93 protein-coding genes and 1 tRNA gene (1 of these 94 only partly in view) are annotated in these 115343 nt (G+C 48.4%); 34 read left to right on the forward strand and 60 right to left on the reverse strand.

Annotated features, from left to right (window positions below; genetic code table 11):
• Window positions 1–1448, forward strand: the 3' end of a protein-coding gene (locus tag BM202_RS09355) for an alpha-2-macroglobulin family protein (RefSeq protein ID WP_093825312.1). Its footprint begins 4978 nt before the window's first position; the window shows 1448 of its 6426 coding nt (coding positions 4979–6426); the start codon falls outside the window, past its left edge; it ends in the stop codon at window positions 1446–1448.
• A 63-nt stretch (window positions 1449–1511) separates the two neighbouring features.
• On the opposite strand, the gene BM202_RS09360 is transcribed toward BM202_RS09355, so the two are convergent.
• The 14 genes from BM202_RS09360 to BM202_RS09425 form a co-directional block, all read right to left on the reverse strand.
• The gene (locus BM202_RS09360; RefSeq protein WP_093825314.1) at window positions 1512–1889 is read right to left on the reverse strand and encodes a RidA family protein; all 378 of its coding nucleotides are present in this window, start codon (window positions 1887–1889) and stop codon (window positions 1512–1514) included.
• Between the two features lie 149 nt (window positions 1890–2038).
• A complete protein-coding gene (locus BM202_RS09365) occupies window positions 2039–2374 on the reverse strand; it encodes a phage holin family protein (protein ID WP_093825316.1) in 336 nt (111 codons plus the stop codon).
• Window positions 2375–2458: 84 nt separating this feature from the next.
• Entirely contained in the window at window positions 2459–3067 is a 609-nt protein-coding gene (gene hisIE / locus BM202_RS09370; protein ID WP_093825318.1) for a bifunctional phosphoribosyl-AMP cyclohydrolase/phosphoribosyl-ATP diphosphatase HisIE, read from the reverse strand.
• A gap of 16 nt (window positions 3068–3083) precedes the next feature.
• Window positions 3084–3884 (reverse strand): tryptophan synthase subunit alpha, encoded by an 801-nt coding sequence (gene trpA / locus BM202_RS09375; protein WP_093825320.1) that lies wholly within the window; start codon window positions 3882–3884, stop codon window positions 3084–3086.
• 66 nt (window positions 3885–3950) lie between these two features.
• Window positions 3951–5150 (reverse strand): tryptophan synthase subunit beta, encoded by a 1200-nt coding sequence (gene trpB, locus BM202_RS09380; protein WP_093826221.1) that lies wholly within the window; start codon window positions 5148–5150, stop codon window positions 3951–3953.
• Between the two features lie 410 nt (window positions 5151–5560).
• On the reverse strand, window positions 5561–5776 hold the full coding sequence (locus BM202_RS09385) for a hypothetical protein (RefSeq protein WP_093825322.1): 216 nt from the start codon (window positions 5774–5776) through the stop codon (window positions 5561–5563).
• A 55-nt stretch (window positions 5777–5831) separates the two neighbouring features.
• Window positions 5832–6476, reverse strand: coding sequence for a phosphoribosylanthranilate isomerase (locus tag BM202_RS09390; RefSeq protein ID WP_093825324.1), 645 nt, complete (start codon window positions 6474–6476; stop codon window positions 5832–5834).
• An 11-nt stretch (window positions 6477–6487) separates the two neighbouring features.
• Window positions 6488–7297, reverse strand: a complete 810-nt coding sequence (trpC, locus tag BM202_RS09395) for an indole-3-glycerol phosphate synthase TrpC (protein WP_093825326.1) — start codon at window positions 7295–7297, stop codon at window positions 6488–6490.
• A complete protein-coding gene (trpD, locus tag BM202_RS09400; protein WP_093826223.1) occupies window positions 7294–8280 on the reverse strand; it encodes an anthranilate phosphoribosyltransferase in 987 nt (328 codons plus the stop codon). Before trpD ends, trpC begins: the two co-directional genes overlap by 4 nt.
• 87 nt (window positions 8281–8367) lie before the next feature.
• A complete protein-coding gene (locus tag BM202_RS09405) occupies window positions 8368–8934 on the reverse strand; it encodes an anthranilate synthase component II (RefSeq protein ID WP_093825328.1) in 567 nt (188 codons plus the stop codon).
• Window positions 8935–8994: 60 nt separating this feature from the next.
• Window positions 8995–10467, reverse strand: coding sequence for an anthranilate synthase component I family protein (locus BM202_RS09410; RefSeq protein WP_093825330.1), 1473 nt, complete (start codon window positions 10465–10467; stop codon window positions 8995–8997).
• Window positions 10468–10743: 276 nt separating this feature from the next.
• Window positions 10744–10817 (reverse strand) — tRNA-Pro (locus tag BM202_RS09415).
• A gap of 86 nt (window positions 10818–10903) precedes the next feature.
• Window positions 10904–11371 carry a DUF2141 domain-containing protein gene (locus BM202_RS09420; protein WP_093825332.1) on the reverse strand — a complete coding sequence of 156 codons (468 nt, stop codon included), beginning with the start codon at window positions 11369–11371 and terminating at the stop codon, window positions 10904–10906.
• A gap of 190 nt (window positions 11372–11561) precedes the next feature.
• A complete protein-coding gene (locus tag BM202_RS09425; RefSeq protein WP_093825334.1) occupies window positions 11562–13487 on the reverse strand; it encodes a RecQ family ATP-dependent DNA helicase in 1926 nt (641 codons plus the stop codon).
• A gap of 203 nt (window positions 13488–13690) precedes the next feature.
• Here BM202_RS09425 and msrB point away from each other — a divergent pair, with 203 nt between their 5' ends.
• The 3 genes from msrB to BM202_RS37200 all read left to right on the forward strand — a co-directional run bounded on the left by msrB (window position 13691) and on the right by BM202_RS37200 (window position 16430).
• Complete coding sequence (gene msrB, locus BM202_RS09430; protein ID WP_093825336.1) at window positions 13691–14098, forward strand: peptide-methionine (R)-S-oxide reductase MsrB; 408 nt, start codon at window positions 13691–13693, stop codon at window positions 14096–14098.
• A 114-nt stretch (window positions 14099–14212) separates the two neighbouring features.
• On the forward strand, window positions 14213–15496 hold the full coding sequence (locus tag BM202_RS09435) for a D-alanyl-D-alanine carboxypeptidase/D-alanyl-D-alanine-endopeptidase (RefSeq protein ID WP_093825338.1): 1284 nt from the start codon (window positions 14213–14215) through the stop codon (window positions 15494–15496).
• Window positions 15497–16280: 784 nt separating this feature from the next.
• Window positions 16281–16430, forward strand: a complete 150-nt coding sequence (locus BM202_RS37200) for a hypothetical protein (protein ID WP_177236550.1) — start codon at window positions 16281–16283, stop codon at window positions 16428–16430.
• Window positions 16431–16478: 48 nt separating this feature from the next.
• On the opposite strand, the gene BM202_RS09445 is transcribed toward BM202_RS37200, so the two are convergent.
• Window positions 16479–16877, reverse strand: coding sequence for a hypothetical protein (locus BM202_RS09445; RefSeq protein ID WP_093825342.1), 399 nt, complete (start codon window positions 16875–16877; stop codon window positions 16479–16481).
• A gap of 75 nt (window positions 16878–16952) precedes the next feature.
• The gene (locus BM202_RS09450) at window positions 16953–18251 is read right to left on the reverse strand and encodes an APC family permease (RefSeq protein ID WP_093825345.1); all 1299 of its coding nucleotides are present in this window, start codon (window positions 18249–18251) and stop codon (window positions 16953–16955) included.
• 123 nt (window positions 18252–18374) lie between these two features.
• Between BM202_RS09450 and crcB the strand changes: the two genes are divergently transcribed.
• A complete protein-coding gene (gene crcB, locus BM202_RS09455) occupies window positions 18375–18773 on the forward strand; it encodes a fluoride efflux transporter CrcB (protein ID WP_093825346.1) in 399 nt (132 codons plus the stop codon).
• A 104-nt stretch (window positions 18774–18877) separates the two neighbouring features.
• Entirely contained in the window at window positions 18878–20293 is a 1416-nt protein-coding gene (locus tag BM202_RS09460) for a M14 family zinc carboxypeptidase (RefSeq protein WP_093826225.1), read from the forward strand.
• Between the two features lie 322 nt (window positions 20294–20615).
• On the opposite strand, the gene BM202_RS09465 is transcribed toward BM202_RS09460, so the two are convergent.
• Window positions 20616–23870 (reverse strand): TonB-dependent receptor, encoded by a 3255-nt coding sequence (locus tag BM202_RS09465; RefSeq protein ID WP_093826227.1) that lies wholly within the window; start codon window positions 23868–23870, stop codon window positions 20616–20618.
• A 390-nt stretch (window positions 23871–24260) separates the two neighbouring features.
• On the opposite strand from BM202_RS09465, the gene BM202_RS09470 reads away from it, so the two are divergent.
• On the forward strand, window positions 24261–24692 hold the full coding sequence (locus BM202_RS09470) for an RrF2 family transcriptional regulator (RefSeq protein ID WP_093825348.1): 432 nt from the start codon (window positions 24261–24263) through the stop codon (window positions 24690–24692).
• Between the two features lie 80 nt (window positions 24693–24772).
• Here the strand turns inward: BM202_RS09470 and BM202_RS09475 are convergent, their stop codons facing one another.
• Window positions 24773–26305: a DUF4301 family protein gene (locus tag BM202_RS09475; RefSeq protein ID WP_093825350.1), complete on the reverse strand. Its 1533-nt coding sequence runs from the start codon at window positions 26303–26305 to the stop codon at window positions 24773–24775.
• Between the two features lie 200 nt (window positions 26306–26505).
• On the opposite strand from BM202_RS09475, the gene BM202_RS09480 reads away from it, so the two are divergent.
• Entirely contained in the window at window positions 26506–27207 is a 702-nt protein-coding gene (locus tag BM202_RS09480) for an HAD family hydrolase (protein WP_093826228.1), read from the forward strand.
• Here the strand turns inward: BM202_RS09480 and BM202_RS09485 are convergent.
• The 5 genes from BM202_RS09485 to BM202_RS09505 all read right to left on the reverse strand — a co-directional run bounded on the left by BM202_RS09485 (window position 27191) and on the right by BM202_RS09505 (window position 31045).
• Window positions 27191–28033, reverse strand: coding sequence for a nitrilase family protein (locus BM202_RS09485; protein ID WP_093825352.1), 843 nt, complete (start codon window positions 28031–28033; stop codon window positions 27191–27193). The two genes, BM202_RS09480 and BM202_RS09485, sit on opposite strands and share 17 nt — an antisense overlap.
• Window positions 28034–28112: 79 nt before the next feature.
• Window positions 28113–28685, reverse strand: coding sequence for a peptide deformylase (gene def, locus BM202_RS09490; protein ID WP_093826230.1), 573 nt, complete (start codon window positions 28683–28685; stop codon window positions 28113–28115).
• A 59-nt stretch (window positions 28686–28744) separates the two neighbouring features.
• The gene (ruvX, locus tag BM202_RS09495; RefSeq protein WP_093825354.1) at window positions 28745–29173 is read right to left on the reverse strand and encodes a Holliday junction resolvase RuvX; all 429 of its coding nucleotides are present in this window, start codon (window positions 29171–29173) and stop codon (window positions 28745–28747) included.
• 88 nt (window positions 29174–29261) lie between these two features.
• Complete coding sequence (locus tag BM202_RS09500; RefSeq protein WP_093825356.1) at window positions 29262–29882, reverse strand: nucleotidyltransferase family protein; 621 nt, start codon at window positions 29880–29882, stop codon at window positions 29262–29264.
• Complete coding sequence (locus BM202_RS09505; RefSeq protein WP_093825358.1) at window positions 29879–31045, reverse strand: XdhC family protein; 1167 nt, start codon at window positions 31043–31045, stop codon at window positions 29879–29881. The genes BM202_RS09500 and BM202_RS09505 overlap by 4 nt, the downstream gene beginning before the upstream one ends.
• 436 nt (window positions 31046–31481) lie before the next feature.
• Here BM202_RS09505 and BM202_RS09510 point away from each other — a divergent pair, with 436 nt between their 5' ends.
• The 6 genes from BM202_RS09510 (at window position 31482) to BM202_RS09535 (ending at window position 38027) form a co-directional block, all read left to right on the forward strand.
• Complete coding sequence (locus BM202_RS09510; RefSeq protein WP_093825360.1) at window positions 31482–31889, forward strand: ketosteroid isomerase-related protein; 408 nt, start codon at window positions 31482–31484, stop codon at window positions 31887–31889.
• A 4-nt stretch (window positions 31890–31893) separates the two neighbouring features.
• Complete coding sequence (locus BM202_RS09515) at window positions 31894–32499, forward strand: GNAT family N-acetyltransferase (protein WP_177236551.1); 606 nt, start codon at window positions 31894–31896, stop codon at window positions 32497–32499.
• Window positions 32500–32567: 68 nt separating this feature from the next.
• Entirely contained in the window at window positions 32568–33737 is a 1170-nt protein-coding gene (locus BM202_RS09520) for a Gfo/Idh/MocA family protein (RefSeq protein ID WP_245776602.1), read from the forward strand.
• Between the two features lie 141 nt (window positions 33738–33878).
• Window positions 33879–35867 carry a glucosamine-6-phosphate deaminase gene (gene nagB / locus BM202_RS09525; protein WP_093825364.1) on the forward strand — a complete coding sequence of 663 codons (1989 nt, stop codon included), beginning with the start codon at window positions 33879–33881 and terminating at the stop codon, window positions 35865–35867.
• Between the two features lie 167 nt (window positions 35868–36034).
• Window positions 36035–36808, forward strand: coding sequence for a hypothetical protein (locus tag BM202_RS09530; RefSeq protein WP_093825366.1), 774 nt, complete (start codon window positions 36035–36037; stop codon window positions 36806–36808).
• Window positions 36809–36854: 46 nt separating this feature from the next.
• Complete coding sequence (locus tag BM202_RS09535) at window positions 36855–38027, forward strand: acyltransferase family protein (protein ID WP_093825368.1); 1173 nt, start codon at window positions 36855–36857, stop codon at window positions 38025–38027.
• An 11-nt stretch (window positions 38028–38038) separates the two neighbouring features.
• Here the strand turns inward: BM202_RS09535 and BM202_RS09540 are convergent, their stop codons facing one another.
• From BM202_RS09540 to nirB, 4 genes are all read right to left on the reverse strand, one after another.
• Window positions 38039–38716, reverse strand: coding sequence for a response regulator transcription factor (locus BM202_RS09540; protein WP_093825370.1), 678 nt, complete (start codon window positions 38714–38716; stop codon window positions 38039–38041).
• 16 nt (window positions 38717–38732) lie between these two features.
• Entirely contained in the window at window positions 38733–40205 is a 1473-nt protein-coding gene (locus BM202_RS09545; RefSeq protein WP_093825372.1) for an ATP-binding protein, read from the reverse strand.
• A gap of 83 nt (window positions 40206–40288) precedes the next feature.
• Complete coding sequence (gene nirD, locus BM202_RS09550) at window positions 40289–40642, reverse strand: nitrite reductase small subunit NirD (protein WP_093825374.1); 354 nt, start codon at window positions 40640–40642, stop codon at window positions 40289–40291.
• A gap of 64 nt (window positions 40643–40706) precedes the next feature.
• Window positions 40707–43226, reverse strand: coding sequence for a nitrite reductase large subunit NirB (gene nirB / locus BM202_RS09555; RefSeq protein ID WP_093825376.1), 2520 nt, complete (start codon window positions 43224–43226; stop codon window positions 40707–40709).
• 276 nt (window positions 43227–43502) lie between these two features.
• Between nirB and cobA the strand changes: the two genes are divergently transcribed.
• The 7 genes from cobA (at window position 43503) to BM202_RS09590 (ending at window position 56022) form a co-directional block, all read left to right on the forward strand.
• The gene (cobA, locus tag BM202_RS09560; RefSeq protein WP_093825378.1) at window positions 43503–44261 is read left to right on the forward strand and encodes a uroporphyrinogen-III C-methyltransferase; all 759 of its coding nucleotides are present in this window, start codon (window positions 43503–43505) and stop codon (window positions 44259–44261) included.
• Between the two features lie 371 nt (window positions 44262–44632).
• Window positions 44633–46156, forward strand: coding sequence for an alginate export family protein (locus tag BM202_RS09565; RefSeq protein WP_177236567.1), 1524 nt, complete (start codon window positions 44633–44635; stop codon window positions 46154–46156).
• Between the two features lie 26 nt (window positions 46157–46182).
• The gene (locus tag BM202_RS09570) at window positions 46183–47511 is read left to right on the forward strand and encodes a NarK family nitrate/nitrite MFS transporter (protein ID WP_093825381.1); all 1329 of its coding nucleotides are present in this window, start codon (window positions 46183–46185) and stop codon (window positions 47509–47511) included.
• Between the two features lie 49 nt (window positions 47512–47560).
• Window positions 47561–51121 carry a nitrate reductase gene (locus BM202_RS09575; protein WP_093825382.1) on the forward strand — a complete coding sequence of 1187 codons (3561 nt, stop codon included), beginning with the start codon at window positions 47561–47563 and terminating at the stop codon, window positions 51119–51121.
• Window positions 51122–51194: 73 nt separating this feature from the next.
• Complete coding sequence (locus BM202_RS09580; RefSeq protein WP_093826235.1) at window positions 51195–52652, forward strand: rubredoxin domain-containing protein; 1458 nt, start codon at window positions 51195–51197, stop codon at window positions 52650–52652.
• 73 nt (window positions 52653–52725) lie between these two features.
• On the forward strand, window positions 52726–53121 hold the full coding sequence (locus BM202_RS09585) for a hypothetical protein (RefSeq protein WP_093825384.1): 396 nt from the start codon (window positions 52726–52728) through the stop codon (window positions 53119–53121).
• A gap of 72 nt (window positions 53122–53193) precedes the next feature.
• Window positions 53194–56022, forward strand: coding sequence for a M16 family metallopeptidase (locus BM202_RS09590; protein WP_093825385.1), 2829 nt, complete (start codon window positions 53194–53196; stop codon window positions 56020–56022).
• An 89-nt stretch (window positions 56023–56111) separates the two neighbouring features.
• Here the strand turns inward: BM202_RS09590 and BM202_RS09595 are convergent, their stop codons facing one another.
• The 5 genes from BM202_RS09595 to BM202_RS09615 all read right to left on the reverse strand — a co-directional run bounded on the left by BM202_RS09595 (window position 56112) and on the right by BM202_RS09615 (window position 63656).
• Window positions 56112–57512 carry an MBL fold metallo-hydrolase gene (locus tag BM202_RS09595; RefSeq protein WP_093825387.1) on the reverse strand — a complete coding sequence of 467 codons (1401 nt, stop codon included), beginning with the start codon at window positions 57510–57512 and terminating at the stop codon, window positions 56112–56114.
• A gap of 61 nt (window positions 57513–57573) precedes the next feature.
• Window positions 57574–58371: a sulfite exporter TauE/SafE family protein gene (locus BM202_RS09600; RefSeq protein ID WP_093825389.1), complete on the reverse strand. Its 798-nt coding sequence runs from the start codon at window positions 58369–58371 to the stop codon at window positions 57574–57576.
• Window positions 58372–58479: 108 nt separating this feature from the next.
• Window positions 58480–59982: an APC family permease gene (locus BM202_RS09605; RefSeq protein ID WP_093825391.1), complete on the reverse strand. Its 1503-nt coding sequence runs from the start codon at window positions 59980–59982 to the stop codon at window positions 58480–58482.
• Between the two features lie 142 nt (window positions 59983–60124).
• Complete coding sequence (gene secDF / locus BM202_RS09610; protein ID WP_093825393.1) at window positions 60125–63205, reverse strand: protein translocase subunit SecDF; 3081 nt, start codon at window positions 63203–63205, stop codon at window positions 60125–60127.
• A gap of 103 nt (window positions 63206–63308) precedes the next feature.
• Window positions 63309–63656, reverse strand: coding sequence for a hypothetical protein (locus BM202_RS09615; protein ID WP_093825395.1), 348 nt, complete (start codon window positions 63654–63656; stop codon window positions 63309–63311).
• Window positions 63657–63937: 281 nt separating this feature from the next.
• Between BM202_RS09615 and BM202_RS09620 the strand changes: the two genes are divergently transcribed.
• Window positions 63938–64912 carry a DnaJ-like cysteine-rich domain-containing protein gene (locus BM202_RS09620; protein WP_093825397.1) on the forward strand — a complete coding sequence of 325 codons (975 nt, stop codon included), beginning with the start codon at window positions 63938–63940 and terminating at the stop codon, window positions 64910–64912.
• A 53-nt stretch (window positions 64913–64965) separates the two neighbouring features.
• A complete protein-coding gene (nadC, locus tag BM202_RS09625) occupies window positions 64966–65799 on the forward strand; it encodes a carboxylating nicotinate-nucleotide diphosphorylase (protein ID WP_093825399.1) in 834 nt (277 codons plus the stop codon).
• 49 nt (window positions 65800–65848) lie between these two features.
• Here nadC and BM202_RS09630 read toward each other — a convergent pair whose 3' ends face one another.
• The 5 genes from BM202_RS09630 to BM202_RS09650 form a co-directional block, all read right to left on the reverse strand.
• Window positions 65849–67603, reverse strand: coding sequence for an amidohydrolase family protein (locus BM202_RS09630; protein ID WP_093825402.1), 1755 nt, complete (start codon window positions 67601–67603; stop codon window positions 65849–65851).
• Between the two features lie 46 nt (window positions 67604–67649).
• Complete coding sequence (locus tag BM202_RS09635) at window positions 67650–68009, reverse strand: hypothetical protein (RefSeq protein ID WP_093825404.1); 360 nt, start codon at window positions 68007–68009, stop codon at window positions 67650–67652.
• Between the two features lie 211 nt (window positions 68010–68220).
• Window positions 68221–69201, reverse strand: a complete 981-nt coding sequence (locus tag BM202_RS09640) for a pyruvate dehydrogenase complex E1 component subunit beta (RefSeq protein ID WP_093825406.1) — start codon at window positions 69199–69201, stop codon at window positions 68221–68223.
• 169 nt (window positions 69202–69370) lie between these two features.
• Window positions 69371–71623, reverse strand: a complete 2253-nt coding sequence (gene porZ / locus BM202_RS09645; protein WP_245776603.1) for a type IX secretion system anionic LPS delivery protein PorZ — start codon at window positions 71621–71623, stop codon at window positions 69371–69373.
• Window positions 71624–71680: 57 nt separating this feature from the next.
• Window positions 71681–72310 (reverse strand): thymidine kinase, encoded by a 630-nt coding sequence (locus BM202_RS09650; protein WP_093825408.1) that lies wholly within the window; start codon window positions 72308–72310, stop codon window positions 71681–71683.
• Window positions 72311–72467: 157 nt separating this feature from the next.
• Here BM202_RS09650 and BM202_RS09655 point away from each other — a divergent pair, with 157 nt between their 5' ends.
• The 3 genes from BM202_RS09655 to BM202_RS09665 all read left to right on the forward strand — a co-directional run bounded on the left by BM202_RS09655 (window position 72468) and on the right by BM202_RS09665 (window position 77767).
• On the forward strand, window positions 72468–73799 hold the full coding sequence (locus BM202_RS09655; protein ID WP_093825410.1) for a hypothetical protein: 1332 nt from the start codon (window positions 72468–72470) through the stop codon (window positions 73797–73799).
• A gap of 242 nt (window positions 73800–74041) precedes the next feature.
• Complete coding sequence (locus tag BM202_RS09660) at window positions 74042–76117, forward strand: ComEA family DNA-binding protein (RefSeq protein WP_093825412.1); 2076 nt, start codon at window positions 74042–74044, stop codon at window positions 76115–76117.
• A 108-nt stretch (window positions 76118–76225) separates the two neighbouring features.
• The gene (locus BM202_RS09665; protein WP_093825414.1) at window positions 76226–77767 is read left to right on the forward strand and encodes a hypothetical protein; all 1542 of its coding nucleotides are present in this window, start codon (window positions 76226–76228) and stop codon (window positions 77765–77767) included.
• A 7-nt stretch (window positions 77768–77774) separates the two neighbouring features.
• Here the strand turns inward: BM202_RS09665 and BM202_RS09670 are convergent, their stop codons facing one another.
• Both BM202_RS09670 and BM202_RS09675 read right to left on the reverse strand, forming a co-directional pair.
• Entirely contained in the window at window positions 77775–78521 is a 747-nt protein-coding gene (locus BM202_RS09670; RefSeq protein WP_093825416.1) for an ABC transporter ATP-binding protein, read from the reverse strand.
• A gap of 79 nt (window positions 78522–78600) precedes the next feature.
• A complete protein-coding gene (locus BM202_RS09675; RefSeq protein ID WP_093825417.1) occupies window positions 78601–79332 on the reverse strand; it encodes an MlaE family ABC transporter permease in 732 nt (243 codons plus the stop codon).
• 163 nt (window positions 79333–79495) lie between these two features.
• Between BM202_RS09675 and BM202_RS09680 the strand changes: the two genes are divergently transcribed.
• Together BM202_RS09680 and BM202_RS09685 are read left to right on the forward strand one after the other, a co-directional pair.
• Window positions 79496–80170, forward strand: coding sequence for an SDR family oxidoreductase (locus tag BM202_RS09680; RefSeq protein ID WP_093825418.1), 675 nt, complete (start codon window positions 79496–79498; stop codon window positions 80168–80170).
• A 135-nt stretch (window positions 80171–80305) separates the two neighbouring features.
• Window positions 80306–81220 carry an ROK family protein gene (locus tag BM202_RS09685; protein ID WP_093826239.1) on the forward strand — a complete coding sequence of 305 codons (915 nt, stop codon included), beginning with the start codon at window positions 80306–80308 and terminating at the stop codon, window positions 81218–81220.
• A gap of 37 nt (window positions 81221–81257) precedes the next feature.
• Here the strand turns inward: BM202_RS09685 and murB are convergent, their stop codons facing one another.
• On the reverse strand, window positions 81258–82283 hold the full coding sequence (murB, locus tag BM202_RS09690; RefSeq protein WP_093825420.1) for a UDP-N-acetylmuramate dehydrogenase: 1026 nt from the start codon (window positions 82281–82283) through the stop codon (window positions 81258–81260).
• A gap of 122 nt (window positions 82284–82405) precedes the next feature.
• On the opposite strand from murB, the gene BM202_RS09695 reads away from it, so the two are divergent.
• Both BM202_RS09695 and gmd read left to right on the forward strand, forming a co-directional pair.
• The gene (locus tag BM202_RS09695) at window positions 82406–82981 is read left to right on the forward strand and encodes an SPOR domain-containing protein (RefSeq protein WP_245776604.1); all 576 of its coding nucleotides are present in this window, start codon (window positions 82406–82408) and stop codon (window positions 82979–82981) included.
• An 81-nt stretch (window positions 82982–83062) separates the two neighbouring features.
• Entirely contained in the window at window positions 83063–84175 is a 1113-nt protein-coding gene (gene gmd, locus BM202_RS09700; protein WP_093825421.1) for a GDP-mannose 4,6-dehydratase, read from the forward strand.
• 117 nt (window positions 84176–84292) lie between these two features.
• Here the strand turns inward: gmd and BM202_RS09705 are convergent, their stop codons facing one another.
• The 9 genes from BM202_RS09705 to nadA all read right to left on the reverse strand — a co-directional run bounded on the left by BM202_RS09705 (window position 84293) and on the right by nadA (window position 95591).
• The gene (locus BM202_RS09705; protein WP_093825423.1) at window positions 84293–85813 is read right to left on the reverse strand and encodes a Do family serine endopeptidase; all 1521 of its coding nucleotides are present in this window, start codon (window positions 85811–85813) and stop codon (window positions 84293–84295) included.
• Window positions 85814–86245: 432 nt separating this feature from the next.
• Window positions 86246–87010 carry a ribonuclease III gene (rnc, locus tag BM202_RS09710; RefSeq protein WP_093825425.1) on the reverse strand — a complete coding sequence of 255 codons (765 nt, stop codon included), beginning with the start codon at window positions 87008–87010 and terminating at the stop codon, window positions 86246–86248.
• A 3-nt stretch (window positions 87011–87013) separates the two neighbouring features.
• Window positions 87014–88264, reverse strand: a complete 1251-nt coding sequence (gene fabF, locus BM202_RS09715; RefSeq protein WP_093825427.1) for a beta-ketoacyl-ACP synthase II — start codon at window positions 88262–88264, stop codon at window positions 87014–87016.
• A 154-nt stretch (window positions 88265–88418) separates the two neighbouring features.
• The gene (locus BM202_RS09720; RefSeq protein ID WP_018617787.1) at window positions 88419–88658 is read right to left on the reverse strand and encodes an acyl carrier protein; all 240 of its coding nucleotides are present in this window, start codon (window positions 88656–88658) and stop codon (window positions 88419–88421) included.
• A 272-nt stretch (window positions 88659–88930) separates the two neighbouring features.
• Window positions 88931–89779 carry a TIGR01459 family HAD-type hydrolase gene (locus tag BM202_RS09725; RefSeq protein ID WP_093825429.1) on the reverse strand — a complete coding sequence of 283 codons (849 nt, stop codon included), beginning with the start codon at window positions 89777–89779 and terminating at the stop codon, window positions 88931–88933.
• Between the two features lie 357 nt (window positions 89780–90136).
• A complete protein-coding gene (locus BM202_RS09730) occupies window positions 90137–91186 on the reverse strand; it encodes an aminoglycoside phosphotransferase/kinase family protein (protein ID WP_093825431.1) in 1050 nt (349 codons plus the stop codon).
• A gap of 109 nt (window positions 91187–91295) precedes the next feature.
• On the reverse strand, window positions 91296–92669 hold the full coding sequence (locus BM202_RS09735; RefSeq protein ID WP_093825433.1) for a glutamine synthetase family protein: 1374 nt from the start codon (window positions 92667–92669) through the stop codon (window positions 91296–91298).
• A gap of 160 nt (window positions 92670–92829) precedes the next feature.
• Window positions 92830–94416: an L-aspartate oxidase gene (gene nadB / locus BM202_RS09740; RefSeq protein WP_093825435.1), complete on the reverse strand. Its 1587-nt coding sequence runs from the start codon at window positions 94414–94416 to the stop codon at window positions 92830–92832.
• Window positions 94417–94601: 185 nt separating this feature from the next.
• A complete protein-coding gene (gene nadA, locus BM202_RS09745; RefSeq protein ID WP_093825437.1) occupies window positions 94602–95591 on the reverse strand; it encodes a quinolinate synthase NadA in 990 nt (329 codons plus the stop codon).
• Between the two features lie 243 nt (window positions 95592–95834).
• On the opposite strand from nadA, the gene BM202_RS09750 reads away from it, so the two are divergent.
• The gene (locus BM202_RS09750) at window positions 95835–96890 is read left to right on the forward strand and encodes a ferredoxin--NADP reductase (RefSeq protein ID WP_093825439.1); all 1056 of its coding nucleotides are present in this window, start codon (window positions 95835–95837) and stop codon (window positions 96888–96890) included.
• Window positions 96891–96918: 28 nt separating this feature from the next.
• Here the strand turns inward: BM202_RS09750 and udk are convergent, their stop codons facing one another.
• The 4 genes from udk to atpD all read right to left on the reverse strand — a co-directional run bounded on the left by udk (window position 96919) and on the right by atpD (window position 100298).
• Window positions 96919–97536, reverse strand: coding sequence for a uridine kinase (gene udk, locus BM202_RS09755; protein ID WP_093826243.1), 618 nt, complete (start codon window positions 97534–97536; stop codon window positions 96919–96921).
• A 107-nt stretch (window positions 97537–97643) separates the two neighbouring features.
• Window positions 97644–97889, reverse strand: coding sequence for an ATP synthase F1 subunit epsilon (atpC, locus tag BM202_RS09760; RefSeq protein WP_093825441.1), 246 nt, complete (start codon window positions 97887–97889; stop codon window positions 97644–97646).
• Window positions 97890–97962: 73 nt separating this feature from the next.
• Window positions 97963–98649 carry a hypothetical protein gene (locus BM202_RS09765; protein ID WP_093825443.1) on the reverse strand — a complete coding sequence of 229 codons (687 nt, stop codon included), beginning with the start codon at window positions 98647–98649 and terminating at the stop codon, window positions 97963–97965.
• A gap of 122 nt (window positions 98650–98771) precedes the next feature.
• Window positions 98772–100298, reverse strand: a complete 1527-nt coding sequence (gene atpD / locus BM202_RS09770) for a F0F1 ATP synthase subunit beta (RefSeq protein ID WP_093825445.1) — start codon at window positions 100296–100298, stop codon at window positions 98772–98774.
• 307 nt (window positions 100299–100605) lie between these two features.
• Here atpD and malQ point away from each other — a divergent pair, with 307 nt between their 5' ends.
• Entirely contained in the window at window positions 100606–102189 is a 1584-nt protein-coding gene (gene malQ, locus BM202_RS09775) for a 4-alpha-glucanotransferase (RefSeq protein WP_093825447.1), read from the forward strand.
• Between the two features lie 65 nt (window positions 102190–102254).
• On the opposite strand, the gene BM202_RS09780 is transcribed toward malQ, so the two are convergent.
• A complete protein-coding gene (locus BM202_RS09780; RefSeq protein ID WP_093825449.1) occupies window positions 102255–103247 on the reverse strand; it encodes an aldo/keto reductase in 993 nt (330 codons plus the stop codon).
• 150 nt (window positions 103248–103397) lie between these two features.
• Between BM202_RS09780 and BM202_RS09785 the strand changes: the two genes are divergently transcribed.
• The gene (locus tag BM202_RS09785; RefSeq protein ID WP_093825451.1) at window positions 103398–106418 is read left to right on the forward strand and encodes a tetratricopeptide repeat protein; all 3021 of its coding nucleotides are present in this window, start codon (window positions 103398–103400) and stop codon (window positions 106416–106418) included.
• A 55-nt stretch (window positions 106419–106473) separates the two neighbouring features.
• Window positions 106474–107199, forward strand: a complete 726-nt coding sequence (locus BM202_RS09790; protein ID WP_093825452.1) for an ABC transporter ATP-binding protein — start codon at window positions 106474–106476, stop codon at window positions 107197–107199.
• Between the two features lie 163 nt (window positions 107200–107362).
• On the opposite strand, the gene BM202_RS09795 is transcribed toward BM202_RS09790, so the two are convergent.
• The 6 genes from BM202_RS09795 to BM202_RS09820 all read right to left on the reverse strand — a co-directional run bounded on the left by BM202_RS09795 (window position 107363) and on the right by BM202_RS09820 (window position 115057).
• Window positions 107363–108388: a hemin-degrading factor gene (locus BM202_RS09795; protein WP_093825454.1), complete on the reverse strand. Its 1026-nt coding sequence runs from the start codon at window positions 108386–108388 to the stop codon at window positions 107363–107365.
• A 12-nt stretch (window positions 108389–108400) separates the two neighbouring features.
• Entirely contained in the window at window positions 108401–109204 is an 804-nt protein-coding gene (locus BM202_RS09800) for a heme ABC transporter ATP-binding protein (protein ID WP_093825457.1), read from the reverse strand.
• A gap of 12 nt (window positions 109205–109216) precedes the next feature.
• Window positions 109217–110323, reverse strand: a complete 1107-nt coding sequence (locus BM202_RS09805) for a FecCD family ABC transporter permease (RefSeq protein WP_093825459.1) — start codon at window positions 110321–110323, stop codon at window positions 109217–109219.
• Between the two features lie 5 nt (window positions 110324–110328).
• Complete coding sequence (locus tag BM202_RS09810; RefSeq protein ID WP_093825460.1) at window positions 110329–111204, reverse strand: heme/hemin ABC transporter substrate-binding protein; 876 nt, start codon at window positions 111202–111204, stop codon at window positions 110329–110331.
• A 114-nt stretch (window positions 111205–111318) separates the two neighbouring features.
• Window positions 111319–112710, reverse strand: coding sequence for an HmuY family protein (locus BM202_RS09815; protein ID WP_093825462.1), 1392 nt, complete (start codon window positions 112708–112710; stop codon window positions 111319–111321).
• A 49-nt stretch (window positions 112711–112759) separates the two neighbouring features.
• Entirely contained in the window at window positions 112760–115057 is a 2298-nt protein-coding gene (locus tag BM202_RS09820) for a TonB-dependent receptor (protein WP_245776605.1), read from the reverse strand.
• Between the last annotated feature and the right edge of the window lie 286 nt (window positions 115058–115343).

Consider the following 115343-nt stretch of genomic DNA (forward strand, 5'->3'; position numbering starts at 1 on the left):
CAGACGCCCGATCTGAAGCCGATCGTCAGGCAAAATTAGGACAGCTTCTGGACCAGAATCGAATGGAGAGTGAGCAGGTTCGCGCCTTCGAGAAGCTTCAGCAACTTCAGACGGGTGGGGGAGGATTCATTTGGTTTGGTGGCATGCAGCCGAACTTGTCAATGACCTTGCACATTCTGAGCGGATTTGGCCATTTACAAAAATTAGGCGTCAAATTTCCTGATGAGTTAGAGCCGAAATTAAGTGAAATGCAAGCCAATGCGATCCGATATGCCGATGCCGAAATGAAGCTTTGGGTTGATGAGCAGAAAAAGAATGATGAACAAAAGAAAAAAGTAGTTGGCCCGTGGTATTTTTCGGCGACACAGTATCTCTACGCGCGCAGTTTCTACCTGGACAAACCCGTCGACAAAACTGTACTTGCCTACTTAAAGCAGCGGGTGGCCGATGAGTGGATCAAGCAAAGTTTACAGGGGCAGGCTCTCTCTGCGTTGGCTTTACATCGGCTAGGAGATTCAAAGACGGCCGGGGACATTGTTCGCTCATTAGGGGAGCGGACGCGTGAGTCGGAGGAGTTGGGAACGTACTGGCCCGATAACACGAGCGGCCTATATTGGTATCAAACACCCATCGAAACGCAGGCGTATCTGATCGAAGCGTTTGATGAAATAAAGCAGGATCGGGTTGCGGTCGATAATATGAAACGCTGGCTCCTGCGGCAGAAACAAACGCAGTCGTGGTCATCGACTAAGGCCACAACCGAAGCCATTTATGCCTTGTTGCTACGTGGTAGCGACTGGCTCGGAACGGGCGTCAGCACACAGGTGAGTCTGGGTGGTCAGCCCATCGAAAGTCGCGTTACGAAGTCGGACGCCATCACCGGCTATGAAAAAGTGACGTACGCAGCTTCCGAAATCAAGCCGGAAATGGGTGTGATTCAGATCACGAAAAAAGCTGACGGCCCGGCCTGGGGCGCTCTATACTGGCAACATTTCGAACCACTGGATCGGGTGATGCCGGGAAGTGCGGGTCTGTCGGTTCAAAAAACGCTGTACGTGCAGCACGATTCGCCAAGCGGGCCGATCATCTCGCCCGTAGCGTCACAAACGGCCATCAAGCCCGGCGATTTGATCAAAGTTCGGCTGGTACTGAAAACGGATCGGGTAATGGAGTACGTTCACCTGAAAGATGGTCGAGCGTCTGGCTTTGAACCCGTGGTAGCCTTGTCAGGCTATAAATACCAAAATGGCCTTGGTTATTACGAATCGCCCCGCGACGCCAGCACTGATTTCTTCATGAGCTACCTACCCGTGGGTACACATGTGTTTGAGTATGACCTGCGCGTTGCGCAAACCGGTGATTTTTCGGCGGGTGTGGCGACAGTGCAATGTTTTTATGCCCCCGAATTTTCGGCTCACTCCGCCGGAGAACGGGTGAAAGTGAAGTAAGCTAAGAGTAACGCGGGTGGAAATCAGCGATCTCCAGTTTGGTTCGACAGGTTTCCACTCGCCTTACGTCGTTGTTGCAATCGCTTCTAATTCAATGCCAAACCCATAATGCAGAGGGGAGCAAGGAACAACCGAACGGGCCGGACGATGGTCGCCGAAGAACTCCGCGTATAGTTGATTGACCGTGCCCCAGGCGCTGATGTCTGAGATAAAAACACTGACTTTTAATACACTCGCTCGCTTGCTGCCAGCCGCTTTTAGAATAGCATCAAGATTTAGTAAGATTTGCTGCGTTTGCTCCGCAACGGTAGCATCGGTTAATTTTTCGCCAGTGGGTGTAATGGGCAGAATCCCGGACACAAAAACCATATCACCGTGGACCACGGCCTGTGAATAATGTCCACCCGGAACAGGCGCATCGGGAGTTTGAATAAACGTCATGTTAGTTTCGGAATAAGATTGAGCAGGAAATTCATCATTCACTGCGCTCGTTCTCCCGAAACCTACGTAAAAAGTGCTATTCTACGAAACCAAACGTGCCATAACTGCTGAAGTTATGGCACGTTTGGTTATTGGTGTTATGAAATTGCTTAAACAATAGCGTCAATCAGGGCTGTAATAATGGACACGACAAAACTGAAGAGTAGTGCCGCAATAAATCCTGAAACGTGAAAACTGGGGATCAGATAAGCCGTCAGGTAAACCATCAATACGTTGAGGACCAGTAAAAACAGACCGAGCGTGATAACTGTAATGGGGATAGTAAGAATCGTAAGAATTGGTTTAATGAACGCGTTCAGAAAACCCAGTACAATGGCTACCATTATGTACGTACCAGCACCGCCTGAAACAGAAACGCCGGGAATAAAATAAGCTGCAACCCAAACGGCTACCGCGCTAATAAGAATACGGATAATAAGTCCCATGAAAAAAGTGTGTTTGGTGAGCAACCTTGCGCAAACACCCTTTTGGTGCCTGCCGAGGTTGAAAACCAAACTGCAAACCTGAAACTATTGTTTTTGATGGCGGGCCTTTAACACGGCTATAATGTCATCCAGATTCATATTTTTCTGCTCTAGAAGCACCAGAAAGTGGAAGAGAAGATCAGCCGCTTCGCCTTTGAACAGATCGTCGTTATCGTCTTTGGCTTCGATGACCAGTTCAACGGCTTCTTCCCCAACCTTCTGCGCAATCTTATTGACGCCCCGGTTGAAAAGGTTTGTCGTGTATGATTTCTCTGATGGATTAACTTTCCGGTCGTGGATAATGCCCTGGAGGTAGTTCAGAAACTGGCCCCGGCCCTGATTGACTTCATCAAAACAGGTATCGGCTCCTGTGTGGCAAGTCGGTCCGGCAGGATTGGTTTTAATCAGCAACGTATCGCCGTCGCAGTCGATTAGGATAGTCTGGACGTGCAGAAAGTTATTGGAGGTTTCGCCTTTGGTCCAGAGTCGCTGCTTGCTTCGGCTGAAAAACGTTACAACATTTTCGGCAACGGTTTTATCATATGCCTCACGGTTCATATAGCCCAGCATCAGAACTTTGCCCGTTTCAGCGTCCTGAATCACCGCAGGAATAAGACCGTCGGACGATTTATCAAAATTAATCTCGGAATTCATGCTACAAAGGTAGTCGTTACGCCCGAATCGTTTCTACAAACGCCCGAATGCTCTCGGCCGACGTTCCTTTTTCGGCCAGATGCCGGATGAAAGCACTACCCACAATAGCGCCGTTAGCGTACTGGCTGGCCATATCGAAGGTTTCGTGGTTGTTGATGCCAAAGCCGATCAGCCGTGGATTTCGCAAATTCATGGCATTGATTCGCTCAAAGTACGTTCGCATGGAATCACTAACCCCTTTCACCGAGCCTGTAATGCTCGCCGACGAAACCATGTAGATGAATCCGTCAGATTCTTCATCAATGAGCCGAATACGACTTTCTGCCGTTTGGGGCGTAATGAGGTGCACATTCAGAATACCATATTCGCGGAAGATCGGTGCATACTCATCCAGAAATAAATCCAGCGGCAAATCGGGTAGAATTACTCCATCGACACCTACTTCCTGGCACTTTTTGCAGAAATTTTCGATGCCAAATTGAATCACGGGGTTGATATAACCCATCAACAGAATCGGTACAGTAACTGGCTCACCGGACGTAGCGCTTCGGCAATCGGCCAGTTGCGAAAACAACGTTTTCAACGACATGCCATTGTCCAGCGCCCGTTCGTTGCTGTGCTGAATGGTTTCGCCGTCGGCAACCGGATCAGAGTAGGGCATACCAATTTCGACTAAATCGACGCCTGCCGCCTGTAAGCCCCGCAGGACAGTCATCGTGTCGTCGAGATAAGGGAATCCGGCGGTAAAATATACGTTTAGTAACCGCTCGCTTTTAGTCGCGAACAGGTCGGTAATGCGGTTTTGGGTAAGGGTCATAAATGTATCCACGGGATTTAACCCGTAACTTACTGTATAACAAGGTCTAAAGCCCGTGGGTATATGCTACAAAAACTTCGAATACGTACTTAAATCTTTATCTCCACGGCCCGATAGACAAACGACTACTACGTCGTCGGGTTGAAGGTTCATTTTGGCTAATGCGGCCAGCGCGTGCGCTGATTCCAGTGCTGGAATAATGCCTTCAAGCTTGCTTAGTTCGAAACCAGCCTCCAGGGCTTCATCGTCCGTAATGGCGTAGAAATCACCCCGGCCTGATTCAAACAAGTGCGCATGGAGTGGGCCAATACCTGGATAGTCCAATCCCGCTGAAATCGAATACGGCTCAATGACCTGCCCGTCTTCAGTTTGCATCAGAATGGTGCGGCTACCGTGCAATACACCGGGTTTTCCCAGGGCCGTTGTGGCTGCCGAATGCCCTGACGTAACACCCTGCCCTGCGGCTTCGGCTGCAACCAGACGTACCGACGGTTCGTTCAGGTAATGATAGAAAGCCCCAGCTGCATTACTGCCACCACCAACGCAGGCCACTACGTAGTCTGGATTTGAGCTGCCCGTTTTAGCAAATAGTTGTTTCCTAACCTCTCCCGAAATAACCGATTGAAAGCGGGCGACCATATCAGGGTAGGGGTGCGGCCCCACGACCGAGCCGATGATGTAGTGCGTATCAACCGGGTTATTAATCCAGTGGCGCATGGCCTCATTGGTGGCGTCCTTGAGCGTCTGACTTCCCGACGTTGCCGGAACGACCGTAGCACCAAGCATCCGCATCCGGTCAACGTTGGGTTTCTGGCGTTCCATGTCGATACTCCCCATATAGACAATGCACTCCAGACCCATCAGGGCGCACACCGTTGCCGTAGCGACGCCGTGTTGACCCGCGCCCGTTTCGGCCACGATCCGTTTTTTGCCCAATCGCTGTGCGACCAGAATCTGTCCGATCGTATTATTGATTTTGTGCGCACCTGTGTGGCAAAGATCTTCCCGCTTGAGGTAAATCGTAGCCCCGAGTTTCGCAGAGAGTCGTTTGGCTAAGAACAGCGGAGTTGGCCGCCCGACGTAATCTTCGAGCAACTGCCAGAACTCGGCCTGAAACGCTGGGTCGGCAATGATGCTGAGATAATTCTGACGAAGCTCTTCTACGTTCGGATAGAGCATTTCAGGAATGAACGCTCCACCGAAGTGACCGTAAAAGCCTTTATTTGTAACCTCAAAAGAGGTTTGGGGTTCAAGAGTGGTTTGCATGATTATCAATGCTTTACTAAGCGCAATCCTAACGTTGGGAGATGCGGGGCCGCCCGTGCGGTCAAAGTCGTTATCGGTAGTATGTAATTCCATGTCTAGATACAGCGCAGTAGCCGCAATCCAAAGATCATTTTTGCCCATATTCCGGGCGGAATAGTTAAGCGGTGCAGTTTTGAGTTTCCCCTGACTGAAAGCATCAAGCTGGGCATATACTGGGATGATGTCAAATTCAATATCACCAATTGGATATCTGTCAATCAGATATCGCATAAAATCTATTTTCTGTGCACCCCAGTCAGCTTTCAAGGAAAATGCTTCTAGTTCACCAACAACCACGATTGATATAATGGTTTGAAGGGGAGGTAGGCTACGTTCACGAATATGACCAATCAGAAGGTTCGTATCATAAATCATACAGCACCTTTGTCGCCTTCGGCCAGTAATTCATCCATCCGTCGGTTTTCTTCTTCAGTAAATTCAGGGAACTCTAGTAAGAATGGATCGTGTACAGCTGTTGCTTCTAGAAATCGTTCAACACCCCAACGCTTAATATCGCTGGGCTTGTAGATATTTAGCTGTCCCTTTTTCATGGGTGGAATATGCTCTAGCTCTTTCGTCGTTTCCATCAGCGTTGTCGTTTAGTCAGATAACACGATTAATTGCGTAGCAGTTGCCGAATTATTATACCGTTTCTTCTTCTTCAATCGGCCGCAGGCGGGCGATGAGTTCCTTTACTTTTGCTACGTCTTTGACGCCCGGTGATGTTTCGACCTGGCTATTGACGTCCACGCCGTACAGTTTCATGCCTTTTAGAACCGCCAATAGATCGAGGTTGTCCAGGCCAATGCCGCCACTGATAAAGAACGGTTTCTCATTGTCGTATCGGCTCAGGATGCTCCAGTCAAACGTAACGCCGTTGCCGCCGGGCTGATCGCCTTTGGCGTCGAAGAGGAAAAAGTCGCACTGAGCTTTGAAGTTGTTCAGCATCGAAAAATTGAACGACTCATCGACCCGAAACGCTTTGATAATGTTGATGCCCCGATTGCGCAGGCTCCGGCAATACTCCGGCGTTTCGTTGCCGTGCAGTTGAACATACTGAAAATCATATTTTTTCACACTCCGCAAAATATAATCCGGGCTGGCGTTCACAAAAACACCGACCTTCCGAATCGAGCGGGGCAGCGTCTTCACAACATCCGCATCTAACTCATCGCCAACAAAGCGAGGGGACTGGTCATGGAAAATGAATCCAACGAAGTCAGGACCAAGGGCGGCAATCTCTTTCAGGTTGTCGGCATCACGCAGACCGCACACTTTGATTTTCATGGCTGTACAAGTTAAATTGATAGCGTATTGTTCAGGTTATATTGAGAAACTAACGTAGCTAAAGCTGCGGCTGGGTCATTGGTTTTCATGAAAGCTTCGCCAATTAGAAAACCGTCAAAGCCCGCCCGAAATAAGGTTAACATGGTGTCGGCATCGTGTAGACCGCTTTCGGTAATTTTGGCGAACGTATCAGGAATTCGCTCAACCAGCCGAAGTGACGTATCAATGGACGTAGTAAACGTTTTGAGATTGCGGTTGTTGACCCCCACCAAATCGACGTTGACATTCAGACTGCGATCCAGTTCCTCTTCGTCGTGGACTTCCAGCAAAACCTGCATGCTCAGATCGTGTGCCTGTTGGCTTAGCAATGATACTTCATCGGGTGTCAGGCAGGCGGCAATCAGCAACACCACGTCAGCACCCCAGGCTTTGGCTTCAATAAGTTGATACTGATCAACGATGAAATCCTTGCGCAGAATGGGTGTTCCTGGATTTGCCAGTCGGGCGGCCTGTAAATCGGCGGGTATTCCTCCAAAAAATGGCTCGTCGGTCAGCACTGAAAGCACGGCTGCACCGGCTTTTACGTAACCTTGTGTCGTGGTTGCTACGTCGGCCCAATCGTTAATGATGCCTTTTGAGGGCGATTTTCGTTTGAACTCGGCAATTATACCTGTCGAGTATAAATCCTGAACTGCGTCGCGTGCTGATAAGGCAAGTCGTCTGAATTCAGGCATTTGCTCCAGACCGGACACCGGGGTAGCTGCTTTGCGATGCTCTACTTCAATTCGTTTTTGGGCAATTATTTCGTCAAGAATCGTCATGCTATCAATTTCTTAAAACAGGCCAATGCTCGTTTGCTTTCCAGTGATTCGCGGGCCATGGCAACCGCTTCCTCACGGGTATTCGCTTTGCCTGCGGCCAACAGTGCCATGGCCGAATTGGCCAGAACAGCCTGCTTTTGCGCGGTTGTTGATTCGTCGTTGAGTACGTTCAAAAAAATCTGAGCCGACTCATCCAACGTCTGTCCACCGGCCAGCGATTCGGGCGTTAACGTATCCATGCCCAACTGCTGTGGCTCCAGCACCTGCTCGGTTTGATTACTGATGACTTTGAACGGCCCCGTCAACGAAATTTCGTCATACCCATCAAGCGCGTGCAGAATCATAAACCGCTTGTCGGTTTGCTGATAAAGGTACGCATATAATCGCGCCAATTCAAGGTTAAAGACGCCAACAAGCTGTTTAGCAGGCTTTGCCGGGTTGATCATCGGCCCCAATACATTGAAAAATGTTTTCACCCCGAGGTCACGGCGGATAGGCGCTACGTTCTTCATGGCCGGGTGGAACAGCGGGGCATGCAGGAAACAAATTCCCGCCGTTTCCACCTTGCGCTGTAACTCGCCAACATCATTCGTAAACTGATAGCCAAGTCGCTCCATCACCGTCGACGATCCGACCAGCGACGATACGCCGTGATTGCCATGCTTTGCTACGTTCTGACCCGCTCCAGCTACCACGAACGACGAGAGCGTTGAGATATTAAACGTGTCTTTCCCATCACCACCCGTACCGCAGAGATCCATAGGGTCATAAGCATCCAGATCAACGGGTAGGCAAAGTTCGAGCATGGCATCCCGGAATCCTTCCAGTTCTTCCAGCCGGAGGCTCCGCATCATATACACCGTCAGGAACGAGGCAATTTGCGCCGGGTTATATTCCCCTCGACCAATACCCAGCAGCACCTGCCGAGCCTGGTCCTTGGTAAGGGATTTGTATTCAAAAAGGTGATTTAGAATCGCTTTCATTAGAGTTTTTATGTGCAGCTTGTTTGCCCCTCCGGATTCGTCAGCAATTTGCAGAACCATCCGGTCAGGAGACGCAAATAGGCGTCTCTACATAGCTAACCAGTTTTTGATCATTTTCACGCCGTTCTCTGTCAAGACAGATTCGGGGTGAAATTGCAGGCCCTTTACGTCGAAGCGCGTATGCGACAGCCCCATAACGCGACCTTGCTCGTCGACAGCCGTTATCCGTAAATCGATAGGCATCGAATCAGGTACAACGGTCCAGGAATGGTACCGGCCGACCATCAATTCATCGGGAATGTCAGTAAATAGTTTTTCGGATCGGTCAACAACCGTGGTTCGATGGGCAACGCCATGTAACACATCACCGAGGTTTTCGAGGGATGCGCCATATACTTCGCCAATGCCCTGATGACCGAGACAGATGCCCAGAATACTTTTTGTTGGTCCGTATTCACGTACCAGATCCTGCATAATACCCGCTTCGGATGGAATACCCGGTCCCGGCGAAAGCATAATTTTGTCGTACTGCCCAGCAGCGTCAAGGGAAATCTTGTCGTTTCGAATGACGTCTGGCCGCAGCCCTAACTCCCGCAAAATGTAAACGAGGTTGTAGGTGAACGAATCGTAGTTATCTAAGACTAAAAGTTTCATGTGTAAGGCGGGAGGAAACCCGCTTTAATAGACAGATGGCGGCTTCCCAGCCGCGTTACATTAGATTGATTTTGCCTGCTCCAGTGCCATCCGTAAGGCGGCCAGTTTGTTATGAACTTCCTGCGATTCGCTCTCAACCACCGACTTGGCGACAACACCAGCCCCGGCCTGATAATACAACGTATTGTCTTTACTCATGAACGTCCGGATCATGATACAGTGATTGAACTCACCGTCGAATCCCATGTAGCCAATACTACCTGCGTAAAAACTACGACTCAGGTTTTCGTATCGGTCAATCAGTTGCATAGCGTTGTGTTTAGGCGCACCCGAAAGTGTTCCAGCGGGGAACGTTTCGGCCACGATTTGTAGCGGATCGGCGGTTTCAGTCAGGTTGCCAACCACTTTCGAAACGAGGTGAATGACGTGCGAATAATATTGGACTTCTTTAAACGTCTCGACGTTCACTACGTCGCAGTTGCGGCTGAGGTCATTGCGGGCGAGATCGACCAGCATGACATGCTCGGCTGACTCTTTGGGATCGTCATAAAGTTTCTGCGCCAGCTCGGCATCATGAAGGTCATCACCCGTACGTCGGAACGTACCGGCAATGGGATAAATTGTGGCTTTGCGGTCCTTCACCACAATCTGCGATTCGGGCGAGGAGCCGAAAAGTTTGTAGTTGCCATAGTCGAAATAAAACAGATAAGGGGAGGGGTTCAGCGAACGTAGCGCCCGATATACATTGAACTCATCCCCCACAAATGGCGTCGAAAACCGGCGTGATAATACAATCTGGAAAACGTCGCCCCGCTGGCAATGATCTTTGCCTTTCTGGATAATGGCTTTGAATTCATCATCGGTAAAATTCGATTCTTCGGGACCGGCTGTGCTGAACGAATACGTAGGATAATTGCGTCCCGTGATCAAATCACTAATGTAGTCGAGACTGTCCTGTTCTAAGGTACCAGTTGTTGACGAACTCTCGGTTTCACCATCGCGGAGGTAGCTATGCTCAAACAGATACAGCTCATCTTTAAAGTGGTTGATCGCCAGAACGTAGCGATATACCGTAAAAACAGCCGTCGGGATCTGGTTTTCGGGGGGAACCGGTGCATGCAATGTAATGTCCTCAAAACTCTGCACCGCCGGATAGCTGAAATAACCGAACAGGCCGTTGGTAATGAATCGGAACGGCGCTTTTTCGTGCAGAAAACTAGCTTTGAACTCTTTAAAGGCGTCCAGCATCCCATCGGCCGGTAATTCGCTCGTTTGTTCATCGCCACCCGGCATTTTTACGGTTAGTTGACCAGCTACTCCAGCATTTCGGTCATACGAAAAACGGGCAACCGGGTCGAACGCGATGTAGGAAAAGCTATTGTCACTTCCGTGATAGTCTGAGCTTTCGAGCAAAATGCTATTGAGGAAACGATCGCGGATGCGCAGGTAAATACTGACTGGAGTAATGATGTCAGCCAGCATTCGCTTGTGGCGGCTGACAACGCGGTAGGTGATTTTTGAGTCGATAGTCATGAGTTGATTGTCAATAATTTTAGGGCTTGGGGTAAAAAAATAAGGCTCACCGGGATGACGGTGAGCCTTTTATACATTTGTTGGTGAACAACAATAGCGGCAACCTTCATCCCAACTGAGAAGAATGCCACCACCAAATGTTGTTGTTAACCGAAGTATTCATGTCTTTCTAGTTCTTATTTCGGGGTGGCGGGAATCGAATCGCACCGCAACGGCGACCTGGCCACAACCTGTACGTACCAAACGTAGTACGCTACCCCATTGTTATTCTTTCTGTCGGGGTGGCGGGATTCGAACCCACGACCTCTACGTCCCGAACGTAGCGCGCTACCAGGCTGCGCTACACCCCGTTAGGAGACCACAAATATAAAAGCGTTTGTTTTATATTGGTCAATACGCCTTTACTTTTTTCTGATAGATGAAAAATGACACCATATCACATCTCCATCACACGTATCCGAATGCTTTTGTTCTCAGTCAACTCAAGCGACGATTGGTCGAAGTCGGGTGGTCCCATCAGCATCGCGACGTTGGAGAAGCCAAAGGGTTCGTTAGGCATCTGTCCCGAGAAATCCATCTTCTGGTTGCCGTTTAGGTCCTGAAACAATCGAATGGCATAGCGGCCGGCTGTCAAGCCCTCGAATACTGTCGTGATTTCGCCTGATGCCGGTACGTCAATCGTTTTGCGCTGAATTGATTCGCCATCAAAACTAGCTTTGCTGTTGGCCAGCCCTACGTATAATTTGCCTGACCGATTGTTCACATTTGATATAACAACCGTCAGTGAGTAAGTCGCGCCGGTTGTGGTTGACGCAGCGGCTGTCGTTTGCTGGGCGAGACAAGGTTTGTTTAAACTGATGATAAACAGTGTAACGGTAAAGAGAGTGGTGATAAGCGTTTTCATGATTCGTCTTGGTTATGTTTGTTTTTGTTCGACAGGACAAACATAACAAGCTCGAAAACCCACTTGCAAATGGAAGGGGCGAAGCACACAATTTAGGGGTAAACAGCACGCTGTGGGGTAAATAGGAACGTCACAGGGACGATTGACAAGGTGAAATGACCGTTGTTGCCATCACAATCGCAGTAAGAAATTATTGATTCAGCGTCAGATTCCCTCCTTTATTGTATTTAATTTCTTCTTCGGCCAGCATCTGCTTCACGGTTTGGGCCAGCGTCTCGGCGTCGGTCTGGGCGAAGTGATAGGAAAGCTGTTTGGGCGAAACACCTGGTCCGTTCGCCAGTGCTACGTAATCGCGCACCTTTTCCCGGACCGCTAGTGCTTCTGTCTCGGTGCTTCTCTTCTTTTTAAGGCAATTGTCGCATATTCCACAAGCTTCGCCCGGTTTTTCACCGAAATAGGCTTGAAGTAGTCGGGTTCGACACTGGGTTGCGTGTTCGGTATAGAGGGTGGCCGCCTGCACTTTACGCATCGCCAGTTCCTTCCGCCGATTTAATTCCTGCAAATTGATAGGTAGCGTGGGAGCATCGTAGCGGGGCGTCAAATATGTCAATTGAGGTTTGTCCTTCTGTTTTTCGTAAATGACCACGTTACGTTGGTTCAGTTGTTCCAGTAGTTCCACTATTTCGGGCTGATTCATCAAAAACGCTCGTGCCAGCGTCGATTCAGAAATCGTAATGAAGTCGGTGAAAAGTTCGCCCCCGTAAATACGTAGCAATAATTTCAGGAACGAATCGAAACGCGGATTCAGTACCTGAAACTCATATAACTGCCTGTTGTCCAGAACTAAGGCAAGTCGGGAGGGGTGGTAATAATTCTCGCTCAGTTGAATAAACCCCTCTAGTTGCAGTTGCTTAAGTGCGTAATGCGTTTCCTGGGGTGGTAGATTGAACGTGTTGGTAAAGGCGCTCAGATCAAAATCATAACTGTTGAACTCACCCCCGCCAACGGGCACAGCCGTATAATTAGCTACCGCCTGATATACCCGACGCAGCATCTCAACGGGCTGATACAGTTGTTCGGTACGATAACGCAGGTTTTCCAGATCACCGTTGGTATACAGCATCACGGCATACGCTTTCTGTCCATCGCGGCCCGCCCGGCCCGCTTCCTGATAGTAAGCTTCGAGTGAATCCGGTACGTCCAGGTGAACGACCACGTGCACGTCGGGTTTGTCGATGCCCATGCCAAACGCGTTGGTGGCCACCATGACCCGAGTACGGTCCTGAATCCAGGCATCCTGTTTCTCAGATCGCTGCTGGGTGGTCAGTCCTGCGTGGTAAAAATCCGCCGAAATTCCCTGGCGCGTGAGCCACTGCGCTACGTGCTGGGTTTGCTTGCGGCTACGTACATACACAATAGCGCAACCCGGAACATTCTGCAGGATACGTAGCAACCGATTTTCTTTACTCTCTTCCAGAATGGTCGAATACGACAGATTAGGACGAGCAAAGGTCTGCCGGAAAATTTGGGGCGGTCCTCCGTCGGGGCTTTTTAACGCCAGTTTGTCCAGAATGTCGGCCTGAACGTCGGGTGTTGCTGAGGCTGTGAGCGCGATAACTGGCGTATCGGGAATGAGTTGCCGGAACTCCGCAATTTGCAGGTACGGTGGCCTGAAGTCGTAGCCCCAGGCCGAAATGCAGTGCGCTTCATCAACAGCCAGCAAACAAACGGTCATTTGCTTTACGCGCTCAATGACAATTTCAGTCCGCAACCGTTCGGGCGAAACGTAGAGAAATTTAGTGTTCCCGTAAATGCAATTATCAAGGGTCGTGTCGATCTCCCGGTAGTGCATGCCCGAATAAATGGCCGCGGCCGGAATGCCCCGTTTGCGCAATTGCTCGACCTGGTCCTTCATCAATGCAATCAGGGGTGTCACGACAATGCAAACCCCCTTCATGGCCAGCGTTGGCACCTGAAAGCAGATGGATTTTCCTCCCCCCGTGGGCATCAATACAAGCGTGTCCTGCCGGTCCAGCACTGTATTGACCACATCTTCCTGCATCGGCCGGAAGGTGGGGTATCCCCAAAATTGCTGCAGTATTTGACGGACGGTCAATGTTTTTTTGGTTTATTATTTACGGTTTTCGGTGGGCTGACGCATGAACTGCTGACGCGTCAGCCCATCGAAAACCGTATATCGAAAACTGTAAATCCTATTGCGAATTTACGGTGTGAAACCATAAATCTTACAGGGATAGTTTTACGTTTGTATCTAAATACTCAACCATTAACACGAAAATCCGCATTTGCGGTCTCACTATGATCCAGAAAGTTATCAAATCCGATGAAGAGTGGCGACAGATTTTGACACCGGAACAGTATCGGGTCGCGCGAGGCAAAGGTACCGAACGGGCCTTTTCGGGCGAATATTGTGAAGCACATGATCCCGGTCTCTACGCTTGTGTTTGCTGTGGTACGGAGTTATTCGAATCAACGAACAAGTTTGAGTCAGGTACGGGCTGGCCGAGTTTTACGGAACCCATTGAGGAAGATCGGATTCGATTGGAAAAAGACTATAGTTACGGTATGTTTCGGGTCGAAGTACTGTGCAATGTGTGTGACGCTCACCTCGGTCATGTTTTCAACGATGGTCCACCGCCCAACGGCCTGCGCTATTGCCTGAACTCCGTCTCGCTGGTGTTGAAGCGCGCGGCCGATTCGGAATAGTGTATTATACTAATTCACCACAAAGGCACAAAGGCCACAGAGTTTAACTTGCTCTGTGGCCTTTGTGCCTTTGTAAAGATAAATTTTTACCTTGGTCGCGTTGCTATTCCAACTATGAGAGCCTTTCCTCTACTTGTCATTTTACTTGTTGTAGTCGGGTGCTCACCGGCACGACGTATCAGCCGTGATCTGCGAACAAAATCCATTTATACTGATCATTTTACAGGCGTAGCGCTTTATGATCCCGTACGGAAAAAGGCTTTGATTCAACACAATGCCGATAAGCCGTTCACGCCCGCATCGAACACCAAACTTTTCAGTTTTTACGCGGGTTTGTTGACACTACGTGATTCATTGCCCGTGCTACGGTATGCGGTTCATGGTGATTCCCTAATTTTCTGGGGGACTGGTAATCCACTTCTACTTCATCCAGATTTGCCGGACACAAGCACACTGGCTTTTCTGCGTAACCGGCCGGAACGGCTATTCTTTTCCCCGGCGAATTACGATGGCCCACGCCTGGGACCGGGTTGGGCCTGGGACGATTATAACGACGACTATTCGGCTGAACTGGCGCCGTTGCCTATCTACGGAAATGTTGCTCGTTTTAGTAAAGGAAGCCTTTTGGCGCATTCGGTTAGCCCGTCGCGATTTTTCGATAGCACACGCGTTGCGACAACTGGCAACGCAGTGACTAGCGTTCGAAGGGCTGAGTTTAGTAATCAGTTTGTTTGGCCAGCGGCTGGTAAACCCAGTCGGCAGGACGTACCGTTTCGGTGGTCGCCAGCGTTAGCGGCACAGTTACTGGCCGATACGCTCCATCGTCCGATTGGGGTTGTGAACATACCAATGTCCAAAAATGCCCGTTTGCTACGTGGTTCTCCTACCGATTCGCTTTACAAACGAATGCTGTATGTTAGTGATAATCAGTTTGCCGAGCAGATTCTGTTCATGGTTTCTGCCGAGCGGGGCCTCGACAAACTCGATCCAACAGCCGAGTTGCACCGAATGACCTCCGATTCTATGTTGCATTATCCGGCAGCATCGGCTAAATGGGTGGATGGCTCCGGGTTGTCGCGGTATAATCTGTTTACACCCAATGTGTTGATTGATTTGCTCGATCGGATTTACGCAAAAGTGCCCCAACAACGGCTATTTTCCCTGCTGCCAGCGGCTGGCCAGGGGGGTACGCTACGTAGCATGGCAACGGGAAACAAACCGTATGTGTTCGCGAAATCGGGCTCGATGAGTGGCGTGTATAACCTGAGTGGCTACGTGCTGACTCGCTCAGATAAGGTGCTTTATTTCAGCATCATGCACAATAACTTTTCGCAGGCCGTCAGCGAAATGCGTCGCCGAACGGCAGAGCTATTGACCGAAATTCACGAGCGATTTTAACGTGGCTAGTTGGTAACTGGAAAAGATTAGGTATTATTGATGACGTAATCGAATGCTATGAAGCAGACTCAGCTAAGACCAAAGGCTAAACTGACAAAAGGGTTATTAATCGTGGCCTTGTTGTTTAGTCTTTTTGCGTTTTTAGGTGATGTAGGCAATTGCCAAACTCGATTAGCGCCAACAGCAGGAATAGAGTTGTTTGTTGCGGATAGACACGAATTTTGCCAACACAAATCAGTAGTTGAGCGGCCTAAGAGCTTAACTCCAACACGATTCTTCGCTTGCCAGTCCTACTCAATAGTAGCGTTGTTAGCCTATAACAAGCTAATCGGTCATCAGATAAGTCTGGTCTGTAGTACACCGCCACTAACTGCGGGGATTAGTAAGTTCTTTCAACGCAGATCTATTCCTGCCAGCCCCGAGGCTCCTTCCGCCGACTTCAGCAGCTCCGAGTTTCCAGCTGATCTCAGCTAATTCTATATCAACATCGTCTCCACTTATGGCGCTACACATACGTAGCGGCCTCAAAATCATTGTTTATAGTTTATGAAACGAGTTAAGAAGCTTTTGAAGCTACTCGTCCTACTATGCCTTATCATGTTAGCCTTATGCGGGATAGGCATCAATGGGGCAGGGCCAGTGTTCTCTCAAACCAGAGAACGATACGTAGATACTGGAGTTAAAACAGAACAAGTTGACGTCAAAAATGAGGACGGAGATGAAACGGAGTGATAAATTTCATCCAGTTATCTGATAAACCGAACTCAATGAGGCATGAGGTAAAATGATCGTAATACGTCAACCCGCGGGCAAAGGGGACGCGTTCTTCGTTACGATGGTGGCTTTAAAAATGCCCCCAACACCCGAAGAAATAGACAAAATTTTCGCGGACCATGAAATGAAGGTGGTAGGCCCACCCGTAAAGATCGACTAGCATCCTCGTTAGGGAAAACGTATATGTAGGCCAAGCCAGCTCTACCATTTAATTTGACACTTTGTCCATATTATATACGTCCGGGCCTTTTGTCGGGTTAACATGCACAGACAACAAGAATTCCCGTTCCGACTTCTCGGTAAAGACAATACGTGAGTTGTAAGTAGCCTGTGCTACGAAATAATATTGCTTACCTGCCTCAAAATGAGCGAAATATGACTTGTCGTTAACCACAAAACCTAAGCTATCGCCAGTCGTCTGGATAGTAGCCCAAGTGAGTGTTTTAATTTTAATCGGGTTCGTATCATTGGCCGTAGTTTTAATTAAAATATAACCAAGGGGCGTCGTTGCATTGAAGATGTGAATCCTGGTAAGTGCTGGGCCCTGCGCATGAACAGTCAGATTTATTAGGGAAATAATGGCCATAATGCCCAATTGCCTTCTCATGATCGTATGTTGTTAGGATATACATACTAAAACATGAGGATCACTACGTTGTTGCGTGGGTTACTCCCTAGACATCTACCGCTTTATCAACAAATACACCGGGTAACTAACCGCTATGAACCCGAGTGCATAGCGGCTGCTTTCAAAATCACTGAGGACTACGCCCACCAGAAAGGCCAGCGATGCGATGAGCAATGTCCAGGTTGAAAACGGGTAACCCCACGCCAGCACGGGACGGGCAAGCTCCGGTTCGGTTTGGCGCAACCGGATTAGCGCGGCAAAGCAGGACGCGTAACATAGCACGAAAAAGAACGTAGCAATGTCGGAGAGTTTGCTGTACGTGTTGGTCAAAATCATCAAAATTGATGCCGACGCCGTCAGGATGGTGGCATTCAGTGGCGTTCCTCCTTCGTTGACGTGCGTAACGAACGGGAAAAATAATCCGTCGCGGCCCATGGCGAAAATAACGCGCGGATTGAACATGATTTGCGCGTTGATAATGCCCATAATTGAGATCATCAATAAGAACGTAACAACCTTCGCGCTGCCCGGCCCAAACAGCACCTGAACTGCATCGGCAGCGGGTAATTTCGATCCGGCGAGGGTAGACATCGGTAATACATAAAGCAGCGCCAGATTGACCAGAATGTAAATGCCAATGATAAGTAACACCCCCCGAATCATGGAACGAGGTAAATTTCGGCTGGGGTCGACGTCTTCTTCGGTGAAGTAAGCAGCTGTGTGCCAGCCGTCATAGGTGTAAAAAACGGCCTGCAACGCGGCCAGAATACCCAGCCATATGCCTCCCCTGGCCAGGGGACGTACCGTATCGACCGCTAGGGGGTTTTCGGGTGTAATAACAAAGCAAACCACTACGAAGGCTAGTAAGCCAACGGCCTTCAAAACGCTCATCACTTCCTGTGCCCGACTGGCTAACCGCACGCCGATGGAGTGAAAAGCTACGAAAGCCACCAGAATGCCAATGGCCATGCTTTTTTGGTAATCCACCAGCGATGGTGACAGCAAACCAATGTATTCGCTCATGACAGCCGCGCCAAACGCCATTGCCGAGACGCTCCCAAGCCAGCTACTTATGCCGATGACAAAACCGGCATAATTGCCAAACGCTCGTCGGGCATATACATACCAACCACCGGCTTTCGGCAACATGGTGCCCAGTTCCATAACTGACAGCGATCCCATGAGTGCGTATAGCCCCACAATCAGCCAGACCGCAATAATGATTGTGGGATTACCAATTTCCTGGGCAATGGGACCGGGTTTTCGTAGAATACCCGTGCCAACGGTGCCGCCAATCGTAACGGCTACGCCAAATCCGACGCCCAGAAGTTTTTTAAGTTGATTTTTGGCCATAGTTAAATTAGGGTGGGGGTATAGCATGAAAGGGCAGTTAACAATGATAGCGAAAAGTTGCCTGTTTTGCGCGTATAGGAGCGGTAAGGACCATAATTCCTGCTTTTTCGTAAGTTTGCCTGTATGAGAGCTGTGCTGATGCATCCTTACGTACTGGTTTTTATGGGTGGGGGCGTGGGAAGTGTACTTCGCTACGTTGTCGGACGATTCATTCCAGCTACACTCACAAGTTCACCGTTTCCAACCGCTATCCTGATCATTAACATCGTTGCCAGTTTTGTGCTGGGTGGCGTGACTGGTTGGGTAGTCAGTCGGTCGATGGGAGCGGTAGGCGAGGAGGCCCGCCTGCTGATTGGCGTTGGTTTCTGTGGAGGACTTAGTACGTTCTCAAGTTTTAGCTATGATACGGTGGTCTTGTTGCAAAGCGGCCGCTTAGCCGCTGCATTACTAAATATTGGTCTAAACGTTACGTTGTGTTTGCTGGCTTCGGCTGGCGGATTGTGGCTTGGTCAAAAACTATAAACTGTGTAGGGATGCGAAGGATACTGGATAACCCAAAAGAGCATCTGTTAAAACCTGACCGGCTCATACGCCAGACTCGTCTGTTCCTATTTTCATTGTTCATGATGTCAACTTCTTCACAAGCCCAGGACGTGGCACGTCGGCTGTACGATGCACACGAAACGTTTAAAGAGAAAGCACTAACGCACCGGCGATTTAAGCATGCCGACATGGTTCCCTTGCTAAAATCCCTGACCGGCCCGCTATCGGTTAGCCAGGTGAGTGAGTCGCTGGAAAAACGGGCTATTTATCAGGTAAAAGCTGGCACGGGTGCCACTAAAGTATTGCTGTGGAGCCAGATGCACGGCGATGAAGCCACGGCGACGATGGCGATGTTCGATATTTTCAACTTTTTACGGGCAGAAAACGACGGGTTTGATGCGTTGAGACAAGCGATTCTGTCTAAAACGACCCTTTATTTCGTGCCGATGCTCAACCCCGACGGGGCCGAACGATTTCAACGGCGAACCGCCACCGACATTGATATGAATCGCGATGCGCTACGGTTGCAAACGCCGGAAGGATCGCTTCTCAAAAACCTACAGCAAATACTTCAGCCGCTTGTCGGATTTAATCTCCACGACCAAAATCCGCGGTACAGCGTCGGTAAGACGGGCAAACAGGCGGTGGTGTCGTTTCTGGCAACCGCTTATGACGAAGACCGTAATGTGAATGATGTTCGCCAGCGGTCGATGCAACTCATTGTGGGGATGAATCGGGTATTGCAGCAGTTTGTGCCAGGACAAATCGCTCGTTACGACGATGAGTTCGAACCACGCGCCTTCGGTGATAATATTCAAAAGTGGGGTACTACGTTGATTTTGATCGAGTCGGGCGGTTTTAAAGGCGATTCGGAGAAAATGGCCATTCGACGGCTGAATTTCGTGGCGATTTTGACTGCACTGCAGGCCATCGCGGATGTGTCGTATAAACAGGAAGATATTGCCGGTTATCAGGCCATTCCCGAAAATGGTCGCGCGCTGTTCGACGTACTGATTCGCAATGCTACCATAATGCGTGAAGGTCGTCCGGTATTGGTAGACGTAGGTATCAACTACAACGAAGTCAATGACAAAGCCGCCAAAACGTTTCAGTACAAGAGCATTATCGACGACATCGGCGACTTGTCAACGTTTTACGGATTGGAAGAAATTGACGCAACGGGTCTCACCCTGACGCCTGCGTACGTTTATCCCGATACACTCGACTCAATTACTGAACTGGCTAAACTGGACTTGCCAGCCCTCCGGCGTGACGGTATTGTAGCGTTCAAAGTACAAAAAGCGCCGAAAGAGACATTCCCCGGACAAGCTGTACACGTAGTGAATGAAGGCGAATTACCCGCCCTACCACTTCAATTAGAGCAGATTCCTACTTTTCTGTTGAAAAAAGGAAATCAGATTCAATATCGATTTGTCAATGGTTTCTGGAAAGATGACAAGTCGACTATTGGGGGGCACCAGAACGGCGTGATTGATTGAAGTCGATCAACATAATTCAAGCATAACATTGGCGTAACGTTCGTGTAATACTAGACTGGTAGCTTTGTCCTGTTATAATTCTCACAAACGAGTTATTATCTAATTCTTCATATTGGTGTCGCCGGAAAGGCCAGCGTTTTGCGCTGGCTTTTTTCTTTGTTGGACTTCTTGAACTGTCTACGCTAAAAAAACAATGTGGTCCGTTCACGCTTGGCTTTGCGCCAGCCCGGTCGCAAAGCCAAGCGTGAACGATAAAACAGTTAAAACGCAAACCGCCCGACTTTTCAGCCGGGCGATTTATTGTTGAATAGAAGAGGAAAGATTAGAACGTATACCGGGCACCGAACTGCATCTGCCAGCGTGATGCTAACGGATCAATTGAGTACGGTACGCCCGGCTTAGACCACGTAAACGTTGGATCACCAGTTGTTGGGTTGGTTGCCCGCGACAGACCAACCGACGCCGTTGAGTTAAACGTATTGGGTGAGAAGTAGTAGTAACCCAGCTTCTTGTCCAGCAGGTTCAGGAAATTGATCACATCATAGCTGATCTGGATCGACTGACGACCTTTCAGTTTAAACTCATGCAGCAGGCGCAGGTCCAGCGTATTGTTCCAGGGAGTCCGACCACCGTTACGTTCGGTGAAGTTTCCTTTGCGCGTTTTCAGGTACGAATCGGATTCAACATACGCCATGAAATCAGCGGCTTGTGTTCCTGTTGGAACCAGCTTTTGGGCTTCGGCCAAATCCTTTGGAATGTAGGCTAAGCTGTTAGACTGCCCTGTTCCATCGACGGTTGAGTTCACATATCCCCAGGAGAAGGGCGTTCCGGATTGTAGCGAATAGAACAACGTAACGGTTGTGGCATTACGCGGATTCCAGATCTGACGGTAGTTGACCGTACCCACAATGCGGCTGCGGATGTCGAAGTTTGAGTAAGCCAGTTGTGGATCGTTTGGTGTTAATGACTGGTTCAACTGCCAGTTCGATTCCATTGAGTTCCGAATACCGTTGGTAATGTCGAACGACTTTCCGTAGGTGTAAGCCGTCGAGAAACCGAATCCAAACGGAAAGTTCCGCTGTACCTGCGCGGTCAAACTATAACGGTAGCCTTTATTGGTATTCGAGAGTAGATAGGCATTCGCGAAATTATTGTCGATCCGCTGTGCCCCGGCCGATCCGTTAGCCGCGGTGTAAATCGGCTGCTGGTGTTGCGTATCGTAGCTATAGTACCGTACTACGTCCTTGGTGTTCACCTGCTGGAACTTCAGGTCCTGAATAACCTTCGTGTACAGTCCTTCGAGGGTGAATTTATAGCCGCCCACCGTGTAATCGACGGCGAGGTTATTCCGGAACATCTGCGGCATTTTGAAATTGTTGTCGATCAAATCGACCTGTGTCCGCTTCACACTGCCACCAATTGACGCGTTGGCCGGGTTTTGATCGATCAATACGCCACCGTTCGGAATGAGCGGATCGCCTACGATTTTAGTTGTTGCCGTGGCGTTGTTGTTGTAATCATACGCGCCATAGCCAACACCATTGTTGTAGAAGGCATAACCCAACCAGGCAAATGGAATCCGACCCGTAAACAAGCCCGTTCCACCCCGAATCACTACACTTTTGTCGCCCAGTACGTCAATGTTGATACCCAGTCGGGGCGAAATCTGAACGTTGTTCAAGTAGTTGTTTGTAATCTGCTTCAGGGGGGTGTAGCTATACGTAGAACCCGCGGCAGGATCGCCCGCCGAACTCGTTACCTGCGAGCTAAGTTGCGGTTTGCTGGGCAGACCTGCATAGTCGAAGCGAATACCTGGCGACAGTTTAACCCGGTCAGAAATCTGAATTTCATCCTGAATATAAGCACTTAACAGGTTGACGTTGAAATGAGCATACGGATTATTGAACTGGTTGTCCAGATTGTTCGTCAGGTCGCCAAAGGGATAACTACCCCGCACCCGGTTCGGAAGCGGCAGGTTATTGGGCGTGCCTTTGCCAAGAAACTGATCGAGGGTGCTATATGAAATTCGACCGTTGGGCGAGTTTACAAAGCCATAATCGATGGTATAAAACTCGTTGTGCGTACCAATCGTGAACGTATTGATTCCTTTGTAGAACGTGAAGTTATCGGTTAACTCAAACGTCTTCTGTTTCATGTTGAACACCGATGCTTCGCGGTCATTACCCAGGAAGATTGTACCACCGTTATAGCCAATCTCAACTTGTGGGAAAGAGCGAACATTGGACAACGTAGTACGATAATCGTGAACGCTCGAATAGCCGAGGATCAAACTGTTTGAGGCTTTGCCACCAAACTGGGTCTTCAATTCGGCTACGGTGCTGCTCTGGTTGTTGTTCTGCTTGAAGTCGATGCTGCCGAAGCGGAAGTTAGCGGCATCGCGCTCCAGATTCGTTGCTTCAGAGAAGACGGTATTGTTGCGGATACTCAACTGGTTTTTGTCGTTGATGTTCCAGTCCAGCCGGTTGAAAAACTTGGTGCTTTTCGAGTAAATCGAATAATTGCCCGAAGCGCCGGCATCAAGACCGTAATTCTCTCTGACAAAATCGGTGATCTGTTGCGCCACGGCTGGGTCCTTGATCAGCGAGCTAGGCGTACCGGCCTGAAACTGAACAGGGTCCTGCCGATTGGTGATTTCTTCATTGGTGAAGAAGAACAGTTTGTCTTTAATCAACGGCAAACCAACCCGAACACCCATTTGATATTCATGAAAGGTGTTTGGTAGTTTTTCTTTCGTGGCCGATGCGCCGTTCCAGGCACCCGTCAGCGTCGAATTCCGACCGAAGGCATAGACCGAACCCGTCACTTCGTTGGTGCCGGTACGGGTCACGGCGTTGATTGAACCACCCAGGAAGTTACCCAGACGTACGTCGAAGGGTGCCACGGACACCTGAATATCCTGAATAGCGTCCAGGCTAACGGGGTTAGTACGAGTGCTGGAACCCGGCTGGCCCGATGAACCCGTGGCACCACCCAGCGATGGACTGAAACCAATGGCGTCGTTGTTGATGGCTCCGTCGATGGTTACGTTGTTATACCGGAAGTTTGTGCCCGCAAACGAGTTGTTGTTATTGGCCTGGGGCGATAGGCGCGTCATGTCCGTAAGGCTTCGCGAAATGGTCGGTAATCGACGGATCGTTTCACTGCCGACGCTAAGACCTGCGCCTTGCTTTTCGCCCTCGCGGCTCCCTTTCACTACCACTTCGGTTAGTTGAGAGCTGGCATCTTTAAGCGCAATGGTGAGGTTGGTTGTTTCGCCTAATTGAAGCACTACGTCCGAACGTGTTTCGGTGTTGTAACCTACGTAGGTCACGACAATCTGGTAGGGACCACCGGCATTCATGCTGTTGATTCGGAAACGGCCTTCAACATCGGTGACGGCCGCATATTTGGTGCCGGTTGGCGTATAAACAGCCTGCACGGTTGCACCAGGCAGACCTTCTTTTTTGGCGTCCGTAATATGGCCACTTAACCCACTGGTCGTCACCTGTGCCCAGGAGGCAGAAAAGGCGGCTAGTACTAAAAGTATGAGTAGAGCTGTTGAGACAAATAATTTCATTTGCAGTAACGGGGTGATTTTCGGTGCAAAATTCACCCAAATCCAGGCGCTCCCTGTTAAGCAAATGTTACGAAATCAATGGGCAGAGTTAAATTTTAGTAATACCCGACAATGGCCAAATTATCGATACTAATTGCGAGTAACATATCTTAGAAAGAATATAAATGTTACTTATGTGCCAAGTTTGCGTCTAATACCCAACTTAGTCCATGAACTTTTAGGTAAATTGTGGGCGTTTGAGAGTATATACGTAAAAACAGTCAGTACCACCAAATTAGCGAATGCTATTGCTGAAGATAGGCAGGTGCCAATTGCTTATATATAAGGCAGTTCCAGCGTTCTTCATGAGTTCACTATATTTCCGTCAATCCCTTATTTACCACCGTAACGATGATTTCCAAGAAAGCAAAATATGCCATTAAGGCGCTTAAAGTTTTAACAGAAGAGTATGGCAAAGGTCCTGTGCTCATCTCCTATATTTCGGCTAAAGAAAATATCCCGAAAAAATTCTTAGAGGCTATTCTGCTTGAGCTACGCAACCACGGTATTCTGCAAAGCCAGAAGGGAAAAGGAGGGGGCTATTTGCTACGTGTTGATCCGGCACGCGTCAATCTGGCACAGGTGCTACGTGTCATTGATGGCCCTATTGCGCCTACGCCCTGTGTATCGTTCAACTTCTATGTTAAGTGCGACGATTGCAATGACGAAATAACCTGTGCACTACGTCCAATTATGGAACGTGTTCGGGACGCGAACTTAGCCGTTTATGAAAATACAACCTTAGTGACATTTCAGAACCTGGCTCCGGTCGAAGCCCAATAAATTGAGTCATAAGTCGTAAGTGGCGGACCAGCGAAAGCAATATGCATACGTCCGCCACTTTCGACTTTATACCTTAAGACCTACGACTCCGAAGGCTGGTGTTCTTTCCGCAGTAAATCGTTTACCGTTTTGACCGGGTTGAACGTAATGAGCGGCACTTCTACGAAAATTGTGTTCCAGTCGGCCATCGCGCCGTTCCAGAGACCGGGCAACTCCTGCGCCTTGAGTTCTTTGCCATCTTTCGACTTGCCCGTGATGAACCCCGTTAGCGGATCGCGGTAAGCGGGCAGGTCATATTTGCGTCCGTGATGGTCTTTTAGCCCACAAACCAGATCAACCGGATTGAAATGAGTCGCTTCGTCGAAAATGGATTTCTGCGCAGGATTCGTTAAGTCAATCTGGGCTGACTCAACCACCTGCAATGATACCGATCCATCCTGATTTTTTGCCCAGAACGGTCCACCGCCGGGCTCTCCCACATTTTTAACCATCCCGCAGGCCCGTACCGGACGATCCAGCTTCCGGCGGAAATAATCCAGCTTCTCCCCTTTTGACAGGTTCTCAAACCCCTCAGGCGGCAACGTAAACAATGTCCGGCGGAAGAGTTCATCGGCTTCGGCAAGGTAGCCGTCGCTCACGTCATCATTTTCTAAAAGTCCCTGTATACGAGCAATTTGTTGCTGGGCATCGAGAAGAACGGCGGCTAATACTTTCTTGTACGTAACGGTTTGTTCCTTGATTTCATCAGGAACGACATTGTCGATGTTTTTGATGAAAACGATGTCAGCGTCAATGTCGTTGAGGTTTTCTATCAGCGCACCATGACCCGCCGGACGGAAAAGCAATGAGCCCGGTCCGCCGTCGCGGTCTGCATTGCGGAATGGCGAGTTATCGAGATTAACCGAAATGGTGTCGGTCGATTTCTTCTGTTCCGAAAAACTAATGTTGAATGTAACACCCAGCCAGGCTTCGTAATCGGCTTTTTGCTCATCAATAAGTTTCTCGAAACGGTCGCGATGCTCGGGCGATACCGTGAAGTGAATTTTGACCAGACCATCGGAGTTCGCGTAGGCCGCTCCTTCGACCAGGTGCTCTTCTACCGGCGTTCGCGGCCCATCGGCGTAGTTGTGGAACTTGAGCAAACCCTTCGGCAACGTACCATACTCAAGACCATCGTCGGTAAGCAGGAACCGTAAAACTGTTTTTCGGTCATTTTCCGAGACGGCTTTGTCTAAGTCCTCACCTTTGGCGGCCATCGCAGCTTTCAGGTCTTCGTAAAAGGCAAAGTCAGCGATTCGGGCGAATACTTCATCGACAGATTTGTCGGACTTGCCATCCATCGCAGCAAACAGCGACTTAAACATTCGCGTAGCGGCTCCCGAAGCGGGTACAAACTTAACTAACTCACGTTCATGGGCTGCGTTGTCGAAGCGATGTATATGCGCTGCCAATTGATCTTCAGCCACACGAACGATACCGTCGCCAATGGTAGCGGCCTTAATAACATTCAAATACGGAAAACCCTGGACGAAGTGTTCTATCTGTTGGTCAATCTGGTCGAGCGATATGCCCTGCGCCAAAATCTGATCCTGATCTTGTTCGGTAAATTGCATAGGTTAAACAGGAATAAAAGCGTTAGGAACGAGCGGCAAATTGGGTATTTAAGTGATCTGACGCAAATCAAATTTTGTCAAAGCATAGCCAAATGAGTTAATGGATAGCTGGGGGATTCACTACGTTTATGAAGAAGGGTTCAGTGATAATTGAACCCTTCCCCGCGTTACCTTTGCCGGTCAAAAACTTCGACCCTGCTATGAAACTAATTGCCTTCGATGCCGACGATACGCTCTGGGTTAACGAGCCAAATTATGTAGATGTGAAGCAGAAACTGTGTGAACTGCTATCGCATCACATTGATCAGGAGATACTTACGGAGCGGTTCTACAATGCTCAAATCAGGAACCTGCATGTATTTGGCTATGGTGCCAAGAGCTTTATTCTCTCCATGATCGAAACGGCTATCGAATTGACCAATGGAGCCATAACGGGCGATGAAATTCAGCAAATCATTAATGTTGGTAGAAAGCTGATCGATTTCCCGATTGACGTACTGGATGGTATTCCAGAAGTGCTGGAAACGCTTTCTAAACATTTTGACCTGATGGTATTGACCAAAGGCGATCTATTCGATCAGGAAAGTAAAATCGCCCGCTCCGGTTTAGGACATTACTTTAAGCACGTCGAAATCGTTAGTGAAAAAAATGAGCAGGCGTATCTGCGTATTCTTGACAAGTACAATGTGCAGCCCGCCGATTTTATCATGATTGGTAACTCACTTAAATCGGATGTGTTGCCGGTTGTGCACATTGGCGGACGAGCCATACACATTCCCTATGCCATTACATGGGTACATGAGTACGTTACCGATGAACAATTGGTGGGTAAAACGTTTACGACCTTAGAAAGTGCCCGGGAATTACTGACCTTACTGGGGAAGGTCAGCGAAGTAGCGTAAAGCTATCGGCGTCCAGATTGGCCGGAAATTTCTCGCGGAAGGCACGTAGCTCATCCAGCGATAATGTTTGTTGATGGATTATTTCGGTGTCAGAATGCCGGAACAGTACGTCGCCTTTGAAATCAATGACGGTTGAGTCGCCCGTATAGAGATGACCCGGTCCGCCGTCTCGGTTTCCATCTTCGCCAACGCGATTGACACCCACTACGTAGCTTAAATTCTCGATGGCGCGGGCCTGTAGCAGTACGTTCCAGGCGTTGCGTCGGGCGGCAGGCCAATTGGCAACGTAGAGCAATAAATCGTAGTCAAATGACGAAGATTGATTTGGCTCTTTGGTCACTTGCCCAGGGTTTGAATCCAGGGACGCATTGTTCCGGCTCCAGACCGGAAAGCGGAGATCGTAGCAGATAAGCGGACAAATACGCCAGCCCTTCCATTCTTTCACAAGGCGACGCGTTCCGGCGGTGTAAATGGCGTCTTCGCCCGCCATGCGGAACAGGTGGCGCTTGTCGTATGTATCAAATTGCCCATCGGGTTGCATCCAGATAAGGCGATTGAAAAAGTGGCCGTTCTCTTTCACTACGTAGCTACCCGTTACAATCGCTCCGGTTTGAGCTGCCATTTGCCTGATCCACCGAAACGTAGTGAGGTTCATTGGTTCCGCAACCGCCTGAGCGGCCATCGTAAAACCCGTTGTGAACATTTCGGGGAGCACGATCAGATCGGTTGGTTCAGGCAAATTGAACAACTTCTCCTCCAGCATAGCGCGGTTGGCTACGGAATCATGCCAAAAAAGATTGGATTGGAGAAGGGTGATGCGGAGCATGGGGTGGAGCGGAGCCTGGAGCGCAGAGCAGAGCTAAAGCAGTTACCTACCATGCTCCTCGCTCTATGCGCCTTGCCATTTATTTTGGAAACTTCATCTTATACTCAGCGTCGGTTTTGCCTTTCGAAATGTCGGCCAGCTTTTTCTTGATAAGCGTCCGGCGAATTGACGGCAAATAATCGGTAAAGAGCTTACCGTCTAGGTGGTCGTATTCATGCTGAATAATTCGGGCGGCCATGCCTTCGTATTCTTCCTCATGCTCATGCCAGTCCGTATCGAAATACCGAATCACGATAATTTCAGGCCGGAACACTTCGCCCCGAATACCCGGAATACTCAGACAGCCTTCTTCAAATCCCCAGTCGTCACCGGCTTCTTCAATGATTTCGGGGTTGATAAATACTTTTTTAAAACCAATGAGGGTCTGGTCAATGTCTTCTTCGGCTTCATCTTCGTTCAGCGGTTCGCCATCGACCACAAACATCCGAATGCTCTGTCCAATCTGTGGTGCCGCCAGCCCGACACCCGAGGCCGCGTACATCGTCTCGAACATGTTTTCGCTCAACTTTTTTACGTCGAGACTACCGTTTTCAATGTCTTTGGCCCGTTTTCGCAGAATCGGGTCACCATAAGCAACAATTGGGAGAATCATATCTTTAATGATGAATGATAAATGATAAATGATGAATGATTGCAGTCCAGCATCATTCATCATTTATCATTTATCATTCTTTTACTTTCCATATATGACTGAAGAATAATAGCCGCGCTGACTTTATCAATGTTGCCTTTCTCTCGTCGATCTTTTTTTGTGCTTCCGTTGGCAATCATGGCTTGCAGAGCCATTACCGACGTAAAGCGTTCGTCATGCCAATAAACCGGAATATCAGGTAGTGCATTCTGCAAATGCGTTACAAATTTCCGTACACGGGCCGTATTGTCTGTGTCGGCTCCATCTAACCCTTTCGGCAATCCGACAATGAACGCTTCGACCGGCTCCCGCGCTACGTAGGCTTTCAGAAACTTCAGAACCTCGTGCGAAGGCACCATCTCCAGGGCCGTTGCAATGAGTTGCAACGGATCGGTTACGGCAATACCGGTGCGCTTTGCACCATAGTCAATTGATAAGAGTCGGGCCATTTCAACCGCAAAGGTACGAAGTTAGTGGCAGGGGGCAAGGTGCAGGGGGCATGGAGGAAGATGCGTGGAAAATAAAAAAATGTGGAATTTAATTGCTTTGCCCACCATGCCCCATGCCCTTTGCCCCACGCCAGCTCTCCACATCCGCCCACGTATCGAGGTCAATGGCTGCCAGGGGGAAAGAGATTTCGGCGCAATCGTTTTGGTATAGTTGAATGAGTTTGCGGGCACCCACATCACCCGTCAAGTGTAAAAATTCACCTTTATAACGAATATCGAACAGGGCTGGGACGCCCAGATGCCCGGATTCGCCATAGCGGCAGGCAACAATGCCCCGACCAGTTTTTTGTTGGATAGCGATTAGCTGCCGGAGCAAATCAGCGGTGACGTAGGGTTGATCGGTCAGCACAATTAAAAAAGCATCAACCGGTTCATCGGACAACATGGATAAACCAACTCGTATGGACGAGGCTAATCCGTCCTGCCATTCTGGGTTGACGGATGTAATTAAACGAGGGTCATTAATTTCCTGACGAATCAGCTCTTCATTGCCCCCCAGTACAACAATCACTGGACCAACCTGAATGGAAAGCGCGGCATCGACGATACGTCGAATTAGCGGTTGACCATCCTGAATAAGTAGTTGCTTCGGTTGCCCGCCTAAACGAGTTGACCCGCCAGCCGCTAAAATAATGGTGGCAATAGTCATGCCTCCAGACCACTACTTACTACGTCCATTTGTCGGGTATGATTGGGTACATTACCCGAAAGCCGTTCATGAATAGGGCCCGTTTTATCTTTCAGGAAGCCGCCTGACCCTTTCGTGAAGAACGCTTTTATTTCGGCCATAATCGACAACGCGATTTCATCGGGCGTTTCAGCACCTAGATCCAGGCCGATTGGTGCATGAACCCGACTTAAAGCTTCTTCACTAAAATAGAGTCCGTCTTTCTCAAATTCGGCCTGCATTTTATCGAACCGTTTGCGCGGCCCAAGCATGCCAATGTAGGGGGTTTCGGTCGCCAATAAAGCTTTCAATACGGCTTTGTCGTAGTTGAAGTTGTGCGACATAAGCACCGCGGCTGTCCGATTTGTGATCGTCAGTTTGTCAATAACAACTTCACGATCAGCATATAATACGCATGTGGCAACCGGGAATCGTTTTGGCGATAGATGGGCAATGCAATCATCGGTGACGGTTACCTGCCAGCCAAGGTCGCGAGCCAATTTTGCTACGGAAATAACGTCGTAGCCCGCGCCAAAAATGACCAGTTCAATGCCAGGGTCTATTCGCTCGATGAATACCTCGACATCTCCGGACAAAACAGAATACGTTTGGGTTAATGGCTTTCCTGTGCTGAATACGCTATGCATATCGCTCTGTAGCCAGTCGGGAATCGATGCGGTAGTTTGTTCGGTCAGGATAAATCGGTTTCCGGGCGTTAACCCCGTGGTTTCGGCGCTTTTTAGCACCGTGGCCAGCGCCCGAACATCGCGTTTCTGAATAAATTCCTGTAGCAATGAAACCGGATTCGTAGGGCTAGAAGGATCGATAGGTTCGATCAATACGTCAATAATGCCATTACAGCCTAATCCCACACCGAAGCTGTTGGCGCCGTCGTCCATTGTATCATACGTAACAACCAATGGCGAGCCATCACGCATAACCTGACGAGCCTTGCGTAGGGCATCTCCTTCCAGGCAGCCACCACTAATGGCACCTTCCCAGCGACCATCGTCGGTAATGAGCATCCGCGCACCTGGCCGACGATAGGATGATCCTTCGACCCAAACGACGGTTGCCAGGGCGGCCTTGCGCTCTGTAAAATCAATTTGCTCAAAAACCTCAACGATGCGGGTTATTTCTTTCATGGATAGATCCGTTATACTACCTTTCGTTTATAACCGTAGTGGTAGGCATCTGTTTTGTATTGTGATAGTCTGTCGTTCCCAGGAACAGTAAATCCTGAACTTTTTGATAAGTCAAACCTGAGATTTCTCGTTCCAGAAAACGATAAAAAATAGTAAGCTTTCTCTACGTCAAACAGTAACCGTCGGGAATGCTTACCCATATTTGATCCAATGGGTGCGCTTGTTTGTTAATTGTCTGTTTTACCGAAGCCATAGTGAACGGTATTGGTACCGAAAGTTAATAAGATAAACCGATACTTTTCAAGGCGAAAGCCCTTACATGCGTTGAATTTCGGGGTAATTGGCCAATCGAATCGTCTCTAATGGAATGTGTGATACGTATCTGGCTACAGCTGGATGCTTTATCTTTGTCCGCTGAATCTATAAACGTTCTTTCATGACTTCGCTCGATACGGTTGCCGCTTACTACAACGCCTTTAACAAAAAGGACTGGGATACGATGCTCAGCCTTGTTCATGACGACATTCAACACGACAGCAATCAGGGAGCTACGCGCGTTGGCAAAGATCTGTTCAGTCAATTTGTGCAGCACATGGACGACTGCTACGACGAAACGCTAACCGACATGGTGATTATGACGGAACCGACCGACCGTCGTGTTGCCTGCGAGTTTGTTGTCAACGGTGTTTATAAGAGCACCGATGGTGATTTGCCGCCTGCTACGGGCCAGACCTACGTACTGCCTGCCGGTGCGTTTCTGGAGGTGGCGGATGGTCAAATCATCCGAATCACTACGTATTACAATCTGCCGCTCTGGGAGTCGCTGGTTTTAAGTAACAAATAAGATCTTGTCAGAACCTTCGCCACTTACATTCGTCCGACTTACGGGTCGGGCGTTCGAGACTATTTTCGACGATTTAGCCGCGCTGCGTATCGCGGTGTTTCGAGATTTTCCTTACCTCTACGAAGGGTCGATTGCTTACGAAAAAAGCTATCTGGAAACCTATGCTCAGTCTGAGCGATCGTTCCTGTTTGCAGCCTACGACGGCGACCTGATGGTTGGTGCTACAACAGCACTGCCCTTGCTGGACGAGACTGATGAGGTGCAGCAACCCTTTCGGGAACGGGGCTACGATCTGGATACGGTTTTTTATCTTGGTGAAAGCATCCTGCTGCCTGCCTATCGGGGGCAGGGTTTCGGACATCGATTTTTCGATGAGCGAGAAGCGCATGCCCGTCAGTTCGAGCAATATACAACTGCCTGTTTCTGCGCCGTTCAGCGACCTGATGACTATCCGCTACGTCCCGATAACTATCAACCTCTCGATGAATTCTGGACTAAACGAGGTTATCAACGGGATACTACTCTGCAAACTACCTTTACCTGGCTCGACCGCCATGAGGCTGTTGAAACACCTAAACCGATGATTTACTGGACGAGAAAGCTACGCTAGCAGCGCTGGTTAACGTAGTGCCAGAACGAACTCCTTCTAACATAAGTAGGCCGCATACTGTTGTTTCCATGGATACAACCCCAAGCAGTATGGAAACAAACGAGTTGGAGAATCGCGAAATTGGTATTGGCGTTATTGGAATGGGCGGTTTTGGCCTGTTCGCAGTACAGCAATTCTTACAGACACCGCATACGAAATTAATCGCTATTGCGGGCTCGAAACGCCAAGAAGCGATCACCACCGCCAAGCGATTCGGAGCTGAACAACTGGGTACTCTTGACGAATTGGTTAATCACCCTCAAGTAGATCTGGTTTATATTGCCACCCCCCCGTTCATGCATTATGAGCAGGCTATGCTGGCGCTGAATGCGGGAAAGCATGTCATCTGCGAAAAGCCGCTGGCAATGAATCCCAAGCAGGGTGCCGAAATGCTGGCACTGGCGAAGGAAAAGGGCCTGCTAATGGTTACGAACCTGATGCAGCGGTACAACCCCATGTTTGCGCGCATAAAGCACCTGATTGATAAGAAATTGCTGGGCGATTTTTTGCACGGTTATTTCGAGAATTACGCGGGCGACGAAGGGCTTTTGCCCGAACACTGGTTCTGGGACCGTAGCAAAAGCGGAGGGATATTTATTGAACATGGCGTTCACTTCTTCGATATGTTTGCTGGTTGGCTTGGTGAAGGTACCGTGAAAGCTGCACAGGTCATAAAGCGCCCGAACAGTGCTGATATTGAAGACCAGGTGCAGGCTATTGTCGAGTACGGCGATGATGAAACGGGCCGTAAGCTGGTTAATTTCTATCACGGCTTCACGCAAACGGGTCGTATGGATCGTCAGGAAATGCGCTTACTTTTTGAGCAGGGCGATATTACCCTTTTTGAGTGGGTACCAACCCGTATGATTATGCGTTGTGTGGTCGACGAAGAAACGACCCGCGCGTTGATGAATCTTTTTCCCGGAGCACAGTTGAACGTAACCGCTAATGTCAGTGGGGAGGATCGGCCGCTACGGGGTCGTCACAAGGAATTTGATGCGTACCAGCAGATTGAAATACGCTTCGGATTTGGCGACGAAAAACAGCATCTCTATAGCGAACTACTCCGGCTTATGTTCCGCGATCAGGTAAATGCGATTCATTACCCCGATGTACATCGTATTATTAATGAATCGAATGGGCTAAACTCACTCGAAACAGCCATGGTGGCTGACCAAATGGCCCGTCAATCCCTATAGTAAAGGCTTGATTAAAATCATAGTTAATAAAAAAAATTAAAAATGTAGTTCTGTCACCGCAAACGACTACTTTAAACCATGTGAACTCTCTGATTTTTTGCGACATTTGCCGAGTCTTACCAACTCTTCTCTGCACAGCGCATGATTACGGAGTCAACCTTATTTGATACCTCGGATGGCCAGATAACTGGCGATTCTGCACCCGGAACTTTGTCCAGCGGTGGTCCTATTCAATCGGCTATCACGTACGAAAAAATCCCTACACACATCTATGCGGATGCGAAAGATGCGTCGCGGGCGGTAGCGCAGGAAATTGCCAGTTTAATTCGCCAGAAACAGAATGAAGGCAAACCCTGCGTGTTGGGTCTGGCAACAGGTTCATCGCCTAAAACGGTTTACGCTGAGTTAATTCGCATGCATCGTGAAGAAGGGTTGAGCTTCCGGAATGTCGTCTCATTCAATCTGGACGAATATTATCCAATGGAGCCAGATTCTTTGCAGAGTTACTGGCGGTTCATGAAGGAGCAACTGTTCGATCACGTTGACATTCCACAGGGGAATTATCATGTCCCCGATGGAACTCTCCAAACGGATAAAGTCGGCGAGTTTGCCCGGCAGTATGAAGCGGCTATCGAAGCCGCGGGCGGGCTGGATTTCCAACTGCTGGGTATCGGTGGTAACGGTCATATAGGGTTCAATGAACCGGGTTCGCTCATTAACTCACATACCCGTTTGATGATGCTCGACAATTCGACGCGGGCAGCGGCTTCAGTGGATTTTGGAGGATTGCCCAAAACGCCCCGTAAGGCAATTACGATGGGGGTAGCAAGTATATTGGGTGCCCGGCGAGTGGTGTTATTGGCATGGGGGGAGCGTAAAGCGCCTGTTATCCGGGGTGCGGTTGAGGGATTGGTTACCGAGCTAAACCCGGCCTCGTACCTGCAAACGCATCCAAATGCCTTATTTGTTATTGACCAGGCAGCCGCTTCGGAGTTGACCCGCATGAAAACGCCCTGGCTGGTGGATTCGGTTGAGTGGGACAATAAGATGAAGAAAAAGGCTGTCACGTATCTATCGTTGACACTAAATAAGCCGATTCTTAAACTGACGGACCGCGATTACAACGACAATGGAATGAGCGACCTGCTGGCTCAGTATGGTCAGGCCTACGACATAAATATTGACGTTTTTAATCAACTTCAGCATACAATTACGGGTTGGCCGGGGGGTAAACCCAATGCCGATGATACGAACCGTCCCGAACGGGCTGAACCGGCTCATAAACGTTGCCTGATTTTCAGTCCTCATCCCGATGATGATATTATCTCGATGGGAGGTACATTCCAGCGGCTACGCGATCAGGGCCACGAGGTTCACGTCGGGTATCAGACGTCGGGCAACATTGCTGTAGCCGATGACGAAGCGTTACGCTTTGCTGACTACGTAGTAGATTTCAATGCCAAATTTGGCATTGATAGTCCCGAAGCAACCCGTATTTTCCGGGACGCGGCTGACTCGTTACGTGAGAAGAAAGACAGCGAAATGGACACTGCCGAAGTCCGCTACGTGAAGGGGCTGATTCGGATGGGTGAAGCAAAATCCACCTGTCGGTTTGTGGGTATTCCGGTGGCGAATGCACATTTCCTGAACATGCCGTTCTATGAGACCGGAACCGTGGCTAAAAAACCATTGAGCGAAGAAGATATTCAGATTACGATGGCGCTGATTGAAGAAATCAGGCCGCATCAGATCTATGCAGCCGGGGATCTTGCCGATCCCCATGGTACACACAAAGTTTGTCTGGACGCGGTGCTGGAATCGGTACGTCGCCTGAAAGACAAGGACTTCATGAAAGATTGCTGGATCTGGCTGTATCGGGGTGCCTGGGCTGAGTGGGACGTGAGCGAAATTGAAATGGCCGTACCGATGTCGCCTGATCAGGTTATGAAAAAGCGGTTGGGTATTTTCAAGCACCAATCTCAAAAAGACGGCGTCGTGTATCAGGGAACCGATTCGCGGGAGTTCTGGCAACGGGCTGAAGAACGCAATCGTGGCACGGCTGAAATTTACAATCGACTCGGTTTAGCCGAATATGAAGCAATGGAAGCCTTCGTGCGCTGGAAGCTTTAATGATATACTAAACATCCCTTAGCCTTTATGTAAGCCACTCTCACAATGGAGAGTGGCTTTTTTGCGTAGTTAAAAATTCTGTCAATTATTAAATATAATATAAAAATTGAATATAATTGCATAATTATATAATAGTTGTATTATTGTTTCTGCGCTCAACTGACATTATGACAAGACAAACGAAGCAAAAAACACTAAGGCTTTTTGCCTTACACGAGTTTATTCAGGATCATTTTACGAAATCCGACTGGATCAAAGTTGGTTATCTGACCGATAGTGTCGAGTTGATTGAAGATCATCCGCGGCTGCTACGCAGTTTAGACTTTAAAGACGATGATTATGAAGGTAATAGCTTACAAGTCCTGTCAAAATTGATTAGCGAAAGCCACAGTAATTTATACGAAATAGAGCGGTTTGTTGAGGCAAAAAAGGCTACATTTATTCGCCCAATTCGAGAAATTTCAGACTTTGTGTCAACGGTGCAGGCCATTCGGCCGGAACGAGTTATTACGTTCGCTCCCGACGTATTTCGGATTCCGGATAAGGTTGTTGAATCGAACGTATTATCCGTGATGATGCCATTTGAAAGTAAATTTTCTGGCACTTATTCGGCGATTAAAAATGTATGTGCAAAACTGGGCATCGATTGCAAACGGGCCGACGATATCTGGGATAATAGCATTCTGATTCAGGATATATTTGATCTGATTTTTACATCGAAAGCTGTCATTACTGATTTTACGGATCGAAACCCCAACGTATTCTACGAAACAGGCGTCGCGCATACACTCGGAAAACTGGTGATTCCTATTACGCAATCAACCAGCGACATTCCATTTGATCTACGCCATCATAGGGCGCTAACCTACCTGCCAAATGCGGAAGGCTTGTTGAAACTAGAAAATGATTTAGAGAAAAAGCTGGCGAAGGTGTTTGGTTGACTAACTCGCCTTACCAGTGTACATTAGAGAAACCTTTCCGGCCTCTATGCAATCTTCCGTTTCGACACATTCTGTCAGTAAGCTACGTCCTGAAAGTAGTTCTAGTCGCCTGCTCTCACTCGATTTCTTTCGCGGTCTGACGGTAGCGGCCATGGTGCTGGTCAACAATCCCGGCGACTGGGCGCATATTTATGCACCGCTCGAACACGCGCCCTGGAATGGATGGACGCCTACGGATCTGATTTTTCCCTTCTTCCTGTTTATTGTCGGGGTGTCGATTACGTTTGCGTTAGATGGAGCAAGGAGCCTCGAGCCTGGAGTAAGGAAAAAGGGGATAATTGGAAAGATCGTGCGACGTAGTGCGACGCTGTTTCTACTGGGATTCTTTCTGAACTTCTTTCCGAAGTTCGACATCACAACGGTGCGTATTCCGGGCGTGTTGCAGCGAATCGCGCTGGTTTATCTGGCCTGTTCACTCATTTTCCTGAAAACGACCTCCCGTCAGCAGTTGTACATTCTCTGTGGGATACTGGTTGGTTATTGGCTACTGATGACCGTAGTACCCGTGCCGGGCGTAGGTTTTGCGAACCTCGAACCCACCACCAATCTGGCCGCCTGGATTGACCGGACGATTATAATGCCAGCGCACGTTTACAAAGTGGCTAAAGTCTGGGATCCTGAAGGGTTGTTGAGTACGCTACCCGCTATTGGTACGGGAATTATCGGTATGCTGACCGGAACGTGGCTACGCAGTGCTCGACCGGTTGCGGAAAAAATAGCCTGGCTTTTTGCGGTCGGTTGTCTGGTGACACTTGGGGGCTTGATCTGGGACGGGTTCTTTCCAATAAATAAAGCCCTCTGGACCAGCTCATACGTATTGCTGGCAGGCGGATTAGCCATGCTTGGGCTTGCGCTGTGTTACTGGCTCATTGATGTTCAGAACTACAGACGAGGTATTTTGCCATTCGTGGCATTTGGCGTTAATGCCATCACGGTATTTTTTCTGTCGGGGATGATTCCGCGAATTATGAACCTGATTCAAATTTCCCAGCCGGATGGTACTGAAATCGGTTCGAAAGAATACCTGTATCGAACATTCATCGCGCCACCTTTTACTGACCCCAAAAATGCGTCTTTGGCGGGTGCGTTAACTTTCGTGCTGATCTGGTTTGGAATTCTCTGGTGGATGTACCGGAAGAATGTGATCATCAAAGTCTGACTATCCTCTCGCTAGTTTTTACTTTTCTCCTGCAAGGCTATACGAATCAGGTCAACCGTATTTTTAACCCCTACTTTGCGCATAATGCTTGCCCGTTGGTTTGCTACGGTGTTAGGACTGATACCAAGTCGGTCGGCTATAGCCTGGCTGCTCATGCCGTCAATCAGGCAGGTCAGAATCTGCGCTTCCCGAGAGGTTATTTTATTCCAGATGGACGACGATGGTTTAAGTTTGTAGTTTATTTCCTCAGTTTGCCGGGGATTATTAGGAATAACCAGATGCCGGATAATTACCGAGGAAGCATTCGGTGGATAGTACAAATCTCCTTTGACTACGCTGCGAACAGCCCGCAGAATTTCTTCTAAACCCGTGTCTTTCAGGAGGTAACCGGCTGCCCCATTCTGCACAGCTTTCAGAATATAGTCCGGATTGTTGTGCATGCTGAACATTAGTGTGCGCACTTTGGGATATTGCTGAGAGATTACTTTTAGCGCATCAATCCCCGACATACGGGGCATCGTTATATCCAGCAACAGGACATCGGGCTGTATATCTGCCAGCATGTCAATGGCTTCGTCGCCATCGGCCGCTTCGCCTATAATTTGAATGTCGGTTTCATCTTCCAATAACATCCGAACCCCTTTTCTAACCACAGAATGGTCGTCGGCAATAAGAATTCGTATGGACATAGCTATGGTGTAAATCTTATGATAAATTAACGGTAACAGTAACGGTTGTTCCTTTTTTAGGCTTCGATACAATAGTTAATTCGCCGTTGAGCAGCCGGGACCGCGTCCGCATGTTTTCCAGCCCGTTTACCATTGGCAACGGCTTATCTACCTTGGATGGAGTCTTTACTGAGAACCCTTTTCCATTGTCGGAAACTAATAATACGAGTTTGTCAGGGTTCTGTTGCAAGTTAATCTGTATTGTTTTAGCCTCGGCATATTTAATGGCATTGTGCAGAGCCTCCTGGGCAATGCGATACAGACCGATTTCCATAGCCGGACTCAGTCGTTCGCCGTCCCGATTTCCCTCAAAAAGAACGTCGATTCCGGCTGATCGGGTTGTCTGCTCGGCCAGTAACTGCAACGTTGGGCCTAAGCCAAAGTCACTCAAAGTGGACGGCATCAGGTTGTAAGAAACCTGCCGGGTCGTTTGAATCGTATCCGCGATCATGTCGCAGAGTTCGGCGAACCGCAATCGATGTTTTTCGTCTGGAAACGAAACCGATTTTAGTTTTTCGGCGTGTAGTTTCAATCCCGTAAGCATCTGACCGATGCCGTCGTGAAGTTCGCGGGCAAACCGTCGTCGTTCTTCTTCCTGTCCTTCCAGTAGAGCCGCCGACCGTACCGTGTCTTCGGCCAGTTGCAGTTGATATTTCTCTTCGGTAGTACGTAGTAATTCCTGCTGTGTATCAACGAGTTTACGGTTCGAGGCTGCCAGATTTTGATTGGTTGCGGCTAATTCCCGATTGGCAACGTCCAAATCTCGATTTACCAACTGCAGTGTCTTCTCTGATCGGTCGAGTCGATGAATGATGAGCTTCGTATAATTTACTACAGGTCTGAAAATAAAAAGTCCTTCAATGACTAACGTTAGTAACGTAGCAATCGTTAAGATCCATTCGATACGTTCCAACTGCTTTACCCGACCAAAGCTTTCGGTATCGAACTGAAATACGATGTCGTTCATCTGCTGAAGAAAAGCAGGCTCGTCCTTAAGAATGATCTGCAGCGCCTTTTGCTGGTCGGCAGGCGTTGTTTGCGGGTTATTGATGCGAATGAAGCTTTTGTAAATAGACCGGAAGGCTGGCTCGATGCGCGTGAACATGCTATCCAACGTAGCGCTTTTACGGACCATATACGCTTGTTCCATAGCCAGAATCCCGTTTCGTAACTGCATATGCGTTTGACTCCAGCTATGTAACAGCGAATCGAACGAAACTGTGTCGGCCGACGATAGGCCCGTTGTTCTTAACACCGCCAGTTTAGTAAGACGCTGACTCAGCATCCGTTGCCGACCTGCTACGTTCACCACCCGGCTGTCAGCATAGTGCGTACTGATCGTACGTCTGATAAACAGTAGCCCGCTCACGGATAGCACCGCAATGACGGTGAGTGCCATGACGTAAAATCGTGTTAACCGGCGGGCTACCTGTTGATCGAGTTGCTTCATGAGTTTGGTTTTCAGTTTATGGGATTGGGTTTATGCCAGCCCACCGTAGCGATGGACCGCCATAAACCCAATCCCATAAACCATTAAACACCTACGTATACCAATCCGGCATCTACTTTAACTGGGTACGTATTGATCTGATACGTATCATCATTCAGACATTTGCCGGTTTCGAGTGAAAACGTTCGTTTGTGAAAGGGGCAAGCTACTTTAGGCTCATCGCCCTGGCTGCCAATCATCCCGCGGCCAAGGGCCATCTGCTGTCGGTGTGGACATTCGTTGTCGGTGGCATACCATTCGCCCCGGCGGGCAAAGTTAAAAATTGCAACTTGTCGCCCGTTGATCAAAGCGCAGGCTCCGCCATTTTCAGGAATATCGTCAACCTGACACGCTACGTGCCAGGTAATTTCGTCTTTATATAGTGTGAGCGTTTCCATTGGATTGCAGGATTGTTTATCGGTTAATAAGATCGTATCCACGGGCTGAAGCCTGTGGATACGATTAGGCCCATTCTTTCGCGCGGACCTGATCGCGCATCGGCTCGAACGCTATTGTCGGATCTTTCACTTCGGGCGCGTTTACAAAGTGGGTAAAGCGTTTGCGGAGTTCAGGGCTCTCGACCACCTCTTTCCACTCGCATTTGAACGTATCGACTATCAGTTGCATCTCCCGCTCCAGATCGTCGCCAATGCCCAATACGTCGTCAATCACAACGGCTTTGAGGTAGGTCATGCCGCCTTCCATTTTGTTGAGCCAGGTGGCGGTGCGGGCGAGTGGGTCCGCCGTTTTTACGTAAAACATCAGAAATCGATCGAGCAATCGGATGCACGTTTCTTTGTCAACATCGGAGGCCAGCAATTGCGCATGTTGCGGTTTGGTCCCGCCGTTGCCGCATACATATACGTTCCAGCCTTTTTCGGTAGCGATAATGCCAAAATCCTTGCTTTGCGCTTCGGCACATTCACGCGTACAACCCGATACGCCCGATTTAAGCTTGTGGGGTGACCGGAGGCCTTTGTACCGCTCTTCGAGTTCAATCGCAAACGAAACCGAATCCTGAACGCCGTAACGACACCAGGTACTGCCCACGCAGCTTTTCACGGTACGTAGTGATTTGCCATAGGCATGTCCACTTTCAAAACCGGCGTTGATCAATTCTTCCCAGATCTTGGGTAGGTCGCCCACGTGCGCTCCGAACAGATCGATACGTTGGCCGCCCGTGATTTTCGTGTAAAGGCCGTATTTCTGACCTACCTGGCCCAGTACGATCAACTTTTCGGGCGTGATTTCTCCCCCCGGAATGCGCGGAACAACCGAGTACGTACCACCTTTCTGGATATTGGCCAGAAATCGGTCATTTGAATCCTGAATAGGAGCGAGGTCTTTTTTTAGAATATTCTCGTTCCATAGTCCCGCCAGAATCGACGCAACGGCAGGCTTACAGACCTCGCAGCCATCCCCATGCCCGAATTGATCAAGCACGGTTCCGTAGGTTGTCAATCGATTCATTTTGACCAAGTCCAGCAATTCCTGACGGGTGTAATCGAAATGCTCGCAGATGATGTTGCGGATGTAAACACCCTTCTCTTTCATCACGCCCTGAATCAGGTCTTTCACCATCGGTGTACAACCTCCACAACCGGTACAGGCTTTGGTCGCCTTCTTCAGTTTATCAACTGTGTCGTTACCATTTTCGCCGATTTCGTGGCAGAGCATGGCTTTGGTAATGGCTTCGCAGGAGCAGATTAGTACATCGTCGGGGAGGCTCATCACGCCCGCACCCGCTTCTTCGCCACCCCGCGAACCTAAGATTATATCTTCGGGATCAGGTGGCAGAATGGTTTTGTTCTTGCAGGTCTGCAATAGCATATTATACTGTTCCGCGTCGCCGACCAGAATGCCACCCAATAGCGCTTTGCCATCGGCCGATACGTTAATCCGTTTATAAACACCTTTCGCTTTGTTCTCATAAACGATAGTGCGACAGGTCGGTTCGCTGGCAAACGGATCGCCGAAACTTGCTACGTCCGTACCGATCAGTTTAAGCTTGGTCGACATATCGAACGGCTTAAACTCTTTGGTTTCGCCAATAAGTTGTGAGGCTACAACCTCCGCCATTTCGTAACCCGGTGCCACCAGTCCATAAATCATATGATGAGCCACCGCACATTCGCCAATGGCAAAAATGGACGGGTCGGATGTTTGCAGGTAATTATCGACTATAATGCCCCCGCGCGGATGTATATCTAAGCCCGCAGATTTGGCCAGCTCGTCGCGGGGACGAATACCGGCCGAGATAACCAGCATATCAACGTCTAATAAGGAGCCATCAGCAAACTGCATACCCGTGATACAATCATCTCCGGTAATTTCCTGCGTGCTTTTCGAGAGGTGAATAGTTAGCCCCAGCGATTCCAGCTGGCGTTGCAAGATGCCCGAACCTGCGTCGTCAATTTGCCGGGGCATCAAACGTGGGGCGAATTCTACTACGTGTGCTTCGTCCAGACCTAAATCCAGCAAGGCCTTGGCCGCTTCCAAACCCAGCAAACCGCCACCTAAAACTGCTCCCTTACGTGCGGTACATGCGTATGATTGAATAAGCTCAAGGTCTTCGATAGTACGATACACGAAAACGCCGTCTTTCTCAACACCAGCGACCGACGGTACAAAAGCGCCCGAGCCAGTAGCCATAATCAGGTAGTCATAAGGTACTACCACGCCGTGGTGCGAACGTACTTCTTTCCGCTCCCGGTCAATGTCGACCACCGGATCGGTCAGGTAGAGCTTGATGCCGTTACCGGCATACCAGTCAGCAGGCGCGAGGGTTAAATCCTCGGCTGTTTTACCCGCAAAATAGGCGCTCAAATGAACGCGATCGTAGGCGACACGTGGTTCTTCCCCAAAAACCGTTAGTGTAAAGCGCCCACCATTTTTTTGTTTGGCTACCAACTTTTCGCAGAATTTGTAGCCCACCATGCCATTGCCAATGACGACGACATGCTTGTTTGTGTTTGTGTTCATAGTTAATGATAACTATAGCATTGTGAAAACCCCGTTTAATTATTGTATTAATCTAATAAATTTTCTCTGTTCACGCGGATAAGAGTATGTCAAAATTAAAAGGCATTTTTCTTAATTCCTAGCTTTATATTCGGCTAATAGTTGATATTAAAACATATTTTTTTGAAATACGCTTGTTTTTAAGAATTATGACTCTAAATTTGAAGGGCAAATGGGAAATAGTGGTATTTTAGTATAATAGTACAATACCACTATGAACTCTAACTCAGTAACTATATGCAGCCAAAGCTAACACTCGTGGGGGCGGGTCCCGGCGACGGCGAATTGATCACCTTAAAAGGGATCAGGGCGCTCCGGCAAGCTGATGCCGTTCTATACGACGACCTTGCCAATGACTCACTGCTGGATTTTGCACCCAAACAGGCGCTGAAGACCTACGTAGGAAAACGGGCAGGAAAAGCGTCGTTCACGCAGGAAGAAATCAATACGTTAATCGTTCGTTTGGCGCAGGAACATGGCCACGTGGTTCGGCTCAAAGGGGGCGATCCATACGTATTCGGGCGCGGGTTTGAAGAATTTGATTATGCTCGCCAGTATGGCATTCCGTGCGACGTAGTGCCGGGGGTATCGAGTAGCATTGCGGTTGCGGCCTCGCAGGGAATTCCAGTTACGAGCCGGGGAGTCAGCGAAAGTTTCTGGGTCATTACGGGCACAACCCGTAACGGCGAACTCGCCGATGATCTACGGCTGGCCGTTCAGTCGAAAGCGACGGTTATTGTGCTGATGGGATTGAGTAAAGTAAACGAGATATGTGCACTGTATTGTCAGGCCGGACGAGGGCAATTGCCAATGGCAGTCGTGCAGAACGGAACGCGCCCTGATGAACAGAGCGTGATTGGTCAGGTCTGGAATATTCCACAGTTGGTGGCAGAGCAAGGCGTGGGGGCGCCCGCTGTGCTAATCATTGGCGAAGTTGTTTCATTGCATCCGTCCTATCTGGCGGAGTGTCTGCGAAGTGCTTCAATGACCTACTAAAACGGTTTACAGTATTCGGTTTATGGTTTTCAGTGGCTGGCACGTCAGCGTTCATGTGTAAGCCTACTGTAAACAGAAACCATGAACCGAATACCGTAAAAAAAGCCGATCCGGTGTGGGGACACCTTTGGATCGGCTCAACAAGGGTTGTCTATGCGAAAAACACAAACGCTTCAAAGAAAATGAAAAAAAATACGTAAAGCAAACCGGCCTTTCCTTCCGGTTGGCCTGTCGATTCTACTGAATCGACAAATTGTTGTCGGCCAACGCGCGCTTCTTCGTTTACTACTTGCCTGACTTATACCACGTTTGCGTGGGATGAGAGGCTGTTGCCTGTACTATTCATTTTCGCTTCTTAATCACCAATCATGATGAAATCTTACCGCCTGCGATTATCGCTTTTGGGTATTTTTATACTAGGATTACAGCCGCTGGTTAAGGCTCAGTTTTCCTTAATTGGTCAGCTTCGTACCCGTACCGAACTCCGTAGTGGACTGGGTAATTTGCCCATAAAGGGCGCTCCTTCGGCGGCTTTTACGTCGCAGCGGGCACGTCTGACGTTTGGCTATAAAATGGATCGTGTCACGTTCGGCCTTGCTATTCAGGACGTACGGGTCTGGGGACAGGATGCGTCGACCATTTCCAACGCCGATGGCAACAAACTGATGGTACACGAAGCCTGGGCCGATATCGTTCTGCTAAATCGGGCCGACACAACCATAAAATCAAAAGCTATTGACTATTTATCCCTGAAAATTGGTCGTCAGGAGCTTGTCTACGATGATGTTCGTTTATTGGGTAATCTCGACTGGCTCCAGCAGGGACGCCGGTTTGATGCGGCTTTATTGAAAGCGCAGCACAAAGGCTGGGCGCTGGATTTGGGCGTTGGCTTCAACCAGAATACCGATGCGTTTGGCGTCGCCGGTACGTATTACACGCCCGCCAACGTACCGACATCAGCCTTGTCGACGCAAAACGTTACGTTGGCTATACCATCTGGTTTCTTGCCAACGACGGGGAAAGGGGGTGTGCCGGTCGTGACGAATGCGGTGAGTACAAACGGTCAGAATCAGCAGTTCAAGTCGTTTCAGATGGCGTACCTGACGCGCAAGTTTAAGACAACAAAGTTCTCTGCTTTGGTCTTCAAAGATGATTTCCAGAAATACAGAGTCGACTCAATCGGTAGCGCCACCAACGGTTACGTATATGGGAGACGTTACGATGTGATGGGTACGAATTCACGTGTTACGTATGGCGCCATGTTAATCGGACAGGCAGGTCAAAAAACACCAGTTCTCTGGCAGGCATTTGGCTATTTACAGAGCGGCAAAGATCGCGATGGCTTACAGATCAAACATGCGTATCACTATGGCGCAAATGTGATGTTCCAGCGGGGAGCGCTAAGCGCCGGACCCGGTTACGAAGTGCTTTCGGGGAACAACGACGCAACAATTAAGCCGGGTGAAACCAGCCGATTTGACCCGCTCTATGGGACTCCGCACCGTCATTGGGGCTACATGGATTATTTCTACGTGGGTACGGGCTCACCGGCTGGCGGTTTACAGGATGCTTTTCTTAAGTTTAAATACACCGGCAAGCGCCTGACCACTACGTTCGATGTGCATTATTTCGCACTGGCCAACACGACCTTCAACAAAATGCCTGATGCCGCTCCAGCTACCCCCCTGGCCTCGAAGTTGGGTATGGAGTATGATCTGATCGCCAATTACTCCCTCAACAAATTCACAACGGTAGAGGCTGGTTACGCGATTATGAGTGGCACAAATACGCTGGAATATACCAAGCAGGGCACCATGAATCAGAAAGACAAAATCGGTACGTGGGCGTATCTGATGATCAATATTCGCCCAGACTTTTTCGCGACTAAAAAATAATCAAGCCTTTCTAAACGCATACAACCATGAACGTACTGACTAATAAACCTCTCGAAAAACTTAATGTGCTCAGTTTTAAAGGTATTCAGATGCGTACCTTCCACATTACGTGGTTAACTTTCTTCGTCTGCTTTTTTGGCTGGTTTGGGCTGGCTCCGCTAATGCCCGCCGTCCGCGCTGATCTGGGCTTAACCAAACCCCAAATCGGGAACATCATCATTGCCGCCGTATCAGCTACCATTTTTGCCCGACTGATTGTCGGTAAACTGTGCGATACGTGGGGCCCACGCAAAACCTACACGGCACTGCTCGTACTGGGCTCATTGCCGGTCATGTTCGTTGGGTTGGCGCACGATTACACGACGTTCCTGCTGTTCCGTCTGGCGATTGGTACCATTGGTGCGTCGTTCGTGATCACGCAATTTCATACGTCGATGATGTTTGCGCCAAAAATTAAAGGTACGGCCAATGCCGTAGCCGGTGGCTGGGGTAACCTGGGCGGTGGTATCACCCAATTGGCGATGCCCGTTATCATGGCCATGATCGTTGGTTTTGGCTACACGAAGCCCGAAGCCTGGCGCTTAGCCATGATTTTTCCAGGCGTCCTGATGCTCATCATGGCGTTTATCTATTATCGTTTTACGAAAGACACGCCAAACGGCAATTACCGGAACGCCGGACCGGACGAAATTAGCTATTCGGCTGTAAAGGCTGAAAAAGTAAGTTTTGGCAAAGCAGTTTCTGATATTCGTGTATGGGCTTTGGCACTGGCGTATGGCTGCTGCTTTGGCATGGAAATTACGTTCGATGGCGTGGCTGCGCTCTACTTTTTCGATAACTTCAAGCTCGGAGAAACGCAGGCCGGTTTCTGGGCCATGCTCTTTGGCGGCATGAACATTTTCGCCCGCGCACTCGGCGGTATCGTTGCCGATAAAGTGGGAAATAAGTACGGTATGCGCGGTAAAGGAATCCTTCTGGCAGGTATGTTGGTGCTGGAAGGTGCTGGCATCATGCTGTTCGCTCAGGCGGGTAATCTGCCGATGGCGATTCTGGCGATGATCACCTTCGCGCTGTTCCTGAAAATGTCGAACGGCAGTACGTATGCCATTGTGCCCTTTGTAAACCCCAAAGCTGTGGGCGTCATCTCGGGCGTTGTGGGTGCAGGCGGCAACGTTGGCGGTATGCTGATGGGCTTCCTGTTCAAATCGCAGTCGATCAGTTACGGACAGGCTTTTCTATACATTGGCTGTATCGTAGCCGTTATCGGCGTCTTACTCTTCCTGGTCAACTTCGGTAAAGCCATCGTGGTCGAACCCGCCGAAGCCGAACTTCAATCAATGATGAATTATGAATGATAAATGGTTCTTGCGCTAGTCTATCATTCATAGTTTATCATTCAAAAACGTGACTCACCAAACTACCTGTTGTTATTGTGGCGTTGGCTGTGGAATCGTAGTCAAACAGGAGCGGAATGGGCAATTGAGCCTGGAAGGAGATGCACAACACCCTTCGAGCAAGGGCATGCTTTGCTCAAAGGGCATGAATTTGCACTATACGGTCATGGATCAGTCCGATCGGTTGCTGTATCCACAGATGCGGCTCAATCGGTCGATGCCAATGCAACGGGTGAGCTGGGATGCGGCTCTGGAGCGTACGGCGGCTGTTTTTAAAACATTTATTCAGAAATATGGCCCAGATTCCGTCGCGTTTTACGTATCGGGGCAGTGCCTGACCGAAGAATATTATCTGGTCAATAAGCTCATCAAAGGGTTTATCGGCTCAAACAATATCGATACCAACTCCCGGCTCTGCATGAGTTCGGCGGTGGTTGGCTACAAGCTCGCGCTGGGCGAAGACTCGGTACCGGTTTGTTACGACGATATCGAAGAAGCCGATCTGTTTTTTGTGGAAGGGGCGAATCCGGCCTGGTGCCACCCGATTCTCTGGCGACGGATCGAAGCGCACAAAGCCGCCAATCCGGATGTCAAAATCATTTGTATTGACCCTCGGAAGACCGACACCGCCCGCTCCTCAGACTTGCATTTACCGCTGCGTCCCGGCACCGACATTGTGCTGAACAACGCTATCGGGAGACTGCTAATTGAGAACGGCGACATTGATATCGACTTTATAACAAATCATGCAGACGGTTTTTCGGCCTATCGGGAACAGGTGACGATCCGTTCGGTTAAGGAAGCAGCCGAAATATGTGGCGTTCCTGCAAGCGATATTCGCACAGCCGCTGAATGGATTGGCCGTTCGAAAGGGTTTCTGTCACTCTGGACGATGGGTCTGAACCAGTCGGTGATTGGCGTGAACAAAAACCTGTCGCTGATTAACCTTCACCTGATTACCGGACGTATCGGCAAACCCGGCAACGGCCCTTTTTCACTCACTGGTCAACCGAACGCAATGGGTGGCCGCGAAACGGGTGGGCTGGCGAACGTATTGCCCGCCCATCGCGACGTAACGAATGCCGCCCATCGTGCCGAAGTTGAAGCGTTCTGGAACAGCCCGGTCAAAATTGCTTCCAAACCTGGCCTGACTGCTACCGAAATGTTCGAGGCTCTGGCCGACGATCGATCGGGCGACGCTTCGCTGAAAGCCATCTGGATTATTAATACAAATCCGTTGGTGAGTATGCCAGATTTGAATGTTGCCGAAAAAGCATTGAAAAATGCGCGTTTCGTCGTCGTCCAGGACGTATCGAGTCGGGCTGATACGGTGCAGTTTGCCGACGTAGTGCTTCCGGCTGCGGCCTGGCTCGAAAAAGAAGGTACTATGACCAACGCCGAGCGTCGGATTGCCTATTTGCCGAAAGTGCTTGCTGCTCCCGGCGAAGCACTCCCCGATGCCGAAATCATCTGGCGTTTCGCGCAGAAAATGGGCTTTGGGGGCGATTTTGATTACGCTAACGCATCGGAAGTTTATCAGGAATACACCCGAATTACCGCTGGAACCAACGTCGACGTAACGGGCGTGAGTTATGAGTTACTGAAGAAAAAACGTACTATCCAGTGGCCTTATCCGGCAGAGGGAAAAGGGCGCGGAGCAGAGGGTCTGTCAGGTGTTGGTACGAAGCGATTATTTACCGACCATAAATTTTATACACCGAATCAACGGGCGCAGATTCACGCGGTGCCTGACGAAAATACATCCGAACCGGTTGATGAGGCCTTTCCGCTCGTCTTAACCACCGGTCGTATCCGTGACCAGTGGCACACCATGACCAAAACGGGCCGGGTTGCCAAACTGAATCAGCACATTCCGCAACCGTTCCTGCAAATTCATCCCGATGATGCCAAAGCCCGCCATATTCAGGAAGGGCAGTTAGTGGAAGTGCGCGGTCGCCGGGGCGAGGTACGGGTGAAAGCGCAACTAACCGACGACGTACGACCGGGGCTCTGTTTCCTGCCGATGCATTGGGGCAAGGTCTCAGCCGGCGCTCCGGGGAATAGTAATCTGAATCGGGCGAACAACCTGACGAATTCGCTCGTTGACCCGCGTTCCAAAGAGCCCGATTTTAAGTTCTCGGCGGTTGAGGTTGTTCTGTATCGGAAACCCATTGAGAAAATAATCATTATCGGCGCTGGTTCGGCGGGTTTAGGCTTCATTAACACGTATCGCTCGCTAAATAGTGACGAAGAAATTCACGTCTTTTCGAAAGAAATATACCCGTTCTACAACCGGGTTTTGCTGCCCGATTACATCAGTGGCGAGCAGACATGGGAGCAGCTGGTCAAATTGCGTGAAGATCAGTTTGACGAGGCCAACATCATTGTTCACAAAGGCGTAGGCATTGCGCATATCGACCGAAAAGCGAAGGTCGTAACGGACAGCAATGGCCTAGAACATCAATACGACAAGATTCTAATTGGTACCGGAAGCCGGGCCTTTATGCCCAAAGGCGTACCGCGACTGCCAGGGATTTTCAATATGCGCTCCCGGTTGGATGCCGATGCATTGAAGCCGTTTCTTGATGTCGAAACCCCACAGGCTGTGGTAGTTGGTGGTGGCTTGCTGGGTCTGGAATTGGCGGCTTCGCTACGTCAGATTGGCGTTCGTGTGGCGTTGATTCATCGGTCGGGGCGATTTATGGAGCGTCAGCTTGACCCACTTGCCAGTGAGTTGCTTTATCTGGAACTGCTGGATCGGGGTATTGATGTGTATTTCAACGAAGAAGTCCAGACGTTTGCCGGAACCACCCGACTCGAAAGCGTCACGTTAAAATCGGGTCGAAAACTTCCCTGTCAGGTGGTCGTGATGGCTATCGGGACGGAACCCAATATCGAACTGGCACGTACGGCCGGCCTTACCTGCAACCGGGGCGTGGTTGTGAATGATTACCTGCAAACCTCTGATCCAGACATTTTTGCGGCTGGCGAAGTGGCCCAATGGAATGGTCAGATGTGGGGCGTTACGTTGGCGGCTGAGCAACAAGCCGAAACAGCTGCTCGCTTTTTGGGCGGTGATATTTCACAACCCTACCGTGGAAGCCTGTCGATGAATATTCTGAAAATGGAAGGCTTACATCTGTGCAGCATCGGCATCGCCGAAGTACCGCCGAATAATGCCAGCTACGAGGAAATTATCTTTATTGACAAAGCGAAACGCTACTACAAGAAGTGCATCGTTCACGGCGACAAACTGGTGGGGGCGATATTGATTGGTGATAAAAATGAATTTGCCGACTTCCGCAATCTAATTGCAAACGGTATTGAACTGTCTGACAAACGACTTGGGCTCTTGCGGGCCAATAAAAAAGTTAATCCTGTAGAGGGCAAACTCGTTTGTTCCTGCAACACGGTTGGACAGGGGAATCTGGAACGTGCGATCCAGGCCGGTTGTACTGATTTTCAGCAACTGTGCCAGAAAACTGGCGCCGGAACCGGCTGTGGCTCCTGCCGACCGGAAGTACGGAGTATTTTGGAGAGAATGTCATTGGTAATGATGAATGATGAATGATAAATTATTTTTTGCACAATCATTCATCATTCATCATTCATCATTCATCATTCATCATTCATCATTTCATACCATGCGCGACTACTATAACGTAAAAGTCAACCTGCCCGCCGGGATTGTGTCGCCCGGTACGCTGCAAACGGTGTTAAAACTGGCCTACGACGCTAAAGTGCGGACTGTACGATTTGGGGCACGTCAGCAGTTGCTAATGACTGTACATTACGAAGACATGCGGTTTCTGGAAAAAGATCTGAAGCAACAGCTGATTAGCTACGAAGTTAATACGGAGCAATACCCGAATATCATCAGTTCGTACTGTGGTGAGGAGGTGTTTCGTACGGGAGCGTGGCTACGCGAGAGTGAATACCATACCGTACTGGATCAGTTTGATTATCAGCCTCGATTGAAGGTAAACCTGTCGGATTTTAACCAGAGTTTTACGCCATTTTTTACGGGTAATCTTAATTTTATTGCCTCTCCAGATCCTCATTTCTGGCATCTGTATGTTCGCCCGAAACAGAGCAATACGTTGTTTCACTGGCCGGAGCTGATTTATACAAACGACCTTGGCCGACTCGCCAAAGCCGTAGAAGAGGCAATGCTGGATCAGGGTTACCACGATGAAGATACAATCCATAAAGCTGTTACGTCGGGGCAAACGTTCATTACACAACCATCTACTCAGGAGGTTGAGTTGCCGGAATTTTCGCTGCCCTACTATGAAGGATTTAACCGCTACGGACAGCGTTCATGGTTGGGGCTTTACCGCCGGGATGAACAGTTTTCGATTGCATTTTTGCTGGAAGTCTGTGCGTTATGCCTGAAGACACGTATCGGCGAGTTGTGTACGACGCCCTGGAAGTCGCTTATTATCAAAGGAATTGAAGAAAAAGATCGGGCTACCTGGTCCTATATTCTGGGAAAACATAACGTCAACGTTCGCCATGCCGCCAACGAATTAGCCTGGCAAACAGAAGACAATACGTCCGATGGAACGCAGCTGAAAAATTACGTACTGCGGTATTTTGAAAAAAATGATACACGCACGTTTGGTTTATGTTTTGGGGTACAAACACGACCTAAATCGGAAGTTTTTGGCTCAATATTGATTCGAAAACGATCACTGCTACGTATCGGCCAATTAGCGCTGGTTAGTGTTTACGATCTGTATTTTACCGAGGATTTCAACCCCAATAGCCGGGCATATCATTTGTTTGAAAAGGGCCTTTTTAAGTTGCATGTACCGAATCAGATCAATCGGTTGTGCCGCCAGTTCAGCACTCGGCGTGCGAAGGAAAGCGTAGACGTAAATCCCCCAGAGGTAGAAAAGCCGGAGCCCATTTCTGCTGGAATTACGACGGTGCATCAATGTCCACATTGCTTTACGGTTTATGACGAGCAATACGGTGATCTTCGGAACTGTATTCCTGCCGGTACACCCTTCTATGACTTACCCGCTACGTATACTTGCTCAACCTGCGACGCCCCCAAAGCGGATATGCGGGAGATACAGGTAGAGCTTATAAATTAAATGTCTCTTAAAGTGCTGGCGTGACGTGTTGGCATAAGAGAGATATTTGCCGGAAAATTTCTATTATTAAGGTGTGACTCGTCATACCAACGACCTTAAGCAGCAAGTCGAACGCATTCTGCATTGGGAACAATCGTCCCACTGGCGTTCGCGCGATTTTGCGCACTTGAGTGAACTCGTGTTTACCTATACCAATCGGCACGTAGACGCTCGTGATTTACAGTTATTCTGGACGTCTTCTTCCATTCCCTCACAATCCGTACTGGATTCGCTTGCCTGCTATGCTGACTACGCGGATTGGAATGATTTCTGCAGTCGAAATTATTATGGTGAAGTCGCTACCGACGAAGAAATAACGACGCTTCGCGCGCCCATTCGGGAAATCCCGGTAAAGTGGGTCCTTGTAATCTGCTGGTTCTCGGTGCTGGCGTCGATACTGGTGGCTATTTTGTTAGTCTTGAATCGATAAACGATTCGCCATTGTCCAGCGTTATTGATCTATATTTCTGATACAAGAACCATAACTAATTCAAACGACCGAATGGTACGTTTTTCTTTATGCCTGAGCCTGTTGCTCAGCGCTACGTTGGTAGTTGCGCAACCCGCGCCCAAAGCCAAATCATCAGCTACGTTAAACCTGAATAGCCCCATTCCACTCGATCCCGACGTTAAGGTTGGTAAGCTCCCGAATGGTCTGACGTACTACATTCGTAAAAATACCGAGCCGAAAAATCGCGCTGAACTCCGACTGGTCATCCGGGCCGGATCGGTGCTGGAAACCGACAATCAGCAGGGACTGGCGCACTTCATGGAGCATATGGAGTTCAATGGCACCAAGAATTTTCCGAAAAACGAACTGGTTAATTTTCTGCAATCGGCGGGGGTACGCTTTGGCGCCGATTTGAATGCCTATACGAGTTTCGACGAAACGGTTTATCAATTGCCCGTTCCGACGGATTCGGCCGATGTGTTTGTTAAGGCGTTCCAGATTCTGGAAGACTGGGCGCATAATGCAACCATCGAACCAACCGAAGTGGATAAAGAACGGGGTGTTATACTGGAAGAACGGCGGCTTGGTCGTGGCGCTGGCCAGCGGATGCGGGATCAGTATTTTCCGTTGTTGCTGAACAATTCGCAGTATTCGAAACGATTGCCAATCGGCACCGAGCAGGTACTCACTACGTTCAAACCCGAAACGTTACGTCAGTTCTATAAAGATTGGTATCGTCCTGATCTGATGGCCGTTGTTGCCGTTGGTGATTTCGATATGAAACAGGTGGAGGGTATCATCCGGGAGAAGTTTGGCCGAATTCCAGCCGTAAAAACCCCAAAACCACGTACTGAATACGAGATTCCAGCCCATAAGGACACCAAAGTTGTTATCGTAACCGATCCTGAACAACCGAATACGGTGGTGCAGGTCATTTACAAGCGTCCGGAAATCAAGGAAAAAACGCTGAATGACTTACGCGAGAGCATTAAGCGTGGCCTGTTCAACACCATGCTAGGCAACCGGATTCAGGAGTTGACCCAACAGGCCGATCCGCCGTTTTTGGGTGGGTATAGTAACTACAGCGATTTTCTGGGCAATCTTGACGCCTTTACGTCTATTGCCGTCGCCAAGGAAGGGAACGTAGAACGGGCCATTCGGGCGGTGCTCAATGAGAACGCCCGCGTGAAACAGTTCGGCTTTACGCCCACTGAGTTGGCCCGTGCCAAACAGGAATTTCTGACGAACGTAGAGCAGGCTTACAGCGAACGCGACAAAACCCGATCGGCCAATTTTGTGAACGAATACGTTCAGAATTTTACGGACAAATCGCCTTACACGAGCATCGAGTTCTATTATAATTTCCTGAAGAAGGAACAAGATGGCATCAAACTCGCAGAAGTAAATGAGCTGGTCGATCAATTTATTCACAATGACAACCGGGCCGTTATTGTGATGGCACCTGAAAAAGACAAAGCCAAACTTCCGACCGTTCCGCAAATTCTTAGCTACGTGGATGACGCAGGCAAAGGCCTGACAGCTTACGAAGATAAAACGATCGACAGTCCGTTGCTCGCTAAACAGCCCACAGGTTCGCCGGTGGTGGATGAGAAGCAAATCAAAGATATTGGGGTAACGGAATGGACACTGAAAAATGGCGTTCGGGTTGTGCTGAAACCCACTACGTTTAAAAACGATCAGATTCTGTTTTCGGCGAGCAGTTTTGGCGGTACGTCACTGTACGACCTTACTGATTTTCAGTCGGCCCGGTTCTCGTCTACCCTGACAGCGATGGGTGGTACGGGTGAGTACAACCAGATTCAGTTGGGTAAATTTTTGTCGGGTAAGCAGGTAAGTGTGTTCCCATTTGTGGGTGAGCTAAGTGAGGGCATCAACGGTAGCGCGGCTCCAAAAGACCTGGAAACGGCGCTCCAACTACTCTACAGCTATTTCACACAGCCGCGCAAAGACCCTGACGTAGTAAAAGGCTTCCTGTCGAATCAGCGGAGTGCCTTACAAAACCGGATCAATACGCCTACGCCACAGGGCGTTTTCCAGGACACGGTGACGGTAACGCTTGGAAACAACAATCCCCGTCGGCAACCGCTCAAACCCGATGATCTGGCCAAAATTGATCTCGACCGGGCCCTGAATATCTATCAGGAACGCTTCGCCAATGCCGGGGATTTTACCTTCTATTTTGTCGGTAATTTCAAGGAAGATCAACTAAAACCACTGGTAGAGAAATACCTCGGTGGTTTACCCGCGACGGATAAGAAAGAGAAATTCAAGGATCTCGGAATTCGGATTCCATCTGGCCAAATTAGTAAAACGGTCTATCGGGGAGTTGACCCAAAGGCGTCCGTGCAACTGGTTTACAGCGGTGATTTGATCTGGTCGCCCGAAACCACTACGCAGTTAGATGCGCTGGCCGAAGTGCTCGAAATCAAACTGATTGAAAAGCTTCGGGAAGAAGAAAGTGGCGTCTATGGCGTTGGCGCCAGTGCTGCCTACTCAAAGTATCCGGTGTCGCGCTACACGTTCCGCATCAATTTCGGTTGTGCGCCCGAAAACGTCGAAAAGCTCATCGCCAAAACGCAGGAGTTAATCAATGATCTGAAACAGAAAGGGGCATTGCCCGCCGACATTGCCAAATTTAAAGCGGAAACCAAACGCGAAACCGAAGTTCAGTTGAAAGACAACCAGTTCTGGCTGGGCTATCTGCAAAACCAGTATTATAACGGCGACGCGCCGGACGAAGTTTTGCACGAGAGCGAGCAATTGGCCAAAGTAACCGTTGACAGCACGAAAGCAGCAGCCAATCAATATCTTGGTTCGAACTTAATCCGGCTGGTGCTCATGCCGGAGAAGAAGCAGTAAAAATAGAGTGGTTAGTCGAGAGTTAATAGTTGCCAGTGGTTCATCCCTAACGGCTATTGATTCTCGACTGACCTATTTTATAAAAAGGCCTAATGACTCTTAACGGATGACTCAACAAGAACACTCGTTTTTTTGATAGCGGCCATGCCGCCATCTACGTTCACTACGTTATCAAATCCCCGCGCTTTTAAGATGGAATTGGCAACCATAGAGCGGTAACCACCAGCGCAGTGTACATACACGGGTTCTGTGCGGCTAATTTCTGCCATGTGATCGTTGAGATTGTCCAGGGATAAATTTTCGGCTCCCTCAACATGCTCCCCCACAAATTCAGTGGGCTTTCGTACATCAACAATAGGAATAGTTGGGTTCTGTTGCCAGCGTTTCGCAAATTCTTCCGCCGAAATGCTCTCAATTGTATCGACTTCTTTGCCTGCTTGCCCCCAGGCCGAAAAGCCTCCATCTAGAAAACCAATGCAATTGTCGTAACCAACGCGGGCCAGTCGCAGAACGGTTTCTGTCTCCTGACCAGCGGGCGTAATAAGGGCAATCGGTTGTGTTAACTCAGGAATCAGGGCACCGACCCAGGGAGCAAATTGCCCATTCAAGCCAATATTGATGGCATTTGGTATAAATCCTTCAGCAAAATCAGCTGCATCCCGAACGTCCAGAATTAATGCGTTGGTTTCATTTACAGCCGTTTCAAACGCATCGGGCGAAAGCGCCTGGCTTCCTCGTTGCATAACCCGGTCAATAGGTTCGTACCCTTCTTTGTTGAGTCGGGCATTTTCAGCAAAATAAGCGGGTGCTGCCGTCAGCCCGTCGAGCACTTTCTCGATAAACTCGTCTCTCGATTTAGCCCGTAACGCATAATTAAATCGTTTCTGATTGCCGAGCGTATCGGTCGTTTCCTTACTCATGTTCTTACCACAGGCTGAACCTGCCCCGTGAGCTGGATAAACGATAACATCGTCGGGCAGGGGCATGATTTTCGCCTGCAGGCTGTCGTAGAGCATGCCAGCCAAATCATGTTCGGTCAAATCACCTTTGATGGCTAGATCTGGCCGGCCTACGTCGCCAATGAATAACGTATCACCCGTGAAAATCGCCCGCTCTTTCCCTGTTTCATCGATAAGTAGGTACGTAGTGGATTCGAGAGTGTGGCCGGGGGTATGCAGGACCTTAATCGTTACGTTACCTAAGGCGAATATTTCACCATCTTTGGCATGATAAGCGTCATAGCTCGTGTTGGCTTTTGGACCGTAGACAATAGTAGCGCCTGTTTTTCTGGCTAAATCCACATGTCCTGACACGAAATCGGCGTGAAAGTGGGTTTCGAAAACGTACTTGATTTTCGCACCAGCTTTATCGGTCTTTCTGGTATAAGGCGCGGTTTCACGAAGTGGGTCAATAATAGCCGCTTCGCCATTGCTTTCAATATAATAAGCTCCCTGAGCAAGACAGCCCGTATATAGTTGTTCGATTGTCATACGTAATGCGGACATCTTGCCCGCTCTTTTTGGTCGTATTGGTATGGACAGGATGTCCGCGTTACAGCAATTCCCGCAAAATCATGTAACTAGCCACCACCAGCACAAACCAGCCAAATCCTTTTTTCAGGCGGTCGGGGGCGACAAAGCGGGCTAAGTACATACCGATGAAAATGCCTGCGATGGATAAACCCGTAAAAGGTAGTATAAAATTCCAGTTCAGATCGGTATGTTGAATGTCGCCCAGAAAGCCAACGAACGAATTAACCGCAATAATTAATACTGACGTAGCAACGGCCCGTTGTATGGGAAGGCCCGCCATGAGTACCAACATCGGAACGATCAGGAAGCCACCACCCGCGCCAATAGTGCCCGTAAGCAATCCCACTGCCAGTCCGTCGAGCGCGAGTGAGCCGTAGCGCGGTCGTCCGTCTGAGGCTTCTCCTTCTTCTGGTCGGTCACTGCGAATCATAGCACGAGCCGCGATAATCATCACAATAGCAAAAAAATAGAGAATCGCGTTGCTTTTCGGAAGCACAAACTGTTCAAACTGAAAAATTGGGTCAGGTAGGGCAGGGACCAGAAACCGCCGACTTAAATAGACGGATATGAAGGACGGTAGCGCGAAGACAGCTGTTACGGTTAGGTCAACCCGTTTTCTTAGGATGTGATTAATTGAGCCAACCAGTGAAGTTGATCCTACTACAAACAACGAATAGGTTGTGGCTAATACGGTGGGTATATGGAAAATATAGATAAAAATCGGCACGGTTAGAATCGAACCTCCGCCCCCGGCTAATCCGATAACCAAGCCTACAACAATGGCAGATGCATACCCAAACAGCTCCTGTGCACTCATTAGCAGGCAAAACTACACTTCATAATTGAGATGTTTAGTCTATATATTAATGAAAACGGCTCCTGACAGTTGCCGGGAGCCGTTTCTATATAGTTTTCTAATCTAAAATTATTCAGGAGGATTATTCAAGTGACTGTGTCTCCGGCTGTACAGGAAGTAAACGACGAGACCTAGCGAACACCAGATCAGAAACGAAATTTTGGTGTCTGTCCGCAGGTTGTACATCAGGTACAAGTTTGCCAGGATACCCAACGTAGCCACAACGGGCAGCGCGGGAGTTCTGTAAGGACGTTCCAGATTCGGCTCCCGAACACGTAGTAGCCACACGGCTCCGCAAATCATGGCAAAGGCCAGCAGGGTACCCGATGAACATAATTCCGACACTTTATCGATAGGGGTTAGCGCGGCCACTGTTGAAACGATAGCCCCAACCAGAATGGTGCTTTTCCAAGGTGTTTTGAATGTTGGGTGAATAGACGCGAACAGATTTTTTGGCAGCAGACCGTCTTTCGCCATGCCCAGGAAAATCCGGGTTTGACCCAGCATCATCACCAGCATCACGGAGGTGAGACCGGCAATGGCAGCAATCGTGATCAGATATACAGCCCATGTTAGGCCCTGGTCGGCAAATGCCTGTGCTACAGGCGCTTTCAGATCCAGTGCGTCATATTTGACCATACCTGTCAGCACAAGCGATACCAGAATGTAAAGCACCGTACAGATAATAAGCGATGCGATAATCGCAAATGGTACGTCTTTCTTAGGATTGATCGCTTCACCAGCCTGCGTCGAAACTGCGTCGAAACCGATATAAGCAAAAAACACAATGCCGGCCGCCGTCACAATCCCATTGAATCCATAATGTTGCTGACCACCAGCATCAATAACCGGATTGGGGATGAAAGGCGTCCAGTTAGCGACATCAACAAAGAACGAACCGGCGATAATAACGAAAATGACCGTTGCCACTTTCAAAATCACGATGGCGTTATTGGTACTTGCCGCTTCTTTGATACCTTTTACCAATACCCATGTAACGCCCCATACGATCAGGAACGCTGGCAGGTTAACCGCGAACGCGAAATCGGGAATGGCCTCACCCGCTGCCCGAAGCTTTTCGGCTTTTTCCTGTGCAGTAACGGGATCGTTCATGAGCCAGATGGGAGGGTTAATGCCCAATAAATGAAGTAGTTTCTCGAAATAGCCCGACCAGCTTACCGCTACTGTCGTGGCCCCCATCATATACTCCAGAATTAAATTCCAGCCGATGAGCCAGGCAAAAATCTCCCCTACTGTTCCGTACGAGTAGGCGTAAGCCGATCCTTCAACAGGTAGGATAGAGGCAAACTCAGCGTAGCAGAGAGCCGCAAAGGCGCAAGCTACACCCGCCATCACAAACGCCAGCGCCAAGGCAGGTCCAGCCCACTCATTCGCTGCTATGCCGGTGAGCACGAATACCCCTCCGCCAATGACAGCGCCAATGCCAAGCGAAGTCAGCGACCAGCGGGTTAATACACGTTTGAGTTCACTCTTTTTCATGTCGGCTTCATAGGCCGCCAGGGGCTTCTTACGCCAGACACTCGTATCAACAGGTTTTAGTTTGGTTTCCATGAAGGGCAATGGAGTTTGGTGATTACGTCGTTTGGGGAAATATTCTTAGGTAAAAACGTTGGGAAAGATACTAAATTCCGGGACATGAACCAGAAAAAGCCGGATAGTTTTCGAACTACCCGGCTTTCCTGAAATTAATGTACTAAGACTGCGAAGGCCGGATTAATGGCTTTTTCTCTTTCTTTTCCTTCTTCGCCGTGAATTCTTCGGGCGTGGCAGGAGCGGCACTTGTGAAATCGGCAGGAATGGCATCAAAGCCCGTTTTCTTTTCTGCCGCTACGATGCTCGGTGTAATGGCATCCTTCTCCTGGTCGCGGCTCAGCGCGTCAACCACGATTGGCGTAGCTACAAATAAGGAGGAATACGTACCCACAACGACACCGATGAGCATCGCGAACGAGAACCCACGGATGGTTTCACCCCCAAAAATGAACAGGACTAACAACACCAGAATCGTGGAGAAACCAGTTACTGCCGTGCGGCTCAACGTACTATTCAGGGCGTTATTAATGATCGACGCAATGCTTTCTTTCTTGCCCTTGTTTTCGGCCAGGTATTCACGTACCCGGTCAAATACAACCACGGTGTCGTTCATGGAATACCCCATGATCGTTAGCAAGGCACCTACAAAGGCCTGGTCAACGTCGAGCGAGAAAGGCAGGAATCCGTTGAAGATTGAGAAGATAGCCAGAATGATAAGCACATCGTGGAACATAGCTACAACAGCCCCATACCCAAAGGCCAGCTTCTTGAAGCGGATGAGTATGTAGACGAACACGACCGCAACCGCCAGCAGAATAGACCATAACGCAGATGTCAGCAAATCATAAGCGATCGTTGGGCCAACTTTTTGGGAACTCTCAATTTTGGCTGGATTGCCTTTAATGCTGCTTAATCCCTGATAAACGGTTGCTTCGGCTTTCTTGTCAGCCCCCTGCGAATTGTCGTCAACCAGATAAGGTGTCGTTACTTTCACCTGATTGGCACCAATTCCTGTACCACCGTAGGTTTTCACCTCGGGCGATCCACCCAGTACGGTTTCCAGCGAGTTACGAACATCTTCAGTACTTACGGCTTTCTCGAAGCGAATGACGTACGAGCGACCGCCTTTGAAGTCAACACCCAGCCCAAATCCACGGAAAATAGCGGAGATGATACCCAATCCAATAATGACCGACGAAACCGTATAGTACAGTTTCCGACGCGAAACGAAATCAAAGTCAGAATCCGCAAAGAGATTTTTAGCCCAGGATGAGCTGAAAGTCAGCGTTTTGCCATTGCGGATATAATACTCCAGCAGGATGCGCGTGATGAAAATAGCTGCGAATAACGACGTCAGAATACCGATAATCAGCGTTGTGGCGAAGCCTAGAATCAGACCTGTTCCGAAGATAAACAGAACAATACCCGTTAGGAATGTCGTTACGTTCGAATCGATGATCGAAGACAGGGCGTTCTGGAAACCATCGGTAACGGCTTGCTTAAATCCTTTACCCAGCGCCAGTTCTTCTTTGATACGTTCGAAAATCAGTACGTTCGCATCAACGGCCATACCAATCGAGAGAACGATACCGGCAATACCCGGCATGGTCAATACCGCACCCAGCGACGCCATAACGCCCATCAGGAAAAACAGGTTAACCAGCAGCGCAATGTCAGCAATAAAACCAGCCCGGTTGTAGTAGAATACCACAAAGGCCAGTACCAGCAGAATACCAATAATGGAGGAGAGTACACCCGCACTTACGGCTTCTGAACCCAACGTAGCACCCACAACACTTTCTTCAACGATGTTGGTTGGAGCTGGCAGTTTACCCGCTTTCAATACGTTGGCCATATCTTTGGTTTCTTCTACCGTGAAGTTACCCGAGATACTCGACCGACCGTTTGGAATCTCATTCTGCACGTTTGGTGCTGTGTAAACAAGATTATCCAGCAAAATAGCCACCGGACGACCTACGTTGGCGGCTGTCAGGTTTTTCCATTTACGGGCCCCTTCCGGGTTCATGTTCATCGTTACTTCCGGGCGGCCACGGTCATCGTAGTCATTAGCGGCATCCGTGATCACGTCACCTTCGAGTGGCGCACGACCACCGGCTTTTTTCAGGAAATAGAGCGGCAGAATTTCTTTGCCATCCGTTGCTTTGAACGTCTTGCGATCCCAGGCAAACACGGCATCGGTTGGGAACAGGCTACGAACTTCGGTCGCATTCAAAACGGCATTAGCACGGGCCGTATCTTTCAGATAAACTCCCAACTGATCCTGGCCAACAGGAATAAACAATTGCGTTAGCGCTGTACCTTGTGCTGCGGCAGCAGCCGTATCGCTTTTCGAAGTCGAATCTTTCTTGGCACCCTGAGCGAGTTGTGATTCCAGACTAGACGTACCTTTGGTTGCTGAGCCAGTCGTTGGCGTAGTCGTTTTTAAAGCAGCTTTGCGAGCGGCTTCTTCACGTAGCAAGTAAGCGCCCATGCCTTCGATGGCAGGAGCCAGCTCGTTCAGGCGATACACTTCCGTAAATTCAAGTTTAGCGGCACCAGTCAACAGGCGACGGATACGCTCAGGGTTATCGACACCCGGCAATTCAATTTGAATCCGGCCCGACCCTGGCAACCGCTGAATGTTTGGATTGGCTACCCCAAATTTATCGACACGCGCCTGAATGATCTGGAAGGCACGGGTCGTAGCACCGTTCACTTCATCGTTCAGCAATTTCCGCACTTCGGTATCCGACGATTGAAAGTTGATTTTGCTACGGTTGGCACTGGTCGCAAATATGGTTGCCAGCTTGGTATCCGGAGCGATCTTGCTAAACGCACTGGCAAACAGATCGACAAAGCTCGTGTTGCTCGTTTTCTGATCTTCAGAAGCCTGTTTCAGCGCCTGATTGAATTTTGGATCGCGGTTGTTTCCCGACAAACTACGCAGAATATCGACAGGAGATACTTCCAGCACTACGTGCATACCGCCCTGAAGATCAAGTCCAAGACCGAGTTCGCGCTCGGTTACTTCCTGTAATGTGCTACCCAGATAGACGGGCTCTTTCCAGAGTGAATCCAGGTAATGTTGTTTCTTGTTACGGTCAACCTGACCTTGCTTATTGGTCGCGTAGGTCTCAGCGGCATTTTTGAAGTTCCTTGAGACGAACGTAAATGACAGGAAGTATAGACAGATAACTGTCAATACACCCGTCAGAATGAGTATTCCGGTTCTGTTTTGCATGAACGTAGCCTGAACATGGATGTTCGGGCATCTGAAATGAATTAATAAAAATTGAGAGAAAAACTAAAATACCGTTGGGCAGAGCGAATTCGTCTGCGCTACGTTAAGGGGCATTGGTGGCTATGTGATGCCCGAAGACATGCCTGAAGTAAGAAAAATAGAAATGCGGGAGGGTAAAATGCCGGAGTAGGGTAACGCTCAGCAGCAGTAAAATGACAAGCGTCGGTGCAGGAAGCATAAACGCTGTCTGACCTGATTCGCCCAGTTGAACCGCAGGCGTTACAACCGCTTCGAAATGGGCCGCGCTAAGTTGAGCATCTTTGGCATTCGGATCGATGGCTTTTCCCGATTTCGCCTGCTCTGTCGCCAGCTTCTTTGCTACTAACGCTTTCTCCTGCGCTACGTTGCTGTTGCCCCACACTGCCGTGAACAGGAGCAGTGTAGCCAGCATTAGGCTTGAAAGACGTTGTATGACACGCGCTTGCTTCATAAGTTTCCTTAGCGGATGACAAATTTCGCATCATTTTTGATAGAATGCAAATGGAATTTATAGACCCGGTTTTCAGCCTTTTATGCCTGGCTGGCCACAAAAGTAAAGTAACTATGTTGGATTAAAACAGGTTATAGTTTGATTAAAAGCAATTGGTGTGAGTCTTTACCTGGTTACAGTCTCGTTATGTTTTGACTGAGGTCTTCGCATTGCCAACTCAACTTCGTAGTAGGTCTTTACTTATGAAAACGATCTTTAAGCTTTTGATTTGCTGGCTGAGTTTATCGACATCTGTACTAGCTCAGTACACCATAGTTTTCACCAATGGCCATACCGGGCAAGCGAGTGTCATCTTCTTCAAAACGAAGACGGTGCTCATTAAAAGTTTTGATAACCTTCGTGCACCCCTTCAGGAAGTTCCCAAGGCAAGTATTGAACGTATTACTATGGCAGACGGTAGCGTGTTAAGTACTTCAGCTATTGGTTTACAGCAGTCGCCCCCCGATCAGATAGCCTTCTTTGTCCGGCAGGAAGCTAACCGGGTTGCCACCGATGATGGATCTCTTCGGCCAGTTCCTTACGAGTGGTCTAACTTTCTGGATAAGTCCATTACGTTACTGAGTGTTAAACATACTGAGAAAAATACCATATTCACGTTTGTGCGTAGGAATACTGGTCAAACCCGATTTATTATAAGCTCCGCTACTTACTTATACGATCGCCAGGATGTTCGCCAGGCCTTTCGGATTGTGAATGCCGGTAAATTTGATCTGGATGTACCAATCACAATACCTGCTGGAGTCGACTCAATACAAATAGCCCTGTATTTCGAACGGGTAAGCCCAGGTTTAGAAGAGGTCAATTTCAAAAGTCTTCCTGTGGCGGCTGGTGCGCTGGGTGGCCCGGTGGGCGGTTATCTGATCACCGGACTCTCCATAAATAATCCGGCTATTAGTGGTGTGGTGGACGAATCGTCGGCACTGGCGAAGCCCTTTGGTTCTACCAAACTAAACTGTATTACCTGCGGTGGCATAGGAACGGTGCGTTGTCCGAATTGTGCAGGTGTTGGAACTGTTACAACAACAGAGCGCCTTCCAGTTGTTCGTCATAATATTACAGATTACCAAATCACCAGCCGACGTATCACTTGCCCGGTTTGTCAGGGAAACCGCAATTACCTTTGCCCTAATCGCCCAAACCACCCTGAATTGCCTTAGTGACTTTCATATCCTAATCGGAAGCGTCACTAAAAATTTCCTACTTTCGCTCTATGAACCTACATGAGTTTATTCAGTTAGCCTTAGCCGAAGATGTCGGTGATGGCGACCATACGTCACTCTCCACCATTCCCGCCGATGCCCAGAAACGGGCTCGACTATTAGTTAAAGAAGCTGGTATTCTAGCCGGTGTTGAAGTCGCTCAGGCAATTTTTGCCGAAGTTGATCCGACGTTTGTCGTTGATGTATTGATGCACGACGGAGCCCGTATCAACCCCGGTGATGTCGTGCTGACCGTGAGCGGAAACGCTCGTAACATCCTGACCGCCGAGCGACTGGTGCTGAACTGTATGCAGCGCATGAGCGGCATCGCGACGCATACACGGGAGCTAGTCAATCTGTTGGAAGGTACTCGGGCTAAATTGCTGGACACACGTAAAACCACGCCAAATTTTCGGATTTGTGAAAAAATGGCCACCAAAATCGGTGGTGCTGTAAATCACCGATTCGGACTGTACGACCAGATTCTGATTAAAGATAATCACGTAGATTATGCCGGTGGCATTGAAGCGGCAATTACCAAAGCTGTTACGTATCTGAAAGAAACCGGCCGGACGCTACGTATCGAAATTGAGACGCGTAACCGCGCTGAGGTGGAAGAGGTGCTACGTGTAGGACAGGTGGATATTATTCTGTTAGACAACTTCCTGCCCGATGGCATTCGGGATATGGTGCGGCTCATTAACGGCCGCTTTATAACCGAAGCTTCGGGCGGCATAGACGAAACCAACTTGCGGGCCTATGCCGAAACCGGTGTCGATTTTATTTCATCGGGTGCTCTGACCCATCAGATCAAGAGTCTGGATCTGAGCCTGAAGGCATACTGAGAAAATACTGATAGCACGGATCGGCTCAAGTAGCCGATCCGTGAATGTATCACCTGGTGAAGTATACTTTCTTGATCTTCCCAGCCTCAACCTTATAAATCGCCACGGCTTTTGCTGGCTCTTTATCTGAAGCGAACGTAACGCTTTCGTGATCGATCACGGTGCTGCCAACCACGATCCGATTGACAAGCTCACAGTGTAGAAGTGGCGTCTTGTCAAACATACCGCTATACCGTTTGCGCATTGCTTCTTTGCCTTTATACTGAAGATTATCCGGAAAGTTGTAAACCTCTACGTCCTCTGCGTAGGGCTCCAGAAACGTGTCGATATTGCGGGCATTATACCCATTGAGTTGCTGCTGGGCCAGATTTTCGGGCGAGTTAGGCATAAGCTTCGCTGGGGTGGTTACATACCCCCGATTGATGACGGTTTCAATGTTTATCAAGGCGTCAATATTGTCCAGTGGGTTCTGCTTCAAAACCAGTACATTGGCTAGCTTGCCCTCTGTCAGGCTACCAAACTGACTTTCCTTGCCAAAAATTTTTGACCCATTGATCGTCGCTGATTTTAATAGATCCGCTGTTGAAAGACCTGCCCCCTGCATGGCTTTCAACTCATCTATGAAGGACGTAGCATGAAAGGTGCCGGGATTACCGGCGTCCGTTCCAGCCACTACGTTGATACCTGCATGCCAGACTTTTTTTAGGTTGATCTGCTTAATGGAATCCCGCTTAATCGAACGCGCCTGATAGGCCGGGCTGCTGAGTAAGTCAGTATATCGTTTGCGGACTTCCGGTTCGGGTAAGTGTTTGAAGTCAAAGAGGGTTCCAAGTACGTAGGGGTTGGCGTTGGCAAATTCGTAGGGAGTCAGCTTTCGACTGTCGCCGAAGAAACCCGTTATTCCCCGGTTGACGATCATGGTTGGGCCATAACTTACTTTGTTTTTCTGCATCAAACCAATGAGTTCATCATCAATAATACCGTCTTCCGGGCTATGAACCAGAAAGTCGGCCCCGTATTTCACGCCTAGTTTAGCCGCAAGCAATTCCTGTGTATGTATCGCCAGTTTAAGCCCGTTTTTATGGGTTTCATCGATGGCAGCCTGCACAACGGGAATCAGTTCTTCCCCTGATTTGCCCATGCCCCGAATAATGAACCAAACCTTAATAAAGTCAGGCTTGTAGGCCAGTTGCCGACGAACCATTTCGCGGGCTTCCTCGGGGGAGTTAGCTTTGAGTATGGGCGAATCATCAACTTTAAATGCCTCGGGCTGATAGGTCGAAATGAGTGGCCCAGTCATCAAAATCTGCGGGCTGGCGTAGTCTTTATTAAAGCGATCTCGATAAGGATACTGGTAAAGCGGTCCGCCGATGTCGATTACGGTCGTGATGCCGCAAGCTAAATACCGACGCAATAAGTCGCCCAAATTGTCACGTAGCCATTTTCGCTCGGTTTCATAGGGCCGGTATTTCGTCAGGTTGACGCCATCGGGTCGGGTATAAATGCTACCGGACTGAAACAAGTGGATATGACTGTCAATCAAGCCGGGTAGCAGCCATTTTCCTTTGGCATTAATGACGGTTGCTCCATCGGGTACTTTTAAATTCTTGCCAATTTTCTTAATCGTCTCATTTTCAATTAAGAGACTTATGTTTTCGCGTACTTTGCCCGTTTCAACGTCAATTAAGTTACCATCTACCAATACAACTGGCCGTTTGGATGGATTGGCGCTATCTGCCGTAATTGGTTGGCTATAGACGATTGTGCTTCCGAGTAGTAACAGAAGAAATAGAGCGTGTTTCATTGGATTTGAGTAGTAGAACTAGTACAAGATAAAAACGTGATCTACATTATTTCGCGGGATTCTCATCAATGCCTAATCTTGGTAAGGCCGGGTTCAGAATTCTGGGCACGATTTTGATTCGGAATACCCGCATACCCGCTACGTCAAAATCACAACCGTAAAATCCCCGCTGCTTAATCCCGCGATATACCGCCGTATAATTTACCTTAGGCGGCCAGTTATTTGTGGCCAGTTCAACGGTAATAGCATCTACGGCTTTGCGAAGGTTCGAGAAAAAAATGACTGTTGGATCACGCTGACGTAGCGCGGTCAACGAGCCGATATATTGAAGTGTCACTTCATAAATAACACGACTGGATAAACGAATTTTGGGCTCTTTCGGGCCTTTTTCGGGCGGATTCATCATCTGTGGTAATAATACGAAAAACTATGCGTCTATTTTTCGATGCATAAACTATTTCGGTAGTATGGCTGTTTTACCTATAATTGCGCCAATCAACGCCCGACTGTTCAAACAGCCGGGCGTTTTTGTTGTGGTTCACAGATAATGTAAGCATCAAAAAAGCGTCGGCCAGAGAGACCCACGCTTTTTAGTTTTACTCTAAAATAACTTTACCTTACTTTTTATACATCACGGCTTCTACAGCCTGCAACGTACGTTTCACATTCGGCAGAATAGCCTCGATAAGTGTGGGCGCATAGGGCAGCGGTAAATCCAGGCTGTTGACCCGGATAACCGGCGAGTCCAGATAGTCAAACGCATTACGTTGAATATTGTACGTCAACTCCGACGAGATGGCTGCCAGCGGCCAGGCTTCCTCTACAATTACGCAGCGATTCGTTTTCTTTACGGAACTGATAATCGTTGCATAATCGATCGGACGGACCGAACGCAGGTCAATTACTTCTGCTGAAACACCATTTTTGGCTAACTCATCAGCCGCAGCCAAAGCCACTTTCATGATTTTACCGAAAGAAACAATCGTTACGTCGTTGCCTTCCCGAACGACTTTAGCCTGCCCGATGGGAATCAGATATTCTTCTTCTGGCACCTGTCCTTTATCGCCATACATCAACTCCGATTCCATGAAAATGACGGGGTCATTATCGCGGATGCAGGACTTGAGCAAGCCTTTGGCGTCATAAGGATTTGATGGAACGACAACCTTCAAACCTGACGTATTGGCAAACCAGTTTTCGAAGTTTTGCGAGTGTTGCGAAGACAGCATACCGGCATTACCCGTTGGTCCCCGAAAGACAATCGGGCAGGAGTACTGACCGCCCGACATCGACATGACTTTGGCGGCCGAATTAATGACCTGATCAATCGCAACGAGCGAAAAGTTAAACGTCATGAACTCAATAATAGGCCGTAGTCCGTTGATGGCTGAACCAACGCCAATACCAGCAAAACCCAGTTCGGCGATGGGTGTATCAATTACCCGCTCCGGTCCAAATTCGTCCAGCATTCCCTGACTAACCTTATAGGCTCCGTTGTATTCGGCGACTTCTTCGCCCATCAGATAGACTTTCGGGTCCCGGCGCATTTCTTCCGTCATGGCCTCCCGCAGGGCTTCGCGGAACTGTATTTCTCTCATACTGAGTATATTGATTTCGTTTTATGGCCTGTCAGCTAATACACATTAGCTGCTGGCATTGGCTAAAAATCTGGCCAAAATTAGGCAAAATGGCCTGATTCATCAAATCATCTTTACTGGCTTTTTCATCATCTGCCGTAATGATTGTAGAAGGTGTGATTTTAACGATCTACCGCACTACGGCCAGTTTTCCGGCTAAACTCTCCGTGCCATCGGACGTAACGACAACGACTAAGTAAACGCCTGTCTGTGCCTGTCGATTTCGGTAGTCGCGCAAATTCCAGGCAGCGGTACCGCCCTGCGATCGGGTTTCATACACTAACTGGCCCCCGGCGTCAAGAATTTTTACCGTTGCGTTTTCCGTCAGGCCGTTGATGCCAACTGTACCCGTGAAATCAGGACGTACCGGATTGGGGAAAATGGTCAGTTTCCTGAGCGTATCGGTCGGTTCTGTGGCCTGCCCCTGATAGGATACTAGCCCATTGGGTTGACCCACAGGGCCGGTTTGGATAAAAACCTTGCCGCTGACGGGCTCGATCGCTACCGCCTGAATTAAATTGTTTGGTAATGGGCTATTATCCGACTTGAACGTATCCAGCAGCTGAGAACCGTCGGGTGCTACGTGATAAATACCTGTTTGCGTGCCAATCCACTTCCGATTGCCACCATCGACAGCAATGGCCGTGACCACTTCGTTGGCCAGCAACCGGCGTCGATTAACCAACGGCGGTTGGGCATCAACGAGCCCGTCGAAGACACCAGCCGGATCATCGAACACGGTTGGACCAAGGTCAGTACCAACCCAAATCGACCCATTCCGATCTTTTGCCAGGGTTCGGATGCTGTTTGTTAATAAGCCACCTTGCCCAGCAAGAGTATTTAGGAATCGACTCCGATTCGTTTGGGGATCGAATACAAATAAGCCGCTGCCAAGGTCCAGACGAATCCATAAAAAACCGTAATCGTCGGGCACAATCTGGACCATGTTAATCTGACTAACGGACGGAAACGACTGAAACTGACCATTGGGACGGCGGACGTGCAACGTAGCTTGTGTCGTCGTTATTCGACCCGTTGCTATCCACAAATTGCCTTCCACGTCGGTAGCAAGGCTGGTAATATAGGTACTGATCGTTGCGGGTAACGGGACCAACGTGGCAGGCTGCTCTTCGGCCTGACTCCATAGTCCGCTGCCAAAACTGCCCAGATAAAGTCGCTGTTCGGTGGGTAAATAAGCCGCCGAATTAAAACTGCGGGATAAGCCAGCAATTAACGTATTGGCCCAGCGATCATTGGGGACAGAAAGTACGTTAATTGGCGGTTGATTTGCGGAGAACAACGTATCGTTTCGTGGTCCGGCAGGAAGTGCAATGAGCGTTTGTGAATACGTATAAAGTTGAGCGAATAAATCCCGCGTTGGACCATCGGGTGCAATTCGCTGAAATGTGCCGGCATTACCCGCCAGCAACCCGTTTGTCGCATCGGCAACCCACACGCGATTTTCATCGGCAATGACTTCTCTTGGGTCAGTCAATAAGGCGCCGGTAAAGGGGCTGGAGCCAGGTAATGTAACGGCTTTATCGGTAGCCAGAAGTAAGCCAGCTGTGGCCGGAAATTGCCGTATGATGGCATTGGACAACGATTGCGTTAAAATCCACTTGTTATTTTGCCGTTCATAAACGCCCAGATTATTGAGCGTTGCTGACAATCGACCCTGGTTTGTACTAATCGACTCAATTGGCAAACCTGGTACGTCGATTTGCTTCCAGTTAGCCGGATCAGCAATGTTGACACCAACTGTGAAGCGTATGGCTCGGATTCTGCGTCCGGTTTCTTTCGGAATTACGGCTGCCGTCAGCGCATACAAGCTATCGGCCGTGGCGGCTGTTTGAATGATCGGTAGGGGAGTACCGTCAGATCGCAGGCTGAAATACGTATCACGGATCTCGTTTTTCAGGACATCCAGCACGATCAGGCCAAAATCGGTGCTGAGGTAGGCATTATTGCCAATGCGGTTAATATGATTGATTGTTCGGAAGGCTGGTAAATTGGCTGTCGTAACGATTATGTTCACATTTACGACTGTGCCAGGTTCGCCTGTGTCGGATACCGTCAGAAAATCAATATTTCCGTTTCGATACGTGATGAGTAACCGTTTCTGATCGGCAAGATAAAGTAAACGGCTGATGCCTATATCGCTTAACCCGGCCGTTTTGCCTAACGTAGTGGTTTCATTTGTGCTTTTATCGTAATAAAACAGCCCGTTTTGCGTCGCCGTATAGATTTTATTGGCGACAACCGCCACCGACTGTCCCGACTGGTAACTAACATGCGACTGCCAGGTGCCAATTTGGGCGAATGATGAATAATGAATGATGAATAATGAATGAAAAATCAACAATAAACGCCAGAGTTTAGGCATGGATCTAGACATCCACGGTTGATTTAGCATTGCTTTTTTTTTAATATTCATCATTCATCATTCATCATTCATAACGTCTTCATAAGCCCACTCTTTCCGACCGGCATCATCGCCAAGGTTGAAACACCGCCGACAGCGGGCTTCGTAGCTGTCTGTTTCGCCCAATAGCACACGATCTTTTGAGGGTAAAAGGCGATAGGAATAGTGGGCAATGTCGCCACAAACTACACAAATAGCGTGCACTTTTGTTACGTATTCGGCAATGCTCATTAACTGGGGCATGCAGCCAAAGGGCTTTCCCGAGAAGTCCATATCCAATCCCGCTACAATAACGCGTTTCCCCTGATTCGCCAGTATGTTGCAGACATCGGCAATTTCTTTATCAAAAAACTGGGCTTCATCAATACCAACCACATCGCAATTGCCCGCCAGCGCTGGAATCTCGGCCGCCGTTTTTACGGGTATCGAATGAATCGAGTTTGCCGAGTGCGACACAATGTTTTCTTCGTGATAACGCGTATCCAATGCAGGTTTGAAGATCCGAACGTTTAGTTTGGCTATCCGGGCACGCGTGAGCCTACGGATCAGTTCTTCGGTTTTGCCGGAAAACATCGAGCCGCAGATTACTTCGATCCAGCCTGTGCGGAGGTGGGGCGGGTCACGTCGACGAGTGGGTTCAATAAACATGGAGAATTAGTCGTTTTAAAGGCCGGTAACTTGTTTTAAAACGAATAAACCGACTTTGCCGTGAAAGGCTTGCTAATCGGTCGTAAATTGCCTTTTTGATTTGATAGCAGGTTTGCGACCGAAAACGTTACAGTATACAAAACAAAGGCTTTTCCTAATGTCGAACAAGTTCAACGCCAACGCTCTTACCGAATATAGCAGGTCGTATGCCCGTCGGGTAGCTACCGATTTTTATCAGAAACATGCTACCATTAATGGCCAGCAAATTCTGTCGTTGACGCCCATTAGTCAAATTAATATGTTTGTCCTCAGTAGTTTGTCTGATAAATGGCAGGCTGATGCGGCCAAGTTTCGCAGCCCTTATTTTGACTTTACGGATGCCGACGTGCAGGAAGCGCTGCAAAATTTCATGAACGTAGTGTCGCAACATATTTGTGTTCGACGCGAACATCTTGAACCCTTGCTTGCCGATGCCGCGCGTCGCACGATCATTATGATTTTCGATCCAAGGGCTTACTTTGATGAAATTCTGCGTAGCCAGCCGGAGTTTACATTAACGGCTGCAGCGCTGAAACATATTACACGCTATACAAAGATCAACCAATTCATTCCCGCCCATATTACCCAACGTATCAAAGACAAGCCCTTTGTGTATGCAAATCAGGCCATTGGGTATCTGGATGAAGCCCTTACGCAACGCGGCCATGAACTTGAGCATTACGATAAATTTGTAGCCTTGTTCTCGGAAAAGCTACCAATGGACGTATCGGCTTTGCTACGTAGTCATGTACCCGATGTCATTCCAAATGCGCCATCGCGATCATTTTTCGATACGGCTACTGAATCGACTGTTCCACCTGCCCCATTGGTTGCCGCCGAAGTCAGTCCGTCTACTGAAACAGTACAGGAAAATGCTACCGCAACTGTTGCGCCAGCCATTCCGCCCCAGCCTGTACCAGCAAGTGTAGAGGAAATTAAAGAATCGTTGAAAGAGATTTCCGCCCACCCAGCCCCGGTAGACGATTCAGACGTAAGCGGCCCGATGTTTCTTCAGGGAGGGGCTGGTCCGGAGCCAGTTGCCCCAATTAGTCAACCGTCGCAATTACAAACTGGTGCCATCACGCAGCCTGCTACGTCTGAACCGGCGCAACCCACTGTTCCGGCGGCTACAACACCGACGCTGAATGATACAATCCGGGAGGCAGCCCCCGCTGAACCTGCCAACTCGATTGCTGAGACCTTTCATCGCGCGCCCATTGAGAGCATTGCCCGGAGCATTTCGCTGAACCAGAAATTCAGGTTTATCAACCAGTTGTTCAATGGGAATGCGAGTGAGTATAGCCAGGCAATTCAGGAAATAGATACACTAAATAATTACGGGCAGGCACTCGATCTGATTTCTGACCAGTATGCATCGCAGTACATCTGGGATATGAAGAGTGATGAGGTGAGTGAACTGGTCGAAATTCTGAAACGCCGATTCTCGTAAATCAGACAATGTTGCGTTGATCCATATTACTGCATTAGATCGTTCGTGCATTTTTTAGATAAGAGGTTATGTAGCTTTTTGGGAGTAGTGTGTCTTTTTGGGAGAACGTTCGTCTCATGAAAGCTATAATCTCCTGATAAAAACATCCGCAAAGTCCTTTTCAACCGATTGGAATCTTCAGGGAGGTTGGGCGTATTCTCAACACTTGAACGAAGGGAATTTTGCGAACTGTTTACCTGCTTATGGTAGCTGGATGGATGGCTACTGTTCCGGCTTTTTCCCAAACGAGTTTGCCTTCTCGTAGCGAGGCTAACCGATCGGCTGACATAAGCCGGTATTTACAAGACCTATTTCCGGTGCAGACGGAGGGTATTGATTACCAGTCCGTTTATGATGCATTAACCCAGCTTTACGTTAATCCGCTTGATCTTAATGTCGCCACGCGGGATGAGCTGGAGGCCCTTTACCTCCTTTCTGAACGTCAATTAAGCAGTCTGGCAACCTATCGCGCCGAATACGGCGATTTATTGTCGATCTATGAGCTCCAGGCTATTCCCGATTTCGATTTGCCCACCATTCGGCGGCTACTGCCGTTCGTTACAGTAGCAGGCAATCCGGGCCTATTTGTTGCTCTGGCTACACCAACAGATAATTACCTTATCGTTCGATACGAACGGGTTCTGGAACAGCAAAAAGGTTTTTCGGCGGCCGTTGCCGATAAAAAAGGCAATCTTCCGACGCGATATTTAGGAAGTTCGGGCCAACTGTATGCTCGTTATCGGTATAGTCGTTCCCGTGCGTTCAGTATTGGGGTAACGATTGAAAAAGACCCTGGCGAACAGATCCTCTGGCAACCGTCAGCCCGTCGTTATGGAGCTGATTACATTTCTTTTCATGCACAAGTGCAGAACCGGGGCCGCTGGCGTAACATCCTGCTGGGCGATTATCAGCTACAGATTGGACAGGGATTGGTGTTATCGGCCGGTTTCGTACTGGGCAAAAGTGCTGAAACCGTTCAGACTGTTCGGCGGCCAACGATTGGCGCTCGGCCTTATACATCACTGACCGAATACGGTTATTTCCGAGGGGCAACGGCTACGTATGCTATGTGCCCAACCCTGGATTTAACGCTGATGGCCGCCCGCAACCGACGCGATGCGAACACCGCCGTTGATAGTATTGCCGGACAAACCATGGCTACGTCACTACAAACATCGGGATTGCACCGCACCTTGTCCGAAATGGCGGATCAGGGTAGTCTGCTTGAAACGAATCTTGGCGTACATCTGCTTTATCACAGCCGCCGTCAAGTTCAACTGGGTATGACGGTTTTGCATACGACCTTCGATACATTTTTCCGTAAGCGGGATCTGCCCTATAACCAATATGAGTTTACCGGCAAGCAAAATCTGGTTGTTGGTCTGCATGGTGGCTACGTCTGGAGAAACTGGAATTTATTTGGTGAAGTCGCCCGAAGCAGTGGATCTACAACCAATTCAGGTGGAATGGGCACGGTGGTCGGTACGTTGGCCAGCCTAACCAAGAAGCTGGACCTGGCGCTTGTGCTACGTCATTATGACCGTAATTTTCATAGTTTCTACAGCAACGGCTTCAGCGAAGGGAGCCGGACGATCAACGAATCGGGCGTGTATGCTGGATTGAAGTATACGGTTTATCGCAAGCTGACATTGGGCGGTTTTATTGATTATTATCAATTTCCGTGGTTGAAATATTTAGTGGATACGCCATCGGGCGGCTTCGATTATATGCTACAGGCTCGCTACACACCTAATCGGCAGACGGCGTTTTATGCGGTATATCACGAAGAGCATAAACAGAAAAATTTGACAGTTGATAAGATCAAAAATGTTGTTGGGACAACGCGCCGGAATTATGCGCTCAACGCCGAGTACATTTTAAGGCCCGGCTTTTCGATGCGATCAAGAGTGCAGTGGGGCAGTTTTACCTATGCAGGACAGTCCCCGTCGCGTGGGTTCGCTTTGGTGCAGGATGCTACGTTGGATTACCGGCGGTTGAGTCTGAGCGGCCGGGTCGCTTTGTTCGGGACAGATGATTATGACAGTCGGCAGTACGTATACGAGCGTGATGTACTTTACGCGTTTTCGTTCCCGGCTTATTTTGATCGGGGCGTCCGCCATTATTTGTTAATTCAGTACAATCTGAGTCGTCATGTAGACGTGTGGGTACGATGGTCCCGAACCGATCTGACCAATCAGGACACTATTGGCTCCGACCTCGACCAGATTAGTGCGCCCCATAAAACAGAAGTGAAAGTCCAGGCTCGCTGGCGGTTTTAAGATAGGTGCTATAATTGACGTTAGCTCAATAAACATCGCCTGATGCGTTTGTTTTGATCTATATTTGCCCTGTGGGCTTAAAGCACCATACCATATATCCACCGATCTATGTTGCAACTTTTCCGGCGCTTTTACCAGCAGATTAGTCAACGTACTTATTTACTTCTATGGCTTGTTGTTGGACTGTTAGGACTGATAACGCTCTATATTCGGATCAAAGTAATTTTTCTGGTTAATCCCGACGTTGGGGGTATTGAGAGTAATGTTATTTTCAGCGTTTTACGTATGATGGCCGGGTATCCGCTCTACCAAAACCCGGAACAAGCTCCCTACGCCATCACGCAATACAGTCCAATCTATTATTATCTGACAGCAGGCCTGTCCCGGCTTCTGGGCTTCACATCCGACGATGTATATGAGGTATACAGTGCGGGGAGATGTATAGCGTTGTTCGCTAATGGATTTTATGCCTTGGGATTCTGGAAATTAGCCCGGCGCATACAATTTCCAGCTTCAGTCGCTGTGTTGGTCGCTGTTCTTGCTTTCTTACTATTGCCCCCTCAATCTTACGGTCGGCCAGATAGTTTATATAACGCATTTGTTATCTGGACAATCTGGGCGCTGGTTCGATGGAATGCTTCCATCACAACAAAACAGTTGACGACTGGCCTAGCGCTAACGGCTCTACTAGCGGCTCTGGGCCTTTTTTCCAAGCAGTCGGCTATTTGTCTGCCAATAATCGTGAGCGGTTACCTCTTATTTTTTAGTGGTAAACCTTGGAAAACTTTTCAGTTCCTGGGATTTTTCCTGTTATTTCTGGCTGTTTTGTATGTGAGCTTTTTCCGGGAAGCCCCAAGCTTGATATACGCTAATGTTATCCGGGGTGTGAGTAACGGTATTGATTTCGTCAATTTTAGATACAATTTAGTTGACCACTACTTACGACCTTTTGCGTGGTTAGTTATACCGGGGGTTGCCATTAGTATTCGCTATTTATTATTTGAAAAAGGCCCTCGGCAGCTACTAGGTTTAGCCGCATTTGGCCTGTTTCTGTTTGCGCTGGTTACTGGGTTAAAATGGGGGTCGGCGTTGAATTACTTTACGGAATTTACGGGATTATCCTGTCTGCTGGTGGCTGATGCTCTTTGGCAGCTACGTACCATTCGTTCTGATTGGGCGAATGTAGGGCGTTTGAGCTTAGTGATGATCGTTGCGCTGGTATTGCCCGTTAATGCCATGAACTTTAATTGGGAACGCGTTATTCATAAAGCTATTGATCTAACTCCCTATAAAGAGGAGCAGGCTGTTGCTCAATACGTTACAAGAGAAATAAAGAAATATCCCGGTTGTCTGATCTATAGTACACAATATAACAGCAGTTACCTGAACGCTTTTTTGTTCCGTAACTGTATTGTTCCTCAGCAAGATATGATTGTAGGTTCGGCTTATGAACTTCGAACGTTCGATTACACAGATTTAGACCGGGCTGCTCAGGACGGGCGGATTCAATTCTTGATCGCACGCGACGGGGAAACAGAAGCTCCCTTATCACCACCCATTCGTTTGGCAAATTATCATCCTGTTAAGTCGTTAAATGGATATACCATTTACAAGTTCAATACCCCAAGTGCCCAATTGTCGGCGAAATAGAGAGACGTTATTTCTCCATTTCTCGGATTAACTTATTTGCGTTAATAAACTCATTGAGTTCATTGACGCCCGAATGGGTCAGGGTTGCACTTGTGCCCTCCCAAAGTTTGTTGCCCTCGTAGAGGAACATAATTTTTTCGCCAATCTCCAGCATCGAGTTCATGTCGTGTGTAATGACGACAGTTGTAATCTGATACTCGTCGGTGATTTCTGAAATTAGCTGATCAATCTTGATTGACGTCAGCGGATCGAGCCCAGAGTTCGGTTCGTCGCAGAACAAATATTTAGGATTCAGGACGATAGCCCGGGCAATACCAACCCGTTTTTTCATACCACCACTAATTTCAGAGGGCATTCTGTCGCCCGCGTTTTCCAGACCAACCCGTCGTAAGCACTCCTGCGCCCGTTCTATCTTTTCGCTTTCCGGTTGCTCTGTAAGCATGTCGAGCGGAAAGCGAACGTTTTCCAGTACGGTCTTGGAGTCGAACAAGGCTGATCCCTGAAATAAGACGCCCATTTCTCGCCGAATGGTTTTCTGTTCATTCAGATCCGTGGTCAAAAAATCGCGTCCATCGTATAACACTTCACCTGAATCAGGTTTGATTAACCCAATCATGCATTTCAGCAGTACACTTTTTCCGGTGCCGCTTCCACCAATAATCAGACTCGTATCACCCGGTTTGAATGAGCCATCAATACCCGCCAGAACTTGCCGATCACCGAATGTTTTGGCTATATTTTTTATTTCAATCATAGTCAATGACTGAAAGCATGAACGGGCGAAAGAGTGAAATTGCGGTAGCCTTTCACTCTTTCGCCCGTTCATGCTTTCGCTACGTGAGTAATAACTGCGTCAGAATAAAGTCGGCAGCGACAATGGCAACGCAGCTATTGGTAACGGCTGCCGTTGATGCGGCCCCGACTTCCAGCGCCCCGCCCTGAACGTTATAACCCCGATAGGCCGAAATTGTCGAGATCAGGAACGCAAACACCACTGTTTTGATGAGAGCGAACACAACACCAAAGGGTTTGTAGTCAACGCGCAATCCAGATACGTATTCCTCTGGTGAGATTACGCCAGCCAGCGTTCCTGCCAGATAGCCGCCCAGAATGGATAGGAACCCAGCCATGATAACCAGTAGCGGGAACATAAATACCGACGCAATAACCTTTGGCAACACCAGATAGGAGCTTGAATTTATACCCATCACCTCAAGAGCGTCGATTTGCTCAGTAATGCGCATAGTACCTAATTCACTGGCAATATTTGAACCAACTTTACCAGCCAGCACAATACACGAGAGCGTAGGCGCTAATTCCAGAATAGAGCTGTCCCGTACAATGAGCGCAATAATATTCTTTGGTACAAAGGGGTTAGTAAGGTTATAGGCCGTTTGTACGCAGGTAACAGCTCCGATGAACGTATTAACAAGAGCAACGATGAAAATAGACCCGACTCCGATGGACGTACATTCGTTTAGAATAAGCCCCAGATAGACACGTAATTTCTCCCGATTACGGAAGAGAGTGCCCAGAAAAATAAAATAACTGCCTAATCGTGACATAAAATGGGTAGTGGAATAAACCGACCTGAGTAGTAGTAAAGTCGGTATTATCTATTCGGGAGAACCCTAGTAAAGATAGAATGGTTTCTGACGTAACTTGCACCGTAGGCTAATCCGTCCTGAAGTTGAAATTAATGTGGGTTAGCACAGAATAACTTTCCAAATGAATCCACTGATTATTGTAACAGGTGGCTCTAAAGGTATTGGGCGTGCTATTGCAGACCGGTTTGTATCTGAAGGGTTCGACGCTGTTGTCTGTGCCCGATCTGTTGACGGCGTAGTTGGGCCAGGTCTCTTACCTGTGGCCGCTGACCTCTCCACGCGCGATGGCGTTAACGTATTGCTTAATTACATTCAATCACTCAACCGACCCGTCGACGTATTGGTCAACAATACAGGTACGTTTCAGCCAGGGCAGATTCATAATGAGGCCGAGGGTGTATTCGAGCAATTGATTGATACCAACGTTGCCAGCGCGTATCACCTGACGCGTGGCCTGGTTAGTGATATGATTACCCGGAGACGAGGGCATATTTTTATGATGTGCTCTACGGCCAGCATTACGGCTTATACAAATGGAGGTTCCTATTGTATCTCTAAGTTCGCTTTATTGGGTATGAGTCGGGTGCTACGTGAGGAGCTAAAACCGCATGGTATAAAAGTAACGGCTATATTACCCGGTGCCACCCTTACCGCCAGTTGGGAAGGTACCGACTTGCCCGAAGAGCGTTTCATGAAGCCCGAAGACGTAGCAGATAGTGCCTGGGCGGCTTACTCGCTCTCTAAAAGTGCCGTTGTAGAAGAAATGCTTATCCGTCCGCAACTAGGTGATATTTAGCTTTATCCGCAAATAATCAGGCCAGCAGGCATATGAATGGCATGGCGACCCGTAACGACTTTTTTGTATCTTGCGCCCGGCTTCATCTGGCCTAAAGCTGATAACTTTTCACTGTATAACTTATTATTGATACGAATGGCTTCCGTTGAGTATCTGGGTATCGACGTCGGCGGTACGAACGTCAAAATGGGTATTGTCGATGCCAATACCGGTAAAATTTCCAATTTCTATAGCCACGATACTCTTAGCTGGCGGGAATCAGGGCACTTTGTCGAGCGCTTCGGCGACGCAGTAGCGCTCCAATTGTTGAGTAATAAAGACGTAAAACAGGTTGGTATTGGCTTGCCGGGGATGCTCAATCGGGAACGGACAATTCCGCTCGAAATCACGGCTATCCCTGAAATCAACCATGTGCCGATGGTGGATTTGTTGAGTAAGCGATTCCCGGGCACTCAGTTTTTTCTGGCGAACGATGCCAACGCAGCTGCTTTGGGCGAATATTACTTTGCAGAGGAAAAAATTACGGAGAATTACATTTTCATTACGCTTGGCACCGGCGTGGGTGGCGCTGCCATTATTAACAAGAAAATCTTTACGGGTGGCGATGGGAATGCAATGGAACCCGGCCATATACCCTCACGCAATGGGCGGGTACTGGAGCGAAACATTGGCAAAAAGGAACTCCTTGAGTTAGCCAATAAGCGTCGGAGTGAATATAAAAGTGAAACGCAATTACCCAACGACGGCGAAATCTCGACAACGGGTCTGGTAGCAGCAGCGGCCGTGGGTGACGAATTGGCGATGCAAATCTGGACTGAAGTAGGTGAAATGCTGGGCGAAGGTTTAGCTGCACTCATCAAGGTTCTAGATATAAAGCAAGTCCTGATTGGTGGTGGTTTATCGGCCTCCTTCGATTACATTCTGCCAGCGGTTAACAAAACACTCGATTACTGGCTCAATGACTATTATAAAAATGGCTTGAGCATTAAAAGAGCTACACTAGGCAACGATGCTGGTCTACTCGGAGCTGCCTCACTTTGCTTTGAATAAATAGGGATGGTCGGAACAATCAGAATGGTTCCGACCATCATACTACATTTACTTCGGGTGAAATTGCCACCCCAAATTTGATCAGTACAGACTCTTCTACCTTTCCTGCGAGGGATAAAATTTCATTCCCGGTTGCATTGCCGTAGTTCACTAACACCAATGCCTGCTTGGTATGAACACCTGCATCGCCAAGGCGATATCCTTTCCAGCCAGCCTGTTCAATAAGCCAGCCTGCAGGCAATTTCACTACATTATCATTGATTGGGTAGCCGGGCAGGGTTGGAAACTGATCCTTTAGTGTGTCAAACTGACTTTTTGGTATTTCCGGATTTTTGAAAAAGCTACCTGCATTGCCAATTTGAGCTGGATCAGGAAGTTTACTTCGTCTGATACGTATCACGGCCTCACTGATAGCTTTAATGCTTAGATTTTCTTCAGATATCCCCATCTCGGTCAGGGTTTCCTGAATGGCTCCATAGCGCGTATGAAACGTTGGGCGTTTATCCAGTTGAAATGTGACACTCGTAATGATGAATTGATTTTTCAACTTACGCTTGAAAATGCTTTCTCGGTAGCCAAACGTACAATCGGCATGGGTGAAGGTTCGTTTTTCACCCGTTGATATGTGAATAGCCGTGAGCGATTCGAATACCTGTTCCAGTTCAACACCATAGGCACCAATGTTCTGCATTGGTGCCGCTCCAACGGTGCCCGGGATAAGGGAGAGGTTTTCCAGGCCAGCGTAGCCTTGCTTTACACAAAATTGAACCAGTTCGTGCCAGTTGACCCCTGCTCCGGCTGTCAGGTAGATATGGTCTTCGTCCTCTCGTACTACATTGATACCCTGAAGGCTTATTTTAACAACCAGTCCATCAAAGTTATGGCAAAGTAATACGTTGCTGCCTCCTCCAAGAATTAATTTGGGCGTATCAACAAAGTCAGTTAGGTGAAGTAAAGTGGTAAGGTCTTCCTCGTGGCTAATGTCGACCCAATACCGTGCCGTGGCGTCAATTCCGAATGTATTATACGGTTTAAGCGACACGTTACTTTCTATGTTCAGCATGTATTTGTGTTGTAAATGCTCAAAATTAACCAAAATCCCGGATGGGTTTGTACATACGACTACCGGCTTGAGTTATCAGAATGACAAATTGGCTATTTTTGCGTCTAATTTTAATGATGATTATGCGTTGTGAGGCTTTTATCGTAGGGCTGCTGATTATGACCGGGTGTGCCAGCAATCGCCCGGCTACCTCAAGTCGGACAGTGGTTGATTACAACAGCTATAATGAGGACCTGTCTTCAATGCGGCCTGTGTATGGAGTTATATCGACCAACGTACCGGCTACGAATCGACCAACTGCGCCCGTCAATAAACCCGCTACTACGCCCCGCCCGTCTGATACTCGTAAACCTACGGCGCAGGTTGAGGCCTTACACATTAATAGACGGCTTGATTTAGTACTTGATACGATTGCCACCCAAAACCGTTCAATTCGTTATGCGCCAGGTTACCGCATACAGGTTTATGTTGGAAGCCAACGTCAAGAAGTTGATGCGGCTAAATTATTGATTTACCAAAATTTTCCTGAGCTAAGCCCTTATCTGAGTTATAATCAACCAACCTATAAATTGAAGGTTGGTGACTTCATGCGACGCATGGATGCAGAACGATACTACGCATCTATCCGTCGATTGATTGCATCGGCGCAGTTACAGCCCGACAAAGTAGACATTCGAAGAAGCCTCTTAATAAAATAAATTATAAAATTTGGCCAATAGAAGGTACCTTTAATGCGTTTTGTGCAATTTTAGGCGTTGGCTTTGACCTGTTAACATACTATGAAAAAAGCGTTGATTACCGGAGTTACCGGACAGGATGGGGCCTATTTGGCCGAGTTACTATTGGAAAAGGGATACGAAGTACACGGTATCAAACGCCGGAGTTCGCTCTTCAATACACAACGTATTGACCATATGTATGAAGACCCGCATGAAAAAAATGTGCACTTCAAACTTCATTATGGCGATCTGTCTGATTCAACCAATATCATCCGTATTATTCAGGAAATTCAACCCGACGAAATATATAATCTTGGGGCTATGTCCCACGTACGGGTTAGTTTTGACGAACCAGAATATACGGCTCAAGTTGATGGAATTGGGACACTTCGTATTCTGGAGGCTGTGCGGTTGCTGGGTCTGACGGAAAAAACCCGTATTTATCAGGCATCAACGTCTGAACTTTATGGTGGCGTTCAGGGTCATGCGCAATCGGAAACAACGCCTTTTTATCCGCGTTCGCCATATGCCGTTGCTAAGCTCTATGGGTACTGGATTACGGTCAATTACCGCGAAGCTTACAATATGTATGCCTGTAATGGTATTCTGTTTAACCACGAATCGCCACTACGTGGCGAAACGTTCGTTACGCGCAAAATTACCCGCGCTGTAGCCCGGATTGGACTGGGCTTACAGGACAAAGTGTACTTGGGAAATCTAGATTCGTTGCGCGATTGGGGCCATGCTAAAGATTACGTCGAAGCCATGTACTTGATCCTACAGCAGGAGAAGCCCGAAGATTTCGTAATCGCTACGGGTGTGACAACCAGCGTCCGGGACTTTGTTAAAATGTCATTCGCTGAGATCGGCGTCGAATTGGCGTTCTCTGGTGAAGGTGTTTCAGAAGTCGGTACGGTTGTCAGTTCATCAAACCCGGAGTTCCCGGTTAAGATCGATACTGTAGTCGTTAGTGTTGATCCCCGGTATTTCCGTCCGACAGAAGTAGACTTGCTACTTGGTGACCCAACTAAAGCAATGACGAAGTTGAACTGGAAACCTAAATACGATTTGCCTGCTCTTGTAAAGGATATGATGACCGCTGATATCAAACTCTTTCAGCGTGATCAATTGCTGGCCAATAGCGGGCATCAGATACTAAATTATTTTGAATAAAAGCATCTCTGTTCTTTTTACACACGGTCGGGCTTCGTACTCGACCGTTTTTTTATGCAAAAAAGCGCCGGGCTTAAGACCCGACGCTTCTATCAATGAAATGGCAACTTAACGTACTTAAACAGGCACTGCGTAGTAATACATCCGCGAACTGTTAGGATACATGCCAATCAGCATTAAGCCTTCACCTTCTTTTACCGACGACATAATCGCCTGCAAATCTTTCGTTGTTTTAACGTTTTTGCCGTTCGCTTTCACAATGATAAAGCCTTCTTCAACATCTGTTTCAGCCAGTTTACCACCCGTGATCTTCTTCACCCGAACGCCACCACCAATTCCTAGTTGTTTGGCGTCCTGAGCAGAAAGCTCTTCGAAGCTGGCACCGAGGCTACTCAGCGAAGCACTTGCTTCTACAACGTCTGTCTTCTTGATAATATCCCGTCCGCCGTTGCGATTACGTAGTTCGACTTTAAAGTCACGTTCCGTACCATCCCGGTTGACTGTTACTGTAACTGCATCACCCGGACGACGACGGCCAATGATTTCACGCATCTGAGCATCTGAATCAAGGACTTGGCCTTCCATTTTTACAATAACATCACCTTTTTTCAGACCAGCTGCTTCGGCTGCGCCTTTTTCAACAACGTTTTCTACGTAGATACCACGGCCTACTTTTGCACCTTTTTCTTTAGCTACAGTGCTGTTCAACTCGATTGGCAAAATGCCTATATAACCTCGTTGTACATTACCATATTTTAGAAGATCCGCCGACACTTTTTTAACAAGTGATACAGGTACTGCGAAACCATAGCCACTATAATAACCCGTTGCTGAAGCGATTGCTGAGTTAATGCCGACTAACTCACCACGTAGGTTCACTAGCGCACCACCCGAATTACCTGGGTTAATAGCCGCATCCGTCTGGATGAAGGCTTCAACAGGAGAATCTGGTTTAGCGTCAGTTTTGCTTATGTTCTGATCAAGAATACCAATCCGACGTCCTTTGGCGCTAACAATACCGGCTGTAACGGTTGATTCTAAATCAAGCGGGTAGCCAACGGCCAATACCCATTCGCCTAATTTCAGTGCGTCAGAATCGCCAAGTGTAATAAAAGGCAGGTTATTTGCATCGACCTTAATAACAGCCAAGTCCGTAAGTGGATCCGTGCCAATTACTTTAGCCTTGAAACTGCGTTTGTCAGTCATGATGACTTCTACTTCGTCAGCATCCTGAACAACGTGGTTGTTCGTAATTATATAACCGTCTTTGCTGATAATTACACCCGAGCCAGAAGCCTGACCCTGCTGACGGCGGGGTTGTCGTTGACCACCGCCAAACTCATCACCGAAAAACTCCCGAAAGATATCGGGCATTTGCTGCTGACGAACCGTGCGGGTCATTGTCGTGCGAATATGAACAACCATTGGCGTTACGGCCTCTGCTGCCGTAGAAAAATCGCCTGGCATACCATTAGGCCCGCCCGGCATTGACGCCAAACGTCCTGTAATCGTCGGTGTTGGCGACGACTCGTTAAAAATTACATCCCTATTGTTGAAGCCCAACAGGTTGTAAGCAGCCAGCGTTATTGCACTCGACAGAAGTGCCATCAACGCCAATAATTTCCAGTTGCTTTTCATAGTTAAATGGGAAAATCTAATTGCTTTCTTTTTGTGTTAAAGACTGCTTGTTGCGTCTGTTTGTATAACGGAAAGCAGCTTCTAAAAATCCGGCTCGTGTGCGTCCTTAACAAAATTTAACAAGCCTTTGTTAGATTGCTTCCTGAGTTGAAAATACTAATAAAACGCCCATCCAGCCGCAATCTATGTATGCTATTTTCAATTTTTATACCAATGGTATAAATCACACCAATAACGGCATTTTGGCAGTATAAACGAATAAGATTGGGCTAGTTATGCCACAATGACGCTTAAAATAATCCTAGAATCATTAAAACGAAAATATGACATAGTTTACTCAGCTGAAGTACCGGGTTTGCGTCAGGAGCGGCCAACTAATACATTTACCAGTATAAGTTTGTGAAGGGATGCGGCAAAGCGTGTGGAAGTGGTCTACTGCTTGTTGTCGAGTAGTTCAATAGCCTTTTCGGCAGCTGCTTGTTCAGCTTTTTTCTTACTGTAACCGCTACCTGTAGCAAAGGGCTCGTTACCAACTATGACCTGTGCAATGAACTCACGGAAGTGGCTATTGCCCTTTTCTGAAACGATTTCAAAGCGGATTTCCTTGCCTTCGCGCTGCGCCCATTCAATCAAACGGCTTTTGAAATTGCCGTTGTTCTGTACGACTGATTCAATGTCGTAGTGCGCTAATAAATCTTTCAGAATAAATCGACGGGAAAAACGAAACCCTTTATCCAGATACACGGCGCCTACCAGTGCTTCGAGTGCATCGCCATACATAGACGTACGAGCGGGTAAGCTACGTGTCCGGCTTCCGTCGTACTCAATTAGTTGGTCGAGGCCAATCTTTCGGGCAATACCATTCAAGGTTTCCCGGTTTACGATTCGGGAGCGGATTTCAGTTAAGAAACCTTCGTCTTTGTAAGGATACTTTTTGAATAGAAACTCGGCAATCACCATACCCAGTACGGCGTCACCTAAGTATTCTAGCCGTTCGTTTGATTCCCGAAACCCCTCAATAGCTGTTGCCTTTGATGCCGACGTGTGGCGCAGGGCGAGTTGGTATAAGCCTAAATTAGAGGGTCGTGCTCCAATTATATGAGCAATTGACCGGCGCAGGCTCTTGTGCGAACCAGAATTGCCGGTTCGGAACCAACTAAAGGGATTATATAAACTACGGGGCAGAGCGAGTTGCACGACTCAGCTAAGTTTACGAAAAATGACTATGGCGTTATGACCTCCGAATCCAAACGCATTACTCATCACGGTTGTCATAGAGCGTGCCTGAGCCGTGTTGAATGTTAAATTAAAGCGAGGATCAATTTCGTCGTCGTCTGTGAAATGATTAATTGTTGGCGGCACTAGTTGATTTTCGAGCGCTTTAATACAGGCGATTGCTTCAACGGCACCAGCCGCACCCAGCAAGTGACCTGTCATAGATTTGGTCGAGCTAATATTCAACTTAAATGAATGCTCGCCAAATAATTGATGAATTGCCTTCAATTCCTGTGGATCACCAATCGGTGTTGATGTGCCGTGAGTATTAATGTAATCGATGTCAGTAGGGGCAATGCCTGCGTCGTTCAGCGCATCCTGCATAGCCAAAAATGCACCTAAGCCATCAGGGTGTGGAGCCGTTATATGATAGGCATCAGACGACATGCCTCCGCCAATTAATTCAGCATAAATTTTGGCACCCCTAGATTGAGCATGTTCGTATTCTTCCAGAATGAGTGATCCGGCTCCTTCGCCCAGCACAAAACCATCACGGTCTTTATCGTAAGGGCGAGAAGCTGTTTCTGGCGAAGCATTACGTTCCGACAAGGCACGGTTAGCATTAAATCCACCAATGCCTGCCCGCGTAACGGCTGCTTCAGAGCCTCCCACAACGCACATGTTCAAACGGCCCAGACGTATATAATTCAGCGCGTCAATAATCGCATTGTTTGTCGAGGCACAGGCTGAAACTGTTACGTAGTTTGTACCCCGGAAACCATAGCGCATGGAAATCTGTCCAGAGGCACTGTCGGCAATCATCCGAACAATAAAGAACGGATTGATACGGGGGGTGCCGTCGCCTTTGGCGTAATCGATCATCTCGTCCTCAAACGATTTGAGACCGCCGATACCTGATCCCCAAATGACGCCGACTTTATTTTTATCGATTGTGTCGAGATTTAGGTTCGCGTCCTTGATGGCTTCGTCGGTCGCAATGAGCGCGTAATGTGTAAACGCGTCCATCTTTCTTGCTTCCTGCCTTGGAATAAACTGAGTAACCTCAACCCCTTTTAATTCGCAGGCAAACTGTGTCCGAAACTTGCTGGCGTCGAACTTCGTAATGGGACCGGCCCCGCTTACACCGGCGGCCAAGTTGTTCCAATAAGTGGGTACATCATTGCCAATGGGTGTCAACGCACCGAGGCCGGTCACTACTACTCGTTTGAATGTCATACAGTTTGACTGCGTAATGAAAAATAGAAAAACAACGCCGAGCCTAAAATTGTTGGCGCTGATTTCTACGTACTTGATGGCTCTCTAGTTGTGATAAGCTTTTGGCGGCTTTCAGCAGCAGGCTTACCACCGGACTTTACTGTTCCGTAAGGGCTTACTTTCCGATGTGTTTCTCCAGATACTCGATAGCCAGACCAACCGTAGAGATTTTTTCGGCTTCATCATCAGGGATGGGGAGGTTGAATTCTTTTTCGAATTCCATGATCAACTCAACCGTGTCGAGTGAATCAGCGCCCAAATCGTTCGTGAAGCTTGCTTCCGGAGTCACTTCTGACTCTTCAACACCTAATTTCTCAACAATGATATTCTTAACTTTTTGTGCAATGTCCGACATTATAGTAGTCCGTTGGAGTTAAAAAACTGCGCAAAGAAACGTATTTACCTTTGTATTATCAAACAATTTTTTAGAGTATAAATCATCCGAACTGGATGTTATAGAATATATAAATCTCAGATAGTCAATTAGTTATGCTGATATAGTAGGCGTCGGATAGCTATATTCAGAAACTGAAAGAGAATTGTTAAAACCTAGAATTTGATTGTATTATACGATGAAGATGAACTTCGTTGTGTAATTAATCAATTGTGGCTCACTACTAAACGTGCCTAGCGAATCACAACTGATTTGCAGATATAAGTAGGAATAATGCCCGTACTTCTGATTAGAACTTCTGCATCTTGCGGCTGGGTGTTACCGGTTAATACGAGCACGGTATCCAGGCCAAATTTATTGCCACCTAAAATGTCGGTTTTTAATGTATCGCCCACCATCAAAATATCTCGTTTACTAACGTGGGATGCATTCTCTAATCGCTCGTAAGCGAACATAAAAAGCTGAGCATCAGGTTTGCCAAAGCGGATGAATTGCTTACCAACAATGGTTTCGATCATTTTTGCCACGCCCCCAATAGCAATCGCAATCCGGCTTTTGGAGACAGGATAAGTTGTATCTGTATTGGCTACAATCACCGGAATGTTACGCTTACGTAAAAGATTAACTGTTTTGTTGAGGTCGGTATTCCAGTCGAATCCTTCGTCGTCGAGCAAAACTAAGGCGTTAATATCTGCTACGTCTTTGAGATCTACCTGGCTGATTGGCAGGGTTTTCAGGCCGCTGGTTTCCAGATAATGAGCTGACTTTTCGGTGCCCAGGTAAGCCACCGTACCGCTACGTACTTTGAGGTCCAAATATTCCCGGGCTAACATGCCTGAAGAAATAATACGTTCGGGTGGAATGGCATGCAACCCTTGTCGGTAGTACGATTCGGCTAATTCCTGCGGACCGCGCGATGCGTCATTGGTTAGTACGTAAAAGTCCTTACCGTTTTCCTGGAGCCAGTCAAAAGTGTGTTCAATACCTGGTAGCAACCCTTCCGAATTTTTTAAAACACCAAACGCATCGAAGAAAATGACCTTATAATCAGACGCTACGGTTTTGAATTCGGCAAGTTGCATGGAGCAGTAAAATGAGTAGGAGGTACGTAGTTTATGAAGAGATTATTTGTAAAAATACGATTCAGGCCGAATTTTCGATTAGATTTCTTGAAGCAAGGAATGGGCCTCATTGGTCAAGTGGCTAAAAACCAACCACGATGCTCCATTATTAACCACCTCGAATTCCACGATTCTGGCCAACCAGTATTAGGTGTTCGACCCATAAAAGGTTGATTCTTTGGTGAAACCAATGGTTTCTCTGGCAGGGTATAACCGTTACGCGAGGTCATAAAGCCGCCCTCATTCACCTGAGATGCTATATATTGACGATACCATCGCCATTATTTACATATTCCTACAGTCTGAGCAGTAAATCTTTTAGGCGGGTTCTATATCCAGTGCTTTCAGGATTATTTCTGCATCGAATTTTTCAATTGATGGGAAGTATGTCTCGTAGGCTTCGCGTTGAAGTTTAGTAGCATAGGTTCGGTGAAAAAAATACCGGCCGTATTTTATGACGTAGTTAAGTATGAAAAAACGATAAGCTTCGGGAAGAAACCGAATTTCGTTTTCGGTTAATGGAAAAATCTTGTGGTATTCTTTTAAAAATAATAAAAATCGATCTTCCATTAATGGACCGATTACATAACTAAACACGGTCCGGTCGCCAGCGTTGGAGACAACCCGACTGAAAAAGTAGAAATCCATGACCCGGTAACTTATACGAAACCAGTCATAATCCCAACGCGAATAGAGTTCAAGATTTTGTGAAACAGAGAAATTCCCGATGTTCCAGTCGACAAATACGGGCATTGTTTCAACCGTGCCGGCCACGAGTTTCTGACGATTCGCCAGGAATAATTCGCACTGCCGTTTTAATTCCTCTATATGCAATCGGTGTTCGAACTGTCCGGTTTCTGTGTCGAGCAGGTCGAGCAAATCCCATATATCGGAACGTAGCGTTTTACTTGATTTGGGTAATACAGTACTAACACGGGAACAGGCTTTGTGGAACTTGGCTACCTGCCTGCCAAGCATCTGAATATGATGTTCTTCTAATCGACGGGGTAGTTTTAGTTGAATACGGATTGGGTTGTAAAACACCACCCATGCATCCACAAACCCGTCTCGGTGGCGATACGTGTAAACTTGCCCATTACGTACCAACGATTTGGCCAGTACGTTCTCAAACGGGTAGAGAAGGTTATTTGCCAGGGCATGAATAACCTGATGGTCTTCCAGAAACTGCTCATACTTACCGAAATAAGACAGTTTTGCAATAATGTGTTCTCCATCCTCGAACGTAACTTTAAAGACGTGGTTGGTTGAGACCCGCGCGCTAATGTCTTCAATTATCTGAATCTGCACGGACCCATCAAACTCTGCCCAGGCCTTTTTTATTATAGTAGGGTAATCGACTAGACGCATGGTAAATGTTCGGTTTTAAGTAGTCGGTATTGGGTAGTTGGTTGGCTGACGCCTGAAACTATTGTCGCGTCAGCCAATCGACTACCCAATACCGACTACCTAAAACCTGTCAAATTATTTCAAAATATCGTTTCAGTTCCCAGTCGCTGACTTGCCGAAGATACTGGCGCCATTCCCAGTCTCGGGTACGGGTAAAGTGGTCAACAAACTCAGCGCCAAACAGTTCCGAAGCTACCGGTGAATTTGCCATTGCCCGCGTCGCTTCATCCAGATTTGTTGGTAAGATGCCGTTTCGTTTATCCGTATAACCGTTCCCCTCAGAAGCGGGAATATCGAGTGTCAGCTCATGCCGAATGCCATACAACCCTGAAGCCAGCGAAGCTGCCAGCGCCAGATACGGATTAGTGTCAGCTCCCGACACACGGTGTTCAACACGCGTGTAAGCTTCCTTATGGTTCAATACCCGAAGTGCCGTTGTCCGATTATCTACCGACCAGGTTATGGTTGTTGGCGCCCAGGCGCCTTCGACCAGGCGTTTATAGCTGTTAATGGTTGGTGCAAACATGGGCGTAATATGAGGCAGGCAATACAGTTGTCCAGCGATGAACTGCCGCATCAATTTGCTCATGTGATTGGGTTGAGCAGCGTCGTGAAACAGGTTTTTAGTTTGTTCCAGATTCCACAGACTTTGGTGAATATGTCCACTGCATCCTGGCAAATCGGCGTTCCATTTGGCCATAAACGTAGCAACAGCACCGTGTCGGTAGGCAATTTCTTTAACGGCAGTTTTAAACAAAGCAGCTTTGTCAGCTGCGCGAACAACCTCGTCGTGCATAATAGCCGCTTCGTAAACACCCGGTCCGGTTTCGGTATGAAGCCCTTCCAACGGTATATCGAATTGACCTAACAAGTCGAATAAATCATGGTAAAACGCACTTTCGAGTGAAGGACGTAGGATCGAGTAACCGAACATACCGGGCGTCAGCGGTTCTAGTTGCTGAAAGTTTTTCTGCTGTAACGTCTGTGGAGTTTCGCGGAAATTAAACCACTCGAACTCTTGAGCAAATTCGGCATGAAAGCCCATGTCCTGACATTGCGTGGCAACCCGTTTGAGCAGACTACGCGGACAGGCAGATAAGCCGTACTTACTTGACTGATTGTCTAAACCGTGACTAAAATCGGCCAGAAAAAACGGGATATTATCTTCCCAGGGAAGTTGCCGAAAGGTCGATACGTCGATACGTACCGGGGCATCGGGATAGCCGGAATGCCAGCCGGTAGTGCGTCCATTATCGTAAGGTGTGTCAGACGAATCCCACCCCCAAACGACGTCGCAAAAGCCGAAGCCATCGGTCAGGCCGTCCATGAATTTCTGTCGGTGAATGATTTTGCCACGTAGTACGCCGTCAATATCGGTAAATGCATACTTTATTTTAGGGCTATCGCTTTGCTTGATGAAGTCAATAATGTCTTGCTGGTTCATGATGGGCAGCTTATTCTTCGAAACGCTAACCAAAATTCAAACACTGCTTTTAAACGAATAGACGCTGAATTTTGGCGGGTAAAGCTACTTATTCCTACGCTACCATCATTGCGTTGATAAACCTTGCTTTTAAACGTATCGAAAAGTTTAATCTACCAGACTACTTTACATTATCCAGATTAAAATGCAGCCCACGGTTTTCGCGACGGGCCATAGCCATCTTGATAACTAAATAGGCGACTTCAATCATGTTACGTAATTCGCAAATGGGTACCGATACTTTCGACTGGCGATAAAGCTCTTCGTGCTCTAAATAAATAAGTTCAAGTCGATCCATGGCCCGTTTCAGGCGTCGGTTCGAGCGCACAATACCGACGTAGTTCGACATGATTGACTCTAGTTCCTTCTTCATTTCGGTTACCAAAACCAGTTCTTCCGGGTGGGTGGTACCCGCATCATTCCAGGCAGGAATGTTCTCAGGCAAAGATGCCTGACCAAGTAATTCGACGGTTTTCTCGTATGCCCGATGACCAAACACCACGGCTTCGAGCAATGAGTTGGACGCCAGGCGATTGGCCCCGTGCAAGCCCGTGCAGGAACATTCGCCAACGGCATACAGGAACTGAATGTTAGTTTGCCCCCATTCATTGACCCGAACGCCCCCGCACAAATAATGCTGCGCTGGTACAACCGGGATGTAATCTTTCCGTATATCTAGTCCCAAATGGTCCTGGCAATAGGCGGTTATATTAGGGAAATGTTCAATAAATCGTTCGTAATCGCAATGGGTCACGTCCAGATAAACGTGTGGATCACCGGCCTTTTTCATCTCGGAGTCAATGGCACGGGCCACAATGTCGCGCGGGGCAAGCGACAGCCGAGGATCATAGTTTTCCATGAACGTCTCGCCCTTTTTGGTACGTAGTATGCCACCAAAACCACGTACTGCTTCTGAAATCAAAAAATTGGGTTTTTTGCCCGGTTCATACAGCGCCGTAGGGTGAAACTGGATAAACTCCATATCCTTGCCAATGCCTTTGGCGCGGTAGGCCATCGCAATACCATCGCCCGTAGCAATGCTGGGATTGGTCGTATTCTGGTAAATATTGCCAATACCGCCCGTTGCCAGCAAGGTTGTTTTCGCCAGAAACTGCTCGACTTCGCCGTTTTTGGTATTCAGTACGTAGGCGCCAAAGCACTTGTTATCGGTATCGTAGCGATGAACCGTTTCGCCGAGCTGGTGACGCGTAATGAGTTCTACAGCATAGAAATGGGTGAAAATCTCGATGGATTTCAACGAATTCGCCTTTTCTAATAAAGCCCGCTCAATTTCAGCGCCCGTAATATCTTTGAAATGAAGAATCCGGTAGTCGGAGTGACCACCTTCTTTGGCCAGATCATAATCGGTCCCGCCATGCTCTTTGTCGAAACGAGTGCCGTAGTTAATCAGCTCCTGAATCCGACCGGGCGCTTCACGTACCACAATTTCAACAATGTGGCGGTCGCTGAGAAAATCGCCCGCGATCATCGTATCCTCGATGTGCTTCTCGAACGAATCATCTTCCGACCAGACAGCCGCAATGCCTCCCTGAGCATATTTTGTGTTGGTTTCGTCGGCCTGCACCTTTGTAATGACACCGATACATACCTCTTGCTGCAACTCGTCAAAGTGCATCGCCAGCTTGGTGGCGTAACTCAGGCCCGCGATGCCGGAGCCAATAACCAGAAAATCGAATTGATGGGACATTGGAGTCGAATTAAACAAAGCAAACCAGCATTTTTCAGCCGATGTTTAAGGTCTTTATTTTTAATAGTATCTGCCTCACTTTTATCATAAATAGATAGAATAATTATGCGCTCATCTATTATTTTAACACAGGTAATTTACTCAGGCACCTCCACTTTTTCCTTTCTGCTTTGAGTTTAAGTTGTCTATTTGCTCAATTCAAGCATCCGCGCTACTGATTCATAAGCTTTTACTCGTATATCTTCTGGTACAATGATCTCTGGTTGTTCGTAGAGCATGGCGTTATAGACCTTCTCCATGGTATTCATCTTCATATATGGACACTCCGAACAGGCGCAGGTATTGTTCTGGCTGGCAGGGGCCGGAATAATCTTCTTATGCGGAACCGCCTGCTTCATCTTGTGCAGAATTCCTGCTTCTGTACCCACGATGAACGTTTGTTCGGGGCTATCTACTACGTATTTGAGTAAAGCCGTTGTCGAACCAACATAGTCGGCTTCACTCAGAATATGCTCCTGACATTCTGGGTGGGCAATGAACTTGGCTTCGGGATATTGTATCCGCAACTTGTGCAGCTTTTCAAGCGAAATGTCGATGTGAACAATGCAGGCACCATCCCACAGCACCATATCCCGTCCCGTTTTTTTCGAGACGAAGCGACCCAGATTGGCATCGGGTGCGAAGATTATTTTTTGATCTTTCGGCAGACTCTCAACAATTTTCAGGGCATTTGACGACGTAACGATAATGTCAGACAATGCCTTGATTTCGGCCGAGCAGTTGATATACGACAGAACGATGTGATCAGGATATTGCGCCTTGAATGCTGCGAACTTGTCGGCTGGGGCAGAGTCGGCGAGTGAACAACCCGCGTTGAGATCAGGAATGACAACTTTTTTCTCCGGTGAAAGCACTTTTGCCGTTTCGCCCATGAAATGAACTCCGCAAAACACAATCATATCAGCGGGTGTTGCAGCGGCCTGTTGGCTCAAACCAAGGCTGTCACCAATGTAATCGGCGATGTCCTGAATAGCGCCATCTACGTAGTAGTGAGCCAGAATAACAGCATTTTTTTCTTTCTTGAGCCGATTGATTTCGGCAACTAAATCTATGTCGTCGGCAACGGGCTTGTTGACGTAACCCACGCGCTGAACTTCTTCCAGGAGTGCTTCCATTAGTTAGGACTTGGTGTTTGTTAATGAAACAACGAATGACGGCAAAATGTCACTACGTTAGTTATGTCGGCGAATATAGTTGTTGGGGAAATCAACGCACTGATTAGATGAATCCCGACGGGCGAATCTATCCTATCGAAGAACTGGCGGAGCGAATTCACGCGGGGCGAATTTCAGGAAACCTTTCGGGCTTTCAAACAACAACCCATATTTGGTTAGTTTTGACATAAAGTAGATTTGGTCATGACCGACGACTTTCTCCAACTACGTATTGTTCAAATTGTCACCGAAACTCCCGATGCTAAAAGCTATTTCCTGGAGCCGATAGATGAAAAGCCTGTCTTACACCGCGCCGGACAGTTTTTAACGTTGATCTTAACCCATCATGCCCATGAGGTACGTCGGTCCTATTCTATTAGTTCGATGCCGGGAGAGCCGTTACGTTTAACAATCAAACGGCTTGAAAATGGAGAAATTTCGCGCTACCTGCTTGCTTCGTTACGTGTTGGCGATGTGTTAACAAGCCTTCATCCTGCCGGACGGTTTACACTTGATGACAATCAAACGGGCGATTTAGTCTTCTTGGGCGCTGGAAGCGGCATAACTCCGCTCTTTTCTTTGTTAAAGCAGGTACTATTTACTGAGTCAGACCGACGGGTTACGTTACTTTACAGCAATCCGAATGAACGATCTATTATTTTCCGGGAAGAGTTAGAAAATCTACAACGTCAATTCCCGGATCGTTTTCGCCTTCTGTATTTACTAAGCAATCCATCTGAGAATTGGTATGGCTTGCGCGGACGTTTGAATAACGTAATGCTCGAACGACTGTTGCCCGATCTGGTCGGCAAATCCAACTGGAAGACACTCCATTTTTATGTTTGCGGACCGGGCGATTATATGCGGATGATTCAGTTTACGCTCATTTTTAGGGGCTTTCGGCTGGAGCAGATTCGGCGTGAGAATTTCGTTGTAGAACAGGTCTTTCTGGCACCTCCGCCTGCTCTGGCACAGGACCGAACGGTGCTGCTACGTTTTCGCGGACGCGAAGTCGAAATTCGTGAGGTTGAAATTCAGGTTTCCGCCTATAAATCCATTCTACAGGCTGCTTTGGACGAGGGCATCTCGTTGCCCTATAGCTGTCGGGGAGGCCGTTGTTCAACCTGTGCGGCCCGGTGCACGGCTGGAAGCGTGCATATGACAATCAACGACGTACTGACGGAGCGCGATCTGCGGGAAGGCTGGGTATTGACCTGCACCGGTTACCCGGAAAGTGATGGAGTCGTGATTGAAATTTAACGTAGTGTGGGCTTCCGCCCACACTACGTTACACCTTCGTTTTCAAAAACTCAATAACTACATTCAGCCCTTTGTAATAGTGGTTATTGTTCGGAATGACGATGTCTGCTTCGGCGCGGTAGGGCTTTATAAATTGCCGATACGTGGGTTTGACATGGTATTTCCAGCGATACATGACATCATCGAGATCGTAGCCCCGTTCTTCGGCATCGCGTTTCACGCGTCGTTCGAGTTTGATGCTGTTTTTGGCGTCGATGAAGATTTTTAAATCCATTTGATCGGCCAGTTCGCGAAAGTGAAAGACAAATATCCCTTCAACGATAATGATTGGTGCCGGGTGAAACGTCAATAACTTGGGTACAATCAAGGGGTTGTTGAAGGTATATTCCATCTGCGTAACAATCTCACCGTCACGTAGCTTGCCAATATGTTGCGCGTAGAGATGATGATCAATTGTTTCCGGTAAATCGAAGTTATGAACGCCCTGATCATCTACGGGGATGACATCACGACTGAGGTAGTAATTATCCTGCGAAATCAGACAAATCTGATCTTCTGTAAACGCATTGAGTACGCCTTTCAAGAATGATGTTTTGCCGGACGCGCTGCCGCCCGTAATACCGACGATAAATGGTTTAGTAGTCATGTTGATGGCTGGGTAAGTAACAAAGAAAGCTGGAACGCATAAACCAGCCATAAAAAAAGCGGTCCACTTGTATAAAGTGAATCGCTTTTAGCAATAAGAGAGGTTGACTAAACGATTACCGCTTCGGCAAGTACCAGCACTTTATTTTGCAGCACTTCCACGACGCCACCATCAACCGTAAACGTTTGTTGACCAGAGGTTGTCTGTACAATAATAGACCCACGGTCGAGTGTACTCACTAATGGAGCGTGGTTGTTCAATACTTGAAACTGGCCTTCACTGCCTGGAAACGTAACGGCACTGGCTTCGCCAGAAAAGACCTTGCGGTCGGGAGTGATAATGTCTACGGTCATACTAATTAATGATGAATTATAAATGATGAATTATAAATGAAAGCTGCCTTCATCATTTATAATTCATCATTTTTTACAGGGCTCCTTTAACTAAATTGAGTAGGCTACTAATTTCAGTTTTTGCTACTGGTTCAGCGGCTTTAGCGACTAATCCACCCTGATCTAATTTACTTACACTCGCCAGCGCCTTCGAGATCAAAGATTTGCCCGTTGATTGCGTACCGCCACCAAGGCTGGATAAAGCGCTGCCGATCCCTGACAAACCGCTGGTTAGCTGACTGCCTTTACCTAACAAGGAGCCTGCTGCCAGAATACCTTCAAGCTGATTGCCACCCGAAGCGAGTTTGGCCAGACTAACGGCTTTTCCTAACACACCACTACCCAAAGCACCCGTTGGAATGAGTGGAAGCAGCGCTTTAAGTTTGCTAGCCTGCGCCAGCAACTTGTCCTTAAATGACGTAGGTTTCTGCTGAGCAGCGGCTTCCAGGCCAGCAATACCTGTTTGTAATTCCTGCGTTGTTGTAGCCTTGTCTCCTTTGTTGAGCGCAGCCACCGCATTGTCTAGGTGAGCATCCGGCGAATCCGCAGTTTGCGTCGTTGCCGATACGCCTGGCGTGATAGCAGAGTCCTTAATTGCCCCAATCACCGTTGGCTTGGCTACCGACGTAGTTGCCGTTTGCGATGACGCATCTGTTGCCGTTGCCACCAAAAAACTAATTGACAGACAAGCCATTCCTACACTAAATCGGATCATTTTCATAAAAACGTAGTGTTATGTTCATGATATAGCAGACTTGGGCGAGGAAGGCCCGTTTGTACTATAAACTATGGTTCACAGTATTTGTAGCGTTAACAAATAACCGTGAACCACAGCTGGAAATCTTATTGACCGGACTCTTTTAGTAGACGTTCGCCTTTGGCAACCGCATCTTCAATCGTACCGACAAGGTTGAATGCCGCTTCGGGTAGATGATCGTACTTACCGTCAATGATTTGGTTGAAGCCTTTGATTGTATCTTCGATGGGAACCAGAACGCCTTTCAACCCGGTGAACTGCTCAGCCACAAAGAACGGCTGCGACAGGAAGCGTTGTACACGACGAGCGCGGCTTACGATCAGTTTGTCTTCTTCCGATAATTCTTCCAGACCAAGAATGGCGATAATATCCTGCAATTCTTTGTAGCGCTGAAGAATTTCTTTTACCCGTTGAGCCGTGTTGTAATGCTCGTCGCCTAATACTTCGGCCGATAAAATCCGCGAGGTAGAATCAAGTGGGTCAACGGCAGGGTAGATGCCAAGCTCAGAAATTTTGCGGCTTAATACCGTTGTGGCATCTAAGTGAGCAAAAGTCGTAGCTGGCGCCGGGTCAGTCAAATCATCGGCAGGTACATAAACGGCCTGTACCGACGTAATAGAACCCCGTTTGGTCGAGGTGATACGTTCCTGCATGACACCCATTTCGGTAGCCAGCGTTGGTTGATAACCTACGGCTGATGGCATCCGGCCTAAAAGCGCTGATACCTCAGAGCCTGCCTGCGTGAAACGGAAAATGTTGTCGACGAAGAACAGAATATCACGACCAGCCCCTTCACCGTCGCCATCGCGGAAGTGTTCGGCAATGGTCAAACCCGACAGCGCAACCCGAGCGCGGGCTCCCGGTGGCTCGTTCATCTGACCGAATACGAACGTTGCCTGGCTTTGGGTCATTTCCGCCATATCTACTTTGGTCAGATCCCAGCCGCCTTCTTCCATTGAGTGTTTAAACGCATCGCCGTAACGGATAATGCCTGCTTCGATCATTTCACGGAGCAAGTCATTTCCTTCACGGGTACGTTCCCCTACGCCCGCAAATACGGACAGACCCGCGTATGCTTTCGCAATGTTGTTGATTAATTCTTGAATCAATACGGTTTTACCTACACCAGCACCACCGAAAAGACCAATTTTACCGCCTTTCGCGTAAGGCTCCAGCAGGTCAATAACTTTAATACCGGTAAACAGTACTTCGGTCGACGTAGCGAGATCTTCAAATTTAGGCGCAGCGCGGTGAATTGGTAAGCCAACGCCGGTAGTCTTAGGCTGAGGGATACCGTCGATAGCGTCGCCGACGACGTTGAAAAGCCGACCCCGGATGCCTTCGCCGGTTGGCATTGTGATCTGGTGACCCAGGTCAACAACGTCTATACCCCGGTACAGGCCATCGGTAGAATCCATTGCGATAGTCCGAACGCGGTCTTCGCCAAGGTGTTGCTGAACTTCCAGAATCACCTGTTGCCCATTGGCTTTGGTTACTTTGAGAGCGTCCAGAATAGCGGGAATCCGCATATTTTCACCCTCGAAACTCACGTCCACAACTGGCCCGATTATTTGAGTAATCTTACCGGTATTGACTGCCTTTGCCGTAATCATTTGTATGTGGTGTTGCTTTATTGAAATGTTGCCCATTGTTTGGGACTGCAAAAGTAGGAGAAAAACAGCGTAAGGTCAAGGAACAGCTCAGTCATTTTGCACCTGATTAGTAATGGAATGCGTTTGGCAATAAGCTTTTTACGATAAAAGGTAAACAAAAGCGGGTCCGGGCGGATTTGTACAAAACGTAGTCGGTCAGTTAAGAGGACCTTTAATGGACCGGTGGGTAAAAACAACAAAATTAGTAGCAGGCTTTCTCGCCAAATAGGTATTAACTTATCGACTCATTCACGTAACGACAGAATAAATGCTCCAACAACGGTCAAGTGGTATATTACTTCACATCACATCCCTCCCTTCTGCGCATGGTGTCGGCGATTTAGGTCCCGAAGCGTATCGATTTGCTGATTTCCTGGAAGCTGCCAAACAAACGTACTGGCAAATTCTTCCCCTTACCCCCGTCGACCCCGGTGCCGGTTTTTCACCTTACAGTAGCCCATCCGCTTTTGCTGGTAATATACTGATGATCAGCTTGGAAAAGCTGGTGGATGATAATTTTCTAAGCCCTGATTTTCTGGATGTTTTCAATGAGCAGCCCGTTCAGGATGTAACCATAAGCGAAGCGCCGACCGTATCGGGAGATACTGTAAACCCCGTGCTGGCTGGGCCACTCGTGCTGGCTCCCTCTACGCTGCATGCCGCCTGGATAAAAAAACGACCTTTATTGCAATTGGCCGCCGAAAACTTTCTGGCCAACGCAACGATAGCCCAACGTAGTGATTATGAGCGGTTTTGTGCCTGGCAGGCCGATTGGCTCGACGATTATGCTTTATTCACTACGTTGCAGGAAGAAACGGGAGAACCCTTCTGGTTACGCTGGCCTGCCGAAATCGTTCGGCGCGATCCAATTGCGCTGGCTGAGCAGACGGTAAAGCTGAGTCATCATATTGAGATCGTAAAGGTGACACAGTATTTCTTTATGAAGCAGTGGAATGAATTGACCGCCTACTGCTACGAACGGAAGATTCACCTCATGGGCGATATTCCGATATACGTTCAGTTCAACAGCGCCGATGTTTGGGCCAATCCAACCCTGTTTAAACTTGACGAAAACTTTCAGCCTTTATTTGTTGCCGGGGCTCCCCCCGATTATTTCAGCGAGTACGGTCAGCGGTGGGGGAATCCAATTTACGATTGGGACGAGCACGAACGAACCGGCTTTGCCTGGTGGATGCGTCGGCTACGGCACCAGATGTCATTGTATAGCCTGACTCGCTTAGACCACTTCCTGGGCTTTGCTGTCTTTTGGGAAATTCCTGCCAGTGAACCCACAGCCAAGGTTGGGGAATGGGTTAAAGCACCCATCGAAGCGTTTATGCATGCCATGCATCGTCAGTTCGTCCAGTTGCCCATTATTGCAGAAGACCTGGGAGCAAAAGCGGCTGACATTCAACCTTTTCTGCGGCATTATGGAATACCCGGCATGCGGGTAATACAATTTGGATTTGGTAAAGACCTGCCAACATCGACCTATGCTCCGCATAATCACGCCGAAAATTTCGTGGTTTATTCCGGAACGCATGATAATAATACAACCCTTGGCTGGTTCCGCGAGTCGGATGATGAGCATCGCCAGCGAATGAGCGACTACCTCGGCATTGAGATTACGGAAGCGAACGTAGTGGATCAGATTTGCCGGTTAACCATGCAATCTGTAGCCAGACTGTCTATTTTACCCATGCAGGACGTACTGAATCTCGACGAAACAGGCCGTATGAATACACCGGGTTTAGGTGGCCGAAGCTGGCAGTGGCGCTTACAGCCCGATCAACTGACGGAGGAAGTATCCCAAAAACTAGTGAAACTGACTCGAATGACGGGACGGGGGTAAAAATAACGTAGTCTGGTTATTGGCTCAGCAATCGCTTATTACTAAGCCAATAACCAGACTAAATATTAAACCAGCTCCAGGGCTTGTAGATTATAATTTATAAATTCCAATTCATCGCTGGAAAGGGTAAGGTTAATCGCCTGCGCATTTTGAATGGCCTGCTCTGCATTGCGGGCACCTACCAGCGCGGCTGTGATACCCGGCTGCTCAATCGTCCAGCGGATCACTAATTGACTGAGGCTGGCTTTCTTCTCATCGGCCAACGGCTTTAGTTTGTCCAGAAACTCGTCAGTCTGTACGATATTTTGCTCTTTAAAGAAACGATACCCAGCCCGATGATCGCCCTCGGCAAATTGATGGCCGGGTTTAATTTTGCCCGTGAGCAGACCACGTTCCATTGGACTGTAGGCCAGGATGCCCTTTTTATGGGCGAGGCAATACGGTACCAGCGTTTCATTGATGCTTTGATTGAGCATACTGAATGGCACCTGATTGGCCACCAATGACAAAACCGTTTCGGCTTGCTGCATCTGTTCCACTGTATAGTTGCTAACACCCGCCTGCCGTACTTTCCCCTGTTCGATTAGCCGAAGAACAGCCTCCATGCTCTCTTCGATGGGTGTGGTTTTATCGGGCCAGTGCATTTGGTAGAGATCGATGTAGTCGGTGCCGAGCCGTTTCAGGCTGTCTTCGCATTCTTTAATAATGCTGTCTTTGCCGGAGTACTTATAAACATCGATCGGATGCCCCGCGTTGTCCTGACTTTTGAAGCCAAAATCGCCTTTCGCTACGTCCCACCGCATGCCGTATTTCGTTAGAATCTGGACTTTATCACGGGGTATATTTTTGATGGCTTCCCCCACAATTTCTTCACTGGTGCCCTGCCCGTAAATAGGTGCCGTGTCGATGGAGGTTACGCCCAAATCGTAGGAAGCCTTGATCGCATTAACGGCATCACTACGTTCAGTACCGCCCCACATCCAGCCCCCAGCCGCCCAGGCACCAAACGTGATTGCAGAAATGTATAAATCAGAATTGCCTACCTGCCTATAATCCATGTGTTTCTGTTATAAGATGAAATCCGTTATTAAAGTGTAACGAACGTTTTTTTGTTCGTTGGAACGTACCGGTAGCTCACCAACCTGGGCGTCCCATAACGACGATCCCGGCGGAAGGCACTAACCGGCTATTCACTACGTTTTTGTTTCATGTCATCTTTGTTTTTCTGGTCAACGTGGAGCCGACCCTACCGGCTTACCTATTTAGCTAGCGCTAGTGCCCTCATCATCAGTTTGATTCTCTTCGTTGTTGCCTGGGCGAAGGGCCTGGACAATGTTGTCCATTGGGACGTATTAAGTGAATTGAACGAGCTGCCTGTTACGTTTCATACCTTCTCCGATGGCCTGCTCGATTATGCTGTGAATGGTAAAGCCTACGCCGTTTCCGAACAATTTGTCGCTGGAGCTATGCAGGTGAAGCCTGGTATTGCAACAGCTTTTGTAATGGGTATAGGTATTGCGTTTGTGCTGTTATTGAGTGCCATTACGCGCGCGAGTCGGCTTCGTTATTTAATCAGTATGGGCTTCCTGATTCTGGGAATGGCCTTTTTTCGGTGGGAAATGCTCGAAATTCCCGGTTTTGGTGGTAACTATCTTTTCCTGCTGCTCGCGTTCGTATTCGGCTCCGTTAGTTATTATTTCCACGCCTTTCGATCTGATTATCTGATTGCGGTTCGGCTAGGCGTCTTTTCCCTGCTGACAATCGCCGTTTCCGTTGTTCTGGGATTGTTGTCACCCGTATCGTTTCCAGCGCTTACACTTGTGAGTTACGGCATGCCTGTTCTGATCGTTATTGGTATTGGCTTTATCTTTTTTATCGCGACCGAAATTATCGCGAGTCTGGTTTGGCTTACATCGGTGGGCCGGGCGGAGGAGAACAACACGCAGGTAAGCCAGCGACGTACGTTGGGTATCAATAATTTTTTGTTCGTCAGCTTCCTGTATTTGGTTAACCTGGTTCTTATCTGGCTTAAAAACACAAAATACATTGATTGGGATGTACTGGCAATCAGCCCGTTTATTTTATACCTGACGTCGGTTTTGCTGGGTATTTGGGGATTCCACCGACTAATCCAGCAACAGGACGTTTTCTCGTTCCGCGACTCAGGCGCCTATTTATATGCAGGACTGGCGTTGCTCACGACGCTCACAATCGCCTACGCGTTCGCTACAGCCAACGACCCGCTGGTAGAGATGTTCGAAGACGTAATCGTGTACACGCACTTAGCGATGGGATTGGTTTTCGTGGCCTACGTAGTGATTAATTTCTACCCCATTTACCAGCAGAATCTGCCCGTCTACCGAATTCTTTACAAACCGAAGCGGCTCGAATTGAGCTTGTTCCGGATTGTGGGCGTAGTGGGTGTAGCTGTTTTGCTGTCGTCGGGTGGACTTATTACGTTCCGACAGGGGATGGCAGGTCATTTTAACGGATTAGGCGATTTATATACTGCCAGCAACGAACCCGCTTCGGCGAATGCATTTTATCAACTAGCGCTGGAACAGGAGTTTCAGAATCATAAATCCAATTATTCATTGGCTTCGCTGGCACTGGCACAAAACAACCAGACGGCAGCGGCTTTTTATTTTAAACAGGCTTTATTAAAACAGCCTAATCCGCAGGATTATGCTGGGTTAAGCCAGACGTACCTGCAAACAGATTTGTTTTTTGAAGCTGTTAAAGCGCTGCAACGTGGTATTCGGGAATTTCCGAAAAGTGGTGAGTTACAGAATAATCTGGGTTATCTGTACGCCCGGACAAGCGTGGCCGACTCGGCCTATTTTTACCTGAAATCTGCTACGTCCTACGCCGATCAGACTGGTGTTCCAGAGTCGAATTTGTTGGCGTTTTATGCGCGTAACCCAAAACTTTTGGCAGCTGATTCGACCTTGGCGAAAAGTGCCACTGAGTCATCGTACGAATCGTATCAGGCAAATGCCCTGGCACTGCGTCTGGTTGCTCAATCGGACAAAAGCCAGCCTAATCAACCTACCTGGCTGACAAGCGAGTCGGCCAATGAGGGGTTAAGCGTCGGTCGATTTGCGAGTTTGTACAATTATTCGCTAGCCAATCAACGGGCTGACACTAAGTTATCTGGAACACTAAAACGACTTTCAGAAAAGCCCGTTAATCAGGACTTTACGGATGATTTACTACTGGCTCGAGCCGTCGCAGAATACAATCGGCATCAGCTGGGGGATGCCTTCGGCCTAATGAGTCAACTGGCCGAAGGTGATCAGCAAAACGGGTCTGTCTACCGATCCATTACTGGTTTGTGGCTGTTGGAGCAGGGCTTGTATCGTCGGGCAGCCGAAACGTTTGGCTATAATTCGGACACTACGTCGATCTATTACCGGGCAGTGGCCTTAACCAAAGCCAACGATCCTGTGGTAGCGCAATCGTTGTGGGAAACCGCGGCCAAAAATGACCCGGCGGTGGCAGCTTTGAAACAGATGTATTACCAGGAGCGCCAACCACAGACGGATCTTGAAAAGGCGTTTTATGCTACGTATCGAATGGATGATCCTAACCGGGGTGCTTATTGGGAAACCATCCAGGACCCTAGTTTGAAAACAGTTTCGGGGGTTGCATTAATCAACGATTACCTCGATCAGTTGCAGTGGCGTAATGCGCAGTTAATTCTGTCGGGACTGCCTGATTCCAAGCAACTAAGCCCCGTCGCGACGTCAGCAAGGAACGTAGCGGCTGTTCGTTTGTCGGCCTTTCGGCGGAGTGTTGGCTCGGCGGAAACAATGGCTAAAACGTCTATTCTGCCACAGTATCAGGCCGAGCGCGACTATTGGTTGGGACAGACTTACGAACGAACGCGCCGGATAGGACAGGCTCAGCAAGCTTATAGGCGGGCTTTACAACTGGCTCCTTTAAACGCCAAAATCGCTTCGGCAACGGCCCAGCTTGAGCGGCAGCAGAAACAAACGAAGAAAGCTTATGATCTTGTGTTAACCGCTTTGCCTTTTAATGAAGACAACGCCGAATTGCTCAAAACCTACGTCATGCTGTGTCTGGACTTAAGCCTGCCCGATTACGCCGAAAGTGGGTTAGTTAAGTTACAGGCTGCAACAACACCTGCCGATTATCAGGCATTTAGGCTTGCTTATCAGGAAAAATTGGCGTCAATCGAAAACAGTCGGCAAAAATTCCTGCAATAAAGTATTTTTGTTCGTAAGCCCGATTTCGCCTTACAGTCACCTAATTTCATCCAGCATGAATATTATTGAAACCCGCAACATTGCCAAGCGCTACGTAATGGGCACCGAAGTCGTTGAAGCGCTTAAGTCCATTACGATCAGTATTCAAAAGGGCGAATATGTTGCGTTTATGGGGCCGTCGGGTTCGGGAAAATCTACGCTGATGAATATTGTCGGTTGTCTGGATTCGCCGACGTCGGGGCAGTATATTCTCAATAGCCAGGACGTGAGCGGAATGGGCGAAAACGCGTTGGCTGAAGTGCGCAACAAGGAAATCGGATTCGTGTTTCAAACCTTTAATCTGCTCCCTCGCCAGACCTCGCTTGAGAACGTAGCGTTACCACTCATCTACGCGGGTTATAACAAAGCTGACCGTACTGAGAAAGCGATGATGGCCCTCAAAAATGTTGGACTGGAAAATCGGGCCGGTCACCGACCTAACGAACTATCCGGCGGCCAGCGCCAACGCGTTGCCGTAGCAAGAGCTTTGGTCAACGACCCCAGCATCCTGCTGGCCGATGAACCAACGGGGAACCTCGATACGAAAACTTCCTACGAAATCATGGACCTCTTCGACCAGATTCATAGCAAGGGCAACACCGTGATCATGGTAACGCACGAAGAAGATATTGCCGAATATGCGCACCGTATTGTTCGTCTGCGCGACGGACTCGTTGAAACCGACCGTGTTAATGAACATATTCGGAAAGCCAACGTATTGATGCAGTCGTTGGGTGCGTAATTTTTTTTGCATGGGCGCAGGTTTGGCTTATGTCCGTTGAAGCCGCTTACGCTACGAAAAATAGGATATCAGCCTTAACTATAACGCTAATGCCAGCAAAGGCGTCCATTTACAAAACGGACGCCTTTGCTGGAAAGATAAATTAGGAATAGTCGAGGTAGCTTTAGGCTGCCGCCACGTCATTGACGATCTCCTGCCATTCTTTCAATTCAGGAACGCCCGGCTTACGTTTTCCGAAAATCAGCGCGATACTATTGCCTTCTTTGTCGAAGAGATCGAGTCCTGTTACCACGCCGTCTTTTGTTGGTTTACGCGTTACCCAAATCGTATTGATCTGATCTTCGCGCAGGTGCATGTTGAATTCAGGGTCTAGTACGTTATACCACGGCCCCATTTCAACCAGTTTTTTTACTGGACCAGAGTGAATTTGAATGCAGCCCGCGTTCGAGGCAAAAACCATGATAGGGACTTCCCGCTCAGCCGCCGTGACGAATACTTTTTTGAATTGCTCGACCGAAATTAGCTGCGCATGTCCTTCGGGAGCAAAGCGCAGTCCCTGTTCACGACCCAATTTATATTTGCGCAGAAGACCGAAAAACTCATGCGTGTCCTCCATCGCTAGCCAGGCATCTTTAAAGCCCTGCGCATCAATCTCTTCGTCGGGCGTATCAGGCGCTTTTTCTGGATAAGGCACCGTAATGAGCGTTGTTGACTGATCAACAGCCTGGTATTTTTCAACGATGGCTTCGTAGGCACGTTCCTCAGACTTATCGGTCAAGTAAATTTTGTGCACTGCCGATCCATCCAAGTCAAAAAACTGGAGGCTTTTGCGACCGCTTTCACTCACAGCAAAGCCAAAATGCCAGCGCGACATGAACAAACGCAGGTCGATATCGGGTCCTACGACAAGACCCACATGCCCGTTGAACGATACGTTCTCATAAATCCCTTTCCGTTCATGGACAATGTTATCGTTCCGGGTCAAGGCCATCACATAGCCCAGCGTCGGCACTTCTTTAAGGATCTCCTGAAAGTCACCTTCCAGTTTCACCACTGTTTCGCCAACTTGAGTGGCCAGCAAGTCGGCTTCGCTCACGCCCAGTTTTTGAGCAGCATCGCGTATTCTGGCTTTTGGATTTTCTTCTTTGAACGCAGCCCAACGTTCCCGGAGGCTATCTGTTGTGATCATGGGATTGATGTTTTAATTAATTTCTTGATTAGTAGCAAGTTGACTGGATTGAGGTATGACTAACGGACAGTCCATTTCGGGATGCTCGATGAGCCAGACGTTCAGATTAAAGACACGATGAATCGTTTCGGCGGTGATGACGTCCCGAGGTTTGCCCATCGCTTCGACCCTGCCCGAACGTAGCATAACGATCTGATCGGCGTATTGAGCGGCCAGGTTCAGATCATGTAGGATAATGACAACGCAAAACCCCTTATTAGTGAACTCACGGGCGAGTTCGAGCATCTGGTGTTGATGCAGCAGGTCGAGGCCGGTAGTCGGTTCATCTAAAAATAGAATGCCCTGATGTACATCCCAAATTTGCGCCAATACGCGGGCGAGTTGTACCCGTTGCTGCTCACCACCGGAGAGGGTCGTAAAAACTCGCGCGGCAAAATCCCACATACCTACTTTTTTGAGAGCCATTTCGGCCACAACGTAGTCGTGTTCAGACGCTTGAAATTCAAAGTGCGGATATCGGCCCATTAAGACCAACTCACTGACTAAGAAAGGGAAAACGACGGAATTCTGCTGGGGTAAAACAGCTCGAAAAAGCGACAACTGCTGATCGGAATATGCATCAATACGTTGATTGAGAAGCAGAATCTGTCCTTCCGATGACGTAATCTCTCGGGTACATAGCTTGAGAAGCGTTGACTTCCCCGCCCCATTGGCCCCAACAATCGCCAGCAACTCACCCGGTTTTGCCTGAAACGAAACGTTGTTGAGTAATTGACGATTGCGTATACGATACGATAGGTTCTTGACTTCCAGCATTCTAGTTCACTTTTAACTGATCGACTGACGTCGCTGTTTGAATAAAATCCACAGAAAAACGGGTGTACCTAATAAAGCAGTCAGGATGCCAATGGGCAACTCGGCCGGAGCAACCAGCGTTCGGGCCAGTGAATCGGCAAGTGTAAGCACGATAGCTCCACCCAGGGCTGAGCCAACTAGTACGCGCCGGTGGTCGGAACCCGCTCCCATACGTATCAGATGCGGAATGACCAGCCCGACAAAACCAATGATACCAGCAACGGCAACGGACGTACCAACCGCCATTGTTGAAAAGATAATGACTTGCCGTTTTATGCTTTTTAAGTTGATACCCAGCATGCTTGCCTGACTCTCGCCGAGCGCAAGCAGGTTTAATGATTTAGCTAAGCGGGGAATACCAAATAAGGCGATAACCGTGAAGGGGAGAATACCCAAAACAGAGGTCCAACTGGCGCCACCTAAACTGCCCAGGCTCCAGAATGTAATGTTGCGAAGCTGCTCATCCGTAGCCAGATACGTCATAATCCCGGTTAGAGCCCCCGACAAGGCGTTGATGGCGATCCCGGTCAGAAGCATAGTCGTAACGAGCGACTTGCCCGCCATTCGTGAAATGCGATATACCAAGAAAGCAGTCAGACTGGCACCGATAAAGGAAACCACCGACAGCGCATACATACCCAGAATACCCGTGAGTGTTGTAAAGAAACTGACTTCGAGCACAATCATGGTTACGGCGGCTAAAGAAGCACCCGCCGAAATGCCAATCAGGCCCGGATCGGCGAGTGGATTCCGAAAAAGCCCTTGAATAGCCGCTCCCGAAATCGCTAATCCTGATCCAACCAATACGGCCAGGCAAACCCTTGGTAACCGAATCGCCAAAAGAATGGCCATTTTTGACTCATCGACGGTCGTTGCATAGCCAAATGCTTTGCCGATAATTAGCCAGATTTCGTAGGGCGTGATACGTACCGCGCCGATGCCAACCGAAAGAACAACCGTTGCCAAAAGCCCAATGACCAGCGAAGGCATCAGCCACGGATTAATTGTGGTTCTGAGGACGGACTTTTTCGTCGATGGCTTTTTCGTAAGCGGGCTGATTGTTGCGGTGGTCGAATCCATACGTACTACGCTTTAGGTTTCTGACTGATTTTTTGGGATAACTCCTGTAACGCTTTTCCCAGACGAGGGGAGAAGCCACTTAACAGATGCCCATCCATCACAATAACGCGGCTATTTTTACCGGCATTGGTTTGCGCAATGCCCTGCACGGCCAATAAACCAGCCGTACCGCCTAAACTTTCCAAACCGCTATCGAACAGCAAAATGACGTCGGGATTGGCCGTCACGAGGGCTTCGGCGGTGAGGGGTTTGTAGTTTTCGAAATCGGGCGTAGCATTGACGCCACCGGCTAGTTCGATCATTTTCTCGATGGGCGTTCCCCGGCCCGATACCATCATGGTTCCCGTGCCCCGTGCATAAATGAACAACACTTTGGGACTATTGGGTGCTTTCTTAACCTGCGCTAAATCCGACTCCAGTTTCTTGATGAGGGGCTTGGCTCGAGAGCCAACCTGGCAGGTTGTGGCAATATCCTGAATGAGTTTTTTCGTCCCGGCAACACTGAACTCCTGCTGGAACGTAATGACTTTGATTCCCGCCGATTTGATCTGTTCGATCACTTCCGATTTCGTGCCTGCATTCGTTGAGGTCAGTACCAGCGTTGGCTTCAGCGAAATAACACCTTCGGCCGAGATGCTCCGGTTGTGCCCAACTTTCGGGAGTTTTTTCAGGGTTTCGGGATACGTACTGGTTACATCGACGCCGATAATGAGTGATTGTAATCCCAAATCGCAAAGGATTTCGCTGACAGTTCCGTCTAACGAAACAATACGTATGGGTTCGTCCTGAGCTGGCCTGGCAGCAAGTGCATAGCTGCTCCCCATGAGGAACACCACCAGGAGGCAGGCGAACCAGGTGGCTGAAAATGAATGCTTGGTCATAATGATCTTAGGGTTGTTTTGTAAGGCTAGTAGGCTTTGCGGGAAAAGTGCCTTGCCATGAAGCAGATGCTACAGGCAAGACACTCTTGCAGTTAAGGGTAAGGTTGAAAATAACTAGACGGCCGCTTTCTTGACCAGCTTGAACTCGATTTTTGGTTTGCCACGCTCACCCCCATCTTGTGAGGTGAAGCTGACAAATTTGAGTTTGTAAATGTTTCCAGTAGCATCTTTCACTACGTAGAAGCGGTCGGTTTTCACGCCTACAGTACCCGTCGTTGCCCGCCAGTTAGAGCCAATAACCATCCTGTCATTTTTAAAGGTGGTGGTGGCAATGTTGCTTTCGGCATAAGCGTCATAGGTAACCGCACTTGTAAGTAATTCGGCTGCTGTTACACCACCCAGCGTATTGATAAATACTTGATCCGCAAAGTAATAGGGGATGTCGTTGGTGCCGTCGCTGGTTTTGTTCATGCCACCCGTCCACTCAATATCCCAGCGTGCTTTGGCTGGCTCTACGTTAATTGTAGCACCCGTATCAAATGAAACGAATTGGAAATTATAGGTAGCGTCTTTAGTGATCGAAACGGTTTTGAAAGTCGTTTCTTTGATACCGGCGTATTGGAGTGTATAGCCTGTTGTTCCGTTACGTAACACTCTGACTTTCATCCAGGCCCGTGCGGCAACACCGCCACCCGTACCGCGGTTAATAATAAACACTTTATTGTCGGCATCCGTAGCGGAGATACTTGGAATGACCGTTTTTGTAAGGTCGCCTGATACGTCGTCAATTAGTTTTAAACCGGCAGGATCAAAATTGCTCACGTTAAGGACTAGACCAACTGTATCGGCAGCGGTTACCTGTGTTAAATCGTTCTTGGTCAGGGCAATAGCGGCTGCCCCTGTCGTATTATTTAAAATTACGCGGAAATCGGTGCCCGAGTAAAAACCCAGGTCCCAAGCAGCCCGCTTTACAGCTATGGCCTCATTGTTACTCAAATCCGCAAATACCGAATTGATTGCACTTGAACCCCCCGTGCCTCCATCTAGCGTCAGGGCCGTTCCATCAGAAACGATTGAGGTGAATTTAACGGTAAGTTGTTTGGTCGTTCCAAGGATCACCGGACTCGCTGCCGACGTGATCGTAAAGCCCACGGTTTCGCTGCCGTTCAGAAAGAGATTATCGGCTTTGGTCAGCTTAAATGAAACTTCACTGCTAGCTGCCGGAATGGTCAAATTCAGAAGGTTACCCGTGGCTGCGGGTGTGGTAGTGAATTGAGTTCCGTAAGCAATGCCAGTGGGGGTTACCTGAACGACGACCGGTACGGCTACATCGGTGGCTCGCGTCAATTTAAGTTTAATCGTAACCTCTTTCGTGGCCGCATCAGCACCTTGTTCAGCACTTTCAAACTGTACTAAATTGTCGGGTAGTGGGGGATCGCTTTCCTTACAGGCACTAAACACGCTAACGAACGCCAGAACGAAGAATAATGAGAAAATACGTTTCATGATTGGGGGAGTTTTATAGACTTAAGTGATGGTAGTTGAGTGCGTATTATCAGTTTTTATACCATTGGAAACTGAGACCCAGAAAATAAGAACGACCATAGCTAACGGGCGCTGGACCGCTCGAACTGTGCGCACCGCCCGTGTCGGTCGACGAATTGGCCAGGCGGGTGATGTTGAATAGATTTTTAATGCCGGTGGTAAGTGTCAGATACTTAGCAATCGGTTTGGTGAGTGTTAAGTCGGCCCAATGAAAGGCCGCTATTTCGGTTAACGTAGCCGATACGTTGCCGTCGGTGGTTGCTGTTGCCAGATAACTGGGGCGTTTGCCAGAATATTTATAGAAGAAACTAACTTTGGTATCGATTTTTCTTAGCGTATAGGTCAGGTTCGTGTTGACTTCTGGCGACCACATGAACGACGGTGGCATACCACCTACGTAGTTGATTGTATCGGTTTGGGTCAGTAGGTTGTTGTATCGGCCGATGTACGAGAATCCAACTGTTGCTTGTAAATCTTTCCAGGAAAAAACGTTTTCCAACGTAATACCCGTCGTTTTGAATTTGTCGATGTTGATATTCATCGAAACTCTGGGGTCACTGGGGTCAATTCCGTAGCTAATCAGGTTGTTGAAAACGTTGTAGAAAGCCCCGAGCGTCGATTTGAATTTAGGGCTTGCCTGCCATGCCAGCGATCCATTGAAACTGTTCGAGTTTTCGGCTTTCAGATTAGGATTCCCACGAATGGAGTGACTGGCGTCGAAGAAGTTGAAATACAGTTCACGTAGTGCGGGTGACCGGAAACCACGAGCGTAGGCTAATCGCAAGTCCAGATTATTAGCGAGCGCGAACTTGGTGTTAAGGGAAGGAATAACTGGTGGTGCGTCGTAGACCGAGTTTTTGATGAATCGCAAACCCGGACGAATGCTAACGCGAGCGGTTGGATTCAGTGTCGATGAGACGAAAAAGGCGTAATCGTTGATGGTAGGCGAACCCAGAATACGGGCACCGGAAGAAGCATCCAGATTAATGTCGATACCAGGCTGTACCGAAACGGCCGATGATACTTTATAGGAGGCAGTTGCGCGATACGTCTGGCTGGTGAATTTTGATATATCCTGCTCGCCTTGTCCCAGCGAAAGAGTACGTAGGCCAGTGGTTAAATCCAGAATTGTCGTTTGTGTCCGACGCTGATAATCGGTGTATGACGCTTGCCCATTGAGTTGAAGGCGATCACTTAGTTTCCAGTCTCCCTGTAGCTGATGAACGTACCGGTGCGTAATGTATTTCTGATCGCTGGCCTGGTGCGTATTTACATTTTCGGCTCCCTGGCTTAGCAGGGTTTCTTTCAGCGCGTCCAGCCGATAATAAATGTTTACGTTTTCTGTTCGGTACCCGACTTTACCATGTCCGAATAGCTGATCTTTCGGTAACCAGTCTTTCGCGCGACCTTCAGACAAACCCTGCCAACCACCGAACGTATTGTTGGTTACGCCAGTCGATATGTTCCAGCCTTTCTTTTGCCATGTAACACCCACATTCTGAAGGTGTACGCCCTGACTGTTCAGCAGTTTATATTCTTTATTCGCGGTTTCCTCCTGAACTCGTGCAGTGACGCCGAGACGCTCATTACCTGGCTTCCTGGTGATGATATTGATAACGCCCGCCAGTGCATCCGAGCCATACGAAACCGACATAGGACCTTCCACAATCTCAATACGTTCGATACTGTTAACGTCGATCTGGTTCAGGCTTTCCCGCGTATCCCCCCGGTCAACCATTGGGAGACCGTCCAGCAGAATTTTTACGTTACGTCCTGACATACCCATGAGCTGAACATCGGTTGTGCCCAGTGTATTGTCATTTGAAAAGCGGAACCCTAGTTCATTGTTCAATACACCGATTACGTTGACGGCACCGCGTAGGCGTATACGTTCACTGTCGATGACGCGCACATTATAAACCGATTTCCTGAGTGATTGCGGTTCGTATTGACCCGTTACCACTACTTCGTTTAATTGGTTTTTGGATGGGTTTAGACGAGTAGTAAAGGATGTATTTTTATTGTTTCCTATGCGGATGGATTGGCTAACGGATTCATAACCAATCATTGAAATGTGTAATTCGTGCTTTCCTTCGGCCAGCTTATCGAGCAGAAAGTTGCCAGCCTTATTAGTTGTTGTGCCTACTTCCGTGCCTTTCACACGTACCGTTGCAAAGGGGGCAGGTGAGCCATCCGATAAAAAAATCGTCCCCTGAACACTGCCGTTTAGTTGCTGTGCCGACAGATTATGCATGGACAGGAACGCGAATAAACCAAACAGAAGCAAGGGAGTAATTTTATTATTCATTGGAATCAGCGTTACGGATTTCTTCGAAGTTGTCAGAAGTGAGAATCTTCACTGTATTTATTATTATTGAGACTAATTTTAAATAGTACGCAAAAGTAAAGTAGTATTCGGCAAAATCAAGCCTTGCTTAGACTATTTCTAAATAAAAAGTGCTTTATGCCTTAAAAATTGGCGAAGAGTGAACCTGTTTTCTACAAGGCCAAAGCGAACAATCGACTACTGAAGCGGGAACGTTTACGCTGAGAGGCTACATCTGTTAGCATTTGGTAACGTAGCATTCAGTATG

Origin of the sequence: Spirosoma endophyticum (assembly GCF_900112365.1) — a bacterium.
GTDB lineage: Bacteria > Bacteroidota > Bacteroidia > Cytophagales > Spirosomataceae > Spirosoma > Spirosoma endophyticum.

Excerpts from the sequence above, each read along its gene's own strand:
- BM202_RS09360 (WP_093825314.1), bottom strand. The coding sequence starts at position 1,889 with ATGACGTTTATTCAAACTCCCGATGCGCCTGTTCCGGGTGGACATTAT.
- BM202_RS09365 (WP_093825316.1), bottom strand. The coding sequence starts at position 2,374 with ATGGGACTTATTATCCGTATTCTTATTAGCGCGGTAGCCGTTTGGGTT.
- hisIE (WP_093825318.1), bottom strand. The coding sequence starts at position 3,067 with ATGAATTCCGAGATTAATTTTGATAAATCGTCCGACGGTCTTATTCCT.
- trpA (WP_093825320.1), bottom strand. The coding sequence starts at position 3,884 with ATGACCCTTACCCAAAACCGCATTACCGACCTGTTCGCGACTAAAAGC.
- trpB (WP_093826221.1), bottom strand. The coding sequence starts at position 5,150 with ATGCAAACCACTCTTGAACCCCAAACCTCTTTTGAGGTTACAAATAAA.
- BM202_RS09385 (WP_093825322.1), bottom strand. The coding sequence starts at position 5,776 with ATGGAAACGACGAAAGAGCTAGAGCATATTCCACCCATGAAAAAGGGA.
- BM202_RS09390 (WP_093825324.1), bottom strand. The coding sequence starts at position 6,476 with ATGAAAATCAAAGTGTGCGGTCTGCGTGATGCCGACAACCTGAAAGAG.
- trpC (WP_093825326.1), bottom strand. The coding sequence starts at position 7,297 with ATGACGATTCTTGACGAAATAATTGCCCAAAAACGAATTGAAGTAGAG.
- trpD (WP_093826223.1), bottom strand. The coding sequence starts at position 8,280 with ATGAAAGCGATTCTAAATCACCTTTTTGAATACAAATCCCTTACCAAG.
- BM202_RS09405 (WP_093825328.1), bottom strand. The coding sequence starts at position 8,934 with ATGAAACTTTTAGTCTTAGATAACTACGATTCGTTCACCTACAACCTC.
- BM202_RS09410 (WP_093825330.1), bottom strand. The coding sequence starts at position 10,467 with ATGACTATCGACTCAAAAATCACCTACCGCGTTGTCAGCCGCCACAAG.
- BM202_RS09420 (WP_093825332.1), bottom strand. The coding sequence starts at position 11,371 with ATGAAAACGCTTATCACCACTCTCTTTACCGTTACACTGTTTATCATC.
- msrB (WP_093825336.1), top strand. The coding sequence starts at position 13,691 with ATGATCCAGAAAGTTATCAAATCCGATGAAGAGTGGCGACAGATTTTG.
- BM202_RS09435 (WP_093825338.1), top strand. The coding sequence starts at position 14,213 with ATGAGAGCCTTTCCTCTACTTGTCATTTTACTTGTTGTAGTCGGGTGC.
- BM202_RS37200 (WP_177236550.1), top strand. The coding sequence starts at position 16,281 with ATGATCGTAATACGTCAACCCGCGGGCAAAGGGGACGCGTTCTTCGTT.
- BM202_RS09445 (WP_093825342.1), bottom strand. The coding sequence starts at position 16,877 with ATGAGAAGGCAATTGGGCATTATGGCCATTATTTCCCTAATAAATCTG.
- BM202_RS09450 (WP_093825345.1), bottom strand. The coding sequence starts at position 18,251 with ATGGCCAAAAATCAACTTAAAAAACTTCTGGGCGTCGGATTTGGCGTA.
- crcB (WP_093825346.1), top strand. The coding sequence starts at position 18,375 with ATGAGAGCTGTGCTGATGCATCCTTACGTACTGGTTTTTATGGGTGGG.
- BM202_RS09460 (WP_093826225.1), top strand. The coding sequence starts at position 18,878 with ATGTCAACTTCTTCACAAGCCCAGGACGTGGCACGTCGGCTGTACGAT.
- BM202_RS09465 (WP_093826227.1), bottom strand. The coding sequence starts at position 23,870 with ATGAAATTATTTGTCTCAACAGCTCTACTCATACTTTTAGTACTAGCC.
- BM202_RS09470 (WP_093825348.1), top strand. The coding sequence starts at position 24,261 with ATGATTTCCAAGAAAGCAAAATATGCCATTAAGGCGCTTAAAGTTTTA.
- BM202_RS09475 (WP_093825350.1), bottom strand. The coding sequence starts at position 26,305 with ATGCAATTTACCGAACAAGATCAGGATCAGATTTTGGCGCAGGGCATA.
- BM202_RS09480 (WP_093826228.1), top strand. The coding sequence starts at position 26,506 with ATGAAACTAATTGCCTTCGATGCCGACGATACGCTCTGGGTTAACGAG.
- BM202_RS09485 (WP_093825352.1), bottom strand. The coding sequence starts at position 28,033 with ATGCTCCGCATCACCCTTCTCCAATCCAATCTTTTTTGGCATGATTCC.
- def (WP_093826230.1), bottom strand. The coding sequence starts at position 28,685 with ATGATTCTCCCAATTGTTGCTTATGGTGACCCGATTCTGCGAAAACGG.
- ruvX (WP_093825354.1), bottom strand. The coding sequence starts at position 29,173 with ATGGCCCGACTCTTATCAATTGACTATGGTGCAAAGCGCACCGGTATT.
- BM202_RS09500 (WP_093825356.1), bottom strand. The coding sequence starts at position 29,882 with ATGACTATTGCCACCATTATTTTAGCGGCTGGCGGGTCAACTCGTTTA.
- BM202_RS09505 (WP_093825358.1), bottom strand. The coding sequence starts at position 31,045 with ATGAAAGAAATAACCCGCATCGTTGAGGTTTTTGAGCAAATTGATTTT.
- BM202_RS09510 (WP_093825360.1), top strand. The coding sequence starts at position 31,482 with ATGACTTCGCTCGATACGGTTGCCGCTTACTACAACGCCTTTAACAAA.
- BM202_RS09520 (WP_245776602.1), top strand. The coding sequence starts at position 32,568 with ATGGATACAACCCCAAGCAGTATGGAAACAAACGAGTTGGAGAATCGC.
- nagB (WP_093825364.1), top strand. The coding sequence starts at position 33,879 with ATGATTACGGAGTCAACCTTATTTGATACCTCGGATGGCCAGATAACT.
- BM202_RS09530 (WP_093825366.1), top strand. The coding sequence starts at position 36,035 with ATGACAAGACAAACGAAGCAAAAAACACTAAGGCTTTTTGCCTTACAC.
- BM202_RS09535 (WP_093825368.1), top strand. The coding sequence starts at position 36,855 with ATGCAATCTTCCGTTTCGACACATTCTGTCAGTAAGCTACGTCCTGAA.
- BM202_RS09540 (WP_093825370.1), bottom strand. The coding sequence starts at position 38,716 with ATGTCCATACGAATTCTTATTGCCGACGACCATTCTGTGGTTAGAAAA.
- BM202_RS09545 (WP_093825372.1), bottom strand. The coding sequence starts at position 40,205 with ATGAAGCAACTCGATCAACAGGTAGCCCGCCGGTTAACACGATTTTAC.
- nirD (WP_093825374.1), bottom strand. The coding sequence starts at position 40,642 with ATGGAAACGCTCACACTATATAAAGACGAAATTACCTGGCACGTAGCG.
- nirB (WP_093825376.1), bottom strand. The coding sequence starts at position 43,226 with ATGAACACAAACACAAACAAGCATGTCGTCGTCATTGGCAATGGCATG.
- cobA (WP_093825378.1), top strand. The coding sequence starts at position 43,503 with ATGCAGCCAAAGCTAACACTCGTGGGGGCGGGTCCCGGCGACGGCGAA.
- BM202_RS09565 (WP_177236567.1), top strand. The coding sequence starts at position 44,633 with ATGAAATCTTACCGCCTGCGATTATCGCTTTTGGGTATTTTTATACTA.
- BM202_RS09570 (WP_093825381.1), top strand. The coding sequence starts at position 46,183 with ATGAACGTACTGACTAATAAACCTCTCGAAAAACTTAATGTGCTCAGT.
- BM202_RS09580 (WP_093826235.1), top strand. The coding sequence starts at position 51,195 with ATGCGCGACTACTATAACGTAAAAGTCAACCTGCCCGCCGGGATTGTG.
- BM202_RS09590 (WP_093825385.1), top strand. The coding sequence starts at position 53,194 with ATGGTACGTTTTTCTTTATGCCTGAGCCTGTTGCTCAGCGCTACGTTG.
- BM202_RS09595 (WP_093825387.1), bottom strand. The coding sequence starts at position 57,512 with ATGACAATCGAACAACTATATACGGGCTGTCTTGCTCAGGGAGCTTAT.
- BM202_RS09600 (WP_093825389.1), bottom strand. The coding sequence starts at position 58,371 with ATGAGTGCACAGGAGCTGTTTGGGTATGCATCTGCCATTGTTGTAGGC.
- BM202_RS09605 (WP_093825391.1), bottom strand. The coding sequence starts at position 59,982 with ATGGAAACCAAACTAAAACCTGTTGATACGAGTGTCTGGCGTAAGAAG.
- secDF (WP_093825393.1), bottom strand. The coding sequence starts at position 63,205 with ATGCAAAACAGAACCGGAATACTCATTCTGACGGGTGTATTGACAGTT.
- BM202_RS09615 (WP_093825395.1), bottom strand. The coding sequence starts at position 63,656 with ATGCTGGCTACACTGCTCCTGTTCACGGCAGTGTGGGGCAACAGCAAC.
- BM202_RS09620 (WP_093825397.1), top strand. The coding sequence starts at position 63,938 with ATGAAAACGATCTTTAAGCTTTTGATTTGCTGGCTGAGTTTATCGACA.
- nadC (WP_093825399.1), top strand. The coding sequence starts at position 64,966 with ATGAACCTACATGAGTTTATTCAGTTAGCCTTAGCCGAAGATGTCGGT.
- BM202_RS09630 (WP_093825402.1), bottom strand. The coding sequence starts at position 67,603 with ATGAAACACGCTCTATTTCTTCTGTTACTACTCGGAAGCACAATCGTC.
- BM202_RS09635 (WP_093825404.1), bottom strand. The coding sequence starts at position 68,009 with ATGATGAATCCGCCCGAAAAAGGCCCGAAAGAGCCCAAAATTCGTTTA.
- BM202_RS09640 (WP_093825406.1), bottom strand. The coding sequence starts at position 69,201 with ATGAGAGAAATACAGTTCCGCGAAGCCCTGCGGGAGGCCATGACGGAA.
- porZ (WP_245776603.1), bottom strand. The coding sequence starts at position 71,623 with ATGCCTAAACTCTGGCGTTTATTGTTGATTTTTCATTCATTATTCATC.
- BM202_RS09650 (WP_093825408.1), bottom strand. The coding sequence starts at position 72,310 with ATGTTTATTGAACCCACTCGTCGACGTGACCCGCCCCACCTCCGCACA.
- BM202_RS09655 (WP_093825410.1), top strand. The coding sequence starts at position 72,468 with ATGTCGAACAAGTTCAACGCCAACGCTCTTACCGAATATAGCAGGTCG.
- BM202_RS09660 (WP_093825412.1), top strand. The coding sequence starts at position 74,042 with ATGGTAGCTGGATGGATGGCTACTGTTCCGGCTTTTTCCCAAACGAGT.
- BM202_RS09665 (WP_093825414.1), top strand. The coding sequence starts at position 76,226 with ATGTTGCAACTTTTCCGGCGCTTTTACCAGCAGATTAGTCAACGTACT.
- BM202_RS09670 (WP_093825416.1), bottom strand. The coding sequence starts at position 78,521 with ATGATTGAAATAAAAAATATAGCCAAAACATTCGGTGATCGGCAAGTT.
- BM202_RS09675 (WP_093825417.1), bottom strand. The coding sequence starts at position 79,332 with ATGTCACGATTAGGCAGTTATTTTATTTTTCTGGGCACTCTCTTCCGT.
- BM202_RS09680 (WP_093825418.1), top strand. The coding sequence starts at position 79,496 with ATGAATCCACTGATTATTGTAACAGGTGGCTCTAAAGGTATTGGGCGT.
- BM202_RS09685 (WP_093826239.1), top strand. The coding sequence starts at position 80,306 with ATGGCTTCCGTTGAGTATCTGGGTATCGACGTCGGCGGTACGAACGTC.
- murB (WP_093825420.1), bottom strand. The coding sequence starts at position 82,283 with ATGCTGAACATAGAAAGTAACGTGTCGCTTAAACCGTATAATACATTC.
- BM202_RS09695 (WP_245776604.1), top strand. The coding sequence starts at position 82,406 with ATGCGTTGTGAGGCTTTTATCGTAGGGCTGCTGATTATGACCGGGTGT.
- gmd (WP_093825421.1), top strand. The coding sequence starts at position 83,063 with ATGAAAAAAGCGTTGATTACCGGAGTTACCGGACAGGATGGGGCCTAT.
- BM202_RS09705 (WP_093825423.1), bottom strand. The coding sequence starts at position 85,813 with ATGAAAAGCAACTGGAAATTATTGGCGTTGATGGCACTTCTGTCGAGT.
- fabF (WP_093825427.1), bottom strand. The coding sequence starts at position 88,264 with ATGACATTCAAACGAGTAGTAGTGACCGGCCTCGGTGCGTTGACACCC.
- BM202_RS09720 (WP_018617787.1), bottom strand. The coding sequence starts at position 88,658 with ATGTCGGACATTGCACAAAAAGTTAAGAATATCATTGTTGAGAAATTA.
- BM202_RS09725 (WP_093825429.1), bottom strand. The coding sequence starts at position 89,779 with ATGCAACTTGCCGAATTCAAAACCGTAGCGTCTGATTATAAGGTCATT.
- BM202_RS09730 (WP_093825431.1), bottom strand. The coding sequence starts at position 91,186 with ATGCGTCTAGTCGATTACCCTACTATAATAAAAAAGGCCTGGGCAGAG.
- BM202_RS09735 (WP_093825433.1), bottom strand. The coding sequence starts at position 92,669 with ATGAACCAGCAAGACATTATTGACTTCATCAAGCAAAGCGATAGCCCT.
- nadB (WP_093825435.1), bottom strand. The coding sequence starts at position 94,416 with ATGTCCCATCAATTCGATTTTCTGGTTATTGGCTCCGGCATCGCGGGC.
- nadA (WP_093825437.1), bottom strand. The coding sequence starts at position 95,591 with ATGGAAGCACTCCTGGAAGAAGTTCAGCGCGTGGGTTACGTCAACAAG.
- BM202_RS09750 (WP_093825439.1), top strand. The coding sequence starts at position 95,835 with ATGACCGACGACTTTCTCCAACTACGTATTGTTCAAATTGTCACCGAA.
- udk (WP_093826243.1), bottom strand. The coding sequence starts at position 97,536 with ATGACTACTAAACCATTTATCGTCGGTATTACGGGCGGCAGCGCGTCC.
- atpC (WP_093825441.1), bottom strand. The coding sequence starts at position 97,889 with ATGACCGTAGACATTATCACTCCCGACCGCAAGGTCTTTTCTGGCGAA.
- BM202_RS09765 (WP_093825443.1), bottom strand. The coding sequence starts at position 98,649 with ATGAAAATGATCCGATTTAGTGTAGGAATGGCTTGTCTGTCAATTAGT.
- atpD (WP_093825445.1), bottom strand. The coding sequence starts at position 100,298 with ATGATTACGGCAAAGGCAGTCAATACCGGTAAGATTACTCAAATAATC.
- malQ (WP_093825447.1), top strand. The coding sequence starts at position 100,606 with ATGCTCCAACAACGGTCAAGTGGTATATTACTTCACATCACATCCCTC.
- BM202_RS09780 (WP_093825449.1), bottom strand. The coding sequence starts at position 103,247 with ATGGATTATAGGCAGGTAGGCAATTCTGATTTATACATTTCTGCAATC.
- BM202_RS09785 (WP_093825451.1), top strand. The coding sequence starts at position 103,398 with ATGTCATCTTTGTTTTTCTGGTCAACGTGGAGCCGACCCTACCGGCTT.
- BM202_RS09790 (WP_093825452.1), top strand. The coding sequence starts at position 106,474 with ATGAATATTATTGAAACCCGCAACATTGCCAAGCGCTACGTAATGGGC.
- BM202_RS09795 (WP_093825454.1), bottom strand. The coding sequence starts at position 108,388 with ATGATCACAACAGATAGCCTCCGGGAACGTTGGGCTGCGTTCAAAGAA.
- BM202_RS09800 (WP_093825457.1), bottom strand. The coding sequence starts at position 109,204 with ATGCTGGAAGTCAAGAACCTATCGTATCGTATACGCAATCGTCAATTA.
- BM202_RS09805 (WP_093825459.1), bottom strand. The coding sequence starts at position 110,323 with ATGGATTCGACCACCGCAACAATCAGCCCGCTTACGAAAAAGCCATCG.
- BM202_RS09810 (WP_093825460.1), bottom strand. The coding sequence starts at position 111,204 with ATGACCAAGCATTCATTTTCAGCCACCTGGTTCGCCTGCCTCCTGGTG.
- BM202_RS09815 (WP_093825462.1), bottom strand. The coding sequence starts at position 112,710 with ATGAAACGTATTTTCTCATTATTCTTCGTTCTGGCGTTCGTTAGCGTG.
- BM202_RS09820 (WP_245776605.1), bottom strand. The coding sequence starts at position 115,057 with ATGAATAATAAAATTACTCCCTTGCTTCTGTTTGGTTTATTCGCGTTC.